Annotated in this window: 80 protein-coding genes, 1 tRNA gene and 2 pseudogenes (1 of these 83 cut by a window edge); 50 read left to right on the top strand and 33 right to left on the bottom strand. The window is 67.0% G+C overall.

The annotated features are described in order from the left end of the window. The 4 genes in view from BOSE125_RS04225 to rsmD are tightly spaced (at most 23 nt apart) and all read left to right on the top strand, a layout consistent with a single transcriptional unit that may run on beyond the window. Positions 1-487: the 3' end of a polysaccharide biosynthesis tyrosine autokinase gene (locus tag BOSE125_RS04225; RefSeq protein ID WP_159550268.1), read on the top strand. The gene continues 992 nt to the left of window position 1, outside the view; only the last 487 of its 1,479 coding nucleotides appear in the window; its start codon lies off the left edge, out of view; the stop codon is at positions 485-487. Between the two features lie 10 nt (positions 488-497). Further along, positions 498-1,505: a DAK2 domain-containing protein gene (locus tag BOSE125_RS04230; RefSeq protein WP_236557808.1), complete on the top strand. Its 1,008-nt coding sequence runs from the start codon at positions 498-500 to the stop codon at positions 1,503-1,505. Next, entirely contained in the window at positions 1,502-3,733 is a 2,232-nt protein-coding gene (locus tag BOSE125_RS04235) for an ATP-dependent DNA helicase RecG (protein ID WP_159550271.1), read from the top strand. Before BOSE125_RS04230 ends, BOSE125_RS04235 begins: the two co-directional genes overlap by 4 nt. Before the next feature lie 23 nt (positions 3,734-3,756). Beyond that, entirely contained in the window at positions 3,757-4,443 is a 687-nt protein-coding gene (gene rsmD / locus BOSE125_RS04240; RefSeq protein WP_159550274.1) for a 16S rRNA (guanine(966)-N(2))-methyltransferase RsmD, read from the top strand. Here rsmD and BOSE125_RS04245 read toward each other — a convergent pair. Continuing rightward, positions 4,411-5,661: an aminotransferase class I/II-fold pyridoxal phosphate-dependent enzyme gene (locus BOSE125_RS04245; protein WP_236557809.1), complete on the bottom strand. Its 1,251-nt coding sequence runs from the start codon at positions 5,659-5,661 to the stop codon at positions 4,411-4,413. The genes rsmD and BOSE125_RS04245 overlap by 33 nt on opposite strands. Positions 5,662-5,684: 23 nt before the next feature. Here BOSE125_RS04245 and coaD point away from each other — a divergent pair, with 23 nt between their 5' ends. The 19 genes from coaD to BOSE125_RS04340 all read left to right on the top strand — a co-directional run bounded on the left by coaD (position 5,685) and on the right by BOSE125_RS04340 (position 29,516). After that, complete coding sequence (gene coaD / locus BOSE125_RS04250) at positions 5,685-6,155, top strand: pantetheine-phosphate adenylyltransferase (RefSeq protein ID WP_115930985.1); 471 nt, start codon at positions 5,685-5,687, stop codon at positions 6,153-6,155. A gap of 38 nt (positions 6,156-6,193) precedes the next feature. Further along, a complete protein-coding gene (gene galU, locus BOSE125_RS04255; RefSeq protein ID WP_159550278.1) occupies positions 6,194-7,105 on the top strand; it encodes a UTP--glucose-1-phosphate uridylyltransferase GalU in 912 nt (303 codons plus the stop codon). Between the two features lie 168 nt (positions 7,106-7,273). Continuing rightward, positions 7,274-7,882 (top strand): DUF177 domain-containing protein, encoded by a 609-nt coding sequence (locus BOSE125_RS04260; protein ID WP_236557810.1) that lies wholly within the window; start codon positions 7,274-7,276, stop codon positions 7,880-7,882. A 2-nt stretch (positions 7,883-7,884) separates the two neighbouring features. Next, positions 7,885-8,088, top strand: a complete 204-nt coding sequence (rpmF, locus tag BOSE125_RS04265) for a 50S ribosomal protein L32 (protein WP_115930987.1) — start codon at positions 7,885-7,887, stop codon at positions 8,086-8,088. A gap of 1 nt (position 8,089) precedes the next feature. Then, positions 8,090-8,887, top strand: coding sequence for a ribonuclease III (gene rnc, locus BOSE125_RS04270; RefSeq protein ID WP_371300569.1), 798 nt, complete (start codon positions 8,090-8,092; stop codon positions 8,885-8,887). Continuing rightward, positions 8,880-9,851, top strand: coding sequence for a bifunctional DNA-formamidopyrimidine glycosylase/DNA-(apurinic or apyrimidinic site) lyase (mutM, locus tag BOSE125_RS04275; protein ID WP_159550282.1), 972 nt, complete (start codon positions 8,880-8,882; stop codon positions 9,849-9,851). Before rnc ends, mutM begins: the two co-directional genes overlap by 8 nt. A gap of 81 nt (positions 9,852-9,932) precedes the next feature. After that, on the top strand, positions 9,933-11,210 hold the full coding sequence (locus tag BOSE125_RS04280) for an LCP family protein (protein WP_159550286.1): 1,278 nt from the start codon (positions 9,933-9,935) through the stop codon (positions 11,208-11,210). A 3-nt stretch (positions 11,211-11,213) separates the two neighbouring features. Beyond that, positions 11,214-12,446, top strand: a complete 1,233-nt coding sequence (locus BOSE125_RS04285) for a glycosyltransferase family 4 protein (RefSeq protein ID WP_159550288.1) — start codon at positions 11,214-11,216, stop codon at positions 12,444-12,446. Positions 12,447-12,553: 107 nt separating this feature from the next. Further along, positions 12,554-13,804, top strand: coding sequence for a UDP-N-acetyl-D-mannosamine dehydrogenase (wecC, locus tag BOSE125_RS04290; RefSeq protein ID WP_159550290.1), 1,251 nt, complete (start codon positions 12,554-12,556; stop codon positions 13,802-13,804). Between the two features lie 95 nt (positions 13,805-13,899). After that, on the top strand, positions 13,900-15,603 hold the full coding sequence (locus BOSE125_RS04295; protein WP_236557811.1) for a glycosyltransferase family 4 protein: 1,704 nt from the start codon (positions 13,900-13,902) through the stop codon (positions 15,601-15,603). Beyond that, positions 15,593-17,608 carry a glycosyltransferase family 4 protein gene (locus BOSE125_RS04300; protein ID WP_159550293.1) on the top strand — a complete coding sequence of 672 codons (2,016 nt, stop codon included), beginning with the start codon at positions 15,593-15,595 and terminating at the stop codon, positions 17,606-17,608. Before BOSE125_RS04295 ends, BOSE125_RS04300 begins: the two co-directional genes overlap by 11 nt. Then, positions 17,605-18,804: a glycosyltransferase gene (locus tag BOSE125_RS04305; RefSeq protein ID WP_159550296.1), complete on the top strand. Its 1,200-nt coding sequence runs from the start codon at positions 17,605-17,607 to the stop codon at positions 18,802-18,804. The genes BOSE125_RS04300 and BOSE125_RS04305 overlap by 4 nt, the downstream gene beginning before the upstream one ends. 61 nt (positions 18,805-18,865) lie before the next feature. Further along, entirely contained in the window at positions 18,866-20,821 is a 1,956-nt protein-coding gene (locus BOSE125_RS04310; RefSeq protein ID WP_159550299.1) for a glycosyltransferase, read from the top strand. A 3-nt stretch (positions 20,822-20,824) separates the two neighbouring features. Then, entirely contained in the window at positions 20,825-22,012 is a 1,188-nt protein-coding gene (locus BOSE125_RS04315; RefSeq protein WP_159550302.1) for a glycosyltransferase family 4 protein, read from the top strand. Further along, positions 21,990-23,258: a polysaccharide pyruvyl transferase family protein gene (locus tag BOSE125_RS04320; RefSeq protein WP_159550305.1), complete on the top strand. Its 1,269-nt coding sequence runs from the start codon at positions 21,990-21,992 to the stop codon at positions 23,256-23,258. The genes BOSE125_RS04315 and BOSE125_RS04320 overlap by 23 nt, the downstream gene beginning before the upstream one ends. Positions 23,259-23,570: 312 nt before the next feature. Beyond that, entirely contained in the window at positions 23,571-23,810 is a 240-nt protein-coding gene (locus tag BOSE125_RS04325) for a hypothetical protein (protein ID WP_159550308.1), read from the top strand. An 11-nt stretch (positions 23,811-23,821) separates the two neighbouring features. After that, positions 23,822-25,684, top strand: a complete 1,863-nt coding sequence (locus BOSE125_RS04330; RefSeq protein ID WP_159550311.1) for a hypothetical protein — start codon at positions 23,822-23,824, stop codon at positions 25,682-25,684. Then, positions 25,677-26,249, top strand: coding sequence for a hypothetical protein (locus BOSE125_RS04335; protein WP_159550314.1), 573 nt, complete (start codon positions 25,677-25,679; stop codon positions 26,247-26,249). The genes BOSE125_RS04330 and BOSE125_RS04335 overlap by 8 nt, the downstream gene beginning before the upstream one ends. Then, positions 26,250-29,516 (top strand): hypothetical protein, encoded by a 3,267-nt coding sequence (locus tag BOSE125_RS04340; protein ID WP_159550317.1) that lies wholly within the window; start codon positions 26,250-26,252, stop codon positions 29,514-29,516. A 39-nt stretch (positions 29,517-29,555) separates the two neighbouring features. Here BOSE125_RS04340 and BOSE125_RS17905 read toward each other — a convergent pair. Beyond that, positions 29,556-29,821: pseudogene (locus BOSE125_RS17905) on the bottom strand (transposase); the annotation flags it as partial. Positions 29,822-30,017: 196 nt separating this feature from the next. Between BOSE125_RS17905 and BOSE125_RS04345 the strand changes: the two are divergent. Next, on the top strand, positions 30,018-31,109 hold the full coding sequence (locus tag BOSE125_RS04345; protein WP_159550320.1) for an IS110 family transposase: 1,092 nt from the start codon (positions 30,018-30,020) through the stop codon (positions 31,107-31,109). 309 nt (positions 31,110-31,418) lie between these two features. On the opposite strand, the pseudogene BOSE125_RS04350 reads toward BOSE125_RS04345, so the two are convergent. Next, positions 31,419-32,296, bottom strand: a pseudogene (locus tag BOSE125_RS04350) (IS481 family transposase). A 107-nt stretch (positions 32,297-32,403) separates the two neighbouring features. Beyond that, positions 32,404-33,564: a non-hydrolyzing UDP-N-acetylglucosamine 2-epimerase gene (gene wecB / locus BOSE125_RS04355; protein WP_159550323.1), complete on the bottom strand. Its 1,161-nt coding sequence runs from the start codon at positions 33,562-33,564 to the stop codon at positions 32,404-32,406. 214 nt (positions 33,565-33,778) lie between these two features. On the opposite strand from wecB, the gene BOSE125_RS04360 reads away from it, so the two are divergent. After that, positions 33,779-34,684 carry an ABC transporter permease gene (locus tag BOSE125_RS04360; protein WP_159550326.1) on the top strand — a complete coding sequence of 302 codons (906 nt, stop codon included), beginning with the start codon at positions 33,779-33,781 and terminating at the stop codon, positions 34,682-34,684. Continuing rightward, on the top strand, positions 34,681-35,658 hold the full coding sequence (locus BOSE125_RS04365; RefSeq protein WP_159550329.1) for an ABC transporter ATP-binding protein: 978 nt from the start codon (positions 34,681-34,683) through the stop codon (positions 35,656-35,658). The genes BOSE125_RS04360 and BOSE125_RS04365 overlap by 4 nt, the downstream gene beginning before the upstream one ends. Positions 35,659-35,762: 104 nt before the next feature. On the opposite strand, the gene BOSE125_RS04370 is transcribed toward BOSE125_RS04365, so the two are convergent. Both BOSE125_RS04370 and BOSE125_RS04375 read right to left on the bottom strand, forming a co-directional pair. After that, complete coding sequence (locus BOSE125_RS04370) at positions 35,763-37,112, bottom strand: hypothetical protein (protein ID WP_159550332.1); 1,350 nt, start codon at positions 37,110-37,112, stop codon at positions 35,763-35,765. Positions 37,113-38,062: 950 nt separating this feature from the next. After that, positions 38,063-38,998, bottom strand: a complete 936-nt coding sequence (locus BOSE125_RS04375; RefSeq protein WP_159550335.1) for an acyltransferase — start codon at positions 38,996-38,998, stop codon at positions 38,063-38,065. A 309-nt stretch (positions 38,999-39,307) separates the two neighbouring features. Here BOSE125_RS04375 and BOSE125_RS04380 point away from each other — a divergent pair, with 309 nt between their 5' ends. Beyond that, on the top strand, positions 39,308-43,087 hold the full coding sequence (locus tag BOSE125_RS04380) for an AAA family ATPase (protein ID WP_159550338.1): 3,780 nt from the start codon (positions 39,308-39,310) through the stop codon (positions 43,085-43,087). On the opposite strand, the gene BOSE125_RS04385 is transcribed toward BOSE125_RS04380, so the two are convergent. Then, on the bottom strand, positions 43,044-44,348 hold the full coding sequence (locus BOSE125_RS04385; RefSeq protein WP_159550341.1) for an MFS transporter: 1,305 nt from the start codon (positions 44,346-44,348) through the stop codon (positions 43,044-43,046). The genes BOSE125_RS04380 and BOSE125_RS04385 overlap by 44 nt on opposite strands. Before the next feature lie 111 nt (positions 44,349-44,459). Here BOSE125_RS04385 and ftsY point away from each other — a divergent pair, with 111 nt between their 5' ends. The 18 genes from ftsY (at position 44,460) to BOSE125_RS04475 (ending at position 61,400) form a co-directional block, all read left to right on the top strand. Further along, entirely contained in the window at positions 44,460-45,680 is a 1,221-nt protein-coding gene (gene ftsY, locus BOSE125_RS04390; protein ID WP_159550344.1) for a signal recognition particle-docking protein FtsY, read from the top strand. A 210-nt stretch (positions 45,681-45,890) separates the two neighbouring features. After that, a complete protein-coding gene (locus BOSE125_RS04395; RefSeq protein WP_236558133.1) occupies positions 45,891-47,219 on the top strand; it encodes an ammonium transporter in 1,329 nt (442 codons plus the stop codon). A gap of 120 nt (positions 47,220-47,339) precedes the next feature. Continuing rightward, a complete protein-coding gene (ffh, locus tag BOSE125_RS04400) occupies positions 47,340-48,941 on the top strand; it encodes a signal recognition particle protein (RefSeq protein ID WP_159550347.1) in 1,602 nt (533 codons plus the stop codon). Positions 48,942-49,257: 316 nt separating this feature from the next. Further along, entirely contained in the window at positions 49,258-50,211 is a 954-nt protein-coding gene (locus tag BOSE125_RS04405) for a VOC family protein (protein ID WP_159554702.1), read from the top strand. Positions 50,212-50,397: 186 nt separating this feature from the next. Next, positions 50,398-50,847, top strand: coding sequence for a 30S ribosomal protein S16 (rpsP, locus tag BOSE125_RS04410; RefSeq protein WP_159550350.1), 450 nt, complete (start codon positions 50,398-50,400; stop codon positions 50,845-50,847). A 2-nt stretch (positions 50,848-50,849) separates the two neighbouring features. Further along, positions 50,850-51,089, top strand: coding sequence for an RNA-binding protein (locus BOSE125_RS04415; protein ID WP_159554704.1), 240 nt, complete (start codon positions 50,850-50,852; stop codon positions 51,087-51,089). Between the two features lie 155 nt (positions 51,090-51,244). Further along, positions 51,245-51,844, top strand: a complete 600-nt coding sequence (gene rimM / locus BOSE125_RS04420) for a ribosome maturation factor RimM (protein WP_159550353.1) — start codon at positions 51,245-51,247, stop codon at positions 51,842-51,844. Continuing rightward, positions 51,841-52,629: a tRNA (guanosine(37)-N1)-methyltransferase TrmD gene (gene trmD, locus BOSE125_RS04425; RefSeq protein WP_159550356.1), complete on the top strand. Its 789-nt coding sequence runs from the start codon at positions 51,841-51,843 to the stop codon at positions 52,627-52,629. The genes rimM and trmD overlap by 4 nt, the downstream gene beginning before the upstream one ends. Before the next feature lie 193 nt (positions 52,630-52,822). Continuing rightward, positions 52,823-53,185, top strand: coding sequence for a 50S ribosomal protein L19 (rplS, locus tag BOSE125_RS04430; RefSeq protein WP_159550359.1), 363 nt, complete (start codon positions 52,823-52,825; stop codon positions 53,183-53,185). A 27-nt stretch (positions 53,186-53,212) separates the two neighbouring features. Continuing rightward, complete coding sequence (gene lepB, locus BOSE125_RS04435; RefSeq protein ID WP_159550362.1) at positions 53,213-53,959, top strand: signal peptidase I; 747 nt, start codon at positions 53,213-53,215, stop codon at positions 53,957-53,959. A 34-nt stretch (positions 53,960-53,993) separates the two neighbouring features. Next, the gene (lepB, locus tag BOSE125_RS04440; protein WP_159550365.1) at positions 53,994-54,818 is read left to right on the top strand and encodes a signal peptidase I; all 825 of its coding nucleotides are present in this window, start codon (positions 53,994-53,996) and stop codon (positions 54,816-54,818) included. 34 nt (positions 54,819-54,852) lie between these two features. Next, positions 54,853-55,665 carry a ribonuclease HII gene (locus BOSE125_RS04445; protein WP_159550368.1) on the top strand — a complete coding sequence of 271 codons (813 nt, stop codon included), beginning with the start codon at positions 54,853-54,855 and terminating at the stop codon, positions 55,663-55,665. Beyond that, on the top strand, positions 55,662-55,988 hold the full coding sequence (locus tag BOSE125_RS04450) for a DUF2469 domain-containing protein (RefSeq protein ID WP_159550371.1): 327 nt from the start codon (positions 55,662-55,664) through the stop codon (positions 55,986-55,988). Before BOSE125_RS04445 ends, BOSE125_RS04450 begins: the two co-directional genes overlap by 4 nt. A gap of 138 nt (positions 55,989-56,126) precedes the next feature. Then, on the top strand, positions 56,127-56,531 hold the full coding sequence (locus BOSE125_RS04455; RefSeq protein WP_159550374.1) for a YraN family protein: 405 nt from the start codon (positions 56,127-56,129) through the stop codon (positions 56,529-56,531). Further along, complete coding sequence (locus tag BOSE125_RS04460; RefSeq protein WP_236557813.1) at positions 56,528-58,117, top strand: YifB family Mg chelatase-like AAA ATPase; 1,590 nt, start codon at positions 56,528-56,530, stop codon at positions 58,115-58,117. Before BOSE125_RS04455 ends, BOSE125_RS04460 begins: the two co-directional genes overlap by 4 nt. Continuing rightward, complete coding sequence (gene dprA / locus BOSE125_RS04465; RefSeq protein ID WP_236557814.1) at positions 58,114-59,478, top strand: DNA-processing protein DprA; 1,365 nt, start codon at positions 58,114-58,116, stop codon at positions 59,476-59,478. Before BOSE125_RS04460 ends, dprA begins: the two co-directional genes overlap by 4 nt. Positions 59,479-59,622: 144 nt before the next feature. Next, positions 59,623-60,675, top strand: a complete 1,053-nt coding sequence (locus BOSE125_RS04470; protein WP_159550377.1) for a tyrosine recombinase XerC — start codon at positions 59,623-59,625, stop codon at positions 60,673-60,675. Between the two features lie 221 nt (positions 60,676-60,896). Further along, complete coding sequence (locus tag BOSE125_RS04475) at positions 60,897-61,400, top strand: DUF3145 domain-containing protein (RefSeq protein ID WP_159550380.1); 504 nt, start codon at positions 60,897-60,899, stop codon at positions 61,398-61,400. Positions 61,401-61,594: 194 nt separating this feature from the next. On the opposite strand, the gene fabF is transcribed toward BOSE125_RS04475, so the two are convergent. The 6 genes from fabF to aceE form a co-directional block, all read right to left on the bottom strand. After that, positions 61,595-62,854, bottom strand: a complete 1,260-nt coding sequence (fabF, locus tag BOSE125_RS04480) for a beta-ketoacyl-ACP synthase II (RefSeq protein WP_159550383.1) — start codon at positions 62,852-62,854, stop codon at positions 61,595-61,597. 156 nt (positions 62,855-63,010) lie between these two features. Then, positions 63,011-63,256: an acyl carrier protein gene (locus BOSE125_RS04485; protein ID WP_159550386.1), complete on the bottom strand. Its 246-nt coding sequence runs from the start codon at positions 63,254-63,256 to the stop codon at positions 63,011-63,013. A gap of 75 nt (positions 63,257-63,331) precedes the next feature. Continuing rightward, entirely contained in the window at positions 63,332-64,384 is a 1,053-nt protein-coding gene (locus BOSE125_RS04490; RefSeq protein WP_159550389.1) for a beta-ketoacyl-ACP synthase III, read from the bottom strand. 79 nt (positions 64,385-64,463) lie between these two features. Then, on the bottom strand, positions 64,464-65,420 hold the full coding sequence (locus BOSE125_RS04495; protein ID WP_159550392.1) for an ACP S-malonyltransferase: 957 nt from the start codon (positions 65,418-65,420) through the stop codon (positions 64,464-64,466). Between the two features lie 79 nt (positions 65,421-65,499). After that, the gene (locus tag BOSE125_RS04500; RefSeq protein ID WP_159550394.1) at positions 65,500-66,696 is read right to left on the bottom strand and encodes a CdaR family transcriptional regulator; all 1,197 of its coding nucleotides are present in this window, start codon (positions 66,694-66,696) and stop codon (positions 65,500-65,502) included. Positions 66,697-66,857: 161 nt separating this feature from the next. After that, positions 66,858-69,563, bottom strand: a complete 2,706-nt coding sequence (gene aceE / locus BOSE125_RS04505; RefSeq protein ID WP_371300748.1) for a pyruvate dehydrogenase (acetyl-transferring), homodimeric type — start codon at positions 69,561-69,563, stop codon at positions 66,858-66,860. A gap of 351 nt (positions 69,564-69,914) precedes the next feature. Between aceE and BOSE125_RS04510 the strand changes: the two genes are divergently transcribed. From BOSE125_RS04510 to BOSE125_RS04525, 4 genes are all read left to right on the top strand, one after another. Further along, positions 69,915-70,298: a DUF3052 domain-containing protein gene (locus tag BOSE125_RS04510; RefSeq protein ID WP_236558134.1), complete on the top strand. Its 384-nt coding sequence runs from the start codon at positions 69,915-69,917 to the stop codon at positions 70,296-70,298. Then, a complete protein-coding gene (locus tag BOSE125_RS04515) occupies positions 70,295-70,837 on the top strand; it encodes a redoxin domain-containing protein (RefSeq protein WP_159550403.1) in 543 nt (180 codons plus the stop codon). The genes BOSE125_RS04510 and BOSE125_RS04515 overlap by 4 nt, the downstream gene beginning before the upstream one ends. Before the next feature lie 78 nt (positions 70,838-70,915). Further along, a tRNA-Val gene (locus tag BOSE125_RS04520) sits at positions 70,916-70,992 on the top strand. A gap of 74 nt (positions 70,993-71,066) precedes the next feature. Then, positions 71,067-72,239 carry a site-specific integrase gene (locus BOSE125_RS04525; RefSeq protein WP_159550406.1) on the top strand — a complete coding sequence of 391 codons (1,173 nt, stop codon included), beginning with the start codon at positions 71,067-71,069 and terminating at the stop codon, positions 72,237-72,239. Positions 72,240-72,628: 389 nt separating this feature from the next. Here the strand turns inward: BOSE125_RS04525 and BOSE125_RS04530 are convergent, their stop codons facing one another. The 4 genes from BOSE125_RS04530 to BOSE125_RS04545 are packed head-to-tail and all read right to left on the bottom strand — an operon-like array spanning position 72,629 to position 74,639. Next, on the bottom strand, positions 72,629-72,832 hold the full coding sequence (locus tag BOSE125_RS04530) for a hypothetical protein (RefSeq protein WP_159550409.1): 204 nt from the start codon (positions 72,830-72,832) through the stop codon (positions 72,629-72,631). Between the two features lie 2 nt (positions 72,833-72,834). Beyond that, the gene (locus BOSE125_RS04535; protein WP_159550412.1) at positions 72,835-73,755 is read right to left on the bottom strand and encodes an N-acetylmuramoyl-L-alanine amidase; all 921 of its coding nucleotides are present in this window, start codon (positions 73,753-73,755) and stop codon (positions 72,835-72,837) included. Positions 73,756-73,764: 9 nt separating this feature from the next. Beyond that, positions 73,765-74,160 carry a hypothetical protein gene (locus BOSE125_RS04540; RefSeq protein ID WP_159550415.1) on the bottom strand — a complete coding sequence of 132 codons (396 nt, stop codon included), beginning with the start codon at positions 74,158-74,160 and terminating at the stop codon, positions 73,765-73,767. Continuing rightward, a complete protein-coding gene (locus BOSE125_RS04545) occupies positions 74,160-74,639 on the bottom strand; it encodes a hypothetical protein (RefSeq protein WP_159550418.1) in 480 nt (159 codons plus the stop codon). The genes BOSE125_RS04540 and BOSE125_RS04545 overlap by 1 nt, the downstream gene beginning before the upstream one ends. A gap of 155 nt (positions 74,640-74,794) precedes the next feature. Here BOSE125_RS04545 and BOSE125_RS04550 point away from each other — a divergent pair, with 155 nt between their 5' ends. Beyond that, positions 74,795-76,201 carry an O-antigen ligase gene (locus tag BOSE125_RS04550; RefSeq protein WP_159550421.1) on the top strand — a complete coding sequence of 469 codons (1,407 nt, stop codon included), beginning with the start codon at positions 74,795-74,797 and terminating at the stop codon, positions 76,199-76,201. Positions 76,202-76,335: 134 nt separating this feature from the next. Here BOSE125_RS04550 and BOSE125_RS04555 read toward each other — a convergent pair whose 3' ends face one another. The 16 genes from BOSE125_RS04555 to BOSE125_RS04625 form a co-directional block, all read right to left on the bottom strand. Then, on the bottom strand, positions 76,336-77,748 hold the full coding sequence (locus BOSE125_RS04555; protein ID WP_159550424.1) for a hypothetical protein: 1,413 nt from the start codon (positions 77,746-77,748) through the stop codon (positions 76,336-76,338). A gap of 1 nt (position 77,749) precedes the next feature. Then, on the bottom strand, positions 77,750-79,993 hold the full coding sequence (locus BOSE125_RS04560) for a hypothetical protein (RefSeq protein ID WP_159550427.1): 2,244 nt from the start codon (positions 79,991-79,993) through the stop codon (positions 77,750-77,752). Positions 79,994-80,844: 851 nt separating this feature from the next. Next, positions 80,845-83,502, bottom strand: a complete 2,658-nt coding sequence (locus tag BOSE125_RS04565; protein WP_159550430.1) for a tape measure protein — start codon at positions 83,500-83,502, stop codon at positions 80,845-80,847. Then, on the bottom strand, positions 83,502-83,840 hold the full coding sequence (locus BOSE125_RS18220; protein ID WP_371300570.1) for a DUF5361 domain-containing protein: 339 nt from the start codon (positions 83,838-83,840) through the stop codon (positions 83,502-83,504). Before BOSE125_RS18220 ends, BOSE125_RS04565 begins: the two co-directional genes overlap by 1 nt. 50 nt (positions 83,841-83,890) lie before the next feature. Continuing rightward, entirely contained in the window at positions 83,891-84,181 is a 291-nt protein-coding gene (locus tag BOSE125_RS04570) for a hypothetical protein (protein WP_159550433.1), read from the bottom strand. A gap of 126 nt (positions 84,182-84,307) precedes the next feature. Next, on the bottom strand, positions 84,308-84,892 hold the full coding sequence (locus BOSE125_RS04575; RefSeq protein WP_159550436.1) for a hypothetical protein: 585 nt from the start codon (positions 84,890-84,892) through the stop codon (positions 84,308-84,310). A gap of 11 nt (positions 84,893-84,903) precedes the next feature. Then, a complete protein-coding gene (locus BOSE125_RS04580) occupies positions 84,904-85,305 on the bottom strand; it encodes a hypothetical protein (RefSeq protein WP_159550439.1) in 402 nt (133 codons plus the stop codon). Further along, positions 85,305-85,553: a hypothetical protein gene (locus BOSE125_RS04585; RefSeq protein WP_159550442.1), complete on the bottom strand. Its 249-nt coding sequence runs from the start codon at positions 85,551-85,553 to the stop codon at positions 85,305-85,307. The genes BOSE125_RS04580 and BOSE125_RS04585 overlap by 1 nt, the downstream gene beginning before the upstream one ends. Continuing rightward, a complete protein-coding gene (locus BOSE125_RS04590) occupies positions 85,546-85,887 on the bottom strand; it encodes a hypothetical protein (RefSeq protein ID WP_159550445.1) in 342 nt (113 codons plus the stop codon). Before BOSE125_RS04590 ends, BOSE125_RS04585 begins: the two co-directional genes overlap by 8 nt. Positions 85,888-85,889: 2 nt before the next feature. Further along, positions 85,890-86,366 (bottom strand): hypothetical protein, encoded by a 477-nt coding sequence (locus BOSE125_RS04595; RefSeq protein WP_159550448.1) that lies wholly within the window; start codon positions 86,364-86,366, stop codon positions 85,890-85,892. Positions 86,367-86,532: 166 nt separating this feature from the next. After that, entirely contained in the window at positions 86,533-87,429 is an 897-nt protein-coding gene (locus tag BOSE125_RS04600; RefSeq protein ID WP_159550451.1) for a phage major capsid protein, read from the bottom strand. Between the two features lie 12 nt (positions 87,430-87,441). Then, positions 87,442-87,882 (bottom strand): hypothetical protein, encoded by a 441-nt coding sequence (locus BOSE125_RS04605; RefSeq protein WP_159550454.1) that lies wholly within the window; start codon positions 87,880-87,882, stop codon positions 87,442-87,444. A gap of 50 nt (positions 87,883-87,932) precedes the next feature. Then, on the bottom strand, positions 87,933-88,097 hold the full coding sequence (locus BOSE125_RS04610) for a hypothetical protein (protein ID WP_159550457.1): 165 nt from the start codon (positions 88,095-88,097) through the stop codon (positions 87,933-87,935). A gap of 535 nt (positions 88,098-88,632) precedes the next feature. After that, positions 88,633-90,033 carry a phage portal protein gene (locus BOSE125_RS04615; protein WP_159550460.1) on the bottom strand — a complete coding sequence of 467 codons (1,401 nt, stop codon included), beginning with the start codon at positions 90,031-90,033 and terminating at the stop codon, positions 88,633-88,635. Next, positions 90,030-91,391, bottom strand: a complete 1,362-nt coding sequence (locus BOSE125_RS04620) for a terminase large subunit domain-containing protein (RefSeq protein WP_201301134.1) — start codon at positions 91,389-91,391, stop codon at positions 90,030-90,032. Before BOSE125_RS04620 ends, BOSE125_RS04615 begins: the two co-directional genes overlap by 4 nt. A gap of 55 nt (positions 91,392-91,446) precedes the next feature. Further along, positions 91,447-91,752 (bottom strand): hypothetical protein, encoded by a 306-nt coding sequence (locus BOSE125_RS04625; protein ID WP_201301135.1) that lies wholly within the window; start codon positions 91,750-91,752, stop codon positions 91,447-91,449. Positions 91,753-91,828: the final 76 nt, after the last annotated feature.

The raw sequence follows: 91,828 nt of genomic DNA on the forward strand, positions 1-91,828 counted from the left end.
CCAGTCCTGGGGCCCGGACGGCGAACTGGACATCATCACCTCCGGCGAGATCCCGCCGAACCCCTCCGAGCTGCTCGGCTCCGAGGCCATGCGCCGCCTGCTGCGCCAGCTCGAGGGACGTTACGACGTGGTGCTCCTCGACGCCCCGCCGCTGCAGCCGGTCACCGACCCGACGGTCCTGGCCTCCATGGCCTCCGGTGTCATGCTCGTCACCCGCGTGGACGGTTACGTCCACCGTGAGCAACTCCAGGGCGGTCTGGACAGCCTGGCCTCCGTGGACGCCCGCGTACTGGGCCTGGTGCTGACCCGCGTGCCGCAGAAGCGTGGCACGTACTACGCGTACCAGTACGCCTATGAGTCGGACGTCGTGGAACCCACGTCGGCCCGCCGTTCCCAGGGCGGCCGTTCCTCCAGCGCCGGTGGCGCCTCCACCCGGGGCAGGGGACAGTCGAACCAGAAGGCCCTGACGGGTATGCGATTCCGGTGAGGCACCGGGCATGACCATGGAGGACACTCCACGCCGGAGTCCCTCGCGGGTGCACCAGTGGCTGGAGCTGGCGGAGACCGTCCTGGGCAATGCCTCGGATCGGATGGATGCCATCAACATCTTCCCGGTCCCGGACGGTGACACCGGCAGCAACCTGTACGGAACCGTTCGCGCGGCCCGTGCCGCGGTGACCGAGGAGACCACGGAGGACGTCGGTGCCCTGATGTCCCTCGCCGGCCGCGCCGCGCTGGACCAGGCGCGCGGCAACTCCGGGACGCTGCTGGCCGTGATGCTGATCGGCATGTCCGAACCGCTGACCGGCCACGAGCGCCTCGCGGCCCCGACCCTGGCCGCAGCTCTCGAACGCGCCCAGACCAGCTGTTGGGCCGCCCTGTCCGATCCGCAGGAGGGCACCATGTTGACGGTGCTCGCGGCGGCCGCCAGGGCGGCGTCCGAGCATGCCGCCGGACTGCGGGGCCAACCCGACGACCAGGTCATGAGCCGCCGGGAACTCGGCGCCGCACTGGATGCGATCGTGGGCGCCGCCTGGCAGGCCGTGGTCCAGACAGAGGGGCAGCTGCCCGCCCTGACGGCAGCACACGTGGTCGATGCGGGCGGCATGGGACTGCTGCTGGTGCTCGACTCCCTGCGGGCCACGGTCATGGGCACCAGCATCGATCCGGGACTGCTGGACGGGCTGCACGGGTTCTCCGCCTCAGACCCGCACATCCACGAGGGCCTGGACTCGCCGGTGGGCTATGAGCTGATGTGCAGCATCTCACTGGATCCCCTCACCGCCGCCACCCTGCGGTTCGAGCTCAATGACATGGGGGACTCCGTGATCATGAGCCCCGTCGGCACCTCCGGTGCGGACAGTGGGGAGCTCAACTCCGCCGTGCGGTGGAGACTGCACGTCCACGTGGATGACCACGCTGCCGCAGAGGCCTTGGTCCGCAAGGCCGGCGAACCGGAGAACCTGGTGATCACCTCCCTGCAGGACCCGGAGACCGGCGGGTGAGACCGGATCCGCTCCATCAGCCGCTCGACCGGCTCCTGGGCGGCCGCACCGGCCAGCGCCTGGACCGGGAGTTGGGGCTCGGCACCGTTCGGGACCTGTTGGAGCACTTCCCCCGGCGCTGGATCGAGCGCGGGGAACTGACGCCGATCGCCTCCCTGCCCGTCGGCGACCAGGTCACCGTGGTCGCCCGCGTGGTGTCCGTGGACCGCCGGAACATGCACTCCCGGCGAGGGTTCATCGTGGACGTCACGGTGACGGACGATGACCCGCTGCGTCCGGCCTCCCTCGACATGGCCTTCTTCAACAGCTACGAGGCACTGCGCCGGATCCAGCCGGGCCACCGGGCCATGTTCCAAGGCAAGACCGCCCTCTACCGGGGCGAGAAGACGCTGAACAACCCGGACTTCTCCGTGCTGGACGAGGCCGAGGACCCGGGCGAGGAGGACCTGGCCCCGGTGCCGCTCTATCCGGCCACGGCGAAGGTCCCCAGCTGGGTCCTGCGGGCCAGCATCGGCACTGTCCTGGACGCCCTGGACGCCGACGCACTCCGGGAGCCGGTCCCGGCCGACCTGCTCGAGGAGGCGTCCACGGACGGCGTCCCCCTGCCTGGACTCGCCGCCGCCTACCGGGACATCCACCGCCCGGCCGTGGTGGCGGACGCGCTCAGGGCCCGGCGCCGGTTCGCCCTGCAGGAGGCCCTGGTGCTCCAGGGGGCACTGGCCGTGCGGCGCCACGCGGCGTCGATGCCGGACGCGGTGTCCCGCGCCGCCGCCGGGAACGGGCTGCTGGCCGCCCTGGACGCACGGCTGCCCTTCACGCTGACCGACGGCCAGGTCTCCGCCGGGGAGACGATCTCCGCCGACCTGGCCCGTGACCGGCCCATGAGCCGCCTGCTGCAGGGCGAGGTGGGCTCCGGCAAGACGCTCGTGGCGCTGCGCGCCATGGCGCAGGTCGTGGATGCCGGCGGGCAGGCCGCCCTGGTTGCCCCCACGGAGGTGCTGGCGGCGCAGCACTACCGCTCACTGACGGCCACGCTCGGACCCCTCGCGCACGCCGGCCGGCTGGACGCCCCGGACGGACCTGCCACTGAGGTCGTCCTGTTGACCGGTTCTCTGACGACCGCCCAGCGGCGTGAGGCGTTGTTGAAGATCGCCTCCGGCCAGGCCGGTCTGGTGGTCGGTACCCATGCCCTGTTCTCCGGAATCGTGCAATTCGCCGACCTGGGGCTGGCGGTCGTGGACGAGCAGCACCGTTTCGGTGTGGACCAGCGCGAGGCGCTGCGCCGGGAGAATCCCGGTACCCACCTGCTGGTCATGAGTGCCACCCCGATCCCTCGCTCCGTGGCGATGACTGTGTTCGGTGACCTGGACCTCACCCTCCTGCCCGGGCTGCCGTCCGGTCGGCAGCCGGTGGCCACCCACCTCGCCCGGATGGCCCATGGCCCCCGGATCATCGGCCGCGTCTGGGAGGTGGTCGCCGAACAGGTGGCCGCGGGACACCAGGCGTTCGTGGTGTGCCCCAAGATCGACCCCACCGACCGCCGGGACAACGCTGACAATCCTGACAGCCCTGCCAGTATCGACAGCCCCGCCGGCATGGCCCGGGATCACCGTCACGACGCTGCGGTCGAGGACATGGTGCCCCGGCTCGCCTCCCTGCCCGTGCTGCAGGGCGCGCGCATCGCCGGACTGCACGGTCGGCAGGACCAACAGACGCAGGCGGAGACCATGAGCCGCTTCGTGGCCGGGGACCTCGACATCCTGGTGGCCACCACCGTGGTCGAGGTCGGCGTGGACGTGCCCAACGCCACCGTCATGGCCATCCTGGATGCGGACGCCTTCGGCCTGTCCACCCTCCACCAGCTGCGTGGGCGGGTGGGCCGTGGTGCGGCACCGGCCACCTGCCTGCTCGTCACCCGGCTGCCGGACGGGCATCCGGCGATCGACCGGCTCGAGGTGGTCGCCGGCACCCAGGACGGTCTCGAGATCGCGCGCGCCGACGTCCAGCAGCGCGGCGAGGGGGACGTGCTCGGGGCCGCCCAGCACGGCGGGAGCCGGCTGAAGGTCTTGCGGGTGCTCCAGCATGCGGACCTCATCGAACTGGCCGCCGGATGGGTGGCGGTGCATCAGTCTGCCGCGGGCACGCTGGACCACCCGGAGCTGGCGGCGGCCGTGCAGGCCTGGGAGGCCGGCCATGAGGACACCGGCGACTACATCGAGAAGGGCTGACCGGGCCCACCCGAAGGAGACAGATGCCAAGGATCATTGCCGGCCGGGCCGGATCACTGCAGCTCGAGTCCGTCCCGGGACAGGCCACCCGCCCCACCACTGATCGCACCCGGGAGGCGCTCTTCTCCTGGCTGGCGAGCCGGGGCTGGTTGGAGGGAACCGCCGTCGTGGACCTGTTCGCCGGTTCCGGTGCCCTGGGTGGCGAGGCGGCGAGCAGGGGCGCCGAGAGGGTGCTGCTGGTGGAGCGGGACCGGCGGGCCGCCGCCGTGTGCCGGCGGAATGCGGCCGCCGTCAACCAGCGGGTGGGCCGGAACGTGGTCCAGGTGGCCGCCGGGGCCGTGGACCGGGTGATCACCGAACCCACCGGGGCCGGCCCGTGGGACCTGGTCCTGGCCGATCCGCCGTATCCGCTCGACGGGCCCGAGCTGGCGGAGACGCTCCAGCGGATCTCCGCCGTCCTGGCGCCGGACGGCCTGCTGGTGCTGGAACGCTCGGCCCGGTCGGCCGCACCGGACTGGCCCGCGGCTTTCGAATTGCTCGAATCCCGGACCTACGGCGAGACCATCCTGTATTTCTGCCTGCGATCCGGTCCGGACGAGGGGGAGGACGAGGGGGAGGACGAGGGGGAGCAGGCCCCGCGGGATGCCCCAGGGGAGAGGGCGGCGGGCGCCGGGACGTCAGCCGGAGAGGGCCCGGCCCAGCCCCTGTAGCCGGGCCACCGCCTCGGTCAGCACCTCGGGCGACTTGCAGAAGGCCCACCGCATCCAGGATCCGAACGGAGCAGGATCGCCCGGGTGTGCCGGCGGCCCGCACAGAGCCCCCACCGGGATGCCCACGACGCCGGCCCGCTCGGCCAGCACCACGGCTGCGGCCTGCGCGTCGTCCACGCCGAGGCCGGCCAGGTCGGTCACGGTGAAGTACCCGGCAGCCGGCACCACGGGCTCGAGTCCGGCCGAGCTCAAGCCGGCCACCAGGGCGTCACGGGCGGAGCGGTAGCGGTCGCGCTGTTCGGCCAGGAACCCATCGCCCTCCGGCAGGGCCCGGGCGATGGCCGCCTGGTAGGCGGGGCCGGAGGAGTAGGTGAGGAACTGCTTGACCGAGTACACCGACTCCACGAGATCTGCGGGACCGGTGAGCCACCCGACCTTCCACCCGGTGAGGGAGTAGCTCTTGCCCGCGGAGGAGACCGTCAGCGTGCGCTCCCACCCGCCGGGCACGGAGGCGACGGGGTGGTGGCGGCCCTCGTACACCAGGTGCTCGTAGACCTCGTCGCTGAGGATGAGGACGTCGTGCCGCGCACAGAGCGCCACGATCCGGGAGAGGACTGCGGGCGGGATCACGGCCCCGGTGGGATTGTGCGGCGTGTTCAGCAGCAGGATCCGGGTGTGCCCGGTGATGGCCGACTCCAGGGCCTCGAGATCCGGTTGGAAATCCGGTGCCGTGAGCGGCACGGTGACGAACCGGGCGCCGGCCAGGGCCGCGACGGCCGCATAGGAGTCGTAGTACGGCTCGAAGGCCAGGACCTCATCGCCGGGCTGCACGAGGGCCAGCAGCGCCGCGGCGATGCCCTCGGTGGCACCCGTGGTCACCAGGACCTCGCGGTCCGGGTCCACCTCCAGCCCATAGTGGCGGTGCTGGTGATCCGCTACCGCCCGGCGGAGCGCGGGGTCGCCCCGGCCCGGCGCGTACTGGTTGGCGTGGGCGACTCCGTCCGCCCGGCCGGTGACGATCGCCTCGGCGGCCAGGGCCCGCACCCACTCCGGGCCGTCGGCGTCCGGGAAGCCCTGCCCCAGGTTGACCGCGCCGTGGTGGCGCGCCAACCGGGTCATGGTCTCAAAGATCGAGGGCGGGTTGCGTGGTGTGACGGGGATTCGTGCGGATACGCGGGGGACGGCACCTCGGCGGTCCGGCTGTCGTGCGGCGGGCATGGGCTCCATAGTATGTTCGGTGCATGCGTCGAGCCGTCTGCCCCGGATCCTTTGACCCTCTGCACCACGGCCACGTGGAGGTGATTGCACGGGCCACCAATCTCTTCGATGACGTCATCGTGGCCGTCTCCACGAACTACGCGAAGAAGTACCGGTTCGACGTGGACACCAGGATCGAGATGATCCGGGAGACCGTCTCCTCGCTCCAGGGGATCTCCGTGGTGCCCATGGGGGAGGGGTTGCTCGCCGAGTTCTGCCGCAAGGCCGGTGCCAACGCCATCATCAAGGGCCTGCGCAACACCGCTGATCTGGAGTACGAGATGCCGATGGCGGCGATGAACCGGCACCTGACCGGCGTGGAGACCGTGTTCCTGCCCACTGACAGCCGCTATGCGCACCTGTCCTCCACCCTCATCAAGGAAGTGAGCCAGCTCGGGGGGGACGTCTCAGAGTTCGTGCCGCGGGCAGTCATGCGGCGGCTGAACGAGTCGTGAGCAGACCCTGACCAGCGGGAACAGGTTATCCTGCACCCATGACTGAGCGCTCGCAGAATCCTCGCACCAAGAAGGCCATCATTCCCGCTGCCGGACTGGGGACCCGGTTCCTGCCGGCCACGAAGGCCATGCCCAAGGAGATGCTCCCGGTGGTGGACAAGCCGGCCATCCAGTATGTGGTGGCCGAGGCCAAGGCCGCCGGCTTGAAGGACCTGTTGATGATCACCGGCCGCAGCAAGCGTGCCCTGGAGGACCACTTCGACCGGGTTCCCGCCCTGGAGCGCAGCCTGGAGCTGAAGGGGGACTTCGGCAAGCTGGGCAAGATCCAGGAGGCCACCAACCTCGGCAATATCCACTACGTGCGTCAGAACGACGCCAAGGGCCTGGGCCACGCGGTGTGGTGCGCCAAGCAGCACGTGGGCCGCGAGCCGTTCGCCGTGCTGCTCGGTGACGATCTGATCGACGAGAAGGAGAACCTGCTGGAGCGCATGATCGACGTCCAACAGGAGAAGGGCGGCTCGGTCATCGCCCTCATGGAGGTCCCCCGCGAGAACATCTCCGCCTACGGGGTGGCCGAGGTCTCCACGGTGGAAGGGGGGCCAGAGGACGTGGTGCGTGTCACCGGGCTCGTGGAGAAGCCCCCGGTGGAGGAGGCCCCGTCCTCTCTGGCCGTGATCGGCCGCTATGTCCTGGACCCCGCGGTCTTCGACATCCTGGAGCGCACGGAGCCCGGACGCGGCAATGAGATCCAGCTGACCGACGCCCTGCAGGTCCTGGCCGAGGGGCAGGGAGAGGGCTTCGGTGTGCACGCCGTGGTGTTCAGTGGCAAGCGCTATGACACGGGTGACAAGCTGAGCTACCTGAAGGCCGTGATCGAACTGGCCAGCGCCCGCGAGGACCTCGGCCCGGCCCTGCGTCCCTGGCTCAAGGAGTTCGTCGCGGAGCTCTGAGCGGAACGGCCTCTGCTCCACCCGGCGGGTCATTTGGAGCGGCGGAGCGGAGCGGCTAGACTGGTGAGTCGGTCCTGAGGGTTCTGCCCTGCCTGGATCCCCGAGTACGGTGGAAACCGCGCGCAGGGATCCGTACCGCCACCACCGCCCGCTGAGGAAGGAATGCTGATGTCCGCGTCATCGTCCCCGACCGTAGCCGGTGCAGCTGACAGGTGGGTGGTCTCCGTCAAGGACCTGGTGCGCAGTCCGGGGTCCATGAGGACCCTGGAGGAGCAGTGGCCAGCCCCCGAGGCACTGTCCACTCCGCTCATCGGCATCCCGGCTGGTTCAGCCGTGGACGTCGACCTGCGTCTGGAGTCGGTCCACGAAGGCATCCTGATCACCGGTGAGGCTCACGCCGAGCTGGTGGGAGAGTGCAGTCGTTGCCTGGACCCGATCCAGGACGGGATCACCGTTGACCTGCAGGAGCTGTTCCTCGCGTCCGCCCCGGAGGGTGGGAGCGACGAAGAGCGCCTGGTGGTTCATGAGACGGTGGATCTGGAGCCAGTCCTCCGGGACGCCGTGGTCACGGCCTTGCCCTTCCAGCCGGTCTGCCGGCCGGGATGTCAGGGCCTGTGCTCCGAATGCGGCATCCGACTGGAGGACGCACCGGACGACCACGTCCACGAACAGCTGGATCCACGCTGGGCGGCCTTGGCCGAACTGACGAAGACCTCCGAGTCCGGCACCGCCGGCCCGGAGGCGAAGACCTCATCCGACGAGACAGAAGAGAGATAGCCGTGGCAGTCCCGAAGCGGAAGATGTCCCGTTCCAACACCCGTGCCCGCCGCTCCCAGTGGAAGGCCACCGTGCCCCCGCTGGTGAAGTCCGTGGAAAACGGCCGCGTCACCTACCGCCTGCCGCACCAGGCCCAGGTCGTGACCGATTCCGCCGGTACGCCGTTGTTCATGGAATACAAGGGCCGCAAGGTCGCCGACGCCTGAGGTGCCCATGGCGCCACGGAAGTCGGTCCAGGCGTCCGGACAGCAGTCCGGGCGGCGCCGGCCGGTCCAGCTGGACCGGCCGATAACTGAAGACCTGCTCAAGCGTCTCGGGGTCGTCATCGGCCCCGAGACGCTTGTGCTTGCCCTGACGCACCGCTCCTACTCCTATGAGCAGGGTGGGCTGCCCACCAACGAGCGCCTCGAGTTCCTCGGCGACTCGGTGCTCGGCTTCGTGGTGACCGACCACCTCTACCGCACCTACCCGGATCTCGCCGAGGGGGACCTGGCGAAGATGCGTGCCGCCGTCGTCTCCACCCGCGCCCTCGCCTCCGTGGCCCGCACCATCGGCGTCGGTCCAGCCGTGCTGCTCGGAGAGGGCGAACGGCGAACCCGCGGTGCGGACAAGGACTCCATCCTGGCGGACACGATGGAAGCGCTCATCGGCGCCACCTACATGGACCAGGGCCTGCCCGCCGCCCATGACCTCGTCCACCGGCTGGTCATCCCCCTGCTTGCGGACAAGCTTGCCATGGGTGCCGGCACCGACTGGAAGACCTATATCCAGGAGGCAGCTGCGAACGGTGGCCTCGGTCCCATCGAGTACCGGATGGAATCCGCCGGGCCGGACCATGACAAGGTGTTCACCGCCACCCTGGTGGTGGGCGGCACGCCCTACGCCACCGGCACCGGTCCCTCCAAGAAGGAGGCCGAACGCCAGGCCGCGGCCCATTCCTGGGACCGGATCTCGGCTGCTGCCCAGGGGGCTGCCGCCGGTACCGAGGCACCCGCCGGTGCCTGAACTGCCCGAGGTGGAGGTCGTCCGCCGGGGGCTCGAGACCTGGGCCGCCGGACGGCCGGTCTCCGGTGTCGAGGTGGTCGAGCCGCGCTCCACCCGCAGGCACGACGGCGGCGCGGTCGCCTTCGAATCCCAGCTGCCCGGACTGCGGCTGGCGGCACCGGAGCGGCGCGGCAAATACCTGTGGGTTCCGCTGGCGGCCGCCGGCTCGCCGCCTGATCGGGCGCTCGTGGCACATCTGGGCATGAGCGGTCAGCTCCTCGTGAACTCCCCTGGGGACCCGGACCCGAGACACCTGCGCATCCGGATCCTGCTCGAGGGCGAGGGCGAGGGCGAGGGCGAGCGTGAAGGCGAAGGCGAAGGCGAAGGCGAAGGCGACGGCCGCGAGGCCGCACTGGAACTGCGCTTCGTGGATCAGCGCATCTTCGGCGGGCTGTTCATGGATGCCCTGGTGCCGGCGTCGGACCGTCCGGACCAGCTGGTGCCCGCCTCGGTGGCCCATATCGCCCGCGACCCCCTGGACCCCTACTTCGATCCGGACGCCGTGTACCAGCGGTTCCGCCGCCGCAGGACCGGTGTCAAGCGGGCGCTGCTGGACCAGGGCCTGGTCTCCGGTATCGGCAACATCTATGCGGATGAGGCCCTGTGGCAGGCGCGTCTGCACTATGCCCGTCCCACCGAGACCCTGAACCGCAGTGAGTCGGGGCGCCTGTTGGAGGCGGTGCACGCGGTGATGGTGCAGGCCCTCGCCCAGGGTGGTACGAGCTTCGACTCCCTCTACGTCAATGTCAACGGAGAGTCGGGCTACTTCGACCGCTCCCTCAACGTCTACGGCCAGGCCGGCCGGCCCTGCCCGCGCTGTGCGGCCGAGGGGCATCAGAGCCCGATCGTGAAGGATCGGTTCATGAACCGTTCCTCGGCCTACTGTCCGCGGTGCCAGCCGGTGCCGCGCCGCGCCCGTTGGTAGCGTCCGGCACGGCAGGATCGGCCGCCGCACCGTGGCGGTCTAGGATGATGTGGAACTTTGACGTGTCGATGGGAACCCCTTTTGTCTCACCTTGAGAACAACGACTATCTGCCGCGCCGCTCGAGTGGCCGGGCACGGCGGCGGCGCCATACCGTCCGCAACGCCTTCATCGTGGTCGCCGCACTGCTGGTGGTCGTGCTCGTGTTCGTCGGCATCTACGTGAGCTCCATCGCCTCGACCTTCAATGACAAGCGCCAGACAGTGGACGCAGGCATCGCCACCTCCGAGGCCACCACGGACGGCGCCCTGAACGTCCTGGTCATGGGATCGGACTCCCGTGGCGAGGGCATGGACACCGCCGAGAACAAGGGTGAGGAGGGCGAACGCTCAGACACCCTCATGCTTGTGCACATCCCCGAGGACCGGCAGAACGTCTACGTCATGTCGATCGTGCGTGACCTGTGGGTGGAGATCCCCGGCCACGGCGAACGCAAGGTCAATGCCGCGCTCGGGCTCGGCGGATACCCGTTGGTGACCGCGACGGTGGAGAACATGCTGGGCGTGAACATCGATCACCTGGCGGTGATCGACTTCGAGGGATTCAACGGGCTGACCAGCGCGCTCGGCGGCGTCCAGGTCTGCAACCCGCAGTCCTTCTCCTCAGGACAGGTCAATCCGTCCTTCTTCCCCCGCGGCGAGATCCTGCTGGAGGGCTCTGACGCCCTGCGTTACGTCCGGGAACGCAAAGCCTTCCTGGGCGGTGACTTCGAGCGAGTGGCCAACCAACAGCGCTTCGTCTCGGCGATGGTGGACCAGATCCTCACGGTGGACACCCTGGCCAATCCCCAGAAGCTGATGGGCGTCGTCAACAGCATCGTCCCCTTCATCACAGTGGACGACGGTTTGGACGCGGCGACGATTGCCGGTTACGGCCTCCAGCTCAACGGCATCCGTACCAACGACATCAAGACCTTCACGGTTCCCCACGGCGATCCGGCGGAGGGCCCCGGCGGGGCCTCGATCGTGCTCCAGGATGAAGCCGCGGTCGAACAATTGAGGGAGGCCCTCCAAGCCGATGACCTTGACGGCTACCTTTCGGGTGACGAGGCCGCTGGGGGAGATACTGCAGAAGGCACCGGCGGCGGGGCCACCGACTCGGCCACCGACGGCGGTGGCACGCCGGACACCTCGGCAGACGCCTCCGGTGAGCCTTCTGGTCCGCCCACGGGTTCGGACCCCGCCGGTACCGGTCTCAACGATGGTGAGGACGCCACCAGCCCGGCCAGTGGCAGTGCCAGCGACTCTGAGGGCGCCTCCAGCGAGGCTGCTGCGCCCGTTGCGGTCTGTGCCGGGGCCTGAGTCATGCGCGTCCAGCTGATCACGCACTCCTACCTGCCTGAACGGACGCCGCCCCAGCGGCGTTGGGCCGCGTTCGTCGAGGCTTTCCGCGACGCCGGTTGGGACGTGGACGTGGTGGCACCGTCGGCCGACCCGGGGCAGATGCCCGTTCCAGTAGATGCGACTCATGGGCTCGGGGCCGCCGACCGCCTCGGGCCGCATGGCGAGCGGATCCTGCGGACCCCGCGGTTGCCTGTCTTCGGCGGGTCCCGTGACGGACGCTTCCTGGGGCACATCGTCCATGCCCTGATCGCGATCCCCGTGGGACTGCGCGCGGACCGGCCTGATGTGATGGTGATCACCGTACCCGCCCTGCCGACTGTCGTCACCGGATGGGTCCTGTCCCGACTTCGCCGGGTCCCCCTGATCGTCGAGATGCGTGATGCATGGCCGGACCTGGCCCGGGAGTCTGGGGTGTCGGTGGGAGTCCTGAGCAGGCTCATGGAAGTCCTCGTCACGGGAACTCATCGTGCGTCCAACCTGGTCGTCACGGTCACCGAGGGCTTCGCGGAACGGCTGATGGAGCGAGGCATTGCTCCGGTCGTGGTCGTCGGCAATGGTGTGCCGATGGCGGCCATCCAACCTGTGCCCGCGCGGGAACGGGGCGCCGGGGAGCTGCATGTCCTGTATCTCGGAAACCACGGTGAGAGTCAAGGGCTGGAGACCGTCATCCGCGCCGCCGCCCTGGTGCAGGACGGTCCGGAGCGGATCACCGTGCGCCTGGTCGGATCCGGGACCCACCGGGAAGGCCTGGCTGCTCTGAACGAATCACTGGGCCGCCCCGTGGAGATGAGAGAGCCGGTGCACGGTGGGGCCCTCAGAGACGAGTATGCGTGGGCGGACACCTGCCTGGTGGCCCTGCGTCCGGACTGGCCCAGCTTCGAATGGACCATTCCGTCCAAGACCTATGAGCTGCTCGCGGTTGGCCGGCACATCACCGCTGTCGTGACGGGTGAGGCCGCCCGAGTACTGGAGGAATCCGGTGCGGCCGACATGGCGGCCGCCGAGCCGCACGCACTGGCCGACCTCTGGCGCCGGCTCGCGCGGCGGGCCGAAGCCACGATGGTGGACGACCGCGGCCGGGACTGGGTCCGCGAACACGCCGACCTCCCCAAGCTCGGGCGGCGCTTCGTGGGACTTGCCAGGGACACCGTGCTTCGGCGCGCAGGTCACACCACGGCCTATAATCGCCACTGACCGACTTGCGAGCGGTCGTTGACCCCCGATGCGACGGTCGCCGTTTTCCTTCGGTATCGTGGCCGGGCCGACTGCCACTGGCACCATCGACTTAGAGGACATACTTCATGACTGACATTTCCAGCGTCGCCGTCATCGGCCTGGGTTACATCGGGTTGCCGACGGCGGCCATCCTTGCGGGGAACGGCATCCGTGTCCACGGAGTGGACGTCAACCAGCGCACGGTTGATGCGGTCAATGCCGGGACTGTCCCGTTCGTGGAGCCGGATCTGGACCAGTACGTGAACAAGTCCGTGACCGAGGGCCTGCTTTCGGCCTCCACCGAGACCCCGACGGCGGACGCCTACATTGTGGCGGTTCCGACCCCCTTCCATGCTGACAAGTCCCCGGACCTGTCCTACATCGAGGCGGCGGGCCGGTCCCTGGCCCCGCAATTGCGCGGGTCCGAGCTGGTCATCCTCGAGTCGACCTCTCCTCCCGGGGCGACCGAGCGCCTGGCCGACGTGATCCATGAAGCGCGTCCGGACCTGGCCGAGGCCGGGACGCTACTGTTCGCGCACTGCCCGGAGCGCGTGCTCCCGGGCAAGGTCATGACCGAACTGGTGACCAATGACCGGATCGTCGGCGGGTCCAGCCCGAAGGCCGCGGACATCGCCAAAGGGCTGTACGAGACGTTCTGCCAGGGCGAGATCCTGTTGACGAACCTGCGGACTGCAGAGATGGCCAAGCTCGTGGAGAACTCGTTCCGGGACGTGAACATCGCGTTCGCGAACGAGTTGTCCATGATCAGCCAAGAGCTGGACATCGATGTCTGGGAGCTGATCGAGTTGGCCAACCACCATCCCCGGGTGAACATCCTGCAGCCCGGTCCAGGCGTGGGCGGACACTGCATCGCGGTGGACCCCTGGTTCATCGTGGACGCCGCCCCCTCGGCCGCACGGATCATCCGCAGTGCTCGCGAGATCAACGACTCCAAGCCGCAGTGGGTCATCGACCAGGTCAAGGCCAAGGCCTTCGACGTGCAGCAGGCGACCGGGCGGGCCCCCGTGGTCGCGGCCCTGGGGCTGGCGTTCAAGCCGAACATCGATGACCTGCGCGAGTCCCCGGCCCTGAATATCACGGCGGAGATGGCCCGACAGTTCACCGGCAGCCGCATCCTGGCCGTGGAACCGCATGTGGAGGAGTTGCCGGCATCGCTGACCGGGCTGGACAACGTGGAGTTGGTGGCGCCGTCGACCGCGATCGAGCGGGCGGACATCGTGGTGCTGCTCGTGGACCACGACGCCTTCGCCGACCTCAAGCCACTGGCTGCCGGCAAGCACGTGGTTGACACCCGGGGGCAGTGGCGCGAGCGGTGACCCGGGCAGGCGCCGGTGATACCGGCAGAACGCCTTGGTTCACGAACTCCCTGCTGACGCTCCAGACGGTCCGGGGGGAACTGGTCCAGGACCCGGTGCAGTTCGCCCTCCAGCTCTCTCGCCGGTTGCCGAACGCCGTCTCCACGCCCCTCGCGCGTCTGCTGACGCGGGCCGGAGGGCTGGGCCACGGGGTGCCGGCCGCCGTCGGGCACCAGATCCTCGGCGACGACGCCGCCGCTCGCCGTGCCGGCGGCAGTGGGGGCACGGTCCCCGGTCCGCGCACACGGCCCTTGCTGGCGACGGCGGCCCTCGGCTCGGGTGACGAGTCCGCGGCCGAGCAGTGGCTGGACCGAGTCCCGGCGGCCGATCGCGGCGCGTCCTGGCAGGCGGCCGCGGCGCGCCTGGCCCTGTACCGCGGTGACCTCTCCGGCGCGGTCGCCCGCGCGCGGACTGATCCACGGACAGTTGGCCTGGCCCGGCGGCTCGAGGCCGAGCAGCGGGTGCTGCTCGGATACCGGCCCGATCCGGGTCCGGTGCGGCAAGGCCCGGCCGTGGGCGGGCGCGTCCTGCATGTGCTGAACTCCTCGTTGCCGCACACCGCGTCCGGCTATGCTCAACGCAGCCATGGTGTGTTGACGGCCCTGGCCTCGGCCGGCTTCGACAACCACGCGGTCACCCGGCCCGGGTATCCCGTGGAGGTCGGCATCCCGTGGGCACGTCGGCGCGACGTGGTGGACGGGATCACCTACACACGCCTGTTGCCGAACCGTCTGGCCGCCGACGCCGTCGGGAGGCTGGACCAGTACGCCAGACTTCTCTCGGCCGAGGTGGAGCGACTGCGCCCCGCCGCCCTGCACACCACTACCCACTTCACCAACGCCCTCGTGGTCCGATCCGTGGCCGAGGCACACGGACTGCCGTGGGTCTACGAGGTCCGCGGCCAACGGGCGGACAGCTGGGCCGCCACCCGGGCCGCGGCGGCGAGGGAGTCGGAGTACTACCGGGGCTTCTCCGAGCGCGAGGCCGAGCTGTCCCGGGACGCCGACGCCGTGGTGACCCTTGGCGAGAACATGCGGGGCGTGCTCGAGTGGAACGGCGTGGATCCCAGGCGCCTGTACGTGTGCCCCAACGCGGTGGCCGGCGCCTTCCTGCCGGCACCGCCGTCCCGCGAGGAGGCCCGGGCCCACCTCGGGCTCGACGCCGCCGACCTGGTGGTCGGGACCGTCTCGAGCGTGGTCGACTACGAGGGCCTGGACCTGCTGGTGCAGGCCGTGGCCCGCCTGGCGCCCCGATACCCCCGGCTGAGGCTGCGGATCGTGGGCGACGGCGTCGCGTTGCCCGGACTGCGTCTGCTCGCGGCCCAGCTGGGCATCGCCGAGCGCTGCCAGTTCACCGGCCGGGTGACCAGCGCCGAGGCGCGCTGGAACCATGCCGCCCTGGACGTCTTCGTGGTGCCGCGCCGGGACCTGCCTGTCACACGCAGCGTCACCCCCATGAAGTCCGTCGAGGCCTCGGCCTCGGCCCGGCCCGTGGTCGCGGCCGACCTGCCCGCCCTGGCCGAGCTCGTCGAGGACGGCGTGACCGGTCGCCTGGTGGCGCCGGACGACGTCGGGGACCTGGCGGCGACGCTGGTAGGTCTCCTCGATGATCCGGCGCTGCGCCGACGCCTCGGGGACGCCGGGCGCCGCTGGGCGCTGTCCACCCGGACGTGGGAGGGCAACGCCGCGACCTACACTCGAATGTATGCCGACCTGGGAGTCGGCCCGACCGAAGGGAACGCCACGAGCCGTGAATCCTGAACAACTAGCCACGAGCTCCGAGGACGTCCAGCACAGGCCCCTGCCGCGGGATCCCATCGAGGAGGGGCCGGCCGCCCCGGAGGCCGAGGCCATGGTGGAACTGCTGCGCGCGGAGCTGCTGGCCGTCCACGACGAGCTGACGGAACTCACGGCCGAGCGCGCGGCGACATCCTGGCGGTTCTCGGCCCTCACCCTGGACCTGCCCGGCGGGACGCTCGGCGCGGTCCGGGGCCGGGCCCGGGAGATCCGGCGCCGGGGCATCACGGTGGTCAAGGACACGCTGTCCGGTCGTCTGGGCCCGACGGCGGCCGTCCGGGAAGCGGCCCGGATCGCCTTCGACCAGTTGGGCAGTGTTCCCCGGGAGGCCCTGGCCGAGATGCAGCGGCTCCGGCGCCAGGCCAGGGGCCGCCAGTTGGCCGGTGCCGGCCCCCTGCTGGCCATCGACCCGGCGGACCTCGAGGGGCCCCGAGCCCAGCTCTGGCTGGACCTGCTGGCCGACCGGTACGCCGCACGCGGCGAGGGGGACCCGACCTACGGCGCCTACCTGGACGAGCTGCGTCGGCTGGCCCAGCCGGCAGGGAGCATCTCCACCTCACTCGACGCGCTGGCCCAGTCGGCCCGCCAGTCGCCGCGGCTCCGCGGCCCCCTGGCCGTGGTGAACGGCCGTGCCGCCGAACTGTCCGGCTGGCTGCCCCGCATCCCCGGCGGCTTCGAGCCGGTGGAGCCGGCCGGCCGCAACGTGGTCTTGCACCTGGTCAAGGAATCCCGTCCGTACTACTCCAACGGCTTCACCTCCCGCAGCCACGAGAACTTCAAGGCCGAGCGGTCCGCCGGTTGGACACCGGTGGTGTTGACGGAGCCCGGATTCCCCCGATCGGTGGTGGATGCGGACTTCGAGAAGGTCGAAGTCTACGACGGCATCGAGCACCGTCGCCTGGACACGGGGATCGACTATGCGAAGGTCCCGGCCGACCGCTGGCAGGAGGACTTCGCCTGGCTCGCCTGGCAGCAGGTCAAGCAGGTCCGGCCGGACATCATTCACGTATCCTCGGGACGCCGTGGCTTCGAGACCGCACTCGTGGCCCTGGCCCTCAAGGAGAAGACGGGGATTCCCGTGGTCTACGAGGTGCGCTCCTTCTTCGAGGCGAACTGGACGCCGGACCTGGAACTCGAGGAGTCCGGCGAGATCTTCCGGCGCCGCATGGAGGTCGAGACGCGGTGCATGCTGGCCGCCGACCACGTGCTCACCCTCGGGACCGCCATGCGGGACGAGATCGTCTCCCGCGGGGTCCCCGTGGAGAAGATCAGCCTCGTGCCGAACGCGGTGAACTTGGAGAACTTCGTACCCGGAGCGCGGGATGAGGCCATGGCCGCCCGGTTCGGGATCACCATGCCGACCTTCGGCTACGTCTCCAACATGGACCACCGCCGTGAAGGTCAGGAGTTGCTGATCGAGGCGGCTGTGCGCCTCAAGGGGCGGGGCATCCGGGCCCAGTGTGTCTTGGTGGGCGGCGGCAGCCGCGTCGAGACCCTCAAGGGGCTGGCCGCGCGGTGGGACATTGAGGACCGCGTGATCTTCACCGGCCCCGTGGACCACTCCGAGGTGTCCGCCCTGTACGAGCTCATCGATGTCTTCGTGGTGCCCCGCATCCACGAGCGAGCGGCCGTCTACGTCACTCCCCTCAAGCCTTTCGAGGCCATGGCCCTGGAGCGGCCGGTCCTGGTCAGCGACCTGCCCGCCTTGGCGGAGGTCGTCGAGGCCCCCGAACGCGGCCACACCTTCGCAACCGGGGACGTGGAGTCCCTGGCCGAGGCCGTGGCCGGACTGCTGGCCGACCCCGCCGAACGGCGGCGTCTCGGTGCGGCCGGACGACGTTGGATCGAGGAGGAACGGCAGTGGAGGCATAACGGACCGAGGTATGGCGACGTCTACGAGCGCGTCCAGGCCACCTCCCAGGACCGGGTCGAGGCCGGCGTCGCCGGTCGGAGCCCCGAAGGAGCATGAGCGTGCAACTGGAACTGCAGGGGTTCAACCCGGCCCCGGGATCACCCGTCCACGAGGCACTGGCGGCCGTGCGCAATGGCACCGTCTCCCAGGGCGCCCCGCCGGCGCTGGTCGCCTACACCCCGGTGGCGCGGATGAATCCGTACCAGGCACTGACCTACCGCCACTTCGGGGACGAGGGCCTGGCGGTGTCCCCGGTCCTGGATCCCGAATCCTTCGAGTCCCTGCTGCCGCTGGCCGAGCACACCGGAGGCATAGTCCTGCACCTGCACTGGCTGAACACCGTGCTGCGCGGGGCCAAGAGCCGGGAGCAGGCGGAGGATCTCATGGACCGGTATCTGCTGAAGCTACGCCGCTTCCGGGAGGGCGGCGGCCGCGTGGTGTGGACGGTGCACAATCTGGCCCCCCATGACGCCGTGTATCTCAACGTCGAACGCGCCCTGCAGCAGGCGGTAGCCGACCTCGCTGACCTGGTGCACGTCATGAGCCCGGATACGCCCGGTCTGGTGGCCGATTTCCTCCAGCTGGATCCCGAGCGGGTGGTGGTCTCCCCGCATCCGAGCTACCTCGGCGCCTACCCTGATGTCGTCCTGCGGGACCAGGCCCGCACCATGCTGGGCCTGTCCGAGGACGAGATCGTGTACGTGGTGTTCGGTGCCATCAAGGCGTACAAGGGGATCGAGGTGCTGCTGGACGGCTTCGACCGTCTCCGGGAGACCGACGGTACCCCGCGGCGGTTGCTGATCGCCGGCGGACCGGACCGGGACCGTCGCACCCGCGCCCTGCTCCGCAGGCTGAGAATGCACCCGCAGGTGCTACTGCATGACGTCAAGGTCCCCAATGAGCAGGTGCAGTACCTGTTGAGGGCCGCGGACCTCATGGTGCTTCCCCACCAGGTGGCCCTGAACTCGGGGGCGGCTCTGCTGGGACCGACCTTCGATCTGCCCCTGGTGGCCAACCGCGTCGGCGTCCTGCCCGGCACCCTGGGGGAGGGCTTCACCGAGTTCATTGACGGGGCCGCACCGGCCGCCGTCGCCGATGCCCTCGCCCGCGCCGACCGGCTGGTGGCACCCGCGGCGCGCGCGGCGGCCCGGGACTTCGCCCGAGGGCACCATGCGGAGACGGTGAGCACGGACCTCGCCCGGCAGATCCGCCACCGGCTGGGCCTCCCCGATCCCGCCGCTGCCGAACGCTAGAATCTGTCCTGGACAGGACAAAGAACCGTCGCGGCGCCGGCCGTGATGCCGAGGAACAGACGTGACCGGGGAGCACACCATTCAGCACCACATCATCGACGACGAGCCCGAAAGGTCCCCGGAGGAGGAGAACCGGATCCTGCGCCAGGAACTCCGGTCCGTCCACGAGGAGCTGACCACACTGGCCGCAGAGCGCGACGCACTCGCGGCCCTCTGGGACGAACGCGATGCCCGTGCCGGACTCAAGGGCCGGGCGACCACAGCACGCCAGCAGCTGGGACGGCTGCGCCGCCGCCACCGTGAAGGAGAGGTCAATGCCCTCCAGGCCGGCCGGCAGCTGCTCCGGATCGGCTACGCCAGCACCCTGCAGGGACCGGTGGAATGGACTTCCCGGTTCAAAGAGGCCCGGAGCCGCGCCATCACCACCCGGTACGAGGGGGACAAGCCCCTCGAACGGGCCAAGAAGCCGGCGGCCTATCAGCAGGGACTGCTGTGGAAGGACGTGCTGGAGCCGTCCCGGCGCACGGATCCGGCATTCCTGAAGTCGGCTCGCTTCCTCGCCATCAAGACCGGAAACGTCAGCGAGGAGTTGAGGGTCGTGGCCGAGCTGGGGCCCGTGGACCACCAGATCCGGCTATCGATCCCGCAGGTCAATGGGAAGGCACGGGAACTGTCCGGATGGATCCCCCGCATACCCGGCCCGAGGACACCGATCAGACCGGTCTCCGACCGTCGGGTGATGCACCTCCTGAAGGAGTCCAGTCCTTACTTCTCCAATGGCTTCACCTCCCGAAGCCACCACAATCTCCTGGCCGAGCGGGAAGCGGGACTCGACCCGGTGGTGGTGACCGAGCTGGGATTCCCACGGTCGGTGACTGAAGACGAGTTCGCTCTCGTCGAGGAACTGGACGGGATCGCGCACCACCGGCTCGACACCGGGATCGATTACCGGAAAACCGCCTACGATCGATGGCTTGAAGACTTTGCATGGATTGCCTATCAGAAGGTGCGCGAGCTGCGGCCGGCGGTGATCCACGTCTCCTCCGGGCGCCGGGGCTTCGAAACCGCTCTGGTCGCCCTTGCCCTGCGCGAGAAGACCGGCATCCCGGTGGTCTACGAGGTCCGGTCTTTTTTCGAAACCACCTGGACCGATGAGGCAGAGGTCGAGGAGACATCAGAGGTATACCGGCGTAGGTACGGAGTCGAGACGATGTGCATGTTGGAGGCCGATGCCGTCCTAACGCTCGGTACTGCCATGCGGGAGGAGATCATGTCCCGCGGGGTCCCCGCCGAGCGTATCGACATCGTGCCCAACGGTGTTTCCCTGGCGCACTTCCACTCAGGACCACGGAATGCGGAATTGGCCGCCGGATACGGCATCAAGGGACCGACCTTCGGCTATGTCTCGAACATGGACCACCGCCGTGAAGGCCAGGAAGTGCTCATCCGGGCCGCTTCCATCCTGAAGGAGCGTGGCGTTGACGCGCAGTGCGTCCTCGTCGGCGGCGGGGGCCGGCTAGAGGGTCTCCGAAAACTCACCCAGCTCTACGACGTGGTCGATCGCGTGCTGTTCACCGGACCGGTGGACCATATGGACATCGCCGATCACTACGGTCTCATTGACGTCTTCGTGGTGCCCCGCATCCACGAGCGCGCCGCCGAGTACGTTACTCCGCTCAAGCCCTTCGAAGCCATGGCCATGGAGCGACCCGTCGTCGTCAGCGACCTGCCCGCGCTCATCGAGATCGTCGATGCCCCGCACCGGGGTAGGGTCTTCAAGGCTGCAGATGCGGCGGCTTTGGCCACCGTGATTCAGGGGTTGCTCTCGGACCAAGCTGAACGCCAGCAACTCGGCGCCGCGGGCCGGGCGTGGATCGAGGCTGAACGCCAGTGGAGCCACAACGGACAGCGATATCGGACAGTCTATGAGCGGGTAGTCCGACGTACCGCCGAAGACCGCGGGGACAAAGGCAACGAGCCCGGCGACCAGACCGCCGCCATTAGCATGGGAGCATAGTACGTGGAGCTGCAATTCAAGGGAATACTCCGTGATGAGGGATCGCCCGTCCACGAAGCCGTTGCCGCGGCGCGGTTTTACACCGTCCGCGACAACGACGAGCCATGGATCTACGGCTACGGGCCGGTGGTTCGGGGGAACCCCTACCAGTCGCTGACCTACCGAGCCTTTGGCGATCACGGTCTGGCACTCGTCCCGGTGACCGATCCATGGGACTTCGGCTCACTTATTCACCTTCGCGGCCAGGCCCGCGGAATCATCTATCACCTTCACTGGCTGTCCTTCGTACATCAGGGCGCCGCATCACCGCGCAAGGCAGCCGAGCTGACCAATCGCTTCATGGCCGAGGTCCGAGCCTTCCGTGCCGCAGGCGGAAAGGTGATCTGGACCGTGCACAACATGGTGAGCCATGAGGCGCGGTTCCTGGAAGAGGAGCTTCGGCTGCAACAGGCCGTCGCGAATGAGGTCGACCTCATCCACGTCATGAGCGAAGACACGCCCGAACTTGTCCGTGAAACCCTTCAATTACCGCTGGACAAGGTCTTTCACGTCTCGCACCCTTCCTACCTTGGTGCCTATGAGGACTACCTGCCGGCCGACCACGCGAGACTCATGCTGGGGATCGAACCGGACGAGACTGTATATGTGGCCCTTGGTGCGATCAAGGCCTACAAGGGCGTCGAGCGACTCCTCCAGGCCTTTAACTTGCTTCTGGACCGTTCGGACCGACCCCGGCGGCTCATCATCGCCGGCGCGGCGGACAACGACCCAAGGTCCCTTGAACTCCGTCGGCAGCTTCGTATGCACCCTTATGTCCTCCTCCATGACCGGCGCGTAGCGGCAGACCACGTCCAGCGTCTCCTGCGCGCTGCTGACCTGATGGTATTGCCCCATGAACGGGCCCTGAACTCGGGAGGCGCCCTTCTGGGACCCTCCTTCGGCCTCCCGGTTGTCGCCAGCAGCGTCGGAGTCCTGCCGCGAATACTGCCTCCGGAGTTTACGGAATTCTTCCCAGGGGACAGCCCGAAGGACGTTTCCGACGCCCTGGAACGCGCGGACCGGCTCGTTACCGTCGAGGCCCGTATCGCCGCCCGTTCGTTCGCCGAAGAACTCCACAGCGACGTCGTGTCAGCACAACTGGCGCAAGCAGTGCGGGATCGGCTTGGCCTTGACCACCACGAACCGGTCTGACGTGGCCCGACGCCTTCGCAACGTACCTTGGGATGGGTCCACGAGGCATCGCCCAAAGGTCGGCCTCATCGGGTTCTTCGGGTGGGGAAACTACGGAGACGAGCTGTTCCTGCAATTATGGCGCCGCGAGCTGTCCCCGTATTTCGACGTCGCTCCGGTTCACGAACTCCTCATACCGCCCTATGTGGTGGAGGACAGCGAGACGGTGGCCGCACGTCATGACGCCTTCGTCATCGGCGGCGGCGACCTCGTGATTCCCAATGGCGTGTCCGGCCTCTACTGGAAGCCAGAATGGCTCACCCGAAAGGTCTACATCGTCGGAGTGGGTGTTGCCACGTGGGGCCACCGGCACCTGCCCGAGGTCATTGAGGAGATGGCGGCCTTCTTTCGTCACCCGAACATCCAGTACATCAGTGCCCGCGATGAGCCCTCTGCCGAGTGGATTCGCACCCATCTCCGACCGTTGGTTCCCGTACTGGTGCATCCAGATCTCGTCTTCTGCCTCGATTTGCCTCCAGCCAGGGCGACGTCGTCACCAAACGGGAAGCGGCGGCTGGGCATCAGCGTGAGGCAAGGGCTGTACAACCGGAACAATGACTACGCAGCCCTGGACCGTTTCGTGGCAGACGCCCGGCAGGAGGGCTATGCGATCAGCCTGATCGAGCTGGCCAGCGGCCGCCAGCGACGCCGCGATGCCCGCGCCGTCCAGCAGCTGCCGTTCACTCCCGACGAGGTGATCGGTGGCTCCGATCTGGACACGGTTTCGGCCGCCATCGGCGGCCTCGACGCTCTGGTCAGCATGAAGTACCACGGACTGGTGGTGGCTCTCCGGTATGGCGTACCGGCCCTGGCACTGACCCCGAACGCCAAAAACGTCAATCTGATGAATTCCATTGATCGGATGGACCTCGTGGGTGACATGGAAGGCGACATGGACCTGAGCCTGAAACTGGGCCGTCTGCGGGTACCAGTGGCCCGGGGGCGGGTCGACGCCCTAGGTCACGAGGCCCGGACGGCGTTGGATGCGCTCGTGCGCCAAATGCGGATCCAGCTGGATCCGATCCGGCTGGCGCCCCGGAGCGTACGCGAGTCCCGGCAATTTCTGCGTGAGGTCCTTCCCGACGCCGTCCGGTTGGCCCGCTCCCGGCGGCGCCGCGAGAAAGTCAGCGTGGAAGCCGACCGGGTCAATGAAGGGTCCGACGAGAATGCCGTGAGAGAATCATCGGTGGACCATCGCAATTCATGAGGAAGTTTGAGTCACCATATGTCGAAGACCGGGGGCACATTGCAGCGCCTTGAGAAGACCGCTTACCTTGGGGGGCTGGTCCTACTGGGCCTGCTCGGCCTTGCCGCAGCAGTCCTGGCGTTACTGTCGCTTTGGTCGGGCGCCGTGGCCTGCCTCAGCGTGGCGGTGGCTCTGCTCGCCCCGCTTCAGATAGTCCAGTCCCGTCGGCAGCTTCGCGCGACCAAAACCGCCCTCCGCCAGACCGCTCGCTCCGTTCCTACGCGATCAAGTCCATCGGCTCCGGCGCAGGATAACCGCGAGGTGGTGGCACTGTTGTCCCGTAACAACCGTCACTTGGTGTCTCTCGGCGAACGCCTGGAAGGGCTGGGCACCGGCTCCGGGGACGGTTCCCTGGACCATGACCGGCTGGCGGCAGAAGTTGCCGCTACGCGTGCTGAGCTCGCTGGGCTGCGTGCCGAGCAGGAATCTTTAAGATCTTCGCTGGACGGTGGCCTGTCGGCCGTCCGGGCCGACCTTGGGGCCCTGACCCAATTGGCGCCGAGAGGGAAGTAGTCCACGCGCTGATGCAGGAATACTCCGGTCCCCTTCCCGACACCCCACCAGCGACGATGCTTCTTCCTCTCCTTGGTCCGCCTTCAGTGGTGGCCGGCTTTGCGGACGCTGTCGTGACAGCTGGAGCGGACGACATCTCAGACCCGGCGTTGCTGGACCATGTCCTGTGGCCCCAGGAGATCCTGGACGAGGTGCCGTCGTTGGCCGACCAACGCACTGAGGTGCGGCGTCTCAGCCAAATCATCACGCTGTCGGATCGAGGTCTGCGTGTGGACCTGAGACCCTCGCCGGATGTCGACGTCTCCGTCGAGTCGGTCTTCCCGACGCCTGCCACATCAGTCTCCGTCCATCCGGCGGGGGTGCATTTCGCCGGTCATTCCGCGGCAGACGATGCACGGCGTTATCTTCAGTTCCTCGACGAATGGGCGACTATCCGCAACGGGCGGCCACCGGCGGTCGTCCGGTTGGCGAATCTGGTTGCGGAGGACGTGTACCGCGGCCTTGCGGAGGCCGCTTCGGGGAATATGGAATATCGGCGCGACCTCATGGACCGGCTGGCCGTTTCCGGACGCGCCGCCGATATTCGCTGGGACCGTTTCCGGACCGGCGCCAGCGGTCTGGCGATCCTCTATAACTTTGCGCCATTTGCCGACACCGGGTCCACAGTCGCCTCCAAGCGGCTGCGGGACTTCGCCCGGACCATGGACGTCATCTCGTGCTCCTGGGTCAACCACAAGAAGGTCGACCCGACGGTCGGTATCATTTCCCGTCCCTACATCGGCCGTCAGAGTTATCTAGACCTGCGGCCCTCCTGGGCGTCCTGGGAAGCCTACGAGGAATTCTGCCGCGAGGGCATGGACCAGATTGCGTCCTGGAAGGCCGAAGGGCAGAACTACGATTTCCTATACAGCCGGGCGAACTGGGCGTCCTCGCACTACCTGGCAACTGCCTACAAGCAGCAAAACCCCGACATCGAGTGGGTGGCCGAGTTCTCAGATCCCCTTTCCCTTGACGTCGAGGGTAACCGACGCGGTGATGCCCTGGACCGAAACAACGCCTTCCTCGCCGACCTCGTGGCCCCAGTGGAGGCGGAGTATGGACGGATCCCAGACGACCACTTCACCATTTTCGGACTCGCGGAGATCCTGCCCTATGCGTTGGCGGAGACGGTCCTGTTCACGAACGAGCACCAAATGGCATCCATGCTCGAACACGTCTACAGTCCCGCCTTGGTGGAGCGGGTCCGACGCCATGCCGAGGTTTCCAACCACCCGACCCTGCCACCGGTCTACTATTCGGCCCGAACCGTGGACTACAAGGTGGATCCGACCAAACTGAACCTGGCCTACTTCGGTGAGTTCTACGCCACCAGGGGCATCACGGACCTGACCGTTGCCCTCAAGATGCTGTCACCCGAGATGCGCGACCATGTGCACCTGCACGTCTTCACGAACTTCGTACCCGAGGGAGGACTGGCGTCCAAACCGGCGGGATTCTCCCAGAAGTCGTTCAAAGCGCTGGTCAAACGCGCCCAGGACGGTGTGGGTGCTCACGGCATCGAGCACCTGGTGACCTTCAATGCCTCGTTGCCGTTCCTCGAGTTTCTGGGGGTCACGGCCGCGTTCGACTATCTGATAGTGAACGACGCGCACTCGGGCCCCGACCACCAGGTCAATCCGTTTCTCCCCTCGAAGTGGAGCGACTATGCGGGGTCGGAGGCCGCCGCATGGGCCCTGGTGGAGGACGGAAGCATCCTGAGTGGCAAACCGGCCCGGGTGAAGACCCCGGTCGGCGACCCCAATGCGGCCCGGGAGATGCTGTGGAAATTGATTGAGGACAAAAAGAACAGGGTGGAAGGCCGAATCGATGACTGAGCCCGTACCGGGGGATGTCCGCCCCTTGCTGGAACAATTGGGGCGTGCCGGTACCCCGTCCGTCAACACCACCGCGTATGAGGTGGACCTGGTGGCCATGGCCGGCTTCGACCGCGTGGTGCCGAGCGACGACGGCGAAACGCGAGACCCATTGCTCGTGGTGGGCAGCAGGGAGCTGTTGCGACGCATCCGGAGACATCATCCGATTGTCGTTGCGGCGCCCGGGATGACCGCGGCCCAGCAGGAGAGCCATGGGTTCCTGCGCACCGTGATCGACGCGGCCGCCATGCTCACCGGGCCGTGGGCCGGGGCGGAATCAGGACCCCGACGGTACCTTGCTGACGAACTCAAGGCCCTGGTCCTGGCCAATCACGAGTCTCGGGTGACCACCTACGTGATCCCTGACGTTCCCGGGCTGGGGCGGCCGGAAGCCGTGGCCAGGTTGATCGACGGTGCCACGTTCATCGTGACGTCCACCACAGCGGACCCGGACACGGAGGGCAGCCCCCGGTCGCAGCTGCTGGCGACGATGATGGATTACGCGAATCGTGGAGGACAGGACTAGATGGTGCAGGCCAACCCGTTCAAGGACCGACTGCTGGTATGGGCGGTTCCCGGTCGGGACGACTCCGCGGAACCCGTGGAGGCGCCCTACTGGGTGGATCAGGCCGCCTCCGCGATGCGGGAGGCCGGTGCCCGGGTGGACGTCGTCCCCGTGGAGACCAGGGCCATGTCAGTCCCGATGGTCGGCGCCCTGGCGACCGCCGAAGTGGTGCTGGCCACCAGCATGGCGGTCGGCCAGGTCCTCGTGGAGTCCGGCTTCGAACGGCACCGGCTGTGGACCTTCCTTCAGGGTGCCCCGGGTCGCCCTTTCGCCATCACGGAGTCCAACGAAGACGACATCCGAGCTGCAGTGTCGTCATCCCGCAAGGTGATCGTCTTCGACGAAGACGCCCGCAGCACGGTAGAGGGAGCCGTTTGGGACTCCGCCATGAACGTTCTCGTCTTCCCGATCGCGGGAAGGGGCCCGCTCCCGGAGTTTCGTGCCGCTGCAGGGGGACCGCCCGCACTTGTCATCCAACTGGAACTCACCGGACCGCTCGGCCTGGCTGCCATCCGAAGGCATGCCGATGCGATTCGGCCACGACGCGACCCGCAGCCGGTTTTCCTCGTTGGCGGTCCGGACCTGCAATCCACCTTGCGCACCCATCCGGTCCACCGTGAATTCGCTGCCATCCCCGGAGCCCGCGCCGTCCTCCCCGACGACCGGTCCCTGGCCGAGGCCTTGCATGGCGTACGGCCGCTGGGATTCGTGCCCGGCGAGGACTCCGGCAAGGGCCATCGCGTCGAAGCCATCCGGACCTGGTTCGAAGCCAGAGGCATCGAGCTCTTTGCCGAGCACGGCGTCTTGCCTGCCCTGCCGCGTTACGCTTCAACGCCGCGCTGGGGTGCCGGGACGCTGACGGCCGATCTGGACCGGGCGGACCGCGGAGCCGGCGGGCGGCAGACTGCTGACGACGTGCCGCCGCCGGCTGCTCCGGACACCGGGCCCGCTTCCGGTTTTGCCGGGGCCGTTGCGGAGCTTTTCGCCCCATATCTGCCGGACTATGCCGCGGTGCCCCGTCGGCCCGAAAAGCTCAAGGTGCTCCTGGTCGGAGCGGATTTCAAGTTCGCCGGGGATATGGTCGAAGCCCTATCCATGCGCGAAGACATCGATTTGCGGGTGGATCGTTGGGAATTCAACGGGAAGCCGCAACCGGAGGCCAGCCGCCCACTGCTGGACTGGGCCGAGGTGGTCCTGTGCGAATTCGCCAGCGCCAATGCGGTTTGGTACAGCCACAACGTGCTCCCGAACCAACGGCTCATTCTGCATTTGCACGGCTACGAACTTCGACAGCCGCCCATCCACGACATCGAGATCGGTGCCGTTGAGACGGTCGTGTTCGCCTCGGACTTCTATCGGCAGAAGGCCCTTGACATAACCGGATGGCCACGGGAACGTACTTCGGTGATTGCCAATACCGTCCAGTCGTCGGACCTGGCCCGGCCCAAGCTCCGCGATGCACGTTTTCATCTCGGCATGGCGGGTTTTATCCCCGAGCTCAAGCGCCCGGACCGCGCGCTTGACCTTCTCGAGGAACTCCTGGCACACGACGACCGATACACCCTGCACCTGCGCGGTCACCTGCCGTGGAACTACCCCTACGTGTGGAAGAATCTCGTCCGCCGGGAATCGTATCTGGCCTTCTTCGAGCGGCTGCAGCGTAATCCCGGGCTCCGGCAGGCCGTGGTGTTCGATTCTTTCGGACCGGACATGGGGAACTGGTTCCGCGGTATTGGCTGGATGCTCTCGACGAGCACCCGGGAAACCTTCCATCTGGCGCCGGCCGAGGGGATGGCTTCCGGCGCGGTGCCCGTGGTCTGGCGTCGCGAGGGCTCAGATGAGATCTTCCCTGAGCGGTGGAACGTGGACGATGCCGCGCAGGCCGCTGAGTTGATACTCAACGCCAACGAGGATCCCGCCCGCTACGACGTGCACGGGTTTGAGGCCGCGTCGTTCGCGCGTCGCTACGATGCACGTACGGTGGTGCACGATTGGTTGAACCGGGTACTGGGGCCCACCGAAGCCTCTGGACGCTCCGGGCCAGCGGCCCAACTGGTGGAGGTGGACCCCTCGACGGGCCTCACAGGGACATGGGCCGAGGCCGAAACTTTGGTGGCAGCGGACCAGCACGTCCGTGCCCAGGCACTCATTGATCCGACCGTGGACCACCCATGGCAGCAGACATCACGGCAGCGACGGCTCGCCGGCGAGGTCTTTGGTGTTCCGGCCCTGCGCCAACGCGTGCATCACCTTCTGAGCCGTCGTGTATACCCGCCCCTGCGCCCGGGTGGAGTATCCGCACTGGTGGTGTATGGACCAGGTCTTTCAGCTAGGGACGCCGTCAGCGCCCTTGCCGTCGGCCCGCTGTCCACGATCCACTTGCCTGCGGCCTGGGATCAGGCGAATTCCGTACTCGATGCCTGGGTGGACCGGATCAGCCGGCGTGCGCTACAGGACGGTGCGGGGTCAGTACACGCGGTTGGCGATGAACTCACGGCCGTCGCGGTGGAGGTGGCCGCTCAACGGCTGGGACTGCAGTCCACATGGGATGTCACCGAGAGGTCCGGTGCGGCCGACCGCATTGCGGCCGCGGCGGCCGACCCCTATCGCGCCTCCGACCGTGGCATTCTGTCCCTGATGGCAGCCCGCCATGCCGGGGTGGTCCACGGGGCGCAGACCCAGGGCCTGGACGTCAGATCGCCCATCGAGGACAGAATCGCGCGCCCCCTGCTGATGCGGAGGCCGGTGGTCGGCCTCATCGGCGGCAACCTCGACCTGACGCCCTTGGCCAGGCCCTTGCGTGGGGTTAAACTGGACCGTCAGTCGTCTCTGCTGCGGATCCGCGAGGGACTTGACGCCCTCGTGATCAGCGGCCGCGCGGCCAGGCATGCGGAATGGAACACGATTGTGTCCGGTTCGGATACGGTCCTCGACCTGGCCATCACGGAGGCTCGGCGCTACAACGTCCCGATTGGGTTCCTCGACGACGATTCGGCCGACCTGGAACCAGTGTTGCGTTATGCGCGACGGGTTGATGTGGTCCTCGCCCCTGGGGCGGAGGACGTGGACAGGCTGCATGATCGACGGATCGTCCCGACCCAGGTGGCCAGCGCCTTGCCGAAGGCGCAGCCCGATGGCGTCGGACCGGCGTCGTCGCTTCTGAACAGAGCCGAAGCGCTCGAATTGATCTTTCGAATGTTGCGCATCAACCAGCAGCTCCCATCCTGAGGGAGATCGGACCCGGCAGGGGACGATCGTGGCCAGCGGCAGTTTCTTGTGATTCGCCCCGGCCCCTTGTGTCCTGGTCCGGACGGGTGGTGTGCGTGGCGTGCTGACGAGCTCGGGCGATATTCGCATCGACCGAGACGGACCAGTCGATCTGTCCGGCCGCATCCGCCTCGGCCGGCACGTGGGCCAGAACTCCGTCCCACGTGCCATCCTGCGGCGTAGCGGCGGTGCCGCTTCCACACCGGTCTGCCGGGGGCCGAACTGTTCCGGGGCAGGTCCCGCCACGGGATCCCGGTCCGGTACCGTTACGCGATCCCGTTGACCTCACGCCACCAGCCTGCCTCGCGCCTCATCGCAGATATGGGAGACACGCCCTAGACGGTATGTAGTGACCCGTCCGGCGTGGAGGGGTTGCGGGCCGGGGCCTCGCTCACAGAGATTCGTGGGTTACCGGACAAGAAGCCCCTTGCCCGGCCTTGCCGACAGTTGTGGGAGGCCCCGGTGTTTACCGAGCGTACGAGTGTCGGGCTCGATGTGCACGCACGATCCGTCGCCGCGGCGGCGATCGATGGCGTCACGGGAGAGCTCATCCAGACCAGACTGACCCCGTCACATGAGCACATCCTGTCCTGGCTGGGCGATCTGCCTGGCCCGGTGGCGGTGGCCTACGAGGCCGGCCCCACCGGATTCGGCCTGTACCGGGCCCTGACCGAGGCCGGGATCCGGTGTGAGGTCGTGGCCCCGTCCAAGCTCCAGCGGCCGGCCGGAGACCGGATCAAGACCGATGCGAAGGACGCGGTGCACCTGGCCAGGCTGCTGCGCCTGGACGAGGTGACCTCGGTGGCGGTGCCCTCCGCGGATCAGGAGTCAGCCCGGGACTTGGTCCGGGCTCGGGAAGACTGCCGGGGCGATTTGATGCGGGCCCGGCACCGGCTCTCGAAGCTGCTGCTGCGCCAGGGCCTGGTCTATAACGGCGGCCAGGCCTGGACCGGTGCCCACCACACGTGGCTGGTGCACGAGGCCCGGCCTCGGCTGACACAGCGGCCGACCCTGATGGCGTTCGAATCCGACTACGAGACCGTGATGGCCACTCTGGCCCGCCGTGACCGGCTCGATGCGGCCATCGGGGCCATGGCCGCGGACTCGGAGTTCACGGATGTGGTGCGCTGGCTGGGGTGCTTGCGCGGGGTCTCTACCCTGACCGGGTTCGGTCTTGCGGTGGAGATCGGTGACTGGCATCGGTTCACCGGCAACACCATCGGTTCCTTCGTTGGACTGGTCCCCTCGGAACACTCATCTGGTGCCTCCCGGGCCCAGGGGCCGATCACGAAAGCCGGTAACACCCACGCCCGTCGCCTGCTGGTCGAGGCCGCCTGGCACCACCGCCCCCAATACCGGATCGGCAAAACCATGCAGGACCGATGGAATCTCGCCCCGGCCCAGGCCCGGCTCCGTGGTGATGCCGGCAACCGGCGCCTACATCAGCGCTGGGTCCGGTTCCTTCAGCGCAATAAGCGGGGCACCGTGGCTAATGTGGCCATCGCCCGGGAACTGGCCGGCGGGTGCTGGTCTCTGGCCGTGATGCAGGAGTAACACCCCATAGACCGCTTCGTCCTGCGACGATGGATGGTGGCAGCGCGAGGAGCGACCCGCGAGACAACTATGGGCAACCGGACGCCATGCCCGGTGACGCCCGACTCTAGACACGCGGTCCTGCTCCTGCCGAACACCCCGTCTTGCGGTAGCCAACCCGCGCATATCAGTCTGACCGCGCGTCGACTGTCGACACGCTCACCAGACCGCCGCCAGGACGAAGCAAGAGGCGCCCGCCCCATGATCAGGGACGGGCGCCTCGCCCTGCTTCTTGACAGGAAACCACTACATATCAGATGTACCCAGCCATCACGTTGGTGACAGTCGGCTGATGGGCGGGGCCCGCCGAGTGCACTGTGGCCTCGTTCAGTGTTGTAGTGCTCCACCTTGCCGTTCTGCCATGGGCAGTGCGGTCGGATGAACTTGTGTCGGGCCCCGATCTCCGCGATCGCAGCGCGTACATCGGTCGAGCGCCGGTATGACCAGTGGTTGTCGGTGATGACTCGCTCGATGCTGGCGATGCCATGGACGGCGAAGTACGCCGCGGCACGCAGGATGAACGCCCCGCAGGTGGCGCCCTTCTCGTCGGGCAGCACTTCCGAGTAGGCCAGGCGGGAGTGGTCATCGACCATGGAGTGCACGAAGTCATAGCCGGACCGCGCCCTCTTCTGGGCCGAGGTCCTGCCCATCATGCGGCCATGGGCCCGCCAACCATCCCCGTCCGGGACCTTCCCGAGCTTCTTCACGTCCACGTGCACCAGCTCTCCCGGGCGGGCGCGTTCGTAGCGCACCACGGTGGTCTTCGAGGCCCGAATGGGCTCCCCGGTCATCGGGTCGCAGTCCCGCAGGTACGGCACCTGGTGCCGGACCAGGATGCGAGAGATCGTCCGGGCCGGCACCCCGGTCAGCCGGGCCAGCACCGCTGGTCCGGCCCGGTGCTCCCACCGGGCGGACACGACCCGATTCTCGGTCTGGCCGGGGGTCTTGGTCGGCATCGTGTGCGGCCTGGAGGACCGGTCTTGAAGGCCGACCTCGCCCTCGGTGGCATAGCGGCCGATCCACTTGTACACGCACTTGCGGGAAACCCCCATCGCGGCGGCGATATGCGGGGGTTTCCACCCGTCCTCGTGGCGCTGGATGATCAATCGGCGGCCATGGACGGTCAGCCGGGCATTACGGTGGGACACGGGAGCCTCCTGTGTGCTGGTGCAGCCTTCGACAAGCCACACCTCACCGGGAGGCTCCCCTCACGTTAACCCCGAAACACCGTCACCAACCTCATGGCCGGATACACCTAGAGGGTGAAGTCCTCGATCCGTTCCCCGACCCCGAGCAGTTGGGCGATGGCGGCTGCAGTGCGGCCGGCGGCACGGCCGTCTCCGTAGGGGTTGACGGCGTGGGCCATGGTCTCATAGGCCGTGCGGTTGGTCAGTAGGGCGGTGGTCTCTGCGACGAGCCGTTCCTCGTCGGTACCGATCAGCTTCACGGTCCCGGCTGTCACGGCTTCGGGGCGTTCCGTGTTCTCCCGCATGACGAGGACCGGCTTGCCGAGGGACGGTGCCTCCTCCTGTACTCCGCCGGAGTCGGACAGGACCACATCGGAAATGTTCATCAGGTGGGTGAACTCCCCGTAGGCCAGAGGCTCGGTGACCAGCACGTTGTCCAGACCCTGCAGTGCGGGCAGGACGGCCTCGCGCACCACCGGATTGCGGTGGGCCGGGAGCACGATGGTCAGTCCGGGGATGCCTTCGGCCAGGCGGGCCAGGGCGCGGCCGACGCCACGCATGGCATCGCCCTGGTTTTCGCGGCGGTGGGTGGTCACCAGTAGCACTTGGCCGGAACCGGAGGTCGTGCGCTCGGCCAGGTCCTGCAGGGCGGGGTCCGTGAAGGGCACCCGCTTCTCCACGGTCGTGAGCAAGGCGTCGATGACGGTGTTGCCCGTGACGACGATGTCATCTGGATTGACGTTTTCGGCCACGAGGTTGGCGCGGGACGTCGAGGTGGGGGCCAGGTGCAGGGAGGAGATCTGGGAGGTGATCTTGCGGTTCGCCTCCTCCGGGAAGGGGGAGAACAGGTTGTGCGAGCGCAGTCCGGCCTCGGCGTGGACGACCGGAACCCCCAGGTAGAAGGCGGCGATGGCGCCGGCCGTCGAGGTCGTCGTGTCGCCCTGGACTACCACGGCATCAGGCTTCTGCTCCTGGATCAGGGTGTCCAGCCCGGCGAGGGTGCGCCCCATGATTCCGTTGAGAGTCTGGTTCGGGAGCATGATGTTCAGATCGGCATCCGGAACGATGCCGAAAAGCTCATTGACCTGGTCGAGCATCTCACGGTGCTGGCCGGTGACGGTGGTGAAGCACTCGAACCGGTCGTCGTCCTGCAATGCCCGGACGATGGGGGCCATCTTGATGGCTTCGGGCCGTGTGCCGTAGATCGGCATGATCTTCTGGGGGGTCATGTAAAAGGGTCCTCGCGGTGGTTCTTCGGGTCACGTGGGGTTTGCCTCGATGCTACCGTCGGGACACCGGGTCGGCGTTCCGCAGCACACCGGCGACCCGCGTGCCGCCCGGGCAGCCGAACCGATGCGCCTATAATGATCGGCAGTAATAACGGCTCCGGCCCGCGTCCCATGGCGGCCGCCCGGACACCTGAAGCGAACTGGAGTAACTTTGTTGAACAGCACTGGGCGGGACGCCGTCGCGGACGGCGAACCGTCGGTCCCCGGTGCGCTTTCGGTGCACATGTCCGGCCTGAAGAGGGTCGGAGCCCGTCCAACACTGGGCAACTACCTGGCCCGGCTGTGGGGTGTGCGGCATTTCATCGCCTATGAAGCCAAGGTTTCCGTCGGCGTCGAGAACCGTGAGCATCTACTCGGCAACATCTGGCTCGTTTTGACCCCGCTGCTCAACGGTGCAACTTACTTCCTGATCTTCGGCCTGTTGCTGGGCACCTCCCGCGGCGTGGAGAATTTCCTTGCCTATCTCACGGTTGGCGTGTTCATGTTCACGTTCACCAGCCGGACAGTGATGCAGGGCGCGAATTCCCTGACGCGCAAGAACAACGTGGTCGAGGCGTTCAATTTCCCCCGCATCGCCTTGCCGGTGTCCTCGGTGCTCAAGGAGTCCTTGACCTACGGCATCACCCTGGTCACCATGCTCTTGCTGATCCTGGCCGTTCCGCCGTTGGAGGTCATCTCCTGGCGGTGGCTGCTATTGATCCCCACGGTGCTCCTGCAGTTGGTGCTCATCATGGGACTCGTGCTGTTGTTCGCCCGGATCGTGTCCAAGGTCCGCGACTTCTCGCAGATCCTGACGTTTGCCCTGCGTGTCTGGATGTATGGGTCCGGGGTCTTCTACTCGTTCGAGAGCATTATTAGCCACCCCGGAGTCCTGGCCGTCCTGCAGTTCAATCCCATGCACCAGGTCCTGGACATTTCCCGCAAGTCCCTGCTGTACGGGGTCACCCCCGGCTGGGATCAGTGGCTGATCCTCGCGGGTTGGGCCGTGGGGCTGTTCGTGGTGGGATTGCTCGCCTTCTGGCGCGCTGATGAATCGCTCGGCAGGGACGCCAGCAGATGACCGCCGCCGCACATCACGGGTCTCGGGACCCGGAGCAGGAGGAGTACGTGTCCGAGCAGCTCGACCTGGACGAGGCGGAAGCCGGTCCGGACGGGGGGGCCGCCCCGGGGAACTCCGAGCCGACAATCGACCGGACTAACCGTCCCGCCTTGGTCCTGGACCGGATCTCCATGACCTACAAGGTGCCCTCAACCCGCGACGAGGTCGCCGAGCACCTGCCCTGGTACAAGAGGGCAGTCTACGGCGTGGTCCGCCGGCAGCCTCGGGTCTCGGTCCGGGCGTTGCGGCAACTGACGATCGCGGTGGGACAGGGGGAATCCCTCGGAGTGGTGGGCCGCAACGGCTCCGGCAAGTCGACGTTGTCTAAGATCATCTCCGGCAAGCTGATGCCCACCACCGGCGAGGTCTGGTCCAGCGGAACGCCCATGATGCTCGGGGTCAACGCTGCTCTCGTCTCCGCCATCTCCGGGCGGCAGAACATCATCCTGGGCTGCTTGGCCTTGGGCATGTCGCGGGCGGAAATCGACCAGCGGCTGCCTGAAATCGAGGAATCCACCGGACTGGGCACGTCGATCCACCTGCCCATCGACACCTACTCCTCGGGCATGAGCGCCCGGTTGCGCTTTGCCATTGCCACGAGCCGGGACCCCGAGGTGCTCGTCATCGACGAGGCGCTCAACGTCGGTGACGCGCAGTTCAAAGAGCGCTCGCACGCCCGGATGAGGGAATTGCGTGAAAGTGCGGGTTGCGTGGTGTTGGTGAGCCATAACCGCAAGACCATCTCCGACAGCTGCTCCCGGGTGCTGTGGCTGGACCGCGGCGTCCCAATGGCCGACGGTGACCCGGAGGAAGTCCTAGAGGGCTATGCCCGCTACAATTTCCTGCTGGCGAAGCAGCGTCTCCAGGAGGCGGAAGCGCATCTCGAGTCGTTCCGTTCGACCTACCGGCCGATGCCCATTCAGCGGCTTCCCTGATGCGCCCCGTGGTCGTCTGACGAGGCTCCTCGCTCCCTGCGGGTGCTTGGGGAATATGCCCACGATGTGTTGGACGTACAGGGCCAGCACGACGGGGCAACGGATCAGTCGGATCCGGAACGTCCGGACCTTCGGCGCCGGTGTAGCGCCTGGACGCTGCCACGACGGAGTCGGCGTGCCACTTTCCTCAGGACGGAACCGGAGAACCTGCGTGGCACGGTTACGGCAGCTTGAGCCGAGGTGGCCGACTGCTGCTGCGAGTGCCGCTGGGTTGCCGGACCGATCATCGGAGCCGTGGGCATGGGCCCATCCACGGTGGCTCCGGACAGCGGGAGGAACGTCATCAAGCGACCGAAGACCCCGGGCTGGTGAGCCAGGTGAGTGTCTGTGGTGAGCAAGAGCTTGGCCTGGTCGGTCAAGGAGCGATACCAGTCACCCAGACCGAGGTCGGCGGCGATCTGTGCCCCCTCGGCGACAAGGGGCGCGATCCCCTTGTGGCTGAACTCGACTCCTTGACCCCAGGATTCCGCCAGGGACAGGAAGGTCTCGGCCGTACCGTTGACCACGTCCGTCGGAGCGCCGTACGCGTCCGCCGTAGGTATCTCCGAATCGTCGAGAGGGCCGCCGGCGGCCCTCAAGATGGCGTCCCGGGTCTGTTCATCGATGTTCTTGGCTGCCTTGTCAAAGGGAATCGAGGACAGCTCCGGGTCCAGCAACGTAAGCAGTACCGCAGACATGTTGGTGTTGGGACGGGGCGCATTCTGCTTGGGGTCCCTGCGGAGTTCGGCCGGCATGGACTGCGGGGCGCCAGATGGCAAGTGTGCGAGACCGGTCAGGCCCCGTTGCATCAGTGGCGGGTGGCCGAGCAGGCTGGTGAGCGTGACCCTGCCGCCGTGCAAGGAATTGCGCAAGCCGATGAAGTGCCATTCGCTGGCATCCGGCGCCGCAGGATCGATGCCTACGGACTCCAGGAACTGCACGCCCAGCTGTCCGGCGACCGGACCGCAGGCCGTGTCGAAACGGTTCAGATCCTGGCGGACTTTCCAGAACGGCCGCCATCCGAAGGACGTCTTGTACACGCCGGCCCCGTGGCCGGTAAGGGTGAAGTGACCCGCGCCGCCGACCCGACCTGGGAATATATTGATCCTCTGGTGTATCCCGAGTGAACCGACCAGATAGGTGGCGAAAGGGTGGCGGTAGGGAATTACGGTCGGCTCCGGCGCCGCCGGGTTGCGCCCCACGGTGATTCCCAAGCGGTTGGCCAAGTCGTGGACCACCTCGTAATCGCGCTGGTCGGTACCGCCGCGGTTGGCGGTCGAGATGACGCTGACCTGCTGGTCGGGGTCGGCCCGGCGCATGGCGGCGAGCACTGCGCGGGAATCGGCGCCACCCGAGGCAGAAAGCCGCAGGGTAATTCCCGGCTGCGCGACGAAGGCCTTCATCGTGGAGGCCATGGCAACCGCAGCCTGCCGTACTCCATGACTCCAGGACCCAGAGGGGGCCCTGAATGCCTCCGGATACGGTGTCTGCTCGAAGCGTATCTCGCCGGCTCCTTCGCTCTGCAGCGGCACCACCACGTGGGTGGCGACGCTGGCCAATCGCACCTGGGAACAGACGGTTTGGGCATTCATGGGGTGTTCAGTGATGGCGCGGTCGATCCGCATGGCCAAGAGCGCTTCTGGAGATAGGGTCACCGGCAGTCCCAATGCGGACCGGAGCCGGACTAGCAGCTGCCACGAATCGGAGACCGCCGCCATCCCCGCCCCGGAGGTATACAGCAAAGGGAGCGTGCGGAAGAAGTCTGTGTGAACGCGCAGGTGTCCCGGTTGCCAGCGAACGGCGAGATGGGAGCCGTCCCACTCCTCACCGGGGGAAGAGGCAAACAACCCCGACGCGCGGATCGGGTCGCCGCCCGGATCTGTCTCAGCGGCCAGTGCCCTGGCACCGGCGACGCCAAAGACCACTTTCTCCCCGTGGGCAGATTGGGCATAGCCACGGAAGAGCGCTCCCCGATCCCCTTGGCCTGAGCGCCAGGCTCCGTTGTCACCGAACACGTCTGCAGCGGCCGACCGGGCTATGTGATGCAGGCGCGCTTCGGTACCCGGCAGGTCCACCACGAGGTGCTCGGGGGAGTGCTGGCCGGCAGAGAGTGAAGCCGCTCCCGGTTCTGCGGGCAAATGCGGGCTCAGCCAGGCGAGGAGACGGTTTTCCAAACGCCTGGGAAGAACGATGGTGAGATAGTTCGACACCCTATTACCATGCCATGACATCCCCCGCGTTGGGGCAACGGACGTTGGCTAGTCCGTCATTGAATTGCCCTCCAGCCCGGGCCTTCGGCTTGCGACGGCGGGTGACAGCAGGAGATGGCGCTGACGCTACCCGGTCTCCGATTGGCTGCTGAATCTCAGGCCTCCGGTGAGCGCAGTTCGACGGACGGCGGGGAATTCGAACAATCCGCTGAACCGGTCCCAATGTCGCGTGAGGAAGGCCGGGATACCGAACCCGACGATGAATAGCACGATGATCGCGGCCAAGGCGTTCCCCAATCGCCCGCCCGCCATAGGTCAGCCAGGACAATCAGCACGCTAGTGTGGACCACGTAGTAGACGATTGAATGCTGGCCCACCCTTTCGAAAAAGGCGAGTCTAGGTAGCCGTGAGCCGAGCCAGATAAGGGCCAGCAGACCCGGTACGGGAAGAACCACGGTCCAAGGAATGCTCCGGGCGACCACTAGAACGTCCGTGGCCGAACCGAAACCCACTGCGATGCCGACCAACCCGACGATGCCCGCCGCCCAGACCGGGGCGGACTGGATCCGAGGCAACCACCGGGACAGGGCTGCCCCCAGGAAGAAGAAGGGGCCAAAGAAGAAGATCTGGCGCAGCTCGGGCTCGCGGGTCCCCACGGCCACGAGGATGGCGACGAAGACGAGGGCCATCAGCCAGGAGGGGATCCACAGGGTGAGTGGGGCCACTAGGAAGCACGCCATGAGGACGACCAGGAACCACTGGTATGTGCCGTCAATCCAGGCACCGGGGTCCAGCATTCCCGCGACATTGCCGATGACCACGAAGTTGATGACGGACCAGAGTATGAGGGGCCAGAGGATCTTCCGTGCCTTGCCCGCCAGGTAGGTGCCCAGCGGTTTGGCGAGGGCACGGTGCAGCAACAGTCCGGACAACAACAGCAGCAGCGGCATGCGGTAGGGGTCAAAGAATCCGACGATCTCGTCCACGACGGGCACATGGTCGTGCCCGGAGAGGCCTTTGTACAGGGCCACCGAGTGGAACACCACGACCATAAGCATGGCCATGCCGCGGAAGGAATCCATCCACGTCATCCGGGAGGATACCTGGACTGAGGTGGACTGCATCGGCGGAGGAACTCCCCTGGTGTTCGGTCGGCCGTCACCGGAGGAGCCGGAATCTGGCTCCGGACCGGTGACCTTGGTCATGAGGTTACAGGCTAGAAATCCCGACGGGCGTCAGGGACATGGCCCCTCCGTGGCATCCCGAACCGTGCCCACGGCTTCGGCGGCGCCGGCAGGGGATAATGATTCGACGCCGACCCACCGGCCGGTGCCCGGCTGGCCGCATTCCGTCCCAGTCGGCATGGACCCAGACAGACATCGCAGGCATAGACAAGGACCATGTACCTCAAGACCCTGACCGCCCGTGGCTTCAAGTCATTCGCCTCGGCCACGACCTTCCATTTCGAGCCCGGCGTCACCGCCGTCGTCGGTCCCAACGGTTCGGGCAAATCGAACGTGGTGGATGCGCTGACGTGGGTGATGGGGGAGCAGGGTGCGAAGAACCTGCGCGGCGGCAAGATGGAGGACGTCATCTTCGCCGGCACCTCCGGGCGGGCCCCGCTGGGCCGCGCTCAGGTGTCCCTGACCATCGACAACGCCGACGGCGCCCTGCCGATCGAGTACTCGGAGGTCACCATCTCCCGCACGCTGTTCCGCAGCGGGGGATCGGAGTATGCCATCAACGGCAGCTCCTGCCGACTGCTGGACATCCAGGAGCTGCTGTCCGACTCCGGACTCGGCCGGGAGATGCACGTGATCGTGGGTCAGGGCCAGTTGGACCGGATCCTGCAGGCCAGTCCGGAGGAACGCCGCGGCTTCATCGAGGAGGCCTCGGGGGTGCTCAAGCACCGCCGGCGCAAGGAGCGCAGCGTCCGCAAACTCGAGTCGATGCGCACGAACCTGGACCGTGTCCGGGACCTCTCCGAGGAGGTGCGCCGTCAGCTGGGGCCGTTGTCCAAGCAGGCCAAGACCGCCCGCAAGGCGCAGCGGATCCAGTTCGACGTCCGTGATGCCCGGTCACGCCTGCTCGCGGACGACCTGTTCCGGCAGCAGGCGGCCCTGGAGCAGCTGGGTGCCGGAGACCAGGAGCTCGAGCAGGCTGTCGCCACCGCCGAGGGCGAGGTCGCCCGGGCCGAGGAGGCCGCTGCCGAGCTGGCCGCGGATGTCGCCACGGCCGGGCAGGCCTCCGCGGCAGCCCGTGACCACTGGTACCGGCTCTCGACCGTGGCCGAACGGTACCGTTCCCTGGGTGCCGTGGCCGCTGAGCGGGAACGCTCACGCAGTCAGCCGGTCCCGGCGCCGTCAGGCCCGGACCCGGACACGGCGCGGGACCTCGCCGACCGGGCCGGGACCGAGGCAGCCGAGGCCGAGACCGCCGTGGTGACGGCCCAGTCTGAGCTCGAGGGCGCCTCCACGGAGCGGCAGCGCGCCGAAGCCGCGGCCCGGGCGGCATCGGACACCTACACGCGTCTCCTGCAACAGGCCGCGGATCGGCGCCAAGCGGCCGCCGTCGCGGCGGGTCGCATCGAGGCCGCCAAGGCGACCGAGCAGTCCCTCCGGGCGCAGTGGGAGAAGGCCACGTCCCGGCTGACGGACAGTGAACGGGCCGCGCAGTCCCTGCGCGCCGAACTGGCGGACCACCAGAATCGTCTGGCCGGCTCGATTGATTCCGAGGAGGCACTCGACGCGACCTACGAAGCTGCCGCCGAGACTGCCGATCGGCTGCGCGAACGCCTGGCCCGACTCGACGAGGCGCTCGCCGCCGCAGAATCGGCCCACGGCGCCGCCCTGGCCCGGCGGGATGCCCTGGCCGAGGCCCTCCAGCCGGAGGCCGGCGCCGCCGTCACGGCTCTCGGGGACCTGGCCCCCACCGCCCTCGCCGAGGTCCTGACCGTGGACGGCGGCTGGGAGGCCGCCATCGCCGCCGCCCTCGGCGGACCTGCGGAGCAGCTCGTCCTCGACGGCCTCGCCCCAGCCGTCGAGGCGGCGGGTCGGCTGGCCGACGCCGGCGCAGCAGACGCGCGCCTGCTGTTCCCCTGGGTGCCCGGTTCGGAGGAAACAGCCATCACCGCCTCTGGCGCAGCTGGCCTCGGCCTCCCCGCGCCGGGGGAGGACCTCCCCGACGGGGCGACCGACGCGGGGTCCGTGGTCCGGATTCCCGAGGGCGAGACGGGGGCCGCCGGCGGCACCGCGGAACCGTCGAGCGCAGGTCACTCGATCGCAGAACACTCGATCGCGGACACCGTGCGGTCTCTGCTGGCCGGGACAGTGCTCGTGGAGGACCTGGCCACGGCCACCGCACTCCTGGACGGCGGACTGCTTCCGGCGCTCCATCGGGGTGTGCCGGTCCGTCTGGCCACCAGGGACGGGCACGTGGTGGGTCCGGGATGGGCGGATGGCCGAGGGGCCGGATCGGGCAGCCGGCTGGAGCGCCAGGCCGCGGCGGACCAGGCGGCCGGTGTGGCGGAGCAGGCCACCCATGAGGTCGAGCGGCTCCGGTTCCAGCGCTCCGGGCTGGCCCGGGAGGTCGAGGAGGCCATCGCCGCCGAGACCGCTGCACTCGAGGCCCTCGACGCCTCCGATGCCCGCTTCACGGCCGTCACCGAGGAGCTGGCCCGGCTCAACCAGCAGCTGGCCCATGCCGACGACGGTGTGGAACGCCAGCGTGCCGAGCTCACGGCCCTGCGGGACCGCCTCACGGAGGCGACGGCCGGCGTCGGACGGGCCGAGGAGGAAGCGCGGCGGGCCGAGACCGCCACCGCGGAACCGACCAGTGCGGAAGATTCGACCACGGACGCGTCGACTGAGGACACGGGGGCCGTTCCCGACCCGGAGGCGCGGGACACAGCGGAGGAGCAGGCCGGTCTCGCCCGGCACCGGGAGACCGAGGCCAGGCTGGCCCTGAGGGCCGCCGAGACCAGCCGGTCCCAGCTCGTCGCACGGGCCGAGCAGGCGCGCCGCCAGGTCTCGGCTGCCACCCTGGCCCACCAGGAGCGGGAGCGGGCCGAGCAGAAGCGACGGGCGTGGCTGACCCGGATCTCGGCGGTCTCGCAGGCACTGGCACAGGCCCTGGAACGTGTGCAGGACGCCGTGGCCCGCGCTGATCGGGACCGCACGGAACTGGACCGCCGCGGCGAGGAACTCGCGGCGCGTCGTCAACAGCTCCAGCGCACCGCGGACCACCACCGCTCGGCGGTGGCACAGGCCAAGGACCGGTTGCACGCGGCCAGGATGGCCCGGCAGGAACAGCAGCTCAAGTTGGACCAATTGCGGGACAGGTCCCTCGATGACCTCGGCATGACCGGGGACTACCTGATCGAGCACTTCGGCCCGCACCTGCCGGTCCCGCTGGCGCCCCCCGCGGAGCGGACCGAGGCCGACTCCGAGACCGAGGCCGACACCGAGACCCGCGCCGAGACGGGCCCTGAGCCCGAGACGGTGCCGTTCGACCGCGCCGAACAGCAGAAGCGGCTGCGCCGGGCCGAGCGTGAACTGTCCGCGCTGGGCCGGGTCAACCCGTTGGCGCTGGAGGAGTATGCCGCCGTGGAGGAACGGCACCGCTTCCTGTCCGGTCAGCTCGAGGACCTGGACTCCAGCCGACGGGACCTGCTGAAGATCATCCAGGACGTGGATGAGACGGTGCTGCGGGTGTTCTCCGCGGCGTTCGAGGACACCGCCGCCCAGTTCCAGCACGTCTTCGCCACCCTGTTCCCCGGTGGAGAGGGTCGGCTGTTCCTGACGGATCCGGACAACCTGCTCGAGTCCGGTATCGAGGTGGAGGCCCGGCCGGCGGGCAAGAAGGTCAAGCGGCTGTCCCTGCTGTCCGGCGGTGAACGCTCACTGGCCGCCGTCGCCATGCTCGTCGCGATCTTCAAGGCCCGGCCCAGCCCGTTCTACGTGATGGACGAGGTGGAGGCCGCCTTGGACGACACCAACCTCGGGCGGCTGCTGGAGATCTTCCGGGAGCTGCAGCAGGACAGCCAGCTGATCATCATCACCCACCAGAAGCGCACCATGGAGGTAGCGGACGCTCTCTACGGCGTCTCCATGCGCGGGGACGGCGTGAGCACCGTCATCAGCCAGCGTCTGGAGGCGCTGCGGGCCGCTCCGGCGGACTGACCTTCGGCAGGGCGCCCGTCCGAGGGCCACCCGGCGCCACCGGAAGATTGGTCTCCGGGGCGAAGGCCCACGAGATGGCGCCCACGGCCAGGATGCCGCCGGTGAGCAGGAAGGCCCAGCCGAAACCAGCCGAGTCCACCACCAGCCCGGCGATCAGCGGCCCGGAGATCGCCCCGAGGTCGGAGGCCATCTGGGCGGTGGACATCACGGGGCCGGCCTTGCGCTCCTGGCCCACGATGTCCGCCACGGCGGCCTGCTGTGGTGCGTTGAGTGTGCCCGTGCCGGCTCCGGCCACCACGCACAGGGCCAGGAACAGCCACGGATTGTCCATCCAGCCGATCACGGCGGTGCCTGCCGCGGCCACCAGCAGACCGATGATGATCAGGGGCTTGCGGCCGTGCACGTCGGACAACCGCGAGGAGAACGTGACCGCGGCGATGTTGCCGACCGCGAAGAGGGACAGGGCGGCACCGGCGATCTGCGGTCCGTCGAGCCAGAATCCGGTCCCCGTGAAGGCGGTGGCGGCCAGCAGCGGCGTCAGGGAGTTGCGCACGCCGAAGGTCGCCCAGCCATTGGCGAAGAAGGAGGTCAGCGCGGCGCGGAAGGCCGGCCGGTCCCAAGCCTCGGCCAGCCTCATGTCCGGCCGGGTGTCCGGCTTGCCGCGGTCGGCGAGCCGGGAGTCACGCAGCAGGAAGAACACCAGCCCGGCGGCGACGACCAGGGCCGTGCCGTAGATCAAAAAGGGCACGCGGTAGCCGAAGACCGCCAGCACCGAGCCGACCACCGGGCCGGCGATGTTGCCGATCAGGAACGCCGAGGCGTAGGCCCCGGAGACCCGGCCACGGATGCTCGGCGGTGCCTTCCGGGCCAGGAACGCCATCGCGGACACCGTGAACAGGGTGGAACCGATGCCCCCGAGCGCACGGAAGACCAACAGCTGCCAATAGTCCTGCGAGAACGCGATGAGGAACATGGACAGCGAGACGATCAGCACTCCGGCCATGTAGGCCGGGGTCTCGCCGAACCGGCTTGTCAGGCGACCGGAGAACGGGGCGAACAGCAGCCGGGTGAGCCCGAAGGCGGAGACCACGGCGGACACGGCCGTGGCGGAGGCGTTGAACGATTGGGCGTACTGGGGCAGGACGGGGGCGATGATGCCGAAGCCGATCGCGATGACGAAGGCGGCGGCGATGAGGACCTTGATCTCCCGGGGGATGGGAAGTCGCTCCCGCTCCTGCCCGGTGTTCCTCGTGCGCGCCATGGCCCCCATCTTGCCACCTGCGGCCGGCCCTGCCCGCCCTGTCCGCTACGGCCGCGACTGGCCACGGGGTACCATCGCGAGTCACCCGGAGAGCTGTGACAGACTGGTCCGGTGGATCCGATCATCTTGATTTCGCTTGCCTCTGTCCTGCTCGTCGGCCTGGTCCTGCTGGTCTTCATCGACCGCAGGCCCAAGCGTCCCCGGGGCATCTACCCGACCACCCGTGACGCCAATGATCCGGGGCCCACCGGTACCGGAAGCACCGCGGTCCTGGACCGTCCGGAGACGGACGACGCCGGCCCCGCGGGTACCGCGGTCGCGGAACCCGAGGCGCCGGTCGCCGCCCCCGTTCCCGCCACGGACGTGGTGGAGGCCGAGGCGCCGACCGCCCCCGAGCTGGAGACACCGGCTCCCGCCGCCGGTCGCCTGGCGCGGCTGCGTGCACGCCTGGCCAAGTCCAACAGCATCTTCGGCAAGGGTCTCTTGGCGCTGCTGTCCACGGACAACATCACGGATGACGTCTGGGACGAGGTGGAGGAGACCCTCCTGCTGGCGGACCTCGGCACCGAGCCCACCATGGAACTCGTGGACAACCTGCGCGAACGCGTCACGGTGGAGGGCTCCCGCGACCCCCAGCAGGTCAAGGCCATGCTCCACGAAGAACTGGTCAAGATGGTCGATCCGACCATGGACCGCCGCCTGGACGCCTCCCGCAAGGAGGGCCGCCCGGCCGTCATGATGGTCGTCGGCGTCAACGGCGTCGGCAAGACCACCACCGTCGGCAAGATCGGACGGGTGCTCGTGGCCGAGGACCGTACGGTCGTCTTCGGCGCCGCTGACACCTTCCGTGCGGCCGCCGCCGAGCAGCTGGCCACGTGGGGGGCCCGGGTGGGCGTGGACACCGTCCGCTCCCACGAGGACGGTGCCGATCCGGCCTCGGTGGCCTTTGAAGCCGTGAAGACCGGCATCGAGCAGGAAGCCGACGTGGTGATCGTGGATACCGCCGGGCGCCTGCAGAACAAGGCCAACCTCATGGACGAGCTGGGCAAGATCAAGCGCGTCATCGAGAAGCAGGCCGCTGTGGACGAGGTGCTGCTCGTCCTGGACGCCACCACCGGGCAGAACGGCCTGGCCCAGGCCAAGGTCTTCGCCGAGGTCGTCAACATCACCGGCATCGCCCTGACCAAGCTGGACGGCACCGCCAAGGGCGGCATCGTGGTGGCCATCCAGCGTGAGCTCGGCGTCCCGGTCAAGCTTGTCGGCCTGGGCGAGGGCCCGGACGACCTCGCGCCGTTCAACGCCGAGGGCTTCGTGGAGGCCCTTCTCGACTGAGACCCACGGCCGGCGGCGAAACATGCTGTTTACCGATGCGGGGCGATCGTCATCTCGGGGAAACAACCCGACGAGGACCGTGAAACACGCCTCCCGCATTCTCTTAAGCGGGACCGGTCGCAACCCGTCGCGACACCGCATGATCTCCCGGGCCATCCCCGCCCGGGAACCACGGGTGGTCCTTCGGCGAGAGGATGAACAGTGGAAACGATTGAACTGACATCGGGGCATGTCTGGACCATGGTGTGTGCCGCCCTGGTGCTGCTGATGACCCCCGGACTGGCCTTCTTCTACGGCGGCCTGACCCGGGCCAAGGCCGCCCTGAACATGATGATGATGTCGTTTGTGTCCATCGGCCTGGTGGCCGTGGTCTGGGTGCTCTGGGGCTACAACATGACCGGCGGTGACGGCATCGCCGGGATGTTCGGCAACCCCTTCGCCGACTTCGGGCTCTATGGGGCCCTCGGCACCGAGGACCTGATCGGCATCGGCTTCGGCGCCACCTTCGCCATCATCACCGTGGCCCTGATCTCGGGTGCCATCGCCGACCGTGCCAAGTTCAGCACCTGGGTGGTCTTCGTCCCGATCTGGGTCACCGCCGTCTACTGCCCGCTGGCCTTCATGGTCTGGGGCGGTGGACTGCTCTCCGCCGACGGTGTCATCGGCAGCGCCGTGGGCGAGGCCATCGACTTCGCCGGTGGACTGGTCGTCCACATCTCCGCCGGTGTGGCCGCCCTGGTCATCGCCCTGCTGCTCGGCAAGCGGCAGGGCTTCGGCACGGACCCGGGACACCGGCCCCACAACATCCCCTTCGTGATGCTCGGCGCCGCCCTGCTGTGGTTCGGCTGGTTCGGCTTCAACGGCGGCGCCGCCGGCGATGCCACGGAGGCCGGCCTCATCTGGGTCAACACCCTCGCGGCCCCGGCAGCCGCCATGCTCGGCTGGCTGCTGACCGAACGGATCCGTGGCAAGCGCGCCACCTCGATCGGCAGTGCCTCCGGCATCGTGGCCGGACTGGTGGCCATCACCCCGGCCTGTGCCTTCGTTGATCCCGTGGGCGCCCTCATCATCGGCTTCATCGCCGGTGCCGCCTGTGCCCTGGCCGTGGGCCTGAAGTACAAGCTCGGCTTCGACGATTCCCTGGACGTCGTCGGACTGCACCTCGTGGCAGGCATCCTCGGCACCGTCATGATCGGCCTGCTCGGCCTGCCGATGGAGGACGGTCGCGCCGGACTGTTCTATGGCGGTGACGCCTCCCTGCTGCTGGCGCAGGTGGTGGCCGTGCTGGTCGCCGTCGTCTATGCGGGCGTGGTCACCTTCGTGATCGGGATCGCCCTCAAGGCCACCATGGGGTGGCGCGTCACCGCTGAGGAGGAGGAGGCCGGCCTGGACCGGTCCCTGCACAGCGAGAACGCCTACGAGTTCGGTGGCGGCGGGATGGGCACGTCCTATTCCGAATCCCCGGACACCGGGGAGCAGGAGACGGTGGCCGTTGCGGCCCCGGCAGACCGGGAGACCACCTCGGTCGGTGTGAAGTAGGGAGTCGAGTCGGAGAGGGGGCCCCGCCAGCGAGCGGGGCCCCCTCTCCGTCTGACTTGATACCCTTGGGAACTGGTAGTTTCCGCCGCCACCCCCAACCACCGAAGGAAGAGCACCGCAGTGTTCAACTCCCTGTCCGATCGCCTGGCCGCCACCTTCAAGAACCTGAAGGGCAAGGGGCGCCTGTCCGAAGCGGATATCGACGCCACTGCCCGTGAGATCCGCCGGGCACTGCTGGATGCAGACGTGGCCGTTCCGGTGGTGCGGGAGTTCATCAGCCACATCAAGGAGCGGGCCCTCGGCGAAGAGGTCAGCCAGGCCCTGAACCCCGGCCAGCAGATCGTCAAGATCGTCAACGAGGAACTGGTCGCCATCCTCGGTGGTGAGACGCGGCGGCTGAACCTCGCGAAGAACCCCCCGACTGTCATCATGCTCGTCGGCCTGCAGGGTGCGGGTAAGACCACCCTCGCGGGCAAGCTCTCCAAGCACCTGAAGGAACAGGGCCACACCCCGATGCTGGTGGCAGCCGACCTCCAGCGCCCCAACGCGGTCAAGCAGCTCCAGGTCAACGGCGAGCGGGCCGGCGTTCCGGTCTACGCCCCGCACCCGGGCGTCTCCAGCGAGTTCGAGGATCCCACCGGGGACCCGGTGCAGGTGGCCCGGAACGGCGTGGCCGAGGCCAAGGCCAGGTACAACGACATCGTGATCGTGGACACCGCCGGCCGTCTCGGCATGGATGCCGAACTCATGCAGCAGGCGGCGGACATCCGCGCGGCGGTCCAGCCGGACGAGGTCCTCTTCGTCCTCGACGCCATGATCGGCCAGGACGCCGTGGCCACGGCCCAGGCCTTCAACGAGGGCGTGGGCTTCACCGGCGTGGTGCTCTCCAAGCTCGACGGCGATGCTCGCGGCGGTGCCGCCCTCTCGGTGCGCTCGGTGACGGGCAAGCCCGTGATGTTCGCGTCCACGGGCGAGAACCTCGCCGACTTCGAGGTCTTCCACCCGGACCGGATGGCCTCACGCATCCTGGACATGGGCGACATGATGAGCCTGATCGAGCAGGCCGAGCGGAACTGGGACCGGGCCGATGCCGAGAAGATGGCCCAGAAGTTCGTGGACCAGGAGGACTTCACCCTCGACGACTTCCTTGATCAGATGCAGCAGATCAAGAAGATGGGCTCCATGAAGAAGCTCCTGATGATGATGCCCGGAGCCCAGGGCATGCGTCAGCAGTTGGAGCAGTTCGACGAGCGGCAGATCGACCGCATCGAGGCCATCATCCGGTCCATGACACCGCACGAGCGGGTGGCACCCAAGATCATCAACGGCTCCCGCCGGGCCCGCATTGCCCGCGGCTCCGGTGTCCAGGTCTCCGAGGTCAACGGCCTGCTGGAGCGTTTCGGCCAGGCCCAGAAGATGATGAAGAAGATGGCGGCCGGCGGCGGCATGCCGGGAATGCCCGGGGTGCCCGGGGGTGGAGCCGGTGGAGCGGGCGGCGCCCGCAAGGGCAAGGGTAAGGGCAAGAAGGCCAAGCCCAAGTCGGGCAATCCGGCCAAGGCGGCACAGGAGATGCGTGAGCTCGAGGACCGTCGCAAGCGGTCTGGCTCCCCAGCCGCGGGTTCGGCCTTCGGTCAGGGCGCCGAGGGCGGACCGGACGGCGGCTTCGACCCGTCGTCGCTGAACCTTCCCAAGGGGTTCGAGAAGTACCTCGGCGGCAACTGAGCCGGCACGGCTCGAGGGCCACAACCACCACGGTGGTTGTGGCCCTCTGATGTTTCCCGGGATGTTTCCGGACTGGGGTGGTTCCCGTGGCGTGCTGGGGTGGTTCTGATCACACCGCAATGGGCGGTGGAATACTTGAAGCGTCAACTTAGTTGTGATGTGATGAAGGCACTGACCGGGACACGAGCCAGTGAATCCGCAGTGCCGCCCGCCGACGCCCGCCCGAGGAGAACCCGGGCCGAACCCGAGGAGATCAGTCATGTCCTTCACCGCCTCTGATACCGCTGCAGACCCTGTTGCCCTGCGGCGCCAGTCCATGCAGCACCAGCCCATCAGCGGGCGCCCCGTCGCCGATCTGCTGCCCGCCGGCCTGTCCATGGGGATGGTGACCCTGAAATCGGACAACGTGGCACGCCTGCGGGCCTACTACGAGCAGACCCTCGGCCTCGTCGCCGTGGCCGAGGATGGCCTCAACGTCATCCTCGGCCGGTCCGGCGTGCCGCTCGTCGGCATCGAGGAGGCGCGCGGCCTCAAGCTCCCGGGTGAGGGTGAGGCCGGCCTCTATCACGTGGCCATCCTCTTCGAGGAGGCTGCCGATCTCGCCGCCACCGTCTACTCCGCCGTGCGCCTGGACCCCACGCGGTTCGTCGGCAGTTCTGACCATCTCGTCTCGGAGGCCTTCTACTTCCAGGATCCGGACAACAACGGCATCGAGCTGTACGTCGATCGGCCCCGTGACCAGTGGCAGTGGGGTCCGGACCGCCAGGTGGCCATGACGACCATCTACTTGCCGTGGGACCGGTACCTGGACACGCACCTCACCGAAGAGGCCGTGAATCGACTGACCACCGCGCCCGCCTCCGTGGGGCACGTCCACCTCCAGGTGGGGAACGTCCAGGAGGCAGAGGACTTCTACATCCGGGAGCTCGGCTTCGAGAAGACCACCGCGCTCGGCAACATGGCCCTGTTCGTCTCGGCGGGCGGCTACCACCATCACATGGCGATGAACACGTGGAACTCCACCGGTGTCGGCCCCCGCCGCAACACCCTCGGTCTGGGCTCCGTCGAGATCACCCTGCCGCAGGGCGAGGGGCTGGGGTCCGCCGAGGAGCGGCTCAAGAGTGCCGGCCGGGCCGCCCAGCGCACCGAGCGCGGCCTCGAGGTTCGCGACCCGTGGAACACGCTGCTGGTGCTCTCCGAGGCCGAGGTGCCGGCCGGCGTCGGGACCGACGCTGAGCTCAGTGCGGAGGCCGCGCACGAGACGAAGTAGGACACCCCTCGGGCGAACTAGGACAAATAGGCGGGTGTCTGGCAGAATGGGACGGTACTGAACTGCCGTCCGGGCGACCCTCTATCACTCCGGCCGGCCGTTCTGTCAGTAGCAAACCACCCCGCGCCAACCCCACGGCCGGCGTGTACGCTGCGCCAAAACCAAGAACCAGGAGCTACCACACCCGTGGCCGTAAAGATCCGTCTGAAGCGTTTCGGCAAGATTCGCGCCCCGTACTACCGCATTGTCGTCATGGACTCCCGCACCCGCCGCGATGGCCGTGCCATCGAGGAGATCGGAAAGTACCACCCCACCGAGGAGCCCTCGTTCATCGAGGTCAACTCCGAGCGGGCGCAGTACTGGCTGTCCGTGGGCGCCCAGCCCACCGAGCAGGTGCATGCCATCCTCAAGATCACCGGTGATTGGCAGAAGTTCAAGGGTGAGCCGGGTGCCGAGGGCACCCTGAAGACCAAGCAGCCGAAGGAGTCCTTCGTGACTCCGCAGAAGGGCTCGGTCATCATCCCGGAGGCCATCACGCCGAAGAAGGATGCCGCTGAGGCCCCTGCCGACGCCGCTGAAACCACCGAGGTCGCCGCCGACTCCGCCGAGGCTCCGGCCGACGAGAAGTCCGAGTGACCATGCTGCAGGAAGCGCTCGAACATCTGGTCCGGGGATTCGTCGATTCCCCGGAAGACGTTCAGGTCGACCTGCGGAACAACCGTCGCGGCGAAGTCCTCGAGATTCGTGTCGATCCCGCCGACCTGGGGCGGGTGATCGGCCGCCAGGGCCGGACCGCCACCGCGTTGCGCACTGTGCTGGACGGCCTCGCCGGCCATCCGGTCCGGGTCGACGTCGTGGACACCGACCGCCGCCGGTAGCTGTACCGTGCCGCTCCGTCCCGCACTGCGGGCCCGGTGCGGCGGCATGACAAGATGGCCCGTGTCCGGACACCGTCCGGCGCGGGCCATTGTCGTCCCTGACCCACTTGCCCTCTTCTTGCCCTCCTCTTGCCTTCCGAAAGGACCCCACTAACATGCCGCAGCCAGGTGCCGAGAACCCTCCCCGGGACGACCGCGAGCAGGTCCGCGTCGCGAGAATCGGCAAACCCCATGGCATCCATGGTGAGGTGACCGTCCAGGTGTTCACGGACGAGCCCGGAGAGCGGTTCAGTCCCGGAGCGGTGCTGCAGGGCCGCCGTGGCGGTCAGGGTGCCGGCCAGGACGGGGCGCTGACCGTGGTCCGAGCCCGGTGGAACAAGGACATCCTCTTGGTGGCCCTGGAGGGGGTGGCCGACCGCAACCAGGCGGAGACGCTCCGCGGCACCGAGCTCTTCGCCGAACCGGACGAGGCGGGGGAGGATGACGCCTGGTACGAGGAGGACCTGGTCGGACTGGCCGTCATGGTCGACGGCACGAAGGTCGGCAGCGTGACCAGGCTGATCACCGGGGAGGTCCAGGACCTGCTGGAGGTGGAGATCGACGGCGGGACCAGCGCCCTCGTGCCGTTCGTCGAGGAGATCGTCCCCGAGGTCGATCCCGAATCCGGCACGATCACCCTGACGCCACCGCCGGGCCTGTTGACGCTCAACGACCCCACGGCGGATGGCGGCTCTGCATCGGAGGACCGTGCATGAGGGTCGATGTCGTCACGATCTTCCCCGAGTACCTCCAGGCCCTCGACGTCTCGTTGATCGGCAAGGCCCGCCGGGATGGCCTGTTGGACATCCGCATCCACGACCTGCGCGATCACACCTCCGACCGGCACCGCACCGTGGACGACACCCCGTACGGCGGAGGTGCCGGCATGGTCATGAAGCCGGAGCCCTGGGCGCTGGCGCTCGAGGCGATCGCAGCCTCCGCGACTGACGGCGCCGACGCCTCGGGTGCGCGTCCGGTCCTGTTGGTGCCGACGCCGTCGGGAGCACCGTTCCGACAGTCCGTGGCCCAGGAGTTGGCTGGTGCGGATCACCTCGTGGTGGCCTGCGGACGCTACGAGGGCATCGACGAGCGACTGTTCGAATGGGCTGCCGACCTCTTCGACGTCCGGCTGGTCTCCCTCGGCGACTACGTCCTCAACGGCGGAGAGGTGGCGGCTCTGGCGATGATCGAGGCCGTGGGGCGTCTGGTGCCCGGCGTGGTCGGCAACCCGGAATCCCTCGTGGAGGAGTCCCACAGCGACGGACTGCTCGAGTACCCGGTCTACACCAAGCCGTCCTCGTGGCGTGACCGCGACGTCCCGGAGATCCTGTTGTCCGGTGACCACGGGCGGATCGCGGCCTGGCGGCACGACCAGCAGGTGGCCCGCACCCGGTCCCGGCGTCCGGACCTGTTGCCACCCGCGTCAGCCGAGTCCACGGAGACCACCGGCACCACCACGTCCACCGCGCCAGGAGACAAGACGGCCTCGGATCTGGCATAATGGTCAGCTGTGTCAACTGGACATCCGACCTGCCACAGGGGGCGGATGCCGACAGTCTGACCCACCGGCGCCCAGACGGGTCAACCGGTCCCTAGCTTGGGCATGCCCATCCCGACGCCTCCACTTCCGGAGGCACCGGCCGGCGTGCCGCTGATGACGTGAATGACCTGTGGCGTTCGCCAGGAGTATCACCATGCATATTCTCGACTCCCTCGATGCGCCCCTGCTGCGCAACGACGTTCCCGATTTCCGCCCCGGTGACACCGTCAAGGTGCACGTGAACATCGTCGAAGGCAAGACCGCCCGTGTGCAGGTCTTCCAGGGCTTCGTCATGGGCCGCCACGGCCATGGCGTGCGCGAGACCTTCCGTGTCCGCAAGGTGTCCTTCGGCGTCGGCGTGGAGCGTACCTTCCCGGTGCACTCCCCGGTCATCGACAAGATCGAGCTCGTCTCCCGCGGTGACGTGCGCCGCGCCAAGCTGTACTACATGCGCGATCGCCACGGCAAGGCCGCCAAGATCAAGGAGAAGCGCGACTTCTCGACCAAGAAGGCCTGATCTGCGCCTCGGCATGATCATGACCCGATGACCGACCTGTCGTCTGACTCGTCGCCTCGTCAGCGCCGCGGGCGCCGGAACCCCCAGGGGGACCAGCGCCCGCGGCGTCGTCGTCTCAGGGCGGCGTTCGAGGCACATCCCTTCCAGGCGTGGGCCTTCCTCGTCGGCGCGGTGCTGATCGCCGCCGTGCTGGCCGCCGCCCTGCTGCGCAGCACCGTGGCGGATCAGTATCTCATCCCCTCCGGATCCATGGAGCCGCTGCTGTTCCCCGGAGACCGCATCAGCGTGGACCGAGGGGCCTACGCGGCCGAACCCGTAGAGCGGGGGGACGTGGTCGTCGTGGACGGCGAGGGCAGTTTCGTGCCCTACGACTCCCGGCCGGCACCGGCCCGCGCGGTGGACGAGGCGCTGCAATGGCTCGGCCTGAGGCCGGACACGTCCGCCTACGTGAAGCGGGTGGCCGGCGTGGGCGGGGACACCGTCTCCTGCTGCAGTGCTGACGGCCTGCTCGAGGTCAACGGCGGGGCTGTTCCGGAGGACTACCTCGCCGAACCGCCGGCCTCCCGCACCGCGTTCACCGCCGAGGTCCCCGAGGGGCGGCTGTTCCTCCTCGGGGACAACCGCCACCACTCCCACGATTCGCGCGGCCTCCTGGGCGCCCCGGGCGGCGGCATGATCGAGGAGTCCAAGGTCATCGGGAAGGTGACCGGCATCGTCTGGCCCGCGGAGCGACGCACCCCGCTGGAGCCCGGTCCGGCAGCGGGCGAGCGGTAGAGTGGACAGCCGGACCAGCGGAGAGGACGGCGAGATGGCCCAGGAGAACAACCCGGGGGCACCTGAGGCCCCTCGAGGGGAAGGCCCTGGGGCGACCCCCGTCAAGACCCCCGCAGGCCACGATGCCGGGCATGTCGCCGGTCCGGCCACGGACCACGCGGGCGCACCGTCCGGGGGACACCGGCTCTGGCTCGCGGTCCGTGAAGTCGTCCTGATCGTGCTCATCACCCTGCTGGCCTCCTTCCTGGTCAAGACCTTCCTGTTCCGCGCGTACTACATTCCCTCCGGATCCATGGAGCAGACGCTGCAGATCAATGACCGGATCTTCGTCAACCTGTTGGTTCCCGGCCCCTTCGACGTGGAGCGCGGTGACGTGGTGGTCTTCGAGGACACCAAGGGGTGGCTCGGGGAGCCGGCCCCGGTGGCGTCAAACCCCGTCCGCGAGGCCCTCGAGTTCATCGGCCTGATGCCGAACTCCTCCGAGCAGCACCTCGTCAAACGGCTCATCGGACTGCCAGGGGATCGGGTGGAGTGCTGCACCGCCGAGGGGCTGCTCACCGTCAACGGCACCCCCGTCGAGGAGCCGTACCTGCACCCGGGGTCAGCCCCCTCGGACATCCCCTTCGACGTCACGGTGCCCGAAGGCCAGATCTGGGTCATGGGCGACCACCGTGACGCCTCCGCCGATTCCCGCATGCACCAGGACGGTCCGGGCAACGGCTTCATCAGCCTGGACGACGTGACCGGCCGCGCCGAGGTCATCGCCTGGCCCCTCTCCCGCTGGGGGGACGCCGGCGGCAACCGCGACGCCTTCGAGCATGTCCCGGACCCCGAGGCGGCCCGGACGGAGTCCGAATGAACCCCGCCCGCCACCGAGCTGGACGTCGGCCTGCATGACCACGCGTACCACCGTGCCCGGCCCCGACCTGTCCGTTGAGCTGTCCCTCGTCGCAGCACAACTGGCCCTCGACTCACCGGGAGTTTCCGGGCGGACGGAACGGACCGGGTGCCCGCTGCTGGTCGCCGGCATGGACGAGGTGGGTCGGGGCGCCCTGGCCGGTCCGGTGAGCGTGGGAGTCGTCGTCGTGGCCCTGCCCGACGCCGGCCCGCAACCTGCCGTCCGTGACTCCAAGGTCCTGTCCGCCAAGCGCCGGGAGGCGCTGGTTCCCGAGATCCTCGCCTGGGGTGCCGCGGCCGCCGTCGGGCACGCTGAACCGGGGGAGATCGACCGGTACGGGATTTCCGCGGCCCTCGCCCTCGCGGGACGGCGGGCCTGGCACCGGGTGGCGGCGGACTTGGGGCGCATCCCGGATGCGCTGGTCCTGGACGGGCGCGACAACTGGCTGCCGCGGTCCCCGCTGCAGGCGAGCGTGGGCCTGGCCCCCGGCCCTGGGTCAGTGCACCTCCAGGTCAAGGCCGATGCGACGTGTGCCACCGTGGCGGCCGCCTCGATCCTGGCCAAGGTGGAACGCGACGGGCTGATGACCGGCCTGGCGGAGGCCTTTCCGGACTACGGTTGGGAGGGCAACAAGGGCTATGGGGCCGCCGTACACCGGCAGGCCATCCTGGACCGAGGACCGAGCCCTTACCATCGGATGAGCTGGAACCTGGGCCTGTCCCGAGGCCAGGAAGTGACCCCGGTCTGGGCCCCACGGCCGGAACAGGTCCGGGAGCAGGGCCTGCAACAGGGAGAATGGACGGCATGAGCGGCGACGAACTCGAGAACTACGAATCCGAGATGGAACTCCAGCTCTACCGGGAGTACCGCGACGTGGTCGGTCTCTTCCGGTACGTGGTGGAGACCGAACGCCGCTTCTACCTGGCCAATGCGGTGGAGGTGAAGGCCCGCGCGGAGGGCGGCGAGGTGTTCTTCGAGGTCCTGATGGAGGACGCCTGGGTGTGGGACATCTACCGCACCGCCCGCTTCGTCAAGCGCGTACGGGTCCTCAGCTTCAAGGACGTCAACGTGGAGGAACTCCCGCAGAATGACGATCTGCAGCTGCCCCAGGACGGACCCACCCTGCCGTGACGCCCGCCCTGCTGTAACAACCGGAGAGCCGGCGCCTTCCTCCACAGAGCACCGGCTCGCCCGAAGCATCCACAGTGGCCGCCCGCCACGCCCCACGCAGCCCTGCCAGCGAGCAGGCTGGTGCGTGGAGGTACATCAATGGAGCAATCCACCGCGGCCGGTCGCCGGCCGCAGCAATCATCAGCCCACACGGCGCTCGGTCGCTTCGGGGAAGACGTGGCCGCCCGGTGGCTGCAGGATCAGGGCTACGAGATCGTGGACCGCAACTGGCGCTGCCCGGACGGTGAACTCGACCTCGTGGGGATCCACCAGGGGTGGTGGGTGGCGGTGGAGGTCAAGACCCGCCGAGGCATCGGATACGGGCACCCCTTCGAGGCCATCAACCCGCGCAAACTCCGCCGGCTGTACCGGTTGTCACTCCAATGGGCGGCGGCGCACCCGGAGCTGCGGCGGTTGGCCGGCTGGCGGGTGGACGCGGTCTCCGTCCTGCTGCCGGCTGGTGGCGGCCTGACCGTCGAGGTCCTGAAGGACATCCGCCCATGAGCGCGCCCGCCGTCATGGGACGGACCCTCGCCGTGGCCCTCACCGGCATGCACGGCCACCTGGTGGAGGTCGAGGCAGACATCGGCCAGACGCTGCCCGGATTCGTCCTGCTCGGCCTGCCGGACCAGTCACTCCAGGAGAGCCGGGACCGGATCAAGGCCGCCGCCCGTAATTCCGGACTGCCACTGACCCGGAGGCACCTGGCCGTGAACCTGGTACCGGCAGCACTGCACAAACGAGGACCGGGGTTTGATCTGGGAATCGTGATGGCGGCGTATGCCGCCGACCGTCAGGTGCACGGCGTGCACGGGCCCGTATTCCTCGCTGAACTGGGGCTTGACGGCCGATTGCGCCACGCGCCGGGGATCCTGCCTTCCGTGATGGCGGCGGTCGAATCGGGGTATCCGGACGTCGTGGTGGCCGAGGAATCGGCGGATGAGGCCTCACTGGTGCCCGGCGCCAGGGTGCGGGGTTTTCGCTCGCTGCATGAGGTGATCCGGGCCTTCGGTGGGGATCCGGAGCCGCCGCTGGCCAGTGCTGTGGCGGCTCCGGAGCCGGAACCGGCGTCGGGTGGCGAGGACAGGACCACCTCCGCTTCTCTGTCTGGGGGACACGAACCCGATCTCTCGGAGGTCTCGGGACAGTTCGAGGCCCGTTTTGCCCTGGAGGTGGCCGCAGCAGGGGGACATCATGTGCTGTTGGAGGGGAGTCCGGGGGCGGGAAAGACGATGTTGGCCGAACGGCTGCCCGGCATCCTGCCGCCGTTGGACGACCAGACGGCCCTGGAGGCGACCGCGGTACGGTCCCTGACCGGACGACCCCAGGACGCGGCCCGCCTGATCCGCCGAGCGCCGTTCCAGGCGCCCCACCACTCCGCCTCCATGGCGGCCCTGGTGGGCGGTGGCTCAGGCATTGCCCGGCCCGGGGCCGCGTCCCTGGCGCACGGCGGAGTGTTGTTCCTGGATGAGGCCCCCGAGTTCGACCGGCGGGTTCTCGATGCCCTGCGTCAGCCTCTGGAGTCCGGCGCCATCACCCTGCACCGGGCCTCCGGGGCGGTGCGCTATCCGTCCCGCTTCCAACTGGTGCTCGCCGCGAACCCCTGCCCGTGCGGTTGGGGTGGTGGGCGCGGCAGCAAGTGCCGATGCACATCCCTGCAACGGCGGCGCTACACCGCAAAGCTGTCCGGCCCTCTACTGGACCGAGTGGACATCCAGGTCACGGTTCCGGCGGTGGACGCGGCTGCCCTGACCTCCGGCGCCGGAGGAGAGGACTCGGCCACCGTCCTGGGCCGCATCCTGCCTGCGGTCGAGAGGCAGGTCGCGCGGCTGAGGCCCTTCGGACTGTCCCGCAATGCCCACATCCCGGCAGCCGTGCTGCGGGAGGGGCCGTTGGCCATCGAGCCCAGGGCACGCGCCGGAGCCGATGCGGCCCTGGATCGAGCAGAACTCACCGCCCGGGGTCATGCCCGCGTCATGCGCCTGGCCTGGACCATGGCGGACCTGCGGGATGCGGACCGGCCGGAGGCCGAAGACGTGGACGCGGCCCTGTATCTGCGGCGTCGAAGCCAAGGGGAGGGGGTCGCATGAACGGCACGAGGGGAGACGGATACGCGATGACGGGAGAGGACATGAGCGGGACCACGATTCCGGCGGGTGCCACCGGTGAGCTGCGCATCGCCCGGGCGGCGCTGACCCGGCTGCTCGAGCCTGGATCGGTCCTGGGCGCCACCGCAGTCCGGGTCTGGGGTGCCTCGCGAGCGGTCCAGATCCTCACCGGGCGGGATACCCCAGGCGCCGATGAGCGGCAGGATCTGAGGCTGGTCCTCGCCTCGGAGGGCGTGACACTGACCGAGCGGACCTGGACCACGTCCCTGGCCGGGTGGGCGGCCCGCGCCTCGAGCCTCGCCCCCGAACGCGACCTGGCCTCGCTGGAACGACTGGGCGGCGGATTGTTGATCCCGGAGGATCCCGGATGGCCCAGCGGGGTGGACGACCTGGGACCAGCCGCCCCGGTGGCCTTGTGGTTCCGGGGTGCAGGACCCGTTCCCCGCGGGAGCTCCACCCTGGCCGTGGTGGGGAGCCGCGACGCGACCGGCTATGGGCAGTCGGTGACGAGGAACCTGGCGGGCGGGCTGGCCGCACGGGGGCTGACGGTGATGTCCGGAGGGGCCTACGGGATCGACGCCATGGCCCACCGGGCGGCGCTGGCCTCGGGCACGGGAATGCCGCCGACGGTGGCGGTCATGGCCGGAGGCCTGGACCGCTACTACCCGGCCGGCAATGAGGACCTGCTGCGAGAGGTGGTGGCGCAGGGACTGCTGCTGTCCGAGTTGCCGCCGGGTGCCAGCCCGACTCGGCACAGGTTCCTGCAGCGCAACCGCATCATCGCGGCCCTGTCCGCCGCCGTGCTCGTGGTGGAGGCGCGGTGGCGTTCCGGCGCGCAGAACACGGCCGGCCATGCCTTGGGCCTGGGACGGGAAGTCGGGGTGGTCCCCGGCCCGGTGACCTCCCCGCAGTCCGCCGGTTGCCACCGGTTGCTCCGGGAATCCCCCGCAGTCGTCGTCAGTGACGTGGAAGAGGCACTGGCCCTGATACCGGGCGGCGGCGATGCCGAGCATGCCGCTGGCGGTGGAGGATCGGCACGGCACGCGGCCAGCCCTGGAGTCGCTGGAGCTGCTGGAGGCCCTGGCGGTTCAGGTGGCTCGGGTGGCTCGGGGGTCTCGGGTGGTTCTCCGAGCGCGGCTCGGCCCCATGACCACCTCACGGTGGAGGAGTTGTTGGTCTATGAGGCGCTGCCCCTCCGCAACGCCGCGCCGGTGGACAAACTCTGTGCCGTGGCCGGATTGGGCCCCGGCACGGTCATGGGCACCCTGAAGAAGCTCCAACGCCAATCGTTGGCCGAGCAACGGGAGTCCGGCTGGCGCCGCAGTGCGGCCGAGGGGAAGTGACAGCGGCAGCGTCAATAGCCGGGATAGCGGCGGAGACCAGGGCAGGGACAACGCCCGGGACAACGGACGGGCGGCCAGACCGGCAGTGACTCAGCAGGGGAGTCGTAACCCTGTCAGGGGACGGCACGGTGGCAGAGTGGGAGCATGTCCTCCACCACTGCACCACACTCCGCGCGAGCGGGGACGTCGCCGCGGCTCGCTGCCCGGGACCGTGCCTGGGTCGAGGGCTTCGCCGATCACCTGATGCACGAACGAAACCGCTCGGATCAGACCGTGCGCGCCTATCTCTCGGACGTGGAAGGCCTTATCACCGAGGTGGCCGAGTACGAGCGGCTGCACCCCGTTGAGGGAGCCTGGCCGGAGGTCTTGGGCGGACTCGACCTGGCCGACCTGCGCGGCTGGTTGGGCCGGCTGTCCGCAGCCGGACGCTCGCGGTCCACGCTCGCGCGAAAGACGGCCTCCGTGCGGGTCTTCATGGCGTGGGCCGTGCGGGAAGGGCACCTCGAACACGACCCGTCGCTCCGCCTGAGCTCCCCGAAGCGAAGCAGCACGCTGCCGGATGCGCTGAGCGCCGAGCAGGCCGGACGGCTGTTGGACACCGCCGCGGAGCCGGCGCCGGAGGACGCGCGGGAACGGGCCGTGGCCCTGCGGGACGCCGCTCTGCTCGAGGTGCTGTATGCGACCGGCCTGCGTGTCTCCGAACTCGTGGGCCTGGACCGTCAGGACGTGGACCATGAACGCCGCACGCTGGTGGTCACCGGCAAGGGTGGCAAGCAACGGACGGTCCCTTTCGGTGCGCCTGCGGCGACCGCTCTCGAACGCTGGCTCGATCATGGTCGGCGGGTCCTCGCGCCCGGTGACCCGTCTGACCAACGTCCGCTCTCAGCCTCAGTCACCGCCTCAGCCTCAGACCAGGTCCGGAACGCTCTGTTCCTGGGGGTCCGGGGCGGACGACTGGGTGTGCGCCAGGTCCGTGAGGTCGTCAACCAGGCCCTGGCCGGACTCGGGGACACCGCCGCCCGTGGTCCCCACGTGCTGCGTCACACGGCAGCCACCCATCTGCTCGACGGCGGAGCAGACCTGCGCAGTGTGCAGGAACTACTCGGCCACTCCTCCCTGCAGACCACCCAGCTGTACACCCACATCTCGGTCGAACGGCTGCGCGAGGGGTACCGCCAGGCGCATCCGCGGGCCTGAACGGGTGTCGATCTTGGCTCTGGGAGCAGTTGTGAGGCACAATGGTCCCGGAAGCACACTGGTGTCATTCCTTCGACTGACCTCGGAGCTTCCGGCAACAGCTTCAGCAATTGAATATATCGAGGCATCCGGCGCAGGTCGCTGCCTCCCGGGAACCCTTGTGGTTCACCCGCCTGTGGGGTCGTTGGGGAAGACGTACCGCACAGCACTGGGAGGAACGTATGTCTGAAACCATGGTCCGTGGAATTGTGTACATCCACTCGGCCCCGGCCGCGCTATGCCCACATATCGAGTGGGCGGTGGGCTCGGTCCTCGGTGCCCAGGACCGGCTCGAGTGGACGGCGCAACCGGCATCCCAGGGTGCCTACCGGGCCGAGATCGTCTGGACCGCGCCCCAGGGTTCGGGTGCCCGGCTGGCGTCCGCCCTGCGCGGGTGGGCCCACTTGCGCTACGAGATCACTGAAGAGGCCTCCGCTGGAGCGGACGGCAGCCGGTGGTCCCACACTCCCGAACTGGGCATCTTCCATGCCACCACTGACGTCACGGGCAACATCATGGTGTCCGAGGACCGCATCCGCTACGCGTACGAACAGGGCAGCGGCGATCCCTCGGCCGTCTTCCACGAGCTGAGCCTGGCCCTGGGCGAGGCCTGGGACGAGGAGCTCGAGCCCTTCCGCCAGGCCGCCGAGGGGGCCCCGGTGCGCTGGCTACACCAGGTCGGTTAGCAATCCTCCACAGTTGCAGGATCGGCCACAGTCATCGTCGCAGTCACAGCGACGCTTCACTAGCCGCCGCTTGAGCTGACGCCGGAGCCGCGTCGCTGAGCTGACCCTTTCCTCCCAGAACGGCAGAACCCGCCAGGTGATCCTGGCGGGTTCTGCCGTTAATCCAGTGACGGGTGCGGGGTGCTGACCTGGCGTCAGACGCTCCGGAACAGGGATACGGCGTTGTGACCGCCGAACCCGAAGGAGTTGTTGACCGCCACGCGGGCGCCCTGGGGCAATTCGCGGGGCTGACCGGACACCACGTTCAGCGGGATCTCAGGGTCCTGGTTCTCGAGGTTGATGGTCACTGGGGCCTGGCCGTGGTAGACGGCCAGCACGGAGAGCACGGACTCGATGGCCCCGGAGGCGCCGAGCAGGTGCCCGGTCTGGCTCTTGGTGGCGGACACGGCCACCTCGTCCAGGTGGCCGCCGAAGACGGACCTCATGGCCAGGTACTCCGGGCGGTCGCCGACCGGGGTGGAGGTGGCGTGGGCGTTGACGTGGCTGACGTCCGTGGGTGCGGCGCCGGCCGATTCCAGGGCGAGAGTCAGGGCACGGGAGGCTCCGAGACCCTCGGCCTCAGGAGCGGTGATGTGATAGGAATCCGAGGTGACGCCCGTGCCTGCCAGTTCGGCGTAGATGCGAGCTCCGCGGGCCTTGGCGTGCTCCTCGGACTCGATCACCAGGGCACCGGCTCCCTCGCCGAGTACGAAGCCGTCACGGTCCTTGTCATAGGGGCGGGAGGCACGCTCGGGTTCGTCGTTGCGCCGGGACAGGGCCTGCATGGAGGCGAAGGCGGCGATCGGCAGCGGGTGGATGGCGGCTTCAGCGCCGCCGCAGACCACCACGTCCGCCTTCCCGGAGCGGATGAGCTCCAGGCCGATGTCGAGGGACTCGGTGCCGGAGGCGCAGGCGGACACCATGGTCCGGGCGCCGGCACGGGCGCCCAGCGCAAGGCTGATGGCCGCGGCCGGACCGTTCGGCATGAGCATGGGCACGGTCATGGGCAGCACGCGGCGCGGGCCCTTGTTCCGCAGGGTGTCCCAACCGTCGAGCAGGGTCCATACGCCGCCGATGCCGGTGCCGAAGGACACGGCGAAGCGATCAGGGTCCACGGGGCTGTCCTGGTCCGTCCCGACGGCCAGTCCGGCGTCGGCCCAGGCCTCACGGGCGGCCACCATCCCGAACTGGGTGCTGGGGTCCATCCGCTTCATCTCCACCTTGGAGAGCGTCTCGGACACCGGGGTGGACACCTGGGCGGCGAAGGTCACGGGCAACTCGTACTCGGCGACCCATTCCTGCTCCAGCGGGCGGGCACCCGAGGTTCCAGCGAGGGCATTCTGCCACAGGGTCGGGACGTCACCGCCGATGGGTGTCGTGGCACCGAGCCCGGTGATCACGGCTGTGCGGTTCATGTTTCTACCTTTGGTCTACCGGGTCGGTGGACCCGAACGAGTGGTTGGTGAGGGGCTGGGAGTCGCCCTGAACCGGGGGAGGGGCCGGCCGGCGTCGGGACAATCAATCTGTCCGCCGGCCGGTTCCCTCACCGGTCGCTGCGCTCCAACGCCAGGTCAGCCCTGGGCGTTGGCGATGAACTCGACCGCGTCGTTCACGGTCTTGAGGTTCTTGACTTCCTCATCCGGGATCTTGACGTCGAACTTCTCCTCGGCGTTGACCACGATGGTCATCATCGAGATCGAATCGATGTCCAGGTCATCGGTGAAGGACTTGTCCAGCTGGACCTCTTCGGACTCCAGGCCGGTCTCTTCGTTGACGATCTCGGCGAGGCCGGCGAGGATCTCTTCCTTCTTTGCCATGGTGGCTCCTTCAGTGTGGATGATGGTGGTTGATCCAGCGTCGGTTGACGTGGAGGTCAGGTCAGGGGGAGCGGCTCAGGGGAGCCGGACCACCTGGGCGCCGTAGACCAGCCCGGCGCCGAAACCAATCTGGAGGGCCAGGCCCCCGCTGAGGGAGGGGTCCTCCTGCAGGACCCGGTGCATGGCCAGGGGGATCGAGGCGGCGGAGGTGTTGCCCGTCTCCTTGATGTCCCGGCCGATCGTGACGGTGTCCGGGAGTTTCAGCTGCTTGGCCATCTCGTCGATGATGCGCTCGTTGGCCTGGTGCGGCAGGAAGGCCGCCAGGTCCTCGGCGCGGACACCGGCCTTGTCGAGGGCCTCCTGGGCCACCTTGGCCATGGACCACACGGCCCAGCGGAACACACTCGGCCCGTCCTGGTGCAGCGTCGGCCAGAGCTTGGACTCAGGATCGGTCAGGGCGGACGTGTCCCCCGTCGTCCGAGCGGTCTCCACGGCATCACGCAGGTCGAGCATCGAGCGGGTCATGCTCACCGTCTCCCAGCGCTCACCGTCGGAGCCCCAGACACTGGGGGAGATGCCTGCCTCGTCGGAGGCGCCCACCACCACGGCGCCGGCGCCGTCGCCGAGGATGAAGGAGATCGAGCGGTCCGTCTCGTCGATGAAGTCCGAGAGCTTCTCGGCGCCGACGACCACCACGTGTTTCGCCATGCCGGACCGCACCAGCGCGTCGGCCTGGGCCACGCCGTAGCAGTAGCCGGCACAGGCGGCGGAGATGTCGAAGGCCGGTGCCGGGGTGGCGCCGATGTTGTGGGCCAGCGCGGCGGCGGCCGAGGGGGTCGCGTAGGGGGAGGTGACGGTCGAGACGATCACTGCATCGATGTCCGCCCCGGTGAGCCCGGCCTTGTCGATGGCCTCCTGGGCCGCCTGGGTGGTGAGGTCGAGCAGGGACAGGTCCCGGTCCGCCCGGCGGCGGGTGACGATGCCGGTGCGCTTCTGGATCCACTCGTCCGAGGAGTCGATCGGCCCGGCGATGTCCTCATTGGTCACCACCAGATTGCCGCGCGCGGCGCCTACGGAGAGGATGCGGCTGCCGGCAACGGGCTCGTACTGCTTCAGGGTGGTGGTCATGATGTCCTCGGGGTTCTCGGATGCAGTCTGGGTGGTTGGGGCGCGGACCCCGGGAGGTCCCCGTGTGTCCGGCGTCCGATCAGCCGGCCGTGCTGGTGGTGGAGGCCGTGGCGGCCACGCCGTGCTCGGCGATGAAGTCCCGGGCGGCGTCCAGGTCCGCGGGGGACTTCACCGCCAGGGTGGGTGTCCCCTTCAGCGCGCGCTTGGCCAGCCCGGTGAGGGTGCCGCCCGGCAGCAGTTCCAGGATGCCGGTCACACCGGAGTCCCGGAGGGTGTCCATGCAGAGGTCCCAGCGGACCGGGCGGGTCACCTGGTCCACGAGCTGGTCCACGAACCGCCGCCCGGTGTCCACCACGAGTCCGTCACGGTTGGACAGCAAAGGCACGGCAGGGTCCCGGGGGGCCAGCCCGTCCGCGTAGGCGGTCAGGGCCGGGACGGCCGGGGCCATGTACGGGGTGTGGAAGGCACCAGCGACCTTGAGGGCGATGACGCGGGCCTTGGCGGGCGGATTCTCGGCCAGGGCGGCCAGCGCGTCAGCCGAGCCGGCAGCGACGGTCTGGCCCCCGCCGTTGACATTGGCCGGTACGAGTCCCTGGGCCTCAAGGGCGGACAGGACCTCGTCCGGGTCGCCTCCGAGCACGGCGGACATCCCGGTCGGTTCGGCCGCGGCGGCCTGGGCCATGCCCGTGGCGCGGATGCGGACGAACTCCAAGGCCTCGTCCGCGGGGAGGACACCGGCCAGGACGGCCGCCGTGATCTCACCCACGGAGTGCCCCGCCGCGATCCATCCGCCAGCGGGTACGGCGTCCAGGTCCAGGGCCCGGGCAGCCAGCAGACCGGCGGCCACGATGAGGGGCTGGGCCACGGCGGTGTCCTTGATCGTGGCCTCCTCCGACACGGTGCCGTGGGCGGTCAGGTCGACCCCGGTGGCGGTGGACCATTCGGCGAGCAGGCCGGCCATGCCGTCCAGCTCGAGCCATGGTGTGAGGAACCCGGGGGTCTGGGAGCCCTGTCCGGGGCACACGATTGCAAGCATGTCCTTAACTGTGTCAAAACCGTGACCGGGTTCCGGGGCGGTGGGGACACCAAGCTCCGCGTGGTGTTTTGGAGGATTCCTACAAGTTGGTTCCGGGAGCGGGCGGCAGGCGACCGACGACCAGGGCGGTCTGTAGGACGTAGGCGTCCCGCGGGGACAAAGGATCCCAGCCGGTGATCTCGCTGACCCGCCGCAGCCGGTAGCGGACGGTGTTGGCGTGGATGAACAGCTCCCGGGCAGTGCCCTCGAGGGAATGGCCCAGCTCGCAGTAGGCGTCCACCGTCTCCAACAGCGAATTGCCGGCTGCCTGCAGGGGTGTGAAGACGCGCTGGACCAGCACGTCGATGGCGGCCTGGTCTCCGTGCAGGGCACGCTCGGGAAGGAGGTCCTGGGCATGGGCCGGGCGGGGTGCGCGGGGCCAGGCGGCGGCGGCGGCCAGTCCGGCGAGGGCCTCTCGAGCACTGCGGTGGGCATCCACCAGGCTGTCGGAGAGGGGGCCGTAGACCACCGGGCCGTCACCGAACCAGGCCGTCAGAGCGATGGCGGCCTGGCTGGGGTCGGTGACGCCTCCGACCACGAGGACGATCCGCTCGGACTGGACACCCACCAGCAGGTCGTGTCCGGCGCGGACCGCGGTGCGCCGCGCCCCGGCCAGGCGGGTGGGCAGGTCGGCGGCGGGGGTCGGCCCGGCCATCACCATGATTCCCTTGTCGCCGTTCCAGCCGGCAGCCGTGGCCCGGGAGAGGATCTCGTCCGGTGCCTCACCGCGCAGCACGGCGTCCAGCAGGACCGCCTCGTTCCGGCTGTCCCAGGCACCGCGGGTCTCGGCGGCACGGGCATAGACATCGGCCAGGGCGAAGGCGATCTCCCGCGAGTACCGCAGCACGGCCTCGCGCACCAGGATCTGGTCCCGGTCCTGCACTATCCCCGGCACCTGGGCCTCCACCACATCCACGACCGTGCGGATCAGCTGGAGGGCCCTCTGCAGGCTGATGGACCGGGTCAGCTCGGTGGGGGCCCCGCCGAAGACCTCCCCGAGGACGGTGCTGATCGAGGTGGTGGGACGTTCGAACCAGGACAGGAATCCGGTGAGCCCGCGCTGGGCGATGAGTCCGAGGGAGGAGCGCTCATCCGGCGTCAGCTTCCGGTACCACGGCAGTGTGGAGTCCAGACGCTGGAGGGTGGCGGTGTTCAGTACGCCCAGATGGGCCCGCAGCCGGCGCAGGGACTCCTCGGAGACCTTGCGCGGCGGCGGGGTGCTGCGCGCGTCGGACATGCACTCGAGCATAGGCCCCGGAAGGGGCATCGTGACGCGCGTGACACGGGTGCATTGTGGGAAACCCACAAGGACGACGACGGCCGGTGAGGTGCGCTGTGCACTTCACCGGCCGTCGTCGGGATCCGGACGAGCCCGGACAGGGGTCCCTGGGGACGCGGTCAGGAATCGCCGCCGGCATTGCCGGTGGTGCCGGCATTGACGTCGTCGATCCGGTACTTGCGGTAGGCCTCGGCCGCGGTGCCCGCATCGACCTTGCCGTCCTTCTCCAGCATCTGCAGCGCCTTCACGACCATCGAGTGGGTGTCGATGAGGAAGTAGCGGCGGGCTGCGGCGCGGGTGTCCGCGAAGCCGAACTCGTCCGCACCCAGGGTGGCGAAGTCGTTCGGGACGAAGGGGCGGATCTGGTCCGGGACCAGTGTGGCGTAGTCCGTGGTGGCCACCACGGGCCCCTCGGTCTCGGCCATCTTCTGCGTGAGGTAGGGAACGCGGGCCTTGCCCTCCGCGTTCTCCATCGCCTCACGTTCGGCGGCTACGGCGTCACGGCGCAACTCGTTCCAGCTCGTCACGGACCACACGTCGGCGGCCACGTTCCACTCCTCGGCGAGGACCTTGGCCGCATCGATGACCCACGGCACGGACACGCCGGAACCCATGAGCTGGACCTTCGGCCCGGTGACGTCGGCGCTGGCCTGGCTGTAGCGGTAGATGCCCTTGAGCAGCCCCTCCACGTCCAGGTCCTCCGGCTCGTTCGGGTGGATGATCGGCTCGTTGTACACGGTGAGGTAGTACATGACGTTGCGGACGTCGTCCCCGCGGTCGTGCTCCCCGTACATGTCCTCCAGGCCCTGGCGGACGATGTGCGCGATCTCGAAGGAGAATGCCGGGTCGTAGTGCTTCACCGCCGGGTTGGTGCCGGCCAGGATCGGCGAGTGGCCGTCCATGTGCTGTGTGCCCTCGCCGGCCAGGGTGGTGCGTCCGGCGGTGGCGCCGATGACGAACCCGCGGGCCAGCTGGTCACCGGCCGCCCAGAAGGCGTCGCCGGTGCGCTGGAAGCCGAACATCGAGTAGAAGATGTACACGGGGATCATCAGCTCGCCGTGCGTGGAGTAGGACGTGCCCACGGCGGTCATCGCCGAGGTGGCGCCGGCCTCGTTGATGCCCACGTGGAACAGCTGGCCGGACGTGGACTCCTTGTAGGACAGGAACAGGTCCCGGTCCACGGACAGGTAGTTCTGACCCTTGGGGTTGTAGATCTTCGCCGTGGGGAAGAACGAGTCCATGCCGAAGGTGCGGGCCTCGTCCGGGATGATCGGCACGATGCGGTTGCCGATGTTCTTGTCCCGCATCAGGTCCTTGAGCAGGCGCACGAAGGCCATGGTGGTGGCGGCCTGCTGCTTGCCGGTGCCCTTGCGGGCGTGCTTGTAGGTCGCCTCCGGCGGCATCGGGATCTTGTCGTAGTCCGTGCGGCGCTCGGGCAGGAACCCGCCCAGCTTCTGGCGCCGCTCCATCATGTACTTGATCTCCGGCGCATCCGGACCCGGGTGGTAGTACGGCACGTTGTACGGGTCGGCTTCGATCTGCTCGTCCGTGATGGGGATGCGGTGGCGGTCGCGGAACAGCTTGACGTCCTCGACCGTGAGCTTCTTCATCTGGTGCGTCGAGTTCTTGCCCTCGAAGTGCGGACCCAGCCCGTAGCCCTTGATGGTCTGCGCCAGGATGACGGTGGGCTTGCCCTTGTACTCCATGGCGGCCTGGTAGGCGGCGTAGACCTTGTTGTAGTCGTGGCCGCCGCGCTTGAGGCCCCAGATCTCGTCGTCCGTCATGTCGGCGACCATCTCCTTGGTCACCGAGGAGCGGCCGAAGAAGTGGTCGCGGACGAATCCGCCGGACTCCGCCTTGTAGGTCTGGTAGTCGCCGTCGAGGGTCTCGTTCATGATGCGGACGAGCTCGCCCTCGTCGTCCTGGTCCAGGAGCTGGTCCCATTCGCGGCCCCAGAGGACCTTGATGACGTTCCAGCCGGCGCCGCGGAAGTAGGCCTCCAGCTCTTGGACGATCTTGCCGTTGCCGCGGACCGGGCCGTCGAGACGCTGCAGGTTGCAGTTGACCACGAAGTTCAGGTTGTCGAGTTTGTCATTGGCGGCGATGTGGAGGGCGCCGCGTGATTCGGGCTCGTCCATCTCGCCGTCGCCGAGGAAGGCCCAGACCTGCTGGTCGGAGGTGTCCTTGATCCCTCGGTTGTGAAGATAGCGGTTGAACTGCGCCTGGTGGATCGCGTTGATCGGACCGAGGCCCATGGACACGGTGGGGAACTGCCAGAAGCTCTCCAGCATGCGCGGGTGCGGGTAGGACGGCAGGGCCTTGGGGGCCTTGGACTTCTCCTGGCGGAAACCGTCGAGCTCCTCCTCGGTGAGACGTCCCTCGAGGAAGGCGCGGGCGTAGTTGCCGGGGGAGGAGTGACCCTGGAAGAAGACCTGGTCGCCGCCGCCCGGGTGGTCCTGGCCGCGGAAGAAGTGGTTCAGGCCCACTTCGTAGATGGTGGCCAGGCCGGCATAGGAGGAGATGTGGCCGCCGACCCCGACCCCCTCGCGCTGGGCTCGCTGGACGATCATGGCGGCATTCCACCGCAGGTAGTTGCGGTAGCGGCGCTCGAGCTCCTCGTCTCCTGGGTACTCGGGCTCCTGGTCCACCGGGATCGTGTTGACGTAGTCCGTGGTCGTGACCATCGGTACGCCGACCGACTTGGTGCCGGCCCGCTGCAGGAGTTGGCGCATGATGTACTCCGCGCGCTCCGTGCCCCGCTCTTCCACGAGTCCGTCGAAGGACTCGATCCACTCTGCCGTCTCCTGGGGGTCCTTGTCTGACATCTGGTTGGTCAGTCCGCTCAGGATGTGGGAGCTCTCTTCAGCTGCGCTCACGGCAACCTCTCTGTCGGCGGATGGTCTCCGCTGGTCTGGTGGGCCCGCGGTCCACACCGGGATCGTCCGGCTGGATGGTCAGGGGCGGGTCCTCTGGTTCCACCCAAGACTGTATAACCTGAGGGGCCCCGGATGCAGGCTTGCGTACCCCGCATGGCCCATGGTGCCCGCGAGGACGTAATCTGGTGAGATGATGCCCACATGGGTACCACGCAACAGTCAAGGAGAGATGTGAACCAGCCAGACTCCGCCCCCGCCGTAGGGCGTACTGCGGAGACCAGTGATGGACCGGCCGCGAAGATGGGCCTTTCCGAAGGCAAACTGGTCCAGGAACTCGGTTTTGACGAGGACATCGACTTCGATTTCCGGAACACGCTCGAGGACGAGCTCGGTAGCGAGCTGTTGACCGAGGAGGACCAGGAGCCGGTCGACGCCGTCCTGTTGTGGTGGCGGGAGGCGGACGGAGACGTCGACGACCTGGCCGATGCCCTCATGGACTCGCAGACCACGTTGGACACCGGTGGGGCGCTGTGGTTGCTCACCCCGCGCAACGGCCGTGACGGGCACGTGCCGCCGGCGGACATCGCCGAGGCGGCACCGACGGCCGGCCTGCACGTCACCACCACCGCCGGGGTCTCTGCGGACTGGTCCGCCACCCGACTGGTGGCCAAGCGCAACCTGTGATTGGTCCGGCGGGGGACCGGGAGACTCCCGCGGACCCGCCGGCCCTGCGGGACCAGCACGGCCAGCTCTGGTCGTGGCCCCCCGTGGTGCCGCCGTCTCCGGACGCGCTCGGCGCCGGTCGCGGGGCCATGCACGACGACGGCGCCGCGCCCATACGCTGCTGGCTGTTCTTCCTGCCGGGGGCCTTCACCCCCGTGTGCACCGCCGAACTCGGCTGGGTCGACGAGCTGGCCGAGCGGCTGGCGCCGGCCGGCGTCGGGCTCAGGGTGGTGTCCTGCGATTCCGCCGCCGTGCTGCGCAAGGTCGCGGACGAGACCGGGATCCGCGCCCCGTTGCTGTCCGATTTCTGGCCCCACGGGGCCGCGGCCCGCGCCGTCGGTGAATTCAATGAGACCACCGGCCGGGCGCGGCGAAGCAGTGTCCTGATGGACGCCAACGGTGTGGTCCTGGCCCGCGTCCAGGCCGCGAATGGTGATGAGCGACGGCTTCAGGACCACCTCGATGCCGTTCCGGGGGAGTGGTCCACCAGCTCGAGATGACATGGCGAAGTGAGCCGCTGACATGACGCTGAGGTAGCATGGAGCGGTCCGGTGGCGGCCCGCCCGCACCGGAGGTTGGGGCCTATAGCTCAGTTGGTTAGAGCACTTCGTTTACACCGAAGGGGTCGGGGGTTCGAGTCCCTCTGGGCCCACCAGTACAACCCGCGTCATTACAGGGATCCACGCGGATCATCGAAGCAATGTTCCCATGGACTGCTAGAATGTTCCCATGGCATCCATTGAAGAGCGTCATTCCAAGACATCCGGGGCCGCCTCTTACCGAGTCATCTGGCGCGAGAAGGGCCAGCGATACACGCAGACTTTCGCGGATCGAGACGCAGCCCGCCAATGGAAGGTCACCCTAGAGCGGACCGATCATGACTCTGCCAAGGCAGAGCGCATCGTTCTCTCTGCCGCCTCTCGTAGCCCCACTGTTAAAGAGGCGGGCAAGCGGCATATTGCGAGCCTCACCAACCTCACCCCGTACACGCTGCAGGTCTACGAGCGTCAGGTTCGCCTTCACATCGCGCCCACCCTCGGTCACCTGCCAGTCGATCAGGTCACCCGCGATGATGTCTCCGAGTGGGTGACACACATGCGCGACAAGGGACTTGCACCGAAGACCATCACCAACGTCCACGGGCTCATGTCTGCGATCTTCTCCACGGCCGTCCTGCGCAATTGGTGTATGGCCAATCCGTGTGCCGGTGCGCGACTCCCCAAGGTGTCCAAGCGGGACGACAAGAAGGAGTTCCTGAGCCATGGAGAGTTCGCCCTATTGCTCTCCGCAGTGGATCCGCACTTCCGCCCGTTCGTTATGTTCCTGGTCGGCACGGGTCTGCGCTTCTCCGAGGCAACTGCACTGACCTCTGCAGACTTCCAGGACGCAGGCGGCGGGGAGTATCTGGTCACCATCTCGAAGGCATGGAAAGAGGATCGAGTAAAGGGCAGATACGTGGGAGACCCTAAGTCGGACGCCGCACACCGGGTGGTTCAGATGGATTCCACCACGGCTCACGCAGTTGCTCCACTGGTAGGTGCAGCTCGGGCGGGCGAGCCCGTGTTCACGATGAAGCGCGGGGGAGCGCTGACGACTCAGCAGTTCCGGAGAAAGGTATGGCTCCCAGCCGTCGCGGCGGCGCAAGAGGTCGGGTTGCGGAGGTCACCAAGGCCGCACGATCTACGGCACACGTTCGCATCGTGGCAACTCACATCGCGCTCGGTGTCCATGGACGAGCTGGCGAAGATCATGGGTCACGAATCAAGCAAAACCACGTACGCCGTCTACTACCACCTGATGCCGGACTCCCGACGCCAGGCGGCATCCGCCATGGCCGGGATCATGGAGCAGGTCCAAGCCTCCCTAGGTGGCGCGCAGAGCACGCCAGCCCTAACCGCATGACCACCCCCACCCCTCCCCGCCGCACCCCAGGTTTCAAGCATCTCGACGGTCTCCCCATTGCAACCGTTACGTTCACGGACAACACCCCCACGTCCATCACCTACCGCAACCGGCATTGGGAGGTAGTCGCTCACGAGCGCTGGCATGGCAGGGCGAAGTGGTGGGAGAACTCGTGGTCTCCGCGTGAGGTGTTGCGGGTGGATGTGCCGATGTTGCGCGTGCAGGTTCGCTTGGGTCCGCGATCCCAGTTGGTGACGTTGGATCTGTCGCAGGATCGGACGGGCGCATGGAAGGTTGTTGCTGTGGATGGCGAGCGGCCTAGTCCTTAAACGCAAAAGAACCGCCCCCACCCTGCCGAAGCAAGATGGGGGCGGTTCTGTGTGGTGGTGCTACTCGGCTACATGTTTGCCGTCGCTCGATCCATCGGGAACCAGGTACGCAACGCCGAAGCCGATGAGTACGGTCACGGCGCTGGCAACCTCGGGCGGGACTTCGATGCCAACCATGCCGGCGATCCAGACGAGGACGATGGTCACTGCACCAGCGGCCGTGCCACTGGTGACCTTTGCGGTGGGGGTGAGGGTGTTGGCCATGGTCAGTTCTCCTGTCCGTTGGTTTTGACATCGACGGTGACGATGACTTTGGCGAGGGCGTCGCGGACTTCTTCGATGGTGACGCCGGGTGTGTCGGCGATGGCCTGGACTCCGGCGATGGCCTGGCGGGTCATGTCGCGGGCGGCGTATTGGGCCATGCGTGCCCCGTAGAGGTAGTCCTGCGCACGGGAGCCGGTGCCGATCTTGTGCTCCCAGACCTGCGCAGGGATGACGTTGGCGCGGGCCTGGTTATTCTTGTCGGTCTCGCTGATGAGCGCGATGGCACGGTCGAGCTTGGCTTCCTGGTCAGGGGTCATGATGTCTTCTTCCTTCGGGGTGGAGGGCTTGGCCGGTTCGCTTGCTGCGGGGTTGATGACAGCCGCCCAGTTTCCGCGCTTGATCGCGGCGCGGAGGGCGGTCATGTTGCCAGGGATGCCGGTGGGGTCGGTCTTGCGTCCGGGCGCCCATTCGTAGTGAGCGATGTGCAGAAGCCCGCTGCCGAAGTCCTTGTTGAGTTGGGCTCCGAGGCGTGCGGCGGTTTCGAGCTGGGCGGGCGACCATTCGAGGCCGATGGTGCCTTCGACTTCCACGCCGATCAGGTGCCGATTGCCGTCGTTGTTCGGTATGCCCTTGTAGGAACCGACGCCGGCATGTGCCCCGGTGCCTGCCGCGATGACATCCAATGATCCGTCCCAGGCGAGCCCGTAGTTGGCGAGCGGGTAGCCGAGTCCGCTGACCATGTAGTTCAGGGTTGGATTGTTCTTCGATTTCACGGCGCTGGCAGATGTCGCGGTGTGGTGCCAGATGACGCCGTGGACCTTGTTCATGCCGCCCTTGTGAGCGGTGCGAGTCTTCCAGCCGGGAACCTCGCGCACGGTGATACCTGCGTCGCGGGCAACCCGCGCTAGTCCTGTGAGGAACATGACCGTCTCCTATTCGTAGTCGTAGTCGAGGTGCGGCTTGGGTGGCGCGTTCTTCTGCATCCGGTGGTATTCCCAGCGGTGGTGGAGGTCGTCTATGAATGCGACGGCGGATTGCAGGGCGAGTCGTAGTTGCCCGTTGATGGCCCTGAGTCCGCGGACTTCTTCGCGGAGTTCTTTGATCTGTGTGCCCTGGGATGCGAGTTCGGTGCTGAGGCGGTCTAGTTCGCCGTCCATGCGTTCAACGAATCCGGCGTATCCGGCTGTGAGTGCGGTGAAGCTGGCGTTGTCTACTTCTTTGGCCTTGAGGGGCCGGTCTCTGCGGGAAGAGAGGTACTGCCAGAGTCCAGCGGAACCGGCGATGGCGAGTGCGCCGCCGATGAGAGTGATGAGAAGCGTCTGGTTCATTAGGCATCCCGCCCTGGTGTGGCGTTGGTCGCCGCCTTGGCGCGTGCTGTCTTGATGATGAGGGTGAGTGCCCACCATCGGATGAGTGAGCCGAGGGTGAGGATGCCGGGGATGAGCCATGCGGCGGGGGATGTGCCTGCTGCGAAGGCGATGGCGACGGCTGCGAGTCCACCAGTGGTGAGCGTCCATCCACCGAGTTCGGCTTTCCACCCGGTGCTGACGTTGGTCCCTACCCAGTGGATTCCTACGACGACGAGGACGCCGCCGAGTAGGAGGAATGCACCTGCCCCGAAGTTGAGCCACCACGGCACGTTATTGAACGCGGGTGATGGCACCTGTCCGGTGATCGGGTAGGCCAGTGTCATGAGTACCCCGAACACTGTGGCTATGACAGCAATGGCGTGGGCGAGTGGATGCACCAGTACCCGGTCCCACCAGTTCGGCGGATTCCTGATGGGCAGGTAGACGTGTTGAGGCATGCGCCCCTCCTCGGATACGACGAGGCCCCGACCGGTGTGGTCAGGGCCTCGCGTGGTGGTGTTCGGTTATGTCAACTGGGCAAAACCGGCAGATGGGCCTGCCCTAGGTAGGTAGACTCGAGGAGTTTGAGCGTTCAGGGAGAGGGATACTGGGAATGAAAATCCGCGAGCCGTGGGAGATCGCTCTCCTTATCGGCACCCTGGTCGCTGTTGTCGCCGGGTCTCTGTTCGTGTCTCTCGCGCCACTGCCAATGGTGGGGGCCGCTGGCGCCGGGCTGGTGCTGCTCTGGGCCTTGTTCTGGAAGCAACCAACCGTTTATCGGCTGGCAGCGTGGCTTTCAGTTCTGGTGGCAACAGTTGTTCCGGTGACGCGGCTCCCGGGGGAGTCCGCGATTTTCCGGGTCCTGGCTGTTGGCCTACTGCTCTACGCCATCTTCGCCCTCGTGGTCCGGTGCAAGGGCTTTCCGCCTCGCCAGATTTTTCTTCCCCTGGTGGTGTTTTTCGGGTCCCTGGCCGCCTCCACCGCGTACTCGTTCGACGACAACAAGTGGTTGATCTTCGGGCTCCAAGCTGTCGCGTCCATAGCTGGAATATGCGTGGCAGTTGCCGGCCATAAGCGCGACCAGCTCCAGACGTTGTGGCGCATATTTGTGGCAGTGGGGATCTTCCAAGCCGCATATGGCGTATACGAGATGATCAACACCCCCGACCCGCTCTGGCAAGGTGCCGTCATCGCCTTGGATGGAACCTCCTTTGCGATGCGGCACGACTTGATCTTCGGCTTCCAACGAGCCCAGGGATCTTTCGGCCACCCCCTGCCATTCGCCTTCTACCTGACTCTCGCCGCACTGGTCCTGCTGCACCTGATGAAAGCAGGGCGGGTGGTCAAACTGGCGGGCTGGCTGGTGCTTGCTGCCGGGGCCTTCGCGTCAGGTTCCCGAAGCGCGATCCTGTTGTTCCTCGTCGTGTCCGTCGTGGGGTACGCCAAGAAGTGGATGGTCATTGCCGCGCCATTCCTAGTCCTCGGCGGCATAGCTGCGTTGGCTCTGACTTGGACAACGCTTATGGCGCAGGCCGATCAACTCGTAGGGTCCGGGTCGTGGTGGCACCGCACTGCGGCCCTTCGTGCCATCCCTGACCTCCTCCAAGAGCGTCCATTCGGACAGGTGATGTTCGGTGATGGGGCGGGCTCTACCCCACGCCTCTATCGATCCGGGCTGCTCCAGGCGGACGGCCTGTTAGCTGTGGACAATCAGTACGTGCACACCCTTGCCGAAGCGGGGGCATTCGGCCTAGCCGCGTTAGTGTTCATCGTTGTCGCCGCGTTCGTCCGTTCGGGCGGTGGCATCCGACTGGCGGTCGTTGCCGTGGCCCTCCAGTTGATGATTTTCGACGCCTTGGCTTGGCCTTCCATGGCGTTCGTGTCCTGGATCATTCTCGCCCTTGGGCTCTTGGGTCATGGATCGAAGCCCAAGAGCGAGAACGACCATAAAACGAGGAAGCCTGCCCTAGCCCGGAATAGGACCAACGCCTATGCCAACATAGGCGGCCGCCGACCCTAGCTCGCTGGGGTAGAGGCTTCGCCCTGACCAGTGAGGGCCTCTCGGAGTTGTGCGTTCTCGGCTGTCAGGGTGGCAACCTGCGAGTACAGATCAGAGATGAGAGCCAAGATGGCGGCGTGATTCACGGGGTCTCCTTATGGGGCGCGGTAGGCGGGGATGAGTAGTTCGACGCCATCCGGGTCGAATACCTTCAAGTACTTCTGTGGCGTTGCGGGCAATGCAGTGGCGGAACCTGCCGCTCCGGCGTTATTTCGAGTAGTGGATGCGTCACGCCAGCGTGGGCCAAGTGCGGTGAGTTCGAAGGTGGTGCCTGTGTCGCTGGCGTTGCGTAGCACGACGGAACGGTTCACCGTGCGCAGGTCTCCATTATTGGCTACATAGACCCACGACGTCCCACCACTGTCTGTCACGTCCAGTACCTTCGTGGCTTGTGATCCGTGCGCCTTGACACGGAGCGCAGCCTTCGAGGCGTCACGATTGTGGACTGATACCCAGGATCCAGCGTCTGCGGCCCCGAAGTGCGCGGTTCCAGCAGCGGTCACTGAGAAGATCTTGGCAGCCGTATTCACTGCCAGCAGGTCGGCGGTCTGGCCGGCCCTTGTGCGAATATCCACGGCGATGCTGGTCGGTGACTGTGGGACGAACCGGGCGAACGCGCTATCGCCATTGGCCCAGATGGCGTAGTTCTCGGTGCCGACCGTCTGCGCGGCGAAGAATCCGGACACCGCCTTGTCCACGATCAGGCCGGGAGCGGGCAGCACCTGGTTGGCCCGGAACATGTTGATCTCGTTGATGCTGCCCGTGGCGTCGGCGTCGGGGTGGAACGTGGATAGGGTGACGCAGGCGAGGTTGATGTCATTGCCACCACCGCCGACGACGAGAGTGTTCTCATGGGCGGACTGTCCAGACCCGGTGTTCGTAACCCCGTTGAGCCGAAGCTCAGATGCGGCGGCGTCGTGGACCTTGTTGTGCAGGTCTCCGGCCACCCGGTGTTGGATGTACAGGCCCTGTGAGTTCAGTTCGGGGTTTACGCGCTGCTGGCTGGCGATCCAGAGCACGGTGTCGTAGTTCGGGGTGAATCCGCCGTTGAAGTGGAGCTTGGCGGTGCCGTCCATGTTCTGCTGACCCGTTCGCCCGACACTCTGTGCGTTTAGTGCAGCCCGGAACTGGGTGTTGTCCTGCGTGGCGATGTTGGTCATGGCCGCATCTGTGGCGTCACCGGGGGCGTACCCTGCGGCGGTCTCCACGGCGGACAGCCGGGTGTCAATCGGCCCCTTGATCTCGTCCACGTCATCGGCTGCACCCTGCGCAATCGCCACAGCAGACCCGGCCGTGGTGTTGGCCTGCGCGATCTGTCCGGCGTATGAGTTGGCGGTCTGCAAGGCTTGCGCGGCGTCAGCAGATGCGCCAGTGAGGTTGGCGTCCAGTTCGCGGAAGCGGGCATCCTGATTCAGGCCCGCCGACTCCCAGAACCCCTCTTTGCCGAAGTCGTTCAGTTCAGTCTCGGTGGATGGGGTCTTGTACCCCTCGGGGCTGAAGTGCGCCATATCAGTTGGCCTCCTCGATTGTGGTGTGAGTGGTTTGGATGGCCAGGGTTTGGGATAGGCCGTTGTTATCGACGGTCAGATCAATGCCGACGATGAGGCCCTGTTGTGTGAGGCCGGGCAGTTTGATGGTGGCCATGTCTGCTAGTTCTAGACGCGGGTCCGGGGTGGCCATTTCCACCTGGTCATAGACGGGATGGGCGGCCGAGGTTGCGGCAGCAATATGGTCGGCGATGGCCTGCACCGCCGGTTCCAGTTGCACCCAGAAGCCGCAGTCGTGCTCATAGTTCCCGGTGCCCTCAACGCCCAGTGGCAGGCCTTGTACCTCACGTTCATCCCAGGTGATAACCGCCATGGCCCGGATGACGGGCATGTTCTCATCACGCCGGGATTCGCGGATGTAGAGCCAACCAGGAACCTTTAGCCGCATGGTGTAGTCGGCAGGAAGGTTATGCGAGTTGATTCTCAGTACCCATGACTGGTGGTCGAGCTGAGTCAACCCGGATGAGATGTAAACGCTCGTGGCCGGGAAAGAAGCCTGATCACCCTCTGCGTTCTCGTACTCGATGGTCCCGGCGATGAACGATCCACGGCCAAGGTTGTACCTGTAGAGACTGTTGAGGTCCGATTCCAGGACGGTCCTAAGCGGGCTGACGTTGATCCAGTCCTCACCTACGGGGGGGTGGATAACTTCCTCGTGGGTCTCGGTGCCCTCCATGGAGATGCCGGACCCCTCCCACGCCGTGACCCGGTAGGTGTTGGCGCGGCGCGGGACGGGGCGCTGGTACTTCACGCCCACGGACTCATGCACCGAATCCCAGCTAGTCCGCCAGCCCAGATCCTTCACATTGTCGGCGGTGATCGTGACCACCGGGGCAGAGGACAGCAGTCGGCCCATGGACCGATACCGCAGACGCCCCAAACCGTCCAACCAGATCGCTGACAGCTCTGAGTTCGCCTGCTCCTTCAGCAACTCCAGCCCGCCACGGTTCACAATGGCCGGCACTGAGAGCAGTTGCCCGGCCGGGTCGGTCTCGATGATGGACGAGCGAATCCACTGGTGCAGGTCATACGGGGAACTAGCGAACCCGACTTGCAAGCCACCAAATGCGGCCGCGTTCGTCGGGGAGTACAGGTGGACCTTCTGCATGGCCGTGTTCCGAATGGTTGAGGTCGTAGCCACAGAACCAGTGACGGTCCGCACCGGGCCGTCTGCCATCTTGACGCCGATAGTCACAGTCGCGTTGTTCCCGCTCGGAGTCAGCCACACGCCCACATCCACACCCGCCGACATCTCAGCGGCCGTCAATGGCATGTTGAACCGGGAGCCGCCCAAGCCTGCATGCACGTCCTGGCCCGGAGCGTCCAGCACCATCACGTCCACGCCACGTACCGGGCTCACTGCAACGGCCACCGCCTGCGAATACGCTTCACCCTCCCACTTCAGGTACACGCGGGAATAGCCGCTCGTCACACGGCCAGTCAGGAACCGGACGAACATGGGACGATCAAACCGGCCCGTGAACTGGGACAGGATGTACGGGGTCCACTGCGCCTCGATGTTGCGGACCGCGAGCCCCCATGCCGTGGACGTGTACGTGGGGTACTCGTCCGGGTCCTCGCCGGAACCCTCCGCGATGTCGGCCAGGGTCAGGGTGCCACGCTCCGGCCACGCACTGCCCATCAACGGGGCAGACAGGATCGAGTTGCTAGGCATGACAGGCGGCGTCGCATGGAAGCCGCCCACCCGCGCCACCCGGTCCGTCACATACGTCGGATGCAAACCCATCCGCAGCAACGCGCCACCCTCAACCTCTGGCGGGTGATAGTAGTTCAGCGGCGGGATGCTCACATTGCGGCGCAACCGATCCACCCGATCCACCACGCCGAAACTCACAGACCGCTCCGACACCCGAGCGCCCGCGTTATCCACACGGCCCTCCAAGATCGGAACCTCCACACCATCGAAACCAACAGTGATCTTCACCCGGTCGCCAGGCTGAGGCTTCTCCACGATCCACGGCAAATGCAGACCCTCAGCGACCAACTCGTCCGAGAACGTGGCAGTCACCTCACCCGTCGCAGCCACCACGTCATCCACGCCCGCCACCTGAGCCGGCAAACCCGTACCCAGCGACCGCTTCAACGACACCGACGACGCGGTAATAGTGTTGCCCTTCCACGTCACCGTCGCCGTTGGGGTAGTGACCAAAGCATTCGGGTCAGGGAAGCCGGGGATATCAAGCACAGAGGCCTCCTAGCCGAGTTCGTGAATGGTGAAGGTGCTGGACTCGCGGCTGCCCCAACCGTCCGCTGACTCTTGGGCTAGGGAGGGGTCGCGCCCAGTCAGGTTCAGGGACGCAGTAAGGCACCCTCGACCAGTGGCCCACCGCATAGCGCGATGGGTAAAAGTGACTGCCGGCATGGTGAGCATTAGAGCGCCAACCACGCGGACGCGGAGGGCTACCGTGCGCACGCTCGGGGTGAAGGTCACTATGGCTCGCTGTGCATGTTGGTTAGCCGCAACGCTGACCTGATGTGTGTCCACCAGGGCGCGGGTGGGCTGGACACTCCCGCCCACCACGCGCCCCTCAGGATCAACCTCATCCACGTAGAGCATCGCCGGGGAAGCGGGATGCGTGGAGATATAGACGGACACAGTGGTAGGCATGCCCTTGGGCACCGGAACAAGCCCCACCAGCTCCATTTGCTCAGCAAGACCCGCCGTGTACGAACGGGCATAGGGAACCTCGCCAGATGCCTCGCCTGCGCCCCCCTGTGCCCCGCCTGCCCATGTGTCCTCAGTGAACTTGGACTGAGCCGGCGTGAGTACATTCGTCACCCGGGCAGAGGCCGAATACCAAATGTGCGGACCGTCCCCCAGGAGTCCATCCGCGATCTGATCCAGCATGTGATGGTCGTCCGGGCGGGCCACCTCAACAGAGCAAGACCACGTGCGACGTGACCTGCTGCCCCGCTGCTCGGTAACCCGCCCGGACAGAGCCTTGCTGTATGTGCTGCGTGATTCCACCTCTTCCGGCTCGGAAGAGGTAAAAGGCACGTGCACCATCCCGCCGGCCGGCCCGATCAATCCACCCATTAGCGGCCTCCGTACTGGGAATTAACTTGCTGCATGACGCCGTGGAACTCACGGTTGCCGATCTGAACCACCGGACGCATGGTGGACATGGCGTTTCGGAAGGCGGCCTCTAGTGACCCTGCGCCGCCACTGGCCCCAGCGGTCCCAGCGGCACTCAACGGGGCAGGATCGAACCCAAGTTGACCCGCGCTAGCAGAGGGCATGAGCTTGTCCGTGGCACGCTGTACAGCCTTGGACTGAGATGAAATGCCGAGAGCCAAGCCCTCTCCAGTGAACTCACCGATCTCCATGAAGACGCGGGATGGCGAGTTGATGCCGAGAAGTGACTTGCCGAAGTTGATGGCCCCGCCAACGAGATCACCGATGACACCCTTGACTGCATCGCCAGCACTCTTGATGCCATTGATGAGGCCCTGGATGATGTTCTTGCCCATGGAGAGCATCTGCCCAGGAAGTCCAGACAGGAACCCGAGGATGTCTCCAGGCAGTGAAGAGAACCAGTTCTTGATAGAGCCAATGCCAGCACTGACAGCCCCAGTGATCGACGCCCATGTGTTGGACAGGAATGACGAGATTCCAGTCCACGCGCCATTCCAGAGACCGACAATGGTTCCGAGAACGGCAGCGATTACTCCGGCAACAATGGTGATGGCACCCATGACGACGCCCTGGATAAGGTTCCAGACGCCTTGAAGGATGGACAGGATGCCGTTCCAGACCGCACCCCAGTTGCCAGAGATGGCACCCATGACGACCTGGATGATCCCAGAGATGACCTGCATGACGGCCTTTACGACCGTGGCTATGGTCTGGAAGACCATCGTAACCACGGGCAGTAGAGCCTGAATGATTGGCACCAGCACGGCGGTGAGTACCTGAACCACCATCATTACGGCGGGGATGATGGCCGCCAGGGCCGAGACAACTAGGGGAAGAACAGCAGAAACAAGCTGAGCAAAGATCGGCAGCACCGAACTGACCAACTGCACCACCAAGGGCGCGATGGCTGCGACGACCCCCACCACTGCGGTTGCAAGCATGGCGAACAAGGGCACGAGCTGCGGAAGTAGCCCGGCTATTACTCCGAGGATGGTTCCGACAACTGGCAGCACGGCGGCTGCGAGCTGAGTCAAGACGGGAATAATGGCGCCTGCAAGCTGCGCCGCGAGGGGTATCACTGCCGCGAGGAGCTGCGCGAACGTCGTAGCGACCTGCGCCACCAGTTCCGCGATCTGCGGGAGGAGTGGAGCGAGTGCCTGAAAGACCATCGACACGGGCGAGAAGGCAGAAGCGAACTCCGCGATCTGCGGAATAATGGGGGCCAGGATAGGACCGAGCTGACCAAACAACGGGGCCAGAACGTCAAACACATTGCGCGCAACCACACCGATTCCTTCAAGGAACCCGGCAAGCCCGGATGACGTGATGTGGTCTTCGCCGTCCTGGAATGCTGCGACCATTGCGCCGAATCCACCGGACGCCTCGCCTGCAAGACCGGCGATCCCGTCACGCACGTTGAACAGGAAGTCCACGAGCGAACTGTCCTCAGCCACGCCCATGATCCCAGAGCCAACGAAGTTGCCTGTGAACAAGATTGCGGCAGCGCCGGTGACGAGCCCTGCTACCTGAGAGAGTGCATCACGGACCCCGAAGAGGAATCCGACGATGGCCGAATCCTCTTCCCACCCGAATGCCTCACGAAGGCTGGACGAGAAGTTCCCGTTGGCCACAAGGTCATAGAGGCCCTGCATCCCGGACATCATCTTGGGGAGCGTCGTGGACATCCATGCGCCCACGTTCTCCATGACAGGCCCGAGGGCTGCATTCACAGAGTCGATGATCGGGATTAGAGTGCCAGATCCCTCGGTGAGGGCATTCAGGAACGGAGTCAGGACAGTAGCACCCACACGCCCAAGAGCGGCACGCACGTTCGCCATTGCGCCCGTGAAGGTCTTTCCGCTTTCGAGGGCAGCGCCACCCATTCCGGTCTCGATGGCATTCTGGAAGGTCTCGAATGAGACCTTGCCCTCGGAGGCCATCTTCCGGGCCTCTTCGGCAGTGACTCCCATTTCCTCTGCCACGAGCTGCAGAATCGGGATACCAGCGTCCATGAGCTGGTTAGCCACATCCATCTGCATCATGTCCGAGGTCGCAACCTTGTTCACGATGGAACCCATGGTCCCCATGTCGGTTCCCGCGATAGCTGCGGCGTCGCCAACGAGCGTCAGGGTGCGCTCCAGCTCCTTGCCAGGCTTCACCCCGGCCGCAACCGTAGCGGCGGCAACGCTGGCTGCGTCTCCAAGCCCATAGGCGGTGCCAGACACTGCTGCCGTCGCGTTCTTCATGATCGCTTCGACAGACTTAGTGTCGTGACCAAGACCGGTCAGCTTGGCCTGCGCCTGCTCGATCTGCATTGCGCGGTTGAAGCCACCGGCAGCGGCGATCCCGGCAATGGCACCACCCACGAGGGCGACACCACCAGCCGCGATCTTGCCAGCCTTCAGTACCCCTCCACCGATACCGGAGACGAAGCCCTTACTAGCTTCCTTGCCGCCAGATGTGCCGGCCGCCCCAAGTTCCTTCGCAATGGCCTTCTGTCCACCCTGGAACGACGGGATAAGGGTCACCCACGCCTGTGCGATCTCGTTTCCGGCCACTACTTACCCCCGTCCCAGAAGGCCTCCCATTCGGAGGCGGGAATTGGACCGGCACCAATGGTGCGGCGTTTCTTGCTCTTTACCCACGGGGTTTCCCATGGCTCGGGGGGCTTGCGGCCCTTTTGCCCGTTCTTCGTGGGCTGCCATGCGAGGATGTCCAGCCGGTGGCCTATGGACGCCAGGAGGCTCGTAGCATTTGCGCCACTCACCCACAGGGCCGCTTGTGGATCGACAAGCCACCCGAGTGCGGAATCCGGCTTTAGGTGCGTCACGAAGGCGTGTAGCGCCGGCCAGGAGAGGCGTCGAGGCACGTCCTCCAACGTCCACCCGGCGGTCATTAGGTCTGCCTCAATGGCAGACCAATGATCGTCAGGCAGTAGGAGGAGGCTCAGGATTTTGGGAGTGAAACCCCAACGTGAGCAAAGTATTTGCGGGAGAAGTCTTCAATCTCCGAGATCTTCAGCTTGATCTCCTTGGACACCTCGACCGGGAAGCCCGACTTGATGAGCTTCAGGGTCGCGGCGGCCTGATCCATCTCTGAACCGGACTGTGCCTCATGGAGTTCCATGAGCGCGTCCGCGTCCGGGTCGAACACCACGTCAGACGGCACGGCGATCTCAGCGCCAGTCTTGGACTTGTACAGGAAAGGGGTGTCAGTGTTGGTCTTGCGCGGGGGCATGAGGACTCCTTGGAAGTGAGAGGACTCGAAGGTTTGAGAGACCGTGTGGGCGGGGAGTCCTCACAACACCCGCCCACACGGGGCACAAAAAAAGACCCCTAAGGGCCTTTCGGATTCATCGGAAGATCAGACTTCCGGGTCAGGCTCTACGGCCGACTTCTGCGTGTAGATATAGATCTTCTCGCCGAAGTCATCAGCCAGGGCCGACAGTTCGATCTCCAACGGCGTTGCCTCGCCCTTGACGAAGGTGATCTCACCCTGAGAAGCCAGGCCGCCATTCGGGACAACGACGCGCCGCTTGCGGTCCATGTCCTTCAGGTTGAACACCCAGCCGCGAGGCTCGATGTTGCTGGAGTTGACGCGGACCACGATCTCCTCGCCGGCATCCGTGACGTTCTCCGGGCCGAAGAATGCACGCAGGCCCGGCAGCGTCCACGAGATGATCGTGAACGTCAGGGTGGCGTCATGCTCGGTCAGGAGCTGGCGAACGGCATCCAGGTTCCAGTCACGCAGGTTCTCCGTAGAGCGATCCGTGGCGATGGTCAGGCCATCCTCAGACACGAACCCTAGATCCTCAGCGCCGACCGGAAGTTCGGCAGTGGTCGAAGTCGGGGCGAGAGAATTGGCGGGGTAGGTGTAGGCGTAGCCCACAACACCCTCTTCGGTAGACCGGTCAGGGGCACCGATCAGTACATCAGCAGTAGTCGTCATGACGACTCCTTTCAGTTGGTGCCCACGTGGCGGGCATGAATGACAGCATTGAACTGGTAGCGGAAATAGTCGGGACGGTCAGGATGCGGGTAGTTGGCCGGCAAGGTCAGTTCCACGTCGTAGAACTGGACGCCCTCGACCATTCGAGAGTCGAGATCAGTGATGGCCGCATGGACCTTGGATGCCAACCCCCACGCCTGCGCCTCGCGTTTGGCGTAGCAGTCGAACATGATCCGTGGCGCACCGGACACGAGCGTCCGGTTAGAACCGCCTGTGGAGAACGCCACCACCACCGCATCCCCGTCCTTGAAAGACGTGGACACGATGGGATCGCCCCACGCCTCAGCGGTGAAGACTGACTTGATCCAGCCCTGCACCGCATACTCAACGTCAGCCGGAATCAGCAGATCCATCAGCCACCCCCAAGAGCGCGGGCCAGGGTGGCATTGCGGGCGTTGTCCCTGCGGGCCTCGAATGTGTCCGTGCCGACCCAGGCACGAGAACGGGTCTTGCCCTGTGTGCCCAGGGTTGCCGTGTAGCCATCCCCGGCGCGGGCCGCCATGGGCTCCGCGTAGGACATCAGCAGCGACTGCACTTCGGAGGACGAGAGCATGGCACGCACCTCAGAGTTGTTCATCTTGATCTTGGGGCGTTTAGCCATCACGCCTCCCCACCCGAACGCGGATGTGGTCGGTGGAGAATCCGAAGATCCACGGCTCCGGTTCGCCCTGCATGATGAACTCTCCATCCGCGTGAGGCAGCTCTAGTCGGAACGAGCGGGGTAGAACCGTCTCCGGCGGGAAGTAGACCGTGTAGTCGGCGTCTAAGGCCTGCTCGTTCTCATAGCTAGCACCGCCGCCCCCAGGCTGCGCAGAGCAACCATGGACAGGCGTTCGGACTGGAGTAGACCAGTCCTCTACAACCTGCCCTCGCTCCTCGATGAGGAGCGGGGTCAAGACAACAACGGTCTGCTTGTCGAAGCTAGAGAGGGCCATGGTCACCCCTGCTCGTAGATTGGCTCACCCGCGATATCAACACCGCAGGAGCACCAGTTGGCCCCAAAGTTCAGGTTGCACCACGGGAGATGGGCTGATGTTCCGAGGCACCCAATCTGGACACCGAACGCCTTCTGCTTGCCGCATCCAAGGGCTTGACGCTCTGCCTTCTTCAGGTAGAAGTCGCCGTCCGCATTGGCAGGAGTCCAGCCCCGCGAAACGCCACCCGTGGTTTCCTGAACCTGCGACATTCCCTCCAGGTGGTCCGGCACATTCATGGACCGCTTCACGAGGGCGCAAACAACACGACGCTTAGTTGCATCCGATGCGGCCAGGCCCTCGGGGCACGTGTCCGCAATGTACTGCGAGGCATCCAGGAGGAGCACTTCTGCATGTGCATCAGCGCCGGCAGGCATATCCGGCCAGCGGGCGCGTAGATCTTCCACATCCGCGAACGGCGTGGTGATTTCTTCAGCCATGGCCGGACCTCCTGTCAGTCGTCGGACTTGGACGCCCGACGCCGGGGCGCGGGCTTCTCTTTCGGCTCCGGCTTCTCAGCGGGAACCCACTGTGGGCCAAGGCTGGAGGCGACCGCCTCAGAAACTGAGACGGTCACCCCCAGTGCCTTATTGACTAGATCCGGCATCAGCCAGCCGGGACCTCAGCCGGAGCGATCTTGGCGAACGCGGCCAGATCGGCGATGCCCCAGCCGTAGACAACCTCGGCGCGGAATGCGATCTGGTTGTTGCGCTTCAGGTCGCCCTGGCCGTCCGGATCGCCGTATCGAATCACTTCGAGGCCGATGGACTTCTGAATGCCCCAGCGGATGGCGGAGAAGTCGCCCACAAAGGCGGAGATGCCCGACGCGCCCTTGTTGACGCCGAGGTCAGACACGGTGCGGGATGTTGCGGCACGATGGCCCTCGAACTCGGAGATGCCAGCACCCAGGTTCAGACCGGGATAGACCTTGCGTCCGTCCGAGTCGCGAGTGGTCGAGAACTCAGCCGCGAAGCCCGGAGCCAGGGCCATATCAGCCGGCACATTGCCGGATGCCAGGACGAGCTGATCGGCGGCGTCCACCTGAGCCACGCCCTCGCCAGTGCTTACCACGTTGGTGGTATCGGTCAGGGCACGGGACATGGCAGCCGGACGGGTGCCGGTGTTCGGGTTGATGCCGTGGAGCACGCCGAAGTCCAGTGCGCGGGACAGGGACGGCTGGATGAGTGCCAAGATCTCCTGCACCACACCGAGCTGGTGATCCTCGTCAGCCCACTGGACTTCCTCGGTCCACCGAACCGTCTTGTGGAACTTGTACGGCTCAACCGTCTGAACCTCGCGGGTCACGGTCGAGGGGCCCTTGTTGGCACCTTCACCGACGTACTCAGCCTCGCCGATGTCGAAGATGAAAGCCTCGCCGGCCCCGAACTTCATCGGAATGGCGTTGGCGAGCTGGGAGACGGCGGAACCCTGAGAGACATTCTTCAGCCAGGGGTCCAGGATCTGCGTGGGGAGAGTGAGATCCCCAGTGGTCAAAACAGCCATGATGATGGCTCCTTACTGCGCTTCAGGCGCGAAAAGTGAACGAGCGAGGGACCGCATGGGGTCGGCCTCGATCTTGGAAGGTGACTTCTCCTGCCCCGGGACAACCGGGCCAGATGGTTTGATGAGCGCCTTCAGGACTTCGGCGTGCGCTTCCAGCTCTTCGCGGGTATTCCCACGTAGGGCGTCGGCTGGAACGCCAGCATCCTTGGCAACCTCGGTTACGGTCTTGGACCGCTCCGCCTTGGTCTCGAACTCCTTGACCCTCTCGGCAAGCGTTGACCTCTCAGCCTCGGCTGCCTCGTACTTGGGCGTCAGTTCATCCAGTGCGGTCTTGTTGGCCTTCGACCGCTCTTCCCACTTGCGCGCTTCGGCCTTCCAGTCGGTTGCCTCCTGTGCAGGAGCCTCTGGCTTGGGCACTGCGGGCGCCGGGTCGGGTGTAACTTCGGTGCTCATCTATTGTTCCTCCCGTGCGGGATAAATCGGCTCCGTGCGGGGCCGGTGGTCTAGTGTTCGTGGACTGCATCAGTCACGAGGTCGGGATTGCGCCGGCGAAGCTCAGCGGCGATGTCCTTGATGTCATTGGAGCCAGCCGCGCTGCGGGCAGCCATGTAGGTGTCGTACATCCCGGTCGGGTCGTAGCCGTCGGGATAGTCGTCTATTGACTCCATGGGGACTGCAACACAGTCACATTTGCCGTGATAGTCGGACCCGTTGGCACCCTTCGTCGCGCTGCGCTCCGTCAGGTACACGGCATCTCGAGACGCCAGAACTAGGCACCATGCGCACGTCTTAGCGCCAGATGGGACGCGAGCCCAATGGAGGCCGTCACGCTCCGCAGAACGGGCGATAGTGTCTCGCCCAGGCTGCTTCACCCACTTGTCCAGCTGCGTGGATAGCAGGCCAACAATCGCGGAGGGTTCAGGCGTCCAAAGGTGACCAGCGGCGAACCGCACGCCCTGCTCGACGGCCTCAGCGGCGACGGGAGTAGCAAGGCGGGCGGTGCTGCCATAGACCTGCTCAAACCATTCAGCAGACACCACAGCAGCAACGTCCCCATACTCCGCAACCAAGGCGGGCATGAAGTCCAATAGGGCATCTCGGACGGACTCAGGAGCCGCATTTCCCAGACTCGCGAAGAAGTCCACGAGTTCGGCATCCAGCAGCCTGGATAGCTCCGTGTTGGCAGCCCGCAGGGTCTCTACATCACTCCTGCTCGGCATTGACTGTCGTCCTTGACTGCATCAGGGACTGAAGCGCAGAGCCGGCGTTGGAGCGCTTGTAGTCATCGCGGATTCGCTCGGCCTTGTCGGCGTCAAACACCTCTTCAAGCAGGACCGGGTACTTCGCCAGACTGTCCATGCTCGAAGCCAGCTTCTGAATCGGATCAGCCAACGCAGAAAGTGACGGGAAGGTCGGATCAGCAAACTTCACCGACAAGCCAGCCATTGACGGAGGCTCAGTAAGGCCATCGCGAACCATGACGGCCATCTGCATGATCTGCTTGACCGCAGTCGGGTAGACGTACTGATTCTGGTACGTCACGTCGATCAACATGTCATTCCATGCAGCCCGGATCGCCTCAGCAGACGCCGGCTGATCGTGGATGATCCCCAGCGACGACGGCGGAATTCCTGTCTCGCCAGAGAACGCCATCGCCACAGTCCGCAGCATGTCCGAGTGCGGCGTCATGGTCGCCTGCTGCAACTGCTTGATCGTCGGAGACTGACCATCCTCATCACGGGTCAGCGCGATCAGGCGATCCATGGCCAACTTGAACTTCTTCTGCTCCGTGGCATTGCCGTCGAACGCATCCGGGTCGATGCCCTCAATGGCGATCTGCGGCGAAGAATAGAACTCTGCGTTGCCCTCCATGCGGACATAAGCCCGCACCGCCATATCCGTCAATGACATCACCGGGTTCGTGATCCTCGAACGCCCAAACGGCTTAGTCAACTGCGGATCATGACGAACAGGGACTACGAGGGTCCGCCTGATCTGGTTATCAATCCGCTCAGCCGTCCACCATGACCCCTGCCGGGTGCAACGCAAGATCACATGCGGCAGGTAGGCCAGGATCTCCGTTGGACCTTCACGGTCCATGTCCACGATGGTCAACGCGGCCCGAATCCGGCGTGAGCGACGATCCCAGAGCGCAGAAGCGGACTCCGCGGAATGCGCCTGAATCTGCACATCCGGCTCGCCCGCAACACCTTTCGCGACCGTGACAAACGAGACGCCATGACGGCCGGCAGAGTGGATCGACTGCGAGAACTCCAACGCAAAATCGTTGGCATCAAGGATCTCGGATAGCTCGAACGGGTCTTCATTGCCTGACATGCGCAAGCCGTCGTACTGCGACCGCACGGCAGCCTTATGAACCGCCATGGTTGCCCAGCCGAGACAAAACTTCGCGTTCTTCAACTGGTTTGGCAGAGTCAGGCCAAGATCCTTGAAGGCCTGTTCGCCGTCGTAGTAGAGGGTGCGCTTCAAGTTTCGATCCAGCCGATCATGCCAGACCTTCAGCAGATCCCTGATGTCGTCTGCTTCGGACTCGTGAACGTTCCTGAATGCGTAGGCGGAAATACTGTTCGCGGTAAGGGTCACAGGGCCACCGCCTTTCGTCCGGGCTTGCGTTTCGTTGTCTTCGCTGCCCAGTGGGCCATGGTCACGGCATCCAGCAGGGCTACGGATTCGCCCTCGGGTGCATCCCAGCCGAAGCCGCCATTAGTGCCGATCTTTCGCTTCATCGCATGCGCGACTTGCTCATCCAGCTCGGGCTGACCCTGATGATTGAACTGAGCCTCATTGACGCCCACCTCGAACATCGAATGAGCGGCCACGACTTGGTCCGTAGTCGGCGTGATTATGGCCCTGGCAGGCACCTTCTCGTCACGCAATGCCTGCACCAGGTAGCCGACACCAGACTTTCCGTCGATGACGATCTGAGCGGCCACATCTTTGCGTTCCACGAGATAGTCCACGAAGAACTCCGTGCCCTCAGCAGCGGACGCAACACGAATGCCAACGACGTGAACCGGGTTGCCATCATCAGGTCTAATCCCAGCCGCCATGGCAATAGTCGAACCATCCACAGAGAACTTCACCGCATACACCCGGCGGCCCTCGGTGGGCACGTCCGCAACAGGGATCTTCAACTCTGACCACGCAGCGAAGTCAATGCCCTTTTTAGCAATGGCCGCTTCGTCCCAGATACCCAGCGCCTCGCGCTTGAAGTTCTCATCCGAGCCCAGCAGCTTCTTCATCCGCTGAATAGCCGACTCGGTAGTGCGGTGAGGATAGGACGGGTTGGCCTTGGCAAGCTGCGCACGGTCATTGATCTTCGCGTCACGGTCAGCAGAAAGCTCGATATACAGACGGTCGGGATCGCCGGCCAGCGCATCAGCGCGGGCGTTCGTGAAGACCTCGCCGTTATCGCGGGGTCGCGGCGGCGTGCCCATCATGAACACCAGGCCATTCGGGCTAGCGTTAGTCGCCGGCACCATGTCAGTCATGGCGTCCTCGGTGAGGATCTGCGCCTCATCCAAGACCAGGATGTCTACCTTGTCGAAGCCACGACCAAAGCCAGACTCACGAGCACCAAACAAGATCCGCGAACCATTCTTGAACGTGATCTCCTGCTCACCATTCGCCGCCCGGACATTCGCAATCCATGGCGCCACCTTGCGCTTCATCGCCGTGGCCTGCATCTTCTTGAACGTCTCGTTGTGCGTCCGTGTCCGGTGCGCCGTCCAAATGACAGTCAGATTCGGAAACAACGTGCACAGCGCGAAGACGATCAACGAAATCAGGTAGGTCTTGCCCACCTGCCTCGGGATCGACATGATGACGCCGCCGATGCCAGCCGCATACAAGCCGCTATCACGCTTAGACAACGCCAGTCGGCCGATGCCCTCCTGCCATAGGTCAGCAGGCATCCCCATCTTCGCGGCCCGCTCCTTCACAGCAGGCCAACCCGTAGAGCGAATGCCCTCTGGCCGGCAGATATGGCGGGCTACCTCAGATAGCTTCCTCTGACCACTCGTCGTCCTCGGCTGCGTCACTCGACTCGGCCTCCTCGGACTGCTGGCGCTTCAACGCCTCAACCTCACGGGAGATCTCAATCTGACGGCGCGAGAGGGCGGCAAGATCACGCGGCGAAGTGTTCTCGTTGTCCAAAGCGCGGGCAATCACGCGGCGCATCTGGATTAACTCGTCAAGTCGCGACCCATGCTCGGCCGCGTCAAGAACGGACTTGATGTCCTTGGCCGGTGGCGGCTTCTCATTCTCGCCAGCAGCACGAAGGTGATTGCGCTTAGTGGCCATATCAACCTCCAGCGTGCATTCGGTGGAAAAAAGGGTGGGGAGAGATCGCTATACCTGTGGGGAGCGACTTCCGGGG

The organism is Citricoccus sp. K5 (assembly GCF_902506195.1).
Lineage (GTDB): Bacteria > Actinomycetota > Actinomycetes > Actinomycetales > Micrococcaceae > Citricoccus.

What these genes read in the sequence shown, in the direction of transcription:
- wecB (WP_159550323.1), bottom strand. Translation starts at nt 33,564, where the DNA reads ATGACCCCCCAGAAGATCATGCCGATCTACGGCACACGGCCCGAAGCC.
- BOSE125_RS04600 (WP_159550451.1), bottom strand. Translation starts at nt 87,429, where the DNA reads ATGGCTGTTTTGACCACTGGGGATCTCACTCTCCCCACGCAGATCCTG.
- BOSE125_RS04475 (WP_159550380.1), top strand. Translation starts at nt 60,897, where the DNA reads ATGTCTGAAACCATGGTCCGTGGAATTGTGTACATCCACTCGGCCCCG.
- BOSE125_RS04490 (WP_159550389.1), bottom strand. Translation starts at nt 64,384, where the DNA reads ATGACCACCACCCTGAAGCAGTACGAGCCCGTTGCCGGCAGCCGCATC.
- BOSE125_RS04610 (WP_159550457.1), bottom strand. Translation starts at nt 88,097, where the DNA reads ATGGAGTCAATAGACGACTATCCCGACGGCTACGACCCGACCGGGATG.
- galU (WP_159550278.1), top strand. Translation starts at nt 6,194, where the DNA reads ATGACTGAGCGCTCGCAGAATCCTCGCACCAAGAAGGCCATCATTCCC.
- lepB (WP_159550362.1), top strand. Translation starts at nt 53,213, where the DNA reads ATGACCGACCTGTCGTCTGACTCGTCGCCTCGTCAGCGCCGCGGGCGC.
- wecC (WP_159550290.1), top strand. Translation starts at nt 12,554, where the DNA reads ATGACTGACATTTCCAGCGTCGCCGTCATCGGCCTGGGTTACATCGGG.
- BOSE125_RS04605 (WP_159550454.1), bottom strand. Translation starts at nt 87,882, where the DNA reads ATGAGCACCGAAGTTACACCCGACCCGGCGCCCGCAGTGCCCAAGCCA.
- BOSE125_RS04585 (WP_159550442.1), bottom strand. Translation starts at nt 85,553, where the DNA reads ATGGCTAAACGCCCCAAGATCAAGATGAACAACTCTGAGGTGCGTGCC.
- BOSE125_RS04375 (WP_159550335.1), bottom strand. Translation starts at nt 38,998, where the DNA reads ATGACGTGGATGGATTCCTTCCGCGGCATGGCCATGCTTATGGTCGTG.
- BOSE125_RS04500 (WP_159550394.1), bottom strand. Translation starts at nt 66,696, where the DNA reads ATGTCCGACGCGCGCAGCACCCCGCCGCCGCGCAAGGTCTCCGAGGAG.
- BOSE125_RS04370 (WP_159550332.1), bottom strand. Translation starts at nt 37,112, where the DNA reads ATGGCCTCCACGATGAAGGCCTTCGTCGCGCAGCCGGGAATTACCCTG.
- coaD (WP_115930985.1), top strand. Translation starts at nt 5,685, where the DNA reads ATGCGTCGAGCCGTCTGCCCCGGATCCTTTGACCCTCTGCACCACGGC.
- BOSE125_RS04590 (WP_159550445.1), bottom strand. Translation starts at nt 85,887, where the DNA reads ATGGCCCTCTCTAGCTTCGACAAGCAGACCGTTGTTGTCTTGACCCCG.
- BOSE125_RS04580 (WP_159550439.1), bottom strand. Translation starts at nt 85,305, where the DNA reads ATGGATCTGCTGATTCCGGCTGACGTTGAGTATGCGGTGCAGGGCTGG.
- BOSE125_RS04470 (WP_159550377.1), top strand. Translation starts at nt 59,623, where the DNA reads ATGTCCTCCACCACTGCACCACACTCCGCGCGAGCGGGGACGTCGCCG.
- BOSE125_RS04455 (WP_159550374.1), top strand. Translation starts at nt 56,127, where the DNA reads ATGGAGCAATCCACCGCGGCCGGTCGCCGGCCGCAGCAATCATCAGCC.
- rimM (WP_159550353.1), top strand. Translation starts at nt 51,245, where the DNA reads ATGCCGCAGCCAGGTGCCGAGAACCCTCCCCGGGACGACCGCGAGCAG.
- trmD (WP_159550356.1), top strand. Translation starts at nt 51,841, where the DNA reads ATGAGGGTCGATGTCGTCACGATCTTCCCCGAGTACCTCCAGGCCCTC.
- BOSE125_RS04625 (WP_201301135.1), bottom strand. Translation starts at nt 91,752, where the DNA reads ATGGCCACTAAGCGCAATCACCTTCGTGCTGCTGGCGAGAATGAGAAG.
- BOSE125_RS04595 (WP_159550448.1), bottom strand. Translation starts at nt 86,366, where the DNA reads ATGGCTGAAGAAATCACCACGCCGTTCGCGGATGTGGAAGATCTACGC.
- BOSE125_RS04380 (WP_159550338.1), top strand. Translation starts at nt 39,308, where the DNA reads ATGTACCTCAAGACCCTGACCGCCCGTGGCTTCAAGTCATTCGCCTCG.
- BOSE125_RS04485 (WP_159550386.1), bottom strand. Translation starts at nt 63,256, where the DNA reads ATGGCAAAGAAGGAAGAGATCCTCGCCGGCCTCGCCGAGATCGTCAAC.
- BOSE125_RS04540 (WP_159550415.1), bottom strand. Translation starts at nt 74,160, where the DNA reads ATGAACCAGACGCTTCTCATCACTCTCATCGGCGGCGCACTCGCCATC.
- BOSE125_RS04285 (WP_159550288.1), top strand. Translation starts at nt 11,214, where the DNA reads ATGCGCGTCCAGCTGATCACGCACTCCTACCTGCCTGAACGGACGCCG.
- BOSE125_RS04535 (WP_159550412.1), bottom strand. Translation starts at nt 73,755, where the DNA reads ATGTTCCTCACAGGACTAGCGCGGGTTGCCCGCGACGCAGGTATCACC.
- aceE (WP_371300748.1), bottom strand. Translation starts at nt 69,563, where the DNA reads ATGTCAGACAAGGACCCCCAGGAGACGGCAGAGTGGATCGAGTCCTTC.
- BOSE125_RS04530 (WP_159550409.1), bottom strand. Translation starts at nt 72,832, where the DNA reads ATGGCCAACACCCTCACCCCCACCGCAAAGGTCACCAGTGGCACGGCC.
- BOSE125_RS04460 (WP_236557813.1), top strand. Translation starts at nt 56,528, where the DNA reads ATGAGCGCGCCCGCCGTCATGGGACGGACCCTCGCCGTGGCCCTCACC.
- BOSE125_RS04260 (WP_236557810.1), top strand. Translation starts at nt 7,274, where the DNA reads ATGTCCGCGTCATCGTCCCCGACCGTAGCCGGTGCAGCTGACAGGTGG.
- BOSE125_RS04510 (WP_236558134.1), top strand. Translation starts at nt 69,915, where the DNA reads ATGGGCCTTTCCGAAGGCAAACTGGTCCAGGAACTCGGTTTTGACGAG.
- rplS (WP_159550359.1), top strand. Translation starts at nt 52,823, where the DNA reads ATGCATATTCTCGACTCCCTCGATGCGCCCCTGCTGCGCAACGACGTT.
- BOSE125_RS04330 (WP_159550311.1), top strand. Translation starts at nt 23,822, where the DNA reads ATGCAGGAATACTCCGGTCCCCTTCCCGACACCCCACCAGCGACGATG.
- BOSE125_RS04445 (WP_159550368.1), top strand. Translation starts at nt 54,853, where the DNA reads ATGACCACGCGTACCACCGTGCCCGGCCCCGACCTGTCCGTTGAGCTG.
- BOSE125_RS04495 (WP_159550392.1), bottom strand. Translation starts at nt 65,420, where the DNA reads ATGCTTGCAATCGTGTGCCCCGGACAGGGCTCCCAGACCCCCGGGTTC.
- BOSE125_RS18220 (WP_371300570.1), bottom strand. Translation starts at nt 83,840, where the DNA reads ATGACCGCCGGGTGGACGTTGGAGGACGTGCCTCGACGCCTCTCCTGG.
- BOSE125_RS04340 (WP_159550317.1), top strand. Translation starts at nt 26,250, where the DNA reads ATGGTGCAGGCCAACCCGTTCAAGGACCGACTGCTGGTATGGGCGGTT.
- BOSE125_RS04405 (WP_159554702.1), top strand. Translation starts at nt 49,258, where the DNA reads ATGCAGCACCAGCCCATCAGCGGGCGCCCCGTCGCCGATCTGCTGCCC.
- lepB (WP_159550365.1), top strand. Translation starts at nt 53,994, where the DNA reads ATGGCCCAGGAGAACAACCCGGGGGCACCTGAGGCCCCTCGAGGGGAA.
- BOSE125_RS04575 (WP_159550436.1), bottom strand. Translation starts at nt 84,892, where the DNA reads ATGACGACTACTGCTGATGTACTGATCGGTGCCCCTGACCGGTCTACC.
- BOSE125_RS04245 (WP_236557809.1), bottom strand. Translation starts at nt 5,661, where the DNA reads ATGCCCGCCGCACGACAGCCGGACCGCCGAGGTGCCGTCCCCCGCGTA.
- BOSE125_RS04385 (WP_159550341.1), bottom strand. Translation starts at nt 44,348, where the DNA reads ATGGCGCGCACGAGGAACACCGGGCAGGAGCGGGAGCGACTTCCCATC.
- BOSE125_RS04230 (WP_236557808.1), top strand. Translation starts at nt 498, where the DNA reads ATGACCATGGAGGACACTCCACGCCGGAGTCCCTCGCGGGTGCACCAG.
- BOSE125_RS04570 (WP_159550433.1), bottom strand. Translation starts at nt 84,181, where the DNA reads ATGCCCCCGCGCAAGACCAACACTGACACCCCTTTCCTGTACAAGTCC.
- BOSE125_RS04555 (WP_159550424.1), bottom strand. Translation starts at nt 77,748, where the DNA reads ATGGCGCACTTCAGCCCCGAGGGGTACAAGACCCCATCCACCGAGACT.
- BOSE125_RS04365 (WP_159550329.1), top strand. Translation starts at nt 34,681, where the DNA reads ATGACCGCCGCCGCACATCACGGGTCTCGGGACCCGGAGCAGGAGGAG.
- BOSE125_RS04450 (WP_159550371.1), top strand. Translation starts at nt 55,662, where the DNA reads ATGAGCGGCGACGAACTCGAGAACTACGAATCCGAGATGGAACTCCAG.
- rsmD (WP_159550274.1), top strand. Translation starts at nt 3,757, where the DNA reads ATGCCAAGGATCATTGCCGGCCGGGCCGGATCACTGCAGCTCGAGTCC.
- BOSE125_RS04545 (WP_159550418.1), bottom strand. Translation starts at nt 74,639, where the DNA reads ATGCCTCAACACGTCTACCTGCCCATCAGGAATCCGCCGAACTGGTGG.
- BOSE125_RS04415 (WP_159554704.1), top strand. Translation starts at nt 50,850, where the DNA reads ATGCTGCAGGAAGCGCTCGAACATCTGGTCCGGGGATTCGTCGATTCC.
- BOSE125_RS04525 (WP_159550406.1), top strand. Translation starts at nt 71,067, where the DNA reads ATGGCATCCATTGAAGAGCGTCATTCCAAGACATCCGGGGCCGCCTCT.
- fabF (WP_159550383.1), bottom strand. Translation starts at nt 62,854, where the DNA reads ATGAACCGCACAGCCGTGATCACCGGGCTCGGTGCCACGACACCCATC.
- BOSE125_RS04335 (WP_159550314.1), top strand. Translation starts at nt 25,677, where the DNA reads ATGACTGAGCCCGTACCGGGGGATGTCCGCCCCTTGCTGGAACAATTG.
- dprA (WP_236557814.1), top strand. Translation starts at nt 58,114, where the DNA reads ATGAACGGCACGAGGGGAGACGGATACGCGATGACGGGAGAGGACATG.
- BOSE125_RS04305 (WP_159550296.1), top strand. Translation starts at nt 17,605, where the DNA reads ATGAGCGTGCAACTGGAACTGCAGGGGTTCAACCCGGCCCCGGGATCA.
- BOSE125_RS04550 (WP_159550421.1), top strand. Translation starts at nt 74,795, where the DNA reads ATGAAAATCCGCGAGCCGTGGGAGATCGCTCTCCTTATCGGCACCCTG.